General features: G+C 62.7%; 116 protein-coding genes, 2 tRNA genes and 1 other RNA gene (2 of these 119 only partly in view). 54 read left to right on the top strand and 65 right to left on the bottom strand.

The genetic code is table 11. The features are described from left to right. The 3 genes in view from PQR27_RS08440 to surE are tightly spaced (at most 5 nt apart) and all read right to left on the bottom strand, a layout consistent with a single transcriptional unit that may run on beyond the window. A protein-coding gene (locus PQR27_RS08440; protein WP_408523167.1) for a peptidoglycan DD-metalloendopeptidase family protein crosses the window boundary here: on the bottom strand, positions 1 to 348 show its 5' end (the start). The gene continues 591 nt to the left of window position 1, outside the view; only the first 348 of its 939 coding nucleotides appear in the window; it begins with the start codon at positions 346 to 348; its stop codon lies beyond the left edge, outside the window. 5 nt (positions 349 to 353) lie between these two features. Next, positions 354 to 1433 (bottom strand): protein-L-isoaspartate(D-aspartate) O-methyltransferase, encoded by a 1080-nt coding sequence (locus PQR27_RS08435; RefSeq protein ID WP_408523166.1) that lies wholly within the window; start codon positions 1431 to 1433, stop codon positions 354 to 356. Further along, positions 1430 to 2188, bottom strand: a complete 759-nt coding sequence (gene surE / locus PQR27_RS08430; protein ID WP_408523164.1) for a 5'/3'-nucleotidase SurE — start codon at positions 2186 to 2188, stop codon at positions 1430 to 1432. Before surE ends, PQR27_RS08435 begins: the two co-directional genes overlap by 4 nt. 279 nt (positions 2189 to 2467) lie before the next feature. Here surE and PQR27_RS08425 point away from each other — a divergent pair, with 279 nt between their 5' ends. Then, positions 2468 to 3442: an NADPH:quinone oxidoreductase family protein gene (locus PQR27_RS08425; protein ID WP_408523163.1), complete on the top strand. Its 975-nt coding sequence runs from the start codon at positions 2468 to 2470 to the stop codon at positions 3440 to 3442. Between the two features lie 105 nt (positions 3443 to 3547). Here the strand turns inward: PQR27_RS08425 and PQR27_RS08420 are convergent, their stop codons facing one another. From PQR27_RS08420 to ffs, 8 genes are all read right to left on the bottom strand, one after another. After that, positions 3548 to 4372 carry an ABC transporter permease gene (locus tag PQR27_RS08420; RefSeq protein ID WP_408523162.1) on the bottom strand — a complete coding sequence of 275 codons (825 nt, stop codon included), beginning with the start codon at positions 4370 to 4372 and terminating at the stop codon, positions 3548 to 3550. Between the two features lie 60 nt (positions 4373 to 4432). Continuing rightward, positions 4433 to 5245, bottom strand: a complete 813-nt coding sequence (locus PQR27_RS08415; protein WP_408523161.1) for an ABC transporter ATP-binding protein — start codon at positions 5243 to 5245, stop codon at positions 4433 to 4435. Between the two features lie 54 nt (positions 5246 to 5299). After that, positions 5300 to 6337: an ABC transporter substrate-binding protein gene (locus PQR27_RS08410; RefSeq protein WP_408523160.1), complete on the bottom strand. Its 1038-nt coding sequence runs from the start codon at positions 6335 to 6337 to the stop codon at positions 5300 to 5302. A gap of 159 nt (positions 6338 to 6496) precedes the next feature. Further along, positions 6497 to 7771, bottom strand: a complete 1275-nt coding sequence (locus tag PQR27_RS08405; protein ID WP_408523159.1) for a CaiB/BaiF CoA transferase family protein — start codon at positions 7769 to 7771, stop codon at positions 6497 to 6499. A gap of 97 nt (positions 7772 to 7868) precedes the next feature. Beyond that, positions 7869 to 8465: a recombination mediator RecR gene (gene recR / locus PQR27_RS08400; RefSeq protein WP_408523157.1), complete on the bottom strand. Its 597-nt coding sequence runs from the start codon at positions 8463 to 8465 to the stop codon at positions 7869 to 7871. Between the two features lie 250 nt (positions 8466 to 8715). Continuing rightward, positions 8716 to 9042 carry a YbaB/EbfC family nucleoid-associated protein gene (locus PQR27_RS08395; RefSeq protein WP_007182071.1) on the bottom strand — a complete coding sequence of 109 codons (327 nt, stop codon included), beginning with the start codon at positions 9040 to 9042 and terminating at the stop codon, positions 8716 to 8718. A 54-nt stretch (positions 9043 to 9096) separates the two neighbouring features. Further along, on the bottom strand, positions 9097 to 11793 hold the full coding sequence (locus PQR27_RS08390) for a DNA polymerase III subunit gamma/tau (RefSeq protein WP_408523156.1): 2697 nt from the start codon (positions 11791 to 11793) through the stop codon (positions 9097 to 9099). Positions 11794 to 12008: 215 nt separating this feature from the next. Continuing rightward, positions 12009 to 12107, bottom strand: an RNA gene (gene ffs, locus PQR27_RS08385) — signal recognition particle sRNA small type. A 444-nt stretch (positions 12108 to 12551) separates the two neighbouring features. On the opposite strand from ffs, the gene trxA reads away from it, so the two are divergent. The 8 genes from trxA (at position 12552) to PQR27_RS08345 (ending at position 21388) form a co-directional block, all read left to right on the top strand. After that, complete coding sequence (gene trxA / locus PQR27_RS08380; RefSeq protein ID WP_054039468.1) at positions 12552 to 12878, top strand: thioredoxin TrxA; 327 nt, start codon at positions 12552 to 12554, stop codon at positions 12876 to 12878. Between the two features lie 230 nt (positions 12879 to 13108). Next, positions 13109 to 14377, top strand: a complete 1269-nt coding sequence (gene rho, locus PQR27_RS08375) for a transcription termination factor Rho (RefSeq protein WP_006048863.1) — start codon at positions 13109 to 13111, stop codon at positions 14375 to 14377. Between the two features lie 157 nt (positions 14378 to 14534). Further along, on the top strand, positions 14535 to 15086 hold the full coding sequence (locus tag PQR27_RS08370) for a MerR family transcriptional regulator (protein WP_408523155.1): 552 nt from the start codon (positions 14535 to 14537) through the stop codon (positions 15084 to 15086). Then, a complete protein-coding gene (locus PQR27_RS08365) occupies positions 15083 to 16639 on the top strand; it encodes an MFS transporter (RefSeq protein WP_408523154.1) in 1557 nt (518 codons plus the stop codon). The genes PQR27_RS08370 and PQR27_RS08365 overlap by 4 nt, the downstream gene beginning before the upstream one ends. A gap of 14 nt (positions 16640 to 16653) precedes the next feature. Next, positions 16654 to 17487 carry a M90 family metallopeptidase gene (locus PQR27_RS08360; protein WP_408523152.1) on the top strand — a complete coding sequence of 278 codons (834 nt, stop codon included), beginning with the start codon at positions 16654 to 16656 and terminating at the stop codon, positions 17485 to 17487. Positions 17488 to 17697: 210 nt separating this feature from the next. Continuing rightward, positions 17698 to 17964, top strand: a complete 267-nt coding sequence (locus PQR27_RS08355) for a type B 50S ribosomal protein L31 (protein WP_074763880.1) — start codon at positions 17698 to 17700, stop codon at positions 17962 to 17964. 284 nt (positions 17965 to 18248) lie between these two features. Then, positions 18249 to 20006, top strand: coding sequence for an ArnT family glycosyltransferase (locus tag PQR27_RS08350; protein ID WP_408523151.1), 1758 nt, complete (start codon positions 18249 to 18251; stop codon positions 20004 to 20006). Positions 20007 to 20008: 2 nt separating this feature from the next. Then, positions 20009 to 21388: an MATE family efflux transporter gene (locus tag PQR27_RS08345; protein ID WP_408523150.1), complete on the top strand. Its 1380-nt coding sequence runs from the start codon at positions 20009 to 20011 to the stop codon at positions 21386 to 21388. 171 nt (positions 21389 to 21559) lie between these two features. Here the strand turns inward: PQR27_RS08345 and PQR27_RS08340 are convergent, their stop codons facing one another. Next, a complete protein-coding gene (locus PQR27_RS08340; RefSeq protein ID WP_408523149.1) occupies positions 21560 to 21970 on the bottom strand; it encodes a carboxymuconolactone decarboxylase family protein in 411 nt (136 codons plus the stop codon). Next, positions 21922 to 22413 carry a MerR family transcriptional regulator gene (locus PQR27_RS08335; RefSeq protein ID WP_408523148.1) on the bottom strand — a complete coding sequence of 164 codons (492 nt, stop codon included), beginning with the start codon at positions 22411 to 22413 and terminating at the stop codon, positions 21922 to 21924. Before PQR27_RS08335 ends, PQR27_RS08340 begins: the two co-directional genes overlap by 49 nt. Before the next feature lie 296 nt (positions 22414 to 22709). On the opposite strand from PQR27_RS08335, the gene PQR27_RS08330 reads away from it, so the two are divergent. Together PQR27_RS08330 and PQR27_RS08325 are read left to right on the top strand one after the other, a co-directional pair. Beyond that, positions 22710 to 23288, top strand: a complete 579-nt coding sequence (locus PQR27_RS08330; RefSeq protein WP_408523147.1) for a ComEA family DNA-binding protein — start codon at positions 22710 to 22712, stop codon at positions 23286 to 23288. A gap of 157 nt (positions 23289 to 23445) precedes the next feature. Next, complete coding sequence (locus PQR27_RS08325; protein ID WP_494471437.1) at positions 23446 to 23874, top strand: YidB family protein; 429 nt, start codon at positions 23446 to 23448, stop codon at positions 23872 to 23874. A 158-nt stretch (positions 23875 to 24032) separates the two neighbouring features. Here the strand turns inward: PQR27_RS08325 and clpB are convergent, their stop codons facing one another. Both clpB and PQR27_RS08315 read right to left on the bottom strand, forming a co-directional pair. Further along, positions 24033 to 26630, bottom strand: a complete 2598-nt coding sequence (gene clpB / locus PQR27_RS08320; protein WP_408523146.1) for an ATP-dependent chaperone ClpB — start codon at positions 26628 to 26630, stop codon at positions 24033 to 24035. 119 nt (positions 26631 to 26749) lie between these two features. Then, positions 26750 to 27250: an Rrf2 family transcriptional regulator gene (locus PQR27_RS08315; RefSeq protein WP_408525438.1), complete on the bottom strand. Its 501-nt coding sequence runs from the start codon at positions 27248 to 27250 to the stop codon at positions 26750 to 26752. 293 nt (positions 27251 to 27543) lie between these two features. Here PQR27_RS08315 and PQR27_RS08310 point away from each other — a divergent pair, with 293 nt between their 5' ends. Next, the gene (locus tag PQR27_RS08310; RefSeq protein WP_408523145.1) at positions 27544 to 28086 is read left to right on the top strand and encodes a group III truncated hemoglobin; all 543 of its coding nucleotides are present in this window, start codon (positions 27544 to 27546) and stop codon (positions 28084 to 28086) included. 44 nt (positions 28087 to 28130) lie between these two features. On the opposite strand, the gene moaE is transcribed toward PQR27_RS08310, so the two are convergent. From moaE to PQR27_RS08275, 7 genes are all read right to left on the bottom strand, one after another. Next, complete coding sequence (moaE, locus tag PQR27_RS08305; protein ID WP_408523144.1) at positions 28131 to 28607, bottom strand: molybdopterin synthase catalytic subunit MoaE; 477 nt, start codon at positions 28605 to 28607, stop codon at positions 28131 to 28133. Positions 28608 to 28658: 51 nt separating this feature from the next. Beyond that, positions 28659 to 28916: a molybdopterin converting factor subunit 1 gene (gene moaD / locus PQR27_RS08300; protein ID WP_408523143.1), complete on the bottom strand. Its 258-nt coding sequence runs from the start codon at positions 28914 to 28916 to the stop codon at positions 28659 to 28661. 26 nt (positions 28917 to 28942) lie between these two features. Next, positions 28943 to 30172: a molybdopterin molybdotransferase MoeA gene (locus PQR27_RS08295; protein ID WP_408523142.1), complete on the bottom strand. Its 1230-nt coding sequence runs from the start codon at positions 30170 to 30172 to the stop codon at positions 28943 to 28945. A gap of 223 nt (positions 30173 to 30395) precedes the next feature. After that, entirely contained in the window at positions 30396 to 30719 is a 324-nt protein-coding gene (locus PQR27_RS08290) for a hypothetical protein (protein ID WP_408523141.1), read from the bottom strand. A gap of 196 nt (positions 30720 to 30915) precedes the next feature. Beyond that, positions 30916 to 32367 carry a threonine synthase gene (thrC, locus tag PQR27_RS08285; protein WP_408523140.1) on the bottom strand — a complete coding sequence of 484 codons (1452 nt, stop codon included), beginning with the start codon at positions 32365 to 32367 and terminating at the stop codon, positions 30916 to 30918. A gap of 8 nt (positions 32368 to 32375) precedes the next feature. Further along, positions 32376 to 33707 carry a homoserine dehydrogenase gene (locus tag PQR27_RS08280; RefSeq protein WP_408523139.1) on the bottom strand — a complete coding sequence of 444 codons (1332 nt, stop codon included), beginning with the start codon at positions 33705 to 33707 and terminating at the stop codon, positions 32376 to 32378. 76 nt (positions 33708 to 33783) lie between these two features. Continuing rightward, on the bottom strand, positions 33784 to 35031 hold the full coding sequence (locus PQR27_RS08275; protein WP_408523138.1) for a pyridoxal phosphate-dependent aminotransferase: 1248 nt from the start codon (positions 35029 to 35031) through the stop codon (positions 33784 to 33786). Positions 35032 to 35532: 501 nt separating this feature from the next. On the opposite strand from PQR27_RS08275, the gene PQR27_RS08270 reads away from it, so the two are divergent. From PQR27_RS08270 to PQR27_RS08215, 12 genes are all read left to right on the top strand, one after another. Then, complete coding sequence (locus PQR27_RS08270) at positions 35533 to 35907, top strand: Mth938-like domain-containing protein (RefSeq protein ID WP_408523137.1); 375 nt, start codon at positions 35533 to 35535, stop codon at positions 35905 to 35907. Positions 35908 to 36265: 358 nt separating this feature from the next. Next, complete coding sequence (locus tag PQR27_RS08265) at positions 36266 to 38017, top strand: glycosyltransferase family 39 protein (protein ID WP_408523136.1); 1752 nt, start codon at positions 36266 to 36268, stop codon at positions 38015 to 38017. A 25-nt stretch (positions 38018 to 38042) separates the two neighbouring features. Next, positions 38043 to 38414 (top strand): SMR family transporter, encoded by a 372-nt coding sequence (locus PQR27_RS08260; RefSeq protein WP_408523135.1) that lies wholly within the window; start codon positions 38043 to 38045, stop codon positions 38412 to 38414. A 137-nt stretch (positions 38415 to 38551) separates the two neighbouring features. Further along, on the top strand, positions 38552 to 39703 hold the full coding sequence (locus tag PQR27_RS08255) for a DegT/DnrJ/EryC1/StrS family aminotransferase (protein ID WP_408523133.1): 1152 nt from the start codon (positions 38552 to 38554) through the stop codon (positions 39701 to 39703). Between the two features lie 6 nt (positions 39704 to 39709). Next, complete coding sequence (locus PQR27_RS08250; RefSeq protein ID WP_408523132.1) at positions 39710 to 40753, top strand: glycosyltransferase; 1044 nt, start codon at positions 39710 to 39712, stop codon at positions 40751 to 40753. After that, the gene (locus PQR27_RS08245) at positions 40750 to 41685 is read left to right on the top strand and encodes a formyltransferase (protein WP_408523131.1); all 936 of its coding nucleotides are present in this window, start codon (positions 40750 to 40752) and stop codon (positions 41683 to 41685) included. The genes PQR27_RS08250 and PQR27_RS08245 overlap by 4 nt, the downstream gene beginning before the upstream one ends. Next, on the top strand, positions 41682 to 42728 hold the full coding sequence (locus PQR27_RS08240; RefSeq protein ID WP_408523130.1) for a bifunctional UDP-4-keto-pentose/UDP-xylose synthase: 1047 nt from the start codon (positions 41682 to 41684) through the stop codon (positions 42726 to 42728). The genes PQR27_RS08245 and PQR27_RS08240 overlap by 4 nt, the downstream gene beginning before the upstream one ends. Positions 42729 to 42738: 10 nt before the next feature. Further along, complete coding sequence (locus PQR27_RS08235) at positions 42739 to 43632, top strand: polysaccharide deacetylase family protein (protein ID WP_408523129.1); 894 nt, start codon at positions 42739 to 42741, stop codon at positions 43630 to 43632. Between the two features lie 139 nt (positions 43633 to 43771). Beyond that, positions 43772 to 44233: a peroxiredoxin gene (locus tag PQR27_RS08230; protein ID WP_408523128.1), complete on the top strand. Its 462-nt coding sequence runs from the start codon at positions 43772 to 43774 to the stop codon at positions 44231 to 44233. Between the two features lie 347 nt (positions 44234 to 44580). Continuing rightward, positions 44581 to 46437 (top strand): PhoH family protein, encoded by a 1857-nt coding sequence (locus PQR27_RS08225; RefSeq protein WP_408523127.1) that lies wholly within the window; start codon positions 44581 to 44583, stop codon positions 46435 to 46437. A gap of 206 nt (positions 46438 to 46643) precedes the next feature. Continuing rightward, positions 46644 to 47777 (top strand): C40 family peptidase, encoded by a 1134-nt coding sequence (locus tag PQR27_RS08220; protein WP_408523126.1) that lies wholly within the window; start codon positions 46644 to 46646, stop codon positions 47775 to 47777. A gap of 110 nt (positions 47778 to 47887) precedes the next feature. Further along, positions 47888 to 48694, top strand: a complete 807-nt coding sequence (locus PQR27_RS08215) for an SDR family oxidoreductase (RefSeq protein ID WP_408523125.1) — start codon at positions 47888 to 47890, stop codon at positions 48692 to 48694. An 81-nt stretch (positions 48695 to 48775) separates the two neighbouring features. On the opposite strand, the gene PQR27_RS08210 is transcribed toward PQR27_RS08215, so the two are convergent. The 10 genes from PQR27_RS08210 to PQR27_RS08165 form a co-directional block, all read right to left on the bottom strand. Next, a complete protein-coding gene (locus PQR27_RS08210) occupies positions 48776 to 49786 on the bottom strand; it encodes an inorganic phosphate transporter (protein ID WP_408523124.1) in 1011 nt (336 codons plus the stop codon). Continuing rightward, the gene (locus PQR27_RS08205; RefSeq protein ID WP_012432805.1) at positions 49786 to 50412 is read right to left on the bottom strand and encodes a DUF47 domain-containing protein; all 627 of its coding nucleotides are present in this window, start codon (positions 50410 to 50412) and stop codon (positions 49786 to 49788) included. The genes PQR27_RS08210 and PQR27_RS08205 overlap by 1 nt, the downstream gene beginning before the upstream one ends. Before the next feature lie 127 nt (positions 50413 to 50539). Next, positions 50540 to 51925: a replicative DNA helicase gene (locus tag PQR27_RS08200; RefSeq protein ID WP_408523123.1), complete on the bottom strand. Its 1386-nt coding sequence runs from the start codon at positions 51923 to 51925 to the stop codon at positions 50540 to 50542. 134 nt (positions 51926 to 52059) lie between these two features. Then, positions 52060 to 52512: a 50S ribosomal protein L9 gene (gene rplI / locus PQR27_RS08195; RefSeq protein WP_408523122.1), complete on the bottom strand. Its 453-nt coding sequence runs from the start codon at positions 52510 to 52512 to the stop codon at positions 52060 to 52062. Positions 52513 to 52539: 27 nt separating this feature from the next. Next, entirely contained in the window at positions 52540 to 52815 is a 276-nt protein-coding gene (gene rpsR, locus PQR27_RS08190; protein ID WP_012432802.1) for a 30S ribosomal protein S18, read from the bottom strand. Between the two features lie 2 nt (positions 52816 to 52817). Beyond that, positions 52818 to 53117 carry a primosomal replication protein N gene (gene priB, locus PQR27_RS08185; RefSeq protein ID WP_007182110.1) on the bottom strand — a complete coding sequence of 100 codons (300 nt, stop codon included), beginning with the start codon at positions 53115 to 53117 and terminating at the stop codon, positions 52818 to 52820. 50 nt (positions 53118 to 53167) lie between these two features. Further along, positions 53168 to 53542 carry a 30S ribosomal protein S6 gene (gene rpsF / locus PQR27_RS08180; RefSeq protein ID WP_006048823.1) on the bottom strand — a complete coding sequence of 125 codons (375 nt, stop codon included), beginning with the start codon at positions 53540 to 53542 and terminating at the stop codon, positions 53168 to 53170. 185 nt (positions 53543 to 53727) lie between these two features. Next, complete coding sequence (locus PQR27_RS08175) at positions 53728 to 54675, bottom strand: anti-sigma factor family protein (protein ID WP_408523121.1); 948 nt, start codon at positions 54673 to 54675, stop codon at positions 53728 to 53730. Further along, positions 54665 to 55423: an RNA polymerase sigma factor gene (locus tag PQR27_RS08170; RefSeq protein WP_408523120.1), complete on the bottom strand. Its 759-nt coding sequence runs from the start codon at positions 55421 to 55423 to the stop codon at positions 54665 to 54667. The genes PQR27_RS08175 and PQR27_RS08170 overlap by 11 nt, the downstream gene beginning before the upstream one ends. Positions 55424 to 55587: 164 nt before the next feature. After that, positions 55588 to 56502, bottom strand: a complete 915-nt coding sequence (locus tag PQR27_RS08165; RefSeq protein WP_408523119.1) for a LysR family transcriptional regulator — start codon at positions 56500 to 56502, stop codon at positions 55588 to 55590. A 172-nt stretch (positions 56503 to 56674) separates the two neighbouring features. Here PQR27_RS08165 and gcl point away from each other — a divergent pair, with 172 nt between their 5' ends. The 4 genes from gcl to PQR27_RS08145 all read left to right on the top strand — a co-directional run bounded on the left by gcl (position 56675) and on the right by PQR27_RS08145 (position 61415). Then, positions 56675 to 58450, top strand: a complete 1776-nt coding sequence (gcl, locus tag PQR27_RS08160; RefSeq protein WP_408523118.1) for a glyoxylate carboligase — start codon at positions 56675 to 56677, stop codon at positions 58448 to 58450. Between the two features lie 111 nt (positions 58451 to 58561). Further along, the gene (gene hyi / locus PQR27_RS08155; RefSeq protein ID WP_408523117.1) at positions 58562 to 59371 is read left to right on the top strand and encodes a hydroxypyruvate isomerase; all 810 of its coding nucleotides are present in this window, start codon (positions 58562 to 58564) and stop codon (positions 59369 to 59371) included. A 57-nt stretch (positions 59372 to 59428) separates the two neighbouring features. Beyond that, positions 59429 to 60337, top strand: coding sequence for a 2-hydroxy-3-oxopropionate reductase (locus PQR27_RS08150; protein WP_408523116.1), 909 nt, complete (start codon positions 59429 to 59431; stop codon positions 60335 to 60337). A gap of 676 nt (positions 60338 to 61013) precedes the next feature. After that, positions 61014 to 61415, top strand: a complete 402-nt coding sequence (locus PQR27_RS08145) for a DUF3597 domain-containing protein (protein ID WP_408523115.1) — start codon at positions 61014 to 61016, stop codon at positions 61413 to 61415. A gap of 159 nt (positions 61416 to 61574) precedes the next feature. Here PQR27_RS08145 and PQR27_RS08140 read toward each other — a convergent pair whose 3' ends face one another. The 6 genes from PQR27_RS08140 to PQR27_RS08115 form a co-directional block, all read right to left on the bottom strand. Further along, positions 61575 to 62612, bottom strand: a complete 1038-nt coding sequence (locus tag PQR27_RS08140; protein WP_408523114.1) for an asparaginase — start codon at positions 62610 to 62612, stop codon at positions 61575 to 61577. 117 nt (positions 62613 to 62729) lie between these two features. Then, entirely contained in the window at positions 62730 to 63656 is a 927-nt protein-coding gene (locus PQR27_RS08135; RefSeq protein WP_408523113.1) for a CysB family HTH-type transcriptional regulator, read from the bottom strand. 85 nt (positions 63657 to 63741) lie between these two features. Beyond that, positions 63742 to 64800, bottom strand: a complete 1059-nt coding sequence (locus PQR27_RS08130; RefSeq protein ID WP_408523112.1) for a sulfate/molybdate ABC transporter ATP-binding protein — start codon at positions 64798 to 64800, stop codon at positions 63742 to 63744. Then, positions 64800 to 65816 carry a sulfate ABC transporter permease subunit CysW gene (cysW, locus tag PQR27_RS08125; protein WP_408523111.1) on the bottom strand — a complete coding sequence of 339 codons (1017 nt, stop codon included), beginning with the start codon at positions 65814 to 65816 and terminating at the stop codon, positions 64800 to 64802. Before cysW ends, PQR27_RS08130 begins: the two co-directional genes overlap by 1 nt. After that, a complete protein-coding gene (cysT, locus tag PQR27_RS08120; protein WP_408523110.1) occupies positions 65813 to 66715 on the bottom strand; it encodes a sulfate ABC transporter permease subunit CysT in 903 nt (300 codons plus the stop codon). The genes cysW and cysT overlap by 4 nt, the downstream gene beginning before the upstream one ends. 112 nt (positions 66716 to 66827) lie before the next feature. Further along, the gene (locus tag PQR27_RS08115; protein WP_408523109.1) at positions 66828 to 67868 is read right to left on the bottom strand and encodes a sulfate ABC transporter substrate-binding protein; all 1041 of its coding nucleotides are present in this window, start codon (positions 67866 to 67868) and stop codon (positions 66828 to 66830) included. 313 nt (positions 67869 to 68181) lie between these two features. On the opposite strand from PQR27_RS08115, the gene lexA reads away from it, so the two are divergent. The 3 genes from lexA to PQR27_RS08100 all read left to right on the top strand — a co-directional run bounded on the left by lexA (position 68182) and on the right by PQR27_RS08100 (position 70064). Beyond that, the gene (gene lexA, locus PQR27_RS08110) at positions 68182 to 68832 is read left to right on the top strand and encodes a transcriptional repressor LexA (RefSeq protein WP_095419571.1); all 651 of its coding nucleotides are present in this window, start codon (positions 68182 to 68184) and stop codon (positions 68830 to 68832) included. 94 nt (positions 68833 to 68926) lie between these two features. Further along, positions 68927 to 69271, top strand: coding sequence for a hypothetical protein (locus PQR27_RS08105; RefSeq protein ID WP_408523108.1), 345 nt, complete (start codon positions 68927 to 68929; stop codon positions 69269 to 69271). 130 nt (positions 69272 to 69401) lie between these two features. Then, positions 69402 to 70064, top strand: coding sequence for a DUF2939 domain-containing protein (locus tag PQR27_RS08100; RefSeq protein ID WP_408523107.1), 663 nt, complete (start codon positions 69402 to 69404; stop codon positions 70062 to 70064). Positions 70065 to 70094: 30 nt separating this feature from the next. Here PQR27_RS08100 and PQR27_RS08095 read toward each other — a convergent pair whose 3' ends face one another. Then, a complete protein-coding gene (locus tag PQR27_RS08095; protein WP_408523106.1) occupies positions 70095 to 70559 on the bottom strand; it encodes a universal stress protein in 465 nt (154 codons plus the stop codon). A gap of 264 nt (positions 70560 to 70823) precedes the next feature. Here PQR27_RS08095 and nodI point away from each other — a divergent pair, with 264 nt between their 5' ends. Both nodI and nodJ read left to right on the top strand, forming a co-directional pair. Continuing rightward, on the top strand, positions 70824 to 71741 hold the full coding sequence (nodI, locus tag PQR27_RS08090; protein ID WP_408523104.1) for a nodulation factor ABC transporter ATP-binding protein NodI: 918 nt from the start codon (positions 70824 to 70826) through the stop codon (positions 71739 to 71741). Positions 71742 to 71806: 65 nt separating this feature from the next. After that, positions 71807 to 72634 (top strand): nodulation factor ABC transporter permease subunit NodJ, encoded by an 828-nt coding sequence (gene nodJ / locus PQR27_RS08085; protein ID WP_408523103.1) that lies wholly within the window; start codon positions 71807 to 71809, stop codon positions 72632 to 72634. A 669-nt stretch (positions 72635 to 73303) separates the two neighbouring features. Here nodJ and PQR27_RS08080 read toward each other — a convergent pair. Together PQR27_RS08080 and PQR27_RS08075 are read right to left on the bottom strand one after the other, a co-directional pair. Beyond that, positions 73304 to 73726 carry a hypothetical protein gene (locus tag PQR27_RS08080; protein WP_408523102.1) on the bottom strand — a complete coding sequence of 141 codons (423 nt, stop codon included), beginning with the start codon at positions 73724 to 73726 and terminating at the stop codon, positions 73304 to 73306. A gap of 322 nt (positions 73727 to 74048) precedes the next feature. Continuing rightward, complete coding sequence (locus PQR27_RS08075; protein ID WP_408523101.1) at positions 74049 to 75005, bottom strand: LysR family transcriptional regulator; 957 nt, start codon at positions 75003 to 75005, stop codon at positions 74049 to 74051. A 238-nt stretch (positions 75006 to 75243) separates the two neighbouring features. On the opposite strand from PQR27_RS08075, the gene PQR27_RS08070 reads away from it, so the two are divergent. From PQR27_RS08070 to PQR27_RS08055, 4 genes are all read left to right on the top strand, one after another. Continuing rightward, positions 75244 to 76668: a M20 family metallopeptidase gene (locus PQR27_RS08070; protein WP_408523100.1), complete on the top strand. Its 1425-nt coding sequence runs from the start codon at positions 75244 to 75246 to the stop codon at positions 76666 to 76668. A gap of 53 nt (positions 76669 to 76721) precedes the next feature. Further along, the gene (locus tag PQR27_RS08065; RefSeq protein WP_408523099.1) at positions 76722 to 78005 is read left to right on the top strand and encodes an MFS transporter; all 1284 of its coding nucleotides are present in this window, start codon (positions 76722 to 76724) and stop codon (positions 78003 to 78005) included. Between the two features lie 193 nt (positions 78006 to 78198). Further along, the gene (locus tag PQR27_RS08060; RefSeq protein WP_006048800.1) at positions 78199 to 78411 is read left to right on the top strand and encodes a DUF3820 family protein; all 213 of its coding nucleotides are present in this window, start codon (positions 78199 to 78201) and stop codon (positions 78409 to 78411) included. A 41-nt stretch (positions 78412 to 78452) separates the two neighbouring features. Then, positions 78453 to 78851 (top strand): hypothetical protein, encoded by a 399-nt coding sequence (locus PQR27_RS08055; protein ID WP_408523098.1) that lies wholly within the window; start codon positions 78453 to 78455, stop codon positions 78849 to 78851. 58 nt (positions 78852 to 78909) lie between these two features. Here the strand turns inward: PQR27_RS08055 and cysC are convergent, their stop codons facing one another. Both cysC and PQR27_RS08045 read right to left on the bottom strand, forming a co-directional pair. Continuing rightward, on the bottom strand, positions 78910 to 79449 hold the full coding sequence (cysC, locus tag PQR27_RS08050) for an adenylyl-sulfate kinase (protein ID WP_408523097.1): 540 nt from the start codon (positions 79447 to 79449) through the stop codon (positions 78910 to 78912). Further along, on the bottom strand, positions 79446 to 81050 hold the full coding sequence (locus tag PQR27_RS08045; protein WP_408523096.1) for a tetratricopeptide repeat-containing sulfotransferase family protein: 1605 nt from the start codon (positions 81048 to 81050) through the stop codon (positions 79446 to 79448). The genes cysC and PQR27_RS08045 overlap by 4 nt, the downstream gene beginning before the upstream one ends. 354 nt (positions 81051 to 81404) lie before the next feature. Here PQR27_RS08045 and PQR27_RS08040 point away from each other — a divergent pair, with 354 nt between their 5' ends. Beyond that, a complete protein-coding gene (locus PQR27_RS08040) occupies positions 81405 to 81767 on the top strand; it encodes a hypothetical protein (RefSeq protein ID WP_408523095.1) in 363 nt (120 codons plus the stop codon). A 140-nt stretch (positions 81768 to 81907) separates the two neighbouring features. On the opposite strand, the gene PQR27_RS08035 is transcribed toward PQR27_RS08040, so the two are convergent. Continuing rightward, a tRNA-His gene (locus tag PQR27_RS08035) sits at positions 81908 to 81983 on the bottom strand. 102 nt (positions 81984 to 82085) lie between these two features. Beyond that, a complete protein-coding gene (gene dusA / locus PQR27_RS08030; RefSeq protein WP_408523094.1) occupies positions 82086 to 83087 on the bottom strand; it encodes a tRNA dihydrouridine(20/20a) synthase DusA in 1002 nt (333 codons plus the stop codon). 353 nt (positions 83088 to 83440) lie between these two features. Here dusA and PQR27_RS08025 point away from each other — a divergent pair, with 353 nt between their 5' ends. After that, the gene (locus tag PQR27_RS08025) at positions 83441 to 83707 is read left to right on the top strand and encodes a hypothetical protein (protein ID WP_408523093.1); all 267 of its coding nucleotides are present in this window, start codon (positions 83441 to 83443) and stop codon (positions 83705 to 83707) included. Between the two features lie 159 nt (positions 83708 to 83866). Here the strand turns inward: PQR27_RS08025 and PQR27_RS08020 are convergent, their stop codons facing one another. The 3 genes from PQR27_RS08020 to PQR27_RS08010 form a co-directional block, all read right to left on the bottom strand. Continuing rightward, positions 83867 to 84250 carry a glyoxalase superfamily protein gene (locus PQR27_RS08020; RefSeq protein ID WP_408523092.1) on the bottom strand — a complete coding sequence of 128 codons (384 nt, stop codon included), beginning with the start codon at positions 84248 to 84250 and terminating at the stop codon, positions 83867 to 83869. 89 nt (positions 84251 to 84339) lie between these two features. Continuing rightward, on the bottom strand, positions 84340 to 84582 hold the full coding sequence (locus tag PQR27_RS08015) for a DUF6566 family protein (RefSeq protein ID WP_408525437.1): 243 nt from the start codon (positions 84580 to 84582) through the stop codon (positions 84340 to 84342). A 94-nt stretch (positions 84583 to 84676) separates the two neighbouring features. Continuing rightward, positions 84677 to 84874: a hypothetical protein gene (locus PQR27_RS08010; RefSeq protein WP_408523091.1), complete on the bottom strand. Its 198-nt coding sequence runs from the start codon at positions 84872 to 84874 to the stop codon at positions 84677 to 84679. A 231-nt stretch (positions 84875 to 85105) separates the two neighbouring features. On the opposite strand from PQR27_RS08010, the gene PQR27_RS08005 reads away from it, so the two are divergent. After that, positions 85106 to 85348, top strand: coding sequence for a hypothetical protein (locus PQR27_RS08005; RefSeq protein ID WP_408525436.1), 243 nt, complete (start codon positions 85106 to 85108; stop codon positions 85346 to 85348). A 57-nt stretch (positions 85349 to 85405) separates the two neighbouring features. Here PQR27_RS08005 and PQR27_RS08000 read toward each other — a convergent pair whose 3' ends face one another. Genes PQR27_RS08000 through ssuD form a run of 4 tightly spaced genes read right to left on the bottom strand, consistent with a single transcriptional unit; the run spans position 85406 to position 88704 of the window. Then, a complete protein-coding gene (locus PQR27_RS08000; protein WP_011488137.1) occupies positions 85406 to 85621 on the bottom strand; it encodes a TOBE domain-containing protein in 216 nt (71 codons plus the stop codon). A gap of 47 nt (positions 85622 to 85668) precedes the next feature. Then, positions 85669 to 86667: an ATP-binding cassette domain-containing protein gene (locus tag PQR27_RS07995; protein ID WP_408523090.1), complete on the bottom strand. Its 999-nt coding sequence runs from the start codon at positions 86665 to 86667 to the stop codon at positions 85669 to 85671. Beyond that, positions 86664 to 87488, bottom strand: coding sequence for an aliphatic sulfonate ABC transporter permease SsuC (gene ssuC / locus PQR27_RS07990; protein ID WP_408523089.1), 825 nt, complete (start codon positions 87486 to 87488; stop codon positions 86664 to 86666). The genes PQR27_RS07995 and ssuC overlap by 4 nt, the downstream gene beginning before the upstream one ends. Positions 87489 to 87543: 55 nt before the next feature. Then, on the bottom strand, positions 87544 to 88704 hold the full coding sequence (gene ssuD, locus PQR27_RS07985; RefSeq protein WP_408523088.1) for an FMNH2-dependent alkanesulfonate monooxygenase: 1161 nt from the start codon (positions 88702 to 88704) through the stop codon (positions 87544 to 87546). 30 nt (positions 88705 to 88734) lie between these two features. Between ssuD and PQR27_RS07980 the strand changes: the two genes are divergently transcribed. After that, positions 88735 to 88926, top strand: a complete 192-nt coding sequence (locus PQR27_RS07980; RefSeq protein WP_408523087.1) for a hypothetical protein — start codon at positions 88735 to 88737, stop codon at positions 88924 to 88926. Positions 88927 to 89103: 177 nt separating this feature from the next. After that, positions 89104 to 89529, top strand: coding sequence for a hypothetical protein (locus PQR27_RS07975; RefSeq protein ID WP_408523086.1), 426 nt, complete (start codon positions 89104 to 89106; stop codon positions 89527 to 89529). 81 nt (positions 89530 to 89610) lie between these two features. On the opposite strand, the gene PQR27_RS07970 is transcribed toward PQR27_RS07975, so the two are convergent. Both PQR27_RS07970 and PQR27_RS07965 read right to left on the bottom strand, forming a co-directional pair. After that, positions 89611 to 90750 (bottom strand): enoyl-CoA hydratase/isomerase family protein, encoded by a 1140-nt coding sequence (locus tag PQR27_RS07970; protein ID WP_408523085.1) that lies wholly within the window; start codon positions 90748 to 90750, stop codon positions 89611 to 89613. A gap of 47 nt (positions 90751 to 90797) precedes the next feature. Next, entirely contained in the window at positions 90798 to 91613 is an 816-nt protein-coding gene (locus tag PQR27_RS07965; protein WP_408523084.1) for a TetR/AcrR family transcriptional regulator, read from the bottom strand. Between the two features lie 129 nt (positions 91614 to 91742). Here PQR27_RS07965 and PQR27_RS07960 point away from each other — a divergent pair, with 129 nt between their 5' ends. Beyond that, positions 91743 to 92741, top strand: a complete 999-nt coding sequence (locus PQR27_RS07960) for an NAD-dependent epimerase/dehydratase family protein (protein ID WP_408523083.1) — start codon at positions 91743 to 91745, stop codon at positions 92739 to 92741. Positions 92742 to 92794: 53 nt separating this feature from the next. Here the strand turns inward: PQR27_RS07960 and PQR27_RS07955 are convergent, their stop codons facing one another. Then, positions 92795 to 93079, bottom strand: coding sequence for a DUF1488 family protein (locus PQR27_RS07955; RefSeq protein WP_408523082.1), 285 nt, complete (start codon positions 93077 to 93079; stop codon positions 92795 to 92797). Between the two features lie 321 nt (positions 93080 to 93400). Between PQR27_RS07955 and PQR27_RS07950 the strand changes: the two genes are divergently transcribed. Further along, positions 93401 to 93598: a hypothetical protein gene (locus PQR27_RS07950; protein WP_408523081.1), complete on the top strand. Its 198-nt coding sequence runs from the start codon at positions 93401 to 93403 to the stop codon at positions 93596 to 93598. Positions 93599 to 93656: 58 nt separating this feature from the next. After that, positions 93657 to 94040 (top strand): hypothetical protein, encoded by a 384-nt coding sequence (locus tag PQR27_RS07945; protein WP_408525435.1) that lies wholly within the window; start codon positions 93657 to 93659, stop codon positions 94038 to 94040. 33 nt (positions 94041 to 94073) lie between these two features. Here the strand turns inward: PQR27_RS07945 and PQR27_RS07940 are convergent, their stop codons facing one another. Beyond that, entirely contained in the window at positions 94074 to 94406 is a 333-nt protein-coding gene (locus PQR27_RS07940) for a DMT family transporter (RefSeq protein ID WP_408525434.1), read from the bottom strand. A 10-nt stretch (positions 94407 to 94416) separates the two neighbouring features. Then, positions 94417 to 94914 (bottom strand): heme-degrading domain-containing protein, encoded by a 498-nt coding sequence (locus PQR27_RS07935; protein ID WP_408523080.1) that lies wholly within the window; start codon positions 94912 to 94914, stop codon positions 94417 to 94419. Positions 94915 to 95158: 244 nt separating this feature from the next. Here PQR27_RS07935 and PQR27_RS07930 point away from each other — a divergent pair. The 7 genes from PQR27_RS07930 (at position 95159) to PQR27_RS07900 (ending at position 100785) form a co-directional block, all read left to right on the top strand. Then, positions 95159 to 95235: transfer RNA gene (locus tag PQR27_RS07930), tRNA-Met, on the top strand. 367 nt (positions 95236 to 95602) lie between these two features. Then, the gene (locus PQR27_RS07925; protein WP_408523079.1) at positions 95603 to 96148 is read left to right on the top strand and encodes an NUDIX hydrolase; all 546 of its coding nucleotides are present in this window, start codon (positions 95603 to 95605) and stop codon (positions 96146 to 96148) included. A gap of 9 nt (positions 96149 to 96157) precedes the next feature. Beyond that, on the top strand, positions 96158 to 96895 hold the full coding sequence (gene aat, locus PQR27_RS07920; protein WP_408523078.1) for a leucyl/phenylalanyl-tRNA--protein transferase: 738 nt from the start codon (positions 96158 to 96160) through the stop codon (positions 96893 to 96895). A gap of 116 nt (positions 96896 to 97011) precedes the next feature. Further along, a complete protein-coding gene (locus tag PQR27_RS07915; protein ID WP_408523077.1) occupies positions 97012 to 97833 on the top strand; it encodes an arginyltransferase in 822 nt (273 codons plus the stop codon). Between the two features lie 127 nt (positions 97834 to 97960). Beyond that, a complete protein-coding gene (locus PQR27_RS07910) occupies positions 97961 to 99022 on the top strand; it encodes a quinone-dependent dihydroorotate dehydrogenase (RefSeq protein ID WP_408523075.1) in 1062 nt (353 codons plus the stop codon). Positions 99023 to 99194: 172 nt separating this feature from the next. Further along, complete coding sequence (locus tag PQR27_RS07905; protein WP_408523074.1) at positions 99195 to 99989, top strand: cystine ABC transporter substrate-binding protein; 795 nt, start codon at positions 99195 to 99197, stop codon at positions 99987 to 99989. A 136-nt stretch (positions 99990 to 100125) separates the two neighbouring features. Then, entirely contained in the window at positions 100126 to 100785 is a 660-nt protein-coding gene (locus PQR27_RS07900) for an amino acid ABC transporter permease (RefSeq protein ID WP_408523073.1), read from the top strand. Positions 100786 to 100851: 66 nt separating this feature from the next. On the opposite strand, the gene PQR27_RS07895 is transcribed toward PQR27_RS07900, so the two are convergent. The 4 genes from PQR27_RS07895 to PQR27_RS07880 form a co-directional block, all read right to left on the bottom strand. Then, entirely contained in the window at positions 100852 to 101853 is a 1002-nt protein-coding gene (locus PQR27_RS07895; protein WP_408523072.1) for a Gfo/Idh/MocA family protein, read from the bottom strand. A gap of 137 nt (positions 101854 to 101990) precedes the next feature. After that, positions 101991 to 102710, bottom strand: coding sequence for a FadR/GntR family transcriptional regulator (locus PQR27_RS07890; protein ID WP_408523071.1), 720 nt, complete (start codon positions 102708 to 102710; stop codon positions 101991 to 101993). A 342-nt stretch (positions 102711 to 103052) separates the two neighbouring features. Further along, the gene (locus PQR27_RS07885) at positions 103053 to 104096 is read right to left on the bottom strand and encodes a hypothetical protein (protein ID WP_408523070.1); all 1044 of its coding nucleotides are present in this window, start codon (positions 104094 to 104096) and stop codon (positions 103053 to 103055) included. Continuing rightward, positions 104096 to 104629: a GNAT family N-acetyltransferase gene (locus PQR27_RS07880; protein WP_408523069.1), complete on the bottom strand. Its 534-nt coding sequence runs from the start codon at positions 104627 to 104629 to the stop codon at positions 104096 to 104098. The genes PQR27_RS07885 and PQR27_RS07880 overlap by 1 nt, the downstream gene beginning before the upstream one ends. Before the next feature lie 1152 nt (positions 104630 to 105781). On the opposite strand from PQR27_RS07880, the gene PQR27_RS07875 reads away from it, so the two are divergent. Both PQR27_RS07875 and PQR27_RS07870 read left to right on the top strand, forming a co-directional pair. Next, positions 105782 to 106516, top strand: a complete 735-nt coding sequence (locus PQR27_RS07875; protein ID WP_007182187.1) for a Crp/Fnr family transcriptional regulator — start codon at positions 105782 to 105784, stop codon at positions 106514 to 106516. A gap of 35 nt (positions 106517 to 106551) precedes the next feature. Continuing rightward, entirely contained in the window at positions 106552 to 107937 is a 1386-nt protein-coding gene (locus PQR27_RS07870; RefSeq protein WP_408523068.1) for an undecaprenyl-phosphate glucose phosphotransferase, read from the top strand. A gap of 130 nt (positions 107938 to 108067) precedes the next feature. On the opposite strand, the gene PQR27_RS07865 is transcribed toward PQR27_RS07870, so the two are convergent. The 4 genes from PQR27_RS07865 to rpiA all read right to left on the bottom strand — a co-directional run. Continuing rightward, positions 108068 to 108490: a helix-turn-helix domain-containing protein gene (locus PQR27_RS07865; RefSeq protein ID WP_408523067.1), complete on the bottom strand. Its 423-nt coding sequence runs from the start codon at positions 108488 to 108490 to the stop codon at positions 108068 to 108070. Next, positions 108487 to 108786 carry a type II toxin-antitoxin system HigB family toxin gene (locus PQR27_RS07860; protein ID WP_408523066.1) on the bottom strand — a complete coding sequence of 100 codons (300 nt, stop codon included), beginning with the start codon at positions 108784 to 108786 and terminating at the stop codon, positions 108487 to 108489. The genes PQR27_RS07865 and PQR27_RS07860 overlap by 4 nt, the downstream gene beginning before the upstream one ends. Positions 108787 to 108938: 152 nt before the next feature. Then, positions 108939 to 110105, bottom strand: coding sequence for a glycosyltransferase (locus PQR27_RS07855; protein WP_408523065.1), 1167 nt, complete (start codon positions 110103 to 110105; stop codon positions 108939 to 108941). Between the two features lie 353 nt (positions 110106 to 110458). After that, positions 110459 to 110942 carry the 3' portion of a ribose-5-phosphate isomerase RpiA gene (gene rpiA / locus PQR27_RS07850; RefSeq protein ID WP_408523064.1) on the bottom strand. The gene runs 212 nt beyond the window's last position, so only the last 484 of its 696 coding nucleotides appear in the window; its start codon lies beyond the right edge, outside the window; it ends in the stop codon at positions 110459 to 110461.

Below are 110942 nucleotides of genomic sequence, written 5' to 3'. Positions count from 1 at the left end.
CGGCACCACGCGCAACAACTGATCGACTTCGATCTGGTTCGGGTTGGTGAGATTGTTCCACGTCGAAATGTCGCGGTAATTCTGGCCGTTCTCCAACGCGATCCGGTACAACGTGTCGCCCGGCTTCACGCGGTAGTAGCCCGGCGGCGGCGGCCCGAGCGGCACGGCCGGCTGCGCGGCCTGCGTGCTGAGCGGCGTGCCGCCGGAGCGATCGACGACGGGCGCCTGATCGAGCCGCGACGCGCAGGCCGTCATCAACAGGGACAAGGCGAGCACGCACACGCTACGCTGGGTGACGGTCATGGGGACATTCAGGCTGGTTCTTTGCATCGCGCGCAACATACTCATCGGTGTCAAATCACTCCGGATTTTAAGGGTACAAAGAAAACGCGATCAAGCCGTGACTCGCGCCACTGCGCGGGACCGATGCGCTCAACCAGAGTCAGCACCTGGTTCTGGCCATCCTGCGAGCCGACCGGCGCGACCAGACGGCCGCCGATCGCGAGTTGTTCAAGTAATGCTTGCGGTACGTCAAGCCCGGCCGCCGCGATCACGATCGCATCGAACGGCGCCGCCGACGGCAGCCCCAGGCGACCGTCGCCGTAGTGCAAGCGGATGTTCGGAATGCGCAGCGGACGCAAGTTTGTCTTCGCGCGTTCGGACAGCGGCCTGATGCGTTCGATCGAGTAGACATCGCGCGCGACCTGACTCAGCACCGCCGCCTGATAACCGCAGCCCGTGCCGATTTCGAGCACGGTGTTCAGCGCGCGGCCGGCGGCGGCCAGTTCGATCATTCGCGCGACCACCGAGGGTTTGGAGATCGTCTGGTGATGGCCGATCGGCAGCGCGGCATCCTCATAGGCCTGGGCCGCGAGGCCCGGGTCGACGAACATGTGGCGCGGGACCACGGACATCGCGTTCAACACGCGCTGATCGGTCACGCCATTCGCACGCAGGCGTTCGACCATCCGTTCGCGAACCCGTTCCGAAGTCAGCGCCAATGCACCATTTAAAGCGACGTTTGGCGCAGCCGTGCGCTCGTTGGCCTTGGCGGCAGGTTTGACCGAAGCGTTCCCAGGCGACGCAGGTTTGGACGCGGCGCGCACGTTCGAGATCGGTGCGGCGGCTTTTGCCTGTGGTTTGGCTGATGACTGCACTTGGGGCTTCACCTGGGTCGCTGGCTGGGGCTTCAGTTGCGTCTTTACGGCAGGCGCCGCTTGCGGTTGGCTCTGCCCCTTCGCCTGCGGCTTCGCTTGTGGCTTGCCCGTGGAACCGAGAGGCGAATTCTTCGCCGGTTGCTGGCGCGCATTCAGTGCCGCACTCGCGGCAATCACCGCAGCGCGTACCTCGCCCGGGCGCCCTTCGGGCCGGCGCGGTTCGCGCACCAGGTCCTCGAGGCCAAGCGGGAAGCGCTTTGCGCGCTCGCCGCTCATGAAGCGCCGTGGCCCGCACGCGCCCAGTCGCGTGCTGCAGGCAGCATTTGCGTATGGGTCAGGTCCAGCTGCAGGGGCGTGATCGACACGTGGCCGTTGGCGACGGCGTGGAAATCGGTGCCTTCGCTAGCATCGCGCGCGCTGCCCGACGGGCCAATCCAATAGATCGGTTCGCCGCGCGGATTGGTCTGGCGGATCACGGGCTGGGACGGATGCCGCTTGCCCAGGCGCGTGACGCGCCATTCGCCGAGCTGCGCGTACGGCAGGTTCGGAATATTGACGTTCAGCAACGGATGCCCTGGCAGCGGCTGCTCGAGATAATGGGCGACGATTTCAGCCGCGACACGCACCGCATCGTCGAGATGCCCCCAGTCTTTATCGACCAGCGAAAACGCGATGGCCGGCACGCCGAACATGATGCCCTCAGTGGCGGCGGCGACGGTGCCAGAATAAAGCGTGTCCTCGCCCATGTTCTGGCCGTTGTTGATGCCTGAAATCACGAGGTCTGGCGTATGGTCCAGCATGCCGGTCAGCGCAATGTGCACTGAATCGGTAGGCGTGCCGTTCACGTAGTAGAAGCCGTTCGCCGAGCGCAGCACCGAGAGTGGCCGCGACAGCGTCAATGAATTGGACGCGCCGCTGCAGTTCTGTTCGGGGGCCATCACGGTCACGTCGGCGATGGGCTTGAGCGCTTCGTAAAGCGCGGCCAGACCAGGCGCCAGGTAACCGTCGTCATTGCTGAGTAGGATTCGCATGCGGCGATTGTAACCGAGGAAAGAAGGCGCGCGAACGACACCGCCGACGGCACGCATGCTGTGCGCGACGCGCATGCATCAGGCGTCCCGCACACGAGCGGCGGGCGGCTTCAGGAGCGCGGCAAAACAATAAAAACGCACGGTCGTGCAGATTGTTTTACACTCAGAATGGTTACGACGCCCCTAAGGAAGTCCACTTGGTGGCGCTCCGAAGGAAGTCCACTCGGTGGGCGCCCCAAACAAAGTCCCTTCGGGGACCCTGATCGATATGGAGACACGATGCGCGCGATTCGCTGTAGTCAATACGGGCCGCCGGAGAGCCTGGTCGTCGAAAACCTGCCGGACCTCGAGGCGCCGCCCGGCCACGTCGTGATTGACGTCAAAGCCGCAGCCGTCAATTTCCCCGACGTGCTGATCATCGAGAATAAATACCAGTTCAAACCACCCCTGCCCTTTACGCCTGGCTCGGAAGTCGCGGGCATCGTGCGCGCGGTCGGCGCCGATGTCACGCAGTTCAAACCGGGCTCACGCGTGGTCGCGTTCACCGGCGCGGGTGGCTTCGCCGAGCAGGCGGTAGCGCCAGCGGCGGCATGTGTGCCGCTCGCGGACCATGTCGAGTTCGAACTGGCCGCCGCGTTCACACTGGCGTATGGCACCTCGCATCACGCGGTGGTCGATCGTGGCCAATTGAAGGCCGGCGAGACGATGCTGGTGTTGGGCGCGGCCGGCGGCGTTGGACTGGCAGCGGTCGAGATCGGCAAGGCACTCGGTGCCCGCGTGATCGCGGCGGCGTCGAGTGACGAGAAGCTCGCGACTTGCGTGAAGCACGGCGCGGACGCGACCATCAATTACAGCACCGAAGACCTGCGCGAACGCATCAAGGCGCTCACCGACGGCAAAGGTCCGGACGTGATCTACGATCCGGTCGGCGGCATCTATGCGGAACCGGCGTTTCGCAGCATCGGCTGGCGCGGGCGCTACCTGGTGGTCGGCTTTGCCAACGGCGAGATCCCGAAGCTGCCGCTCAACCTGACGCTGCTCAAAGGCGCGAGTCTGGTGGGCGTATTCTGGGGCGATTTCGCGAAGCGCGAGCCGCAGCACAATTACGCGGCGTTCGAGCAGATGACCGGCTGGATCGGCGAAGGCAAGCTCAAACCCTACGTGTCGGCGCGCTATTCGCTGGAAGACACCGGTCGCGCACTGCGCGACATGGCGGAGCGCCGCGTCATCGGCAAGGTGGTAATTACGCCTTAGCCGTTGCACGCTCAAGTCGCGCCGGCTCTTCTATCCAGCCAAGCCAATAAAAATGGCGCGCGGTCCGCGAACCGCGCGCCATTTTTTGACCCATCAGCGAGTGCGCTACAGCTTTTCGGTCTCGCCTGATTTGGGCTGCCACTTCATCAGACGGCGCTCGCCAATACCGACAATGCCATCGAGAATCAGGGCGAACGCAGTTAGCACCAGAATCCCCGCGAACACCGTGTTGATATCGAAGGTGCCCTCGGCCTGCAGAATCAGATAGCCGACGCCGCGCGCCGAGCCGAGATATTCCCCCACCACCGAGCCGACGAACGCCAGCCCCACCGACGTATGCAGGCTCGAAAACACCCAGCTCATCGCGCTCGGCAGATACACAAAGCGCAGCAAGTGCTTGCGATTCGCGCCAAGCATGCGTGCATTGGCGAGCACGACCGGGCTGACTTCCTTCACGCCCTGGTAGACGTTGAAGAACACGATAAAGAACACCAGCGTGACGCCCAGCGCGACCTTCGACCAGATGCCGAGGCCGAACCACACGCCGAAAATCGGCGCGAGAATCACCCGTGGCATCGAGTTGGCGGCCTTGATGTACGGGTCGAACAGCGCGCTCGCCAGCGGCGACAGCGCGAGCCACAAGCCGACACCAAGGCCGAGCCCCGTGCCGACCACAAACGCAAGCACGGTCTCGACCAGCGTAATCCACAGATGCAGATAGATCTCTCCGCCGGTGAACCACTCCCAGATCCGCTGCAGCACCTTCTGGGGTTCGCCGAAGAAGAACGCGGCCTTGTTAGGGTCGTCGAAATAGAATGCGGGCAGCAGCGTCGGACTGGTCAGCACATACCAGAGCACGAAGCACAGCACGAGCAGCAGCCACTGCCAGATCACCAGGTTCGCCCGGTTCGGGCGCAACGTCTTCCACATGACTCGGTTTGCCTTAGACGATTGATCTAATCCAGATACGCGACGCAGGACACGCCGCGCTTACACGGCCGTGAGTTGCTGCTGATAGCCCTTGAGCACCTCATCGCGCAACACGCTCCAGATCTGCGCATGCAATTCGACGAAACGCGGATGCGCACGAATCTCAGCGACGTCACGCGGACGCGGCAGATCGATCGTGAATTCGCCGATCGGATGCGTGCCCGGCCCGGCCGACAGCACCACCACGCGGTCGGACATCGCAATCGCTTCGTCGAGATCGTGGGTGATGAACAGCACCGCTTTGCGCTTGGCCGCCCACAGATCGAGCAACTCGTTTTCCATCAGCTGACGCGTCTGGATATCGAGCGCGGAAAACGGCTCGTCCATCAGGATGATGTCGGGGTCGAGGATCAGCGTCTGCGCCATCGCGACGCGCTTGCGCATGCCGCCCGACAGTTGATGCGGATAGCGATCACCAAAGCCGCCGAGGCCCACGCGCTTGAGCCACTCTTCGGCCTTGCTGCGGGCTTCGGCGGGCGGCACGCCGTGGAACGCGAGGCCGGCCATCACGTTGTCGATCGCCGAGCGCCATGGCATCAGCGCGTCGGCCTGGAACATGTAGCCGGCACGCCGGTTGATGCCCTTGAGCGGCTCGCCAAACACGCTGACCGCGCCCGAGGACGGACCGAGCAAACCCGCGCCGACGTTCAGCAAGGTGGACTTACCGCAGCCGGTGGGGCCGACCACCGAAACAAACTCGCCCGGCGCGATGCGCAGGGTGGTGTCCTTGACGGCGGTGTAGCGTTGCGCGCGATTGTCGCGCGCGGCGAAGGTGCAGGTGATGTTCTCGAGCGCCAGGGCGGCAACGGTCATCGTTCGACTCGCTTCGAAGATCGGTTTCGTGTGGTATCGACTTGACTGCGGCGCTTACGCCTTCACGGTCGCGAGTGCTTTCTTGACGAAGTCGTTGGTCCACGTCTTCGACAGATCGATCTGCTTGCCCTGCATGTTCGGGTCGAACGCCTGCAAGGTCTTCAGCGAAGTCGCCGGGCCGTCGGCGGGCATCAGGCCGTCCGGCGACATGGCCTCCTTCACGTGCTGCCAGGCGTCCAGATAGACCGCGCGGTCGCCCAGCAGATAGCCTTCCGGCACCGTATTGATCAATTCGCTACCGGTCGCCGTTTGCAGCCACTTGAGCGCGCGCACCATCGCGTTGGTCAGCGCCTGGGTGGTGTTGGGATTCTTCGTGATGAAGCTCTGCGACGCATACAGGCAGCCGGCCGGCATGTCGCCGCCGAACACGCTGCGCGTGTCGGCGAGCGTACGCGTGTCCGACACTACGCGGATATCGCCCGTGCGTTCGAGCTTGGTCATCACCGGGTCGAGGTTGGCGATCGCATCGATCTGCCCCGACTGCAGCGCGGCAATCGCGCCGGCGCCCGCACCGACACCAATGAACGCCACGTCTTTCGCGGTCAGGCCGGCCTTTGCCAGCACGAAGCTCGCCATGATCGAAGTCGACGATCCCGGCGCGGTCACACCGATTTTCTTGCCCTTCAGATCGGCGATCGACTTGTAGTTCGGCATCGCTTTCTTCGACACCGCCAGCACGATCTGCGGCGCCCGCCCCTGCAACACGAATTCACGGAACGCCTGCTTCTGCGCCTGCAGCAGCAAGGTGTGCTCGAACGCGCCGGAGACCACGTCCGCGCTGCCGCCGACTGCCGCCTTTAGCGCCTGTGAGCCGCCGGCGAAATCCGAGATTTCAACCTCGAGCCCTTCATCCTTGAAGTAATTGCGGCGCTCGGCAATGGTGAGCGGCAGGTAATAGAAGAGGTTCTTGCCGCCGACGGCAATCGCCACCTTGGTGGTTTCAGGTTTGCCCTGCGCGAAAGCGAACGGCGTAGCAGCAAAGGTCGCGCCCGCGAGAGCGGCGGTACCGGCGAGGAAAGTTCTGCGTTGCATGGTCTGAAGTCTCCGACTTTTGTTGTCTTCTGGCGCAGCGCTCGGGCATTGCGGGTACAGCCAGGTTTGCTGCAATGTCCGCCGCCCCCCGGCCGCGATTGCCGTGCCGTGAACCGTGGTGAAAAGCGCGTGGCCCATCCTGCGGGGCCACGTCCTTGCTCACACAATCTGTTGCGCGTGCAACCTTGCGATGTGGTCTGCATCATAACCTAGCGATTGCAGGACTTCATCGGTATGTTCACCCAGTTGCGGGCCGAGCCAGCGCGTTTCGCCGGGCGTTGCCGAGAGCTTCGGCGTGACCGACGGCAGCGTGATTTCCTGACCGTCCTGCCACTTGAAACGCTGGATCATCTGGCGCGCCATGAATTGCGGATCGGTGAACATGTCCGCGACGCTGAAGATGCGGCCAACCGGCACGTCGGCCGCGTTCAGCACCGCGAGTGCTTCGTCGATGGTGCGGGTGGCAAGCCACGCGGCGATCGCACCGTCGATTTCCTGGGTGCGCGGCACGCGGCCGTCGTTATGCGCGAGCGCTGGATCGTCGGCGAGATCTTCACGCTCGATCGCCACCATCAGACGCTTGAAAATGGGATCACTATTGCCGCCAATCACGATGCTGCCGTCACGGCACGGATACGTATTCGACGGCACGATGCCCGGCAGCGATGCGCCGGCGCGCTCGCGCACCATGCCGTACACACCATACTCCGGCACCACGCTCTCCATCATGTTGAAGACAGCCTCGTACAGCGCCACGTCGACGACCTGCCCCTTGCCGCCGTTCACCTGTTTGTGATGCAGCGCCATGAGCGCACCGATCACGCCGTGCAGCGCGGCAATCGAATCGCCGATCGAAATGCCGATGCGCGGCGGCGGCAAATCCGGATAGCCGGTGATATGGCGCAATCCGCCCATCGATTCGGCAATCGCACCGAAGCCGGGCCGGTCGCGATACGGCCCGGTCTGACCGTAGCCGGAAAGACGCACCATTACGAGCCCGGGATTTTCAGCGGACAACACGTCATAGCCGAGCCCGAGCTTCTCCAGCAAACCCGGCCGAAAATTCTCGACGACAATATCCGCTTCTTTCGCGAGACGCCGCACGATCTCCTTGCCCTCTTCCGCTTTCAGATTGATCGTGACGGATTTCTTGTTACGCGCCTGCACGGCCCACCAGAGCGACGTGCCGCCGACTTCCGGATAGAGCTTGCGCCATTTGCGCAGCGGATCGCCGCCTTTGGGATCTTCGATCTTGATGACCTCGGCGCCGAACTCGCCGAGAAAACGCGCGGCGAACGGGCCGGCGATCAGCGTGCCGAGTTCGAGCACCTTGACGCCGGCGAGCGGGCCGGTGGGTTGGCCGGCGGGTTGGGCGGGTTCGCCGGATTGACTAGCAGGCGCGGCGCTCGGGCCTGAATCAGGGGTGGCGCTCATGTATCTCCTTTATTCTGTTCCTGACCTGCGCGGCGCGGGATCGTGCCGGCCGCCGCGGCTTCGCCATGGTTCGAGCCGCTACGGCGGATGCCTCGCGCTACATCGAGCGCCGGTCGAGCATCGCGCGTGCGATCGTGCCGGCGTCGACGTATTCGAGTTCGCCCCCCACCGGCACGCCGCGCGCAAGACGCGTCACGGCAAGCCCGCGCGCCTTCAGCGTTTGGCCGAGGTAATGCGCGGTAGCTTCGCCCTCATTAGTGAAATTGGTCGCGAGCACGACTTCCTTGACGATGCCATCCGACGCGCGTTTTACGAGCCGGTCGAAATGGATCTCCTTCGGGCCGATGCCGTCGAGCGGACTGAGCCGCCCCATCAGCACGAAATAGAGGCCGCGATAGGTCATCGTCTGTTCGAGCATGATCTGGTCGGCAGGCGTCTCGACAACGCACAGCAGCGCCGGATCGCGCTCGCTATCGAGGCAGACCTCGCAGATCTGCGCTTCGGTAAAGGTGTTGCACTTCTCGCAGTGCTGCAGATGCTCAGTGGCGAACAGCAACGAGCGGCCGAGTTTTTCGGCGCCCTCGCGGTCGTGCTGCATGAGGTGGTACGCCATGCGTTGCGCGGACTTCGGCCCGACGCCGGGCAACACGCGCAGCGCTTCGACGAGCGCCGACAAGGCGGATGGTTGTTTCATGCGGATCGGCGACGTCGAAGTGGGTGGCGCCCGGCACGCGGGCTGGCGATGCAATCTGGTTCGGGCAGTGCGAATGCGCTCGGACAGGCGCACTGAATGACGAGCATGACTCGTCCATTCAGTCGCCGATCCGGTCGGATATTCGGCCGCACATCCGGCAAGCGCTGCGGCGAAAGCAGCCGCAACGCGCTTCGTGCTTCGCGGTATTGATCCGATAGTGCAGATCAGAACCGCGGTTGAGAACTACGCCTCAGAACGGCAGCTTGAATCCCGGCGGCAACGGCAGACCCGAGGTCATGCCGCCCATCTTTTCCTGGGCGGTCGCTTCGGCCTTGCGCACAGCGTCGTTGAACGCAGCGGCGACGAGGTCTTCCAGCATGTCCTTGTCGTCGGCGAGCAGGCTCGGATCGATCGACACGCGGCGCACGTCGTTCTTACAGGTCATCGTCACCTTAACGAGACCGGCGCCCGACTGCCCTTCGACTTCGATCAATGCAAGCTGCTCCTGCATCTTCTTCATGTTTTCCTGCATCTGCTGGGCTTGTTTCATCAACCCGGCGAGTTGGCCTTTCATCATGGACATGCTCCTTCTTGATAGCTTGAAATCCGGTACGCAACGAGGCGCGGCGAATCAGTGGACGGACGGCGCGCCGTTCGGGCCGGCGTCCGGTGTAATCGGGCGAATCGAGCCGGGCACGATGCTCGCGCCGAACTCGCGGATCAGCGACTGCACGAACGGATCGGCACCAATTTCGCGCTCCGCTTCCTGCTGACGCTGTGCGCGCATCGCAGCGTCGTGCGCGGCGGCGGTGCGGCGCGCCGGACCGACTTCGACCAGCACCTCGACATTCTGGCCGAGCTTCTCGGCGAGCGCGGTTTTCAGTTTGGCGACCTGCGAGGCTTCCGCGTACTGCGGCACGGGCACGTTCAGTTTGAGCGTGGCGCCTTCGAGCGCCATCAATTCGCTGTTGAAGGCCAACTGATACGAAATGCCCTTGAGCGGCAGATCGACGGCGAGCGCAGGCCAATCGCCCGTGAAACCCAGCGGATCGAGCGGCACGGCCGGCGGCAGCGGGCGTTTATCGACCACCGGCGCCGGCGCGGACGGCGCGGGCGCGTTCACCCGCACGTCGTCGGGGCCGCTGTCGAACACGGGCACGTAGTTGTCGTCCGGCAGGCCGTAATAGCCTTCGTCCGCAGCCGTGAGCGGCATGTATTCGTCGGGCGGCACGTCGTCCCACGGAGGGATCGACGAACCGTTCTGCTCGCTGTCGTTACGCTGCGCGGGCGACGATGGCGCACGCGCGGCTGGCGCAGCGTCTTGTTGCGACGCACGGCGCGGGGCGCCCGGCGTCGGTACCGGGACAACAACGCGCGGCGCGGCGGGTTTCGGCGTAGCCGGTGCCGCCAGTTTCGCGGCGGCTGCGCCGGTGGCGCGGCCGCGGTCTGATGAAACCTTCAGGCCGGCGCTGCGCAATACGTCGAGCGCGGCGCTCGCGCCGCCTGCGCGACGCGGCTGCATCTCCGCAGCGTGCGTCTGGGCTTGCGGCGCGGCGGCCGATGCGGCCGGTGCGGCTTCGGCCCGCTCGATCGCAGTAGCGGCCGGCGCCGTGAGTGAAGACGCCAGAGCCGCAGCACTGGAATCGGCTGCGTTGTTCGCGTTCACGGCCGGCTCGATGGACACTTCGTCCATCCATGGCGGTACGGGCGTGGCCGCTTTCGCTTCGGGAGCTGCCGACGCTGTGCTGACTTCAGCATGCGGCGACACGGACTCAGCCGCAGCGCCCGGTTCGACAATGTTAGCGGTTGGCGCGTCAGTATCGTCGGCAGAACCTGCGGGCGCTGGCTCTAACGGACCCGGCGTTGCGGAGCGCGCTTCTATCACCGGTTCTGCGGACGAAACGGCCGCGGCTTTCGATTCCGACGCGGCACTGGCGCTTGTCGCCGGATCTTGCCCATCAGCTTCAGGCCCGGCAGCGCGCGCTTCGGCACCTCCAGCTTGCACATGCGTGGCGCTTGCCGCTTGCATGGAAGGCGTTGCTGACCGACGCGGCACGCTGGCTGCCACCGCACTCGCCGTTTGCGGCTCGCGCACTGGCGCGGCAGCCGCGGCTTCCACCGCGCGGGCCGGCGCGGCCGCCCGCTGCGCCGCGACGGCCGGCGCACCCGTGCGCCTCGCGCCACCTGCACCCGCTTGCCCCGCCCCGTTCGGCGTGGCCGCTCCGTTGCCTCCGCCACCCGTAGGCGCCGGTTCGAACGCGAGCATGCGCAACAGCGTCATGGTGAAACCGGCGTATTCATCAGGCGCGAGACCCAGCTCGCTTCGGCCGATCGTGGCGATCTGATAGAACAACTGCACCTGCTCGGCACTCAGCGACTCGGCAAAGCGGCGCAGATCGCCCGCTTCCGGCCACTCGTCCAGCACCGACGAAGGCGCGAACTGCGCCCACGCGATCCGGTGCAGCAGGCTCGCAAGATCCTGCAACGCGGTCGAAAACGACAGACTGCGCAGGGCCATCTCATCCGCGACTGACAGCACCGCCGCGCCGTCGCCGTCGGCGAGCGCGTCGAGCAGACGGATCAGATAGCTTTGATCCAGCGCGCCGAGCATGCCGCGCACCGCTTCTTCATTGACCTGGTTGGCGGAATAGGCAATGGCCTGATCGGTCAGCGAGAGCGCATCGCGCATTGAGCCGTCGGCTGCGCGCGCGAGCAGGCGCAACGCCTGGGCGTCGAACGGCACCTGCTCCTCGCCGAGAATATGCGCGAGATGCGACACAATATGCCCAGCCGGCATCTGCTTCAGATTGAACTGCAGGCAGCGCGAGAGCACCGTGACCGGAATCTTCTGCGGATCGGTGGTGGCAAGAATGAACTTGACGTGCGAAGGCGGCTCTTCCAGCGTCTTCAACATCGCGTTAAACGCGTGGTTGGTGAGCATGTGCACTTCGTCGATCATGTAGACCTTGAAGCGCGCGTCGACCGGCGCATAGACCGCGCGCTCCAGCAACGCCGCCATTTCGTCGACGCCGCGGTTACTCGCCGCGTCCATCTCGACATAATCGACAAAGCGGCCTTCGTCGATCTCGCGACATGCGCGGCACACACCACACGGCGTGGAGGTCACGCCGGTTTCGCAATTCAGCGCCTTGGCAAAGATACGCGAGAGCGTGGTTTTGCCGACGCCGCGCGTGCCGGTAAACAGATAGGCATGATGCAGGCGGCCGCCGTCGAGCGCGTGCGTGAGCGCGCGCACCACGTGCTCCTGTCCGACGAGCGAAGCAAAATCCTTCGGCCGCCATTTGCGTGCGAGAACTTGATAGGTCATCCGGAAATTGTATCAGTAACGATGGCGCGCACAGCCGAATCGACGGCGCGCGAACGCGTGTTGCCGCTTCATTGAAATTGGCTAACGGACTAATAGAAAAAAATAGATGAAGCGCGCAAATATCAGCAAGAGGACATCTCTGCGACAACGCTTAGGGTAAAACAGGAGAAGGAAGATGAAACGGGAGAAAACAGAAAAAGCGGAAGAAAAAGGAAGGTGACGAGCCTAACCCTCGGCACTGGTGGAAAACGGCTGTGGCTGCTTCGTTCCCGACCTGACCAGGTTGACCATCCCTCCATGCGAGGAGGCCCGTCACGAAACATTCTATCACCGCTTGGCCTGCTGTGCGACTCTTAATACGACCAAAGCCGCATCGATGCGTCGAATCACGGTCTTTGCTCCATATAGACAGTGCGTTGGTTTGAACGCGTACGAACCACTTGAGTTTGCTCGCCAAGCCTCCAGATACGGTGCGTAGCGGTCTGGAAAACGTCGTGGCACTTCAACGGCAGCCGTTGGCCCCACTGCCCTGATGAGTACTATCGCTACCGGCAACGCATAGCGAATTAAGCTAAACTGGTGTACGGATGACCCGCAAGCGCGAGCCTTCCGCACATTCCGGAGACAGTTTTTCGAGGTTTCAGGGGTGTGCCGGCAAGGGTCCGATTGCGGCAAAGCGAACGGAAGTTTCCCTTAGGTTTTGGTGTTTCGTGGCGAGCAATTCAGGCGGGCCTCGAACCGATAGAGGTATTCATACAATGAGCGAATCAATCAAGCATATTAGCGACGCATCGTTCGAACAGGACGTGGTGAAATCCGACAAACCCGTGCTGCTCGATTTCTGGGCTGAATGGTGCGGCCCGTGCAAGATGATCGCGCCGATCCTCGACGAAGTCGCAAAGGATTACGCCGATCGCCTGCAGATCGCCAAGATCAACGTCGACGAGCATCAATCCACGCCGGTCAAGTTCGGTGTGCGCGGCATCCCCACGCTGATTCTCTTCAAGAACGGCGCAGTTGCCGCGCAGAAGGTCGGCGCGTTGTCGAAGTCGCAACTCACTGCGTTCCTCGACGGCAACCTGTAAAACGATCGCATCGGCGCGCCCTGAAACAGTCGAGGCGCGCTGTCTTGCAGCGTGTTGTCAGCCGGCAACACGCTAAATAAGAAAGATGCCATACCGTCGCACTGGCGGAAATTGGCGTGTGCTATGCTAGAATCCGCAAAACGTCGAAAAGACGTGTAAGTCCTTGAGCGGTTCCGCTCACTCTCCTCCCAGATTTCATTTCGTCGCACCTTCTCCTGCGGGTTCTCCGTATGCATTTATCCGAGCTTAAGACTCTGCACGTGTCCGAATTGATCGAGATGGCCAATGGCCTCGAGATCGAAAGTGCGAACCGCCTGCGCAAGCAGGAATTGATGTTCGCCATTCTAAAAAAACGAGCCAAAACGGGCGACACGATTTTCGGCGACGGCACGCTCGAAGTGCTGCCGGACGGCTTCGGCTTCCTGCGCTCGCCGGAAACCTCGTATCTCGCCAGCACGGACGATATTTACATCAGCCCGTCGCAAATCCGCCGCTTCAACCTGCATACGGGTGACACGATCGAAGGCGAAGTCCGTACGCCGAAAGACGGTGAGCGTTACTTCGCGCTGGTAAAGGTGGACAAGGTCAACGGCCAGCCGCCGGAAGCCTCGAAGCACAAGATCATGTTCGAGAATCTGACGCCGCTGCACCCGAACAAGGTGCTGCTGCTCGAACGTGAAATGCGTGGCGAAGAAAACGTCACGGGCCGCATCATCGACATGATCGCGCCGATCGGCAAAGGTCAGCGCGGCCTGCTGGTTGCGTCGCCGAAGTCGGGCAAGACCGTGATGCTGCAGCACATCGCGCACGCCATCAAGCAGAACCACCCGGATGTCGTGCTGTTCGTGCTGCTGATCGACGAACGCCCGGAAGAAGTGACCGAAATGCAGCGTTCGGTGGCCGGCGAAGTGATCGCCTCCACGTTCGACGAACCGGCTGCGCGTCACGTGCAAGTCGCCGAAATGGTGATCGAAAAAGCCAAGCGCCTCGTCGAAATGAAGAACGACGTCGTGATTCTGCTCGACTCGATCACGCGTCTCGCGCGCGCCTACAACACTGTCGTGCCGGCCTCGGGCAAGGTGCTGACGGGCGGTGTCGACGCCAACGCGCTGCAACGTCCGAAGCGCTTCTTCGGCGCGGCACGCAATATCGAGGAAGGCGGTTCGCTGACCATCATCGGCACGGCGCTGATCGAAACCGGCAGCCGCATGGACGACGTGATCTACGAAGAGTTCAAGGGCACCGGCAACATGGAAGTGCACCTGGAGCGCCGTCTTGCTGAAAAGCGCGTCTACCCGTCGATCAACCTGAACAAGTCCGGCACGCGCCGCGAAGAACTGCTGATCAAGCCTGAAGTCCTGCAAAAGATCTGGGTGCTACGCAAGTTCATTCATGACATGGACGAAGTCGAGTCGATGGAATTCCTGCTCGACAAGATTCGCCAGACGAAGAGCAACTCCGAGTTCTTCGACATGATGCGTCGTGGCGGCGGCAGCTAAAGCCTCAGTCCGCGCTCGCCTCACCGCATAAAAAAGCCGCTCGCCAGAAACGAGCGGTTTTTTTTCGCCTCCAAGAAAGGTCTGCACAATCGCAACATGTACGTGAACGTACACGTTGTACTATACTGCCGACTGTCCGTCATGCCTGCCCAATCCTATGTCGAAGGACTCACCCGCCCTGTTGACCGTGCGCGATGCCGCCGAGCGCCTCGGCGTCACGCCGCGCACGCTGAAGTACTACGAGGAACGCGGCCTCGTCTCGCCTACACGCAGTGAAGGCCGTTACCGGCTGTATGACGAAGAAGATCTGAAGCGCTTCGGCCGGATCCTGCGGCTGCGTTCGCTCGGCTTCTCCCTGCATGGCATCACGGAAATGCTGAAACGGCCGCTCGAGCCCGTGGACGGCGGTCATCGCTTTTCCAACGAATCGCTGCAGCAGATTCGCGATGCCATCGCGCAACAGGTCGACGCGCTCGATGCCCGCATCGAAGCGATGCGCCGCGAGCTAAAGGAAGCGCAGAAGCTGCGAGCCGAGTTGAGTCCTGACCTCGACTATCTGGAGCGCCGCCTGGCCGGCGAGAACGCCGACGCGCTGCTGGAGCAGCGCCGCGACGCACGCGCCAAAACGGTCGCCGCGCCATCGGCCAAACGCGGCAAAGCGGAACGCGCCCCCACAACCGACGACCCCGCCGCGGACGAATCCCGATGAGCACCGCGTCCTCCCGTGTGCCGCTCTTCAGTGTCGAAAAGCTGCGCGGCGACTTCTTTCCGTGGGTGCTGGCGGTCGTCACCGGCCTCGACTACTTCGACAATTCGATCTTCTCGTTTTTCACCAGCTACATTGCGGGCGGCATCAATGCGTCTCCGGATGAACTGGTGTGGGCATCGAGCGCCTATGCGGTGGCGGCCGTGCTCGGCATCCTGCAGCAGCAGTGGTGGGTCGAGCGCTTCGGTTACCGGCGTTATGTGGCTGGCTGCATGCTGCTCTATTCCGCGGGCGCGGTGGCGGCCGCCTTGTGTGAGTCATCGATCGAACTGGCGTTCGCGCGCGGCTTCCAGGGCTACTTCATCGGCCCGATGATGGGCGCCTGCCGCATCCTGATCCAGATGAGCTTCACGCCGCGGCAGCGGCCCGCCGCAACACGCGCGTTTATCGTTCTGATCCTCCTGAGCAGCGCGCTCGCGCCATTGATCGGCGGCCACCTGGTCGGTTCTTTCGGCTGGCGCGCGCTGTTCGCCTGCACGGCGCCAGTGGGCGTCCTGTTCGCCGCTCTGGCACTGCTCGCCCTGCCCGACTCGGGCAGCCGCCTGCCGGAAGAACGCGGCTCCGCGCATTTCTGGCCGTATGTGATCTTTGCGTTCGCGCAAGGCGCGCTGCAAATCGTCATGCAGCAGGTGCGCTTCCAGTTGTTCAGCGCGTCGCCCGGACTGATTCTGTTGACGGTCGCCGGGATTGCCGCCCTGGGCTGGTTCGCGTATCACCAGTGGCACCATCCAACGCCGCTCGTGCGTCTCTATGCGTTGCGCGAGAGAGTCTTCCGGGCCGGCCTTGTGCTGTACATGTTCTACTACTTTGTCTCAACGGTATTCAGCTATCTGATCTCGCGTTTTCTCGAAAGCGGTCTCGACTATCCAGTCGAAAACACCGGGCAACTGGTCGGCGTGACGTCGCTGATTTCGGCCAGCGCGCTGGTCGTCTACCTGCGTTACGCGAAGCTGCTGCCACGCAAGAAGTGGGTCATCGTGCCGGGTTTCGCGGTGGCCGCGTTCGCCGCGGCGTGGATGACGCGCATGTCGCCCGGCGTGGGCGTTGCGGCGCTGATCGTGCCGCTCCTGTTACGCGGCCTGCTATTGCTGTTCATCGTGCTGCCGGTCGCCAATCTGACCTTTAGAATCTTTGCCATCGAAGAATTTACGCACGGCTACCGGCTTAAAAACATCGTGCGGCAATTGACGATCTCGTTCGCGACGGCTTCCGTGATCATCGTCGAACAGCATCGCCAGGCGCTGCATCAAACCCGCCTCGCCGAGTTCGTGAATCCGTACAATCCGTTGTTCCAGAACTCGCTCGCCGCGTTGACGAACGGCTTGACTGCTGCCGGCCGCTCGCCGTCCGAGGCGCATTCGCTGGCGCTGCTGGAAATCAGCCGGACGGTCGCGCAGCAGGCGAGCTTTCTGGCGTCGCTGGACGGCTTCTACTTTCTGATCGGCATCGCGATATGCGGCGGCATTTTTGCCGCGTGGCAAAAACAGATCGACTGAGGGTTCATCAGGCCATGCTTTCGAAACTCACCCATTGGCTAGGCACGCGCCGCCGCGACCGCGCGCTGCGCGACTACGCGATCGACGACGCGCTCTGGCAGGCCACGCTCGACGGCCTGCCGTTCCTCGCCCACCTCGAGGCGCCGGATCTCGTCCGCTTGCGCGAACTGACGAGCCTGTTCATCGCGCAAAAGGAATTCTCGACCGCGCACGAACTCCAGTTGACCGATGCGATGACCGTGGCGATCGCCGCGCAGGCCTGTTTGCCGGTGCTGAACCTCGACCTCGACCTGTATCGCGGCTGGGTCGGCGTGATCGTCTATCCGGGCGAGTTCGTGATCCGCAAGACCGTCGAGGACGAGGACGGCGTGGTGCACGAAGTCGAACACGATGCCAGTGGCGAAGCGTGGGAAGGCGGCCCGGTGGTGCTGTCGTGGGAAGACGCGCAGATGACGGACGGCACGGACGCCTACAACGTGGTGATCCACGAATTCGCCCACAAGATCGATATGCTGACGGGTGAAGCGGATGGCCATCCGCCGCTGTTGCGCCGCTGGCACGCACCGCTCGATTCACGGGCGTGGGCCGACGTCTTCGACCATGCATACGACCACTTCTGCGCCAAAGTCGACGCCGTGCCGGAGCGGCGCTGGGCGCGTTTCGAGCGCGATTCGCTGATCGATCCGTATGCGGCCGACCATCCGTCGGAATTTTTTGCCGTGTGCAGCGAGGCACTGTTCGTTCAGCCGCTCGCGTTCGAGGCGGAATATCCAGAACTGTACCGGCTGCTGGCGCGCTATTACCGTCAGGACCCGGCACGCGTCGGGGTAACGTTCACGCCAGTCTGACCCGACCCGGCACGGCCCGGCAAAACTGCCGCCGCGCAAGCCGCCCCGCCTGATTTAGCTGGCAAAAAGCACGCAGAAAGGTCGTCAACCGACTGATTTTCTGGCATAATCGCCGTTTTTCGACCATAGGCAAGTGGCTCGCGCCTAGATGCGGTTCGCTTCAAAAGCGGCTGCACGCGGGTTGGCTACCGCCAGATTAAAGGAAAGACCATGAAAGAAGGCATTCACCCGGATTACCGCGAAGTCCTGTTCGTCGACATGTCGATCGACTTCAAGTTTGTCACGCGCTCGACCATCCTGACGCGTGAAACCGCCGAATTCAACGGCAAGACCTACCCGCTCGCCAAGATCGAAGTGTCGTCGGAATCGCATCCGTTCTACACCGGCCAGCAAAAGATCATGGACACGGCAGGCCGCGTCGAGAAGTTCAACAAGAAGTTCGGCTCGCGCGCTACCGGCAAGGCAGCAGCGAAGTAATACCCGCCTCGTCGCCGGCCCAGGGCCGGAAACGAAGCAGCAGCAAAAAAGGGCAGCGCGAGCTGCCCTTTTTTGTCGCCTCATGCCGGGCATCTGTCCGTGACACCGCGCCGCGCCCGTGTCCAGCGCCGTGTTACAGACACTCCGCCCACGTTGCGAGCCGTTACCGGCCGTGACGCGCATCGCACGGCACGACTACAATGCCGGATGCTCCAAATTGGCCATTCCAGCCGGACATGCCATCCGGTCCCGGCTGCACCGCTTATCCGATAACCACACACCGCATGAGACCTGCCGTTCGCCTCACTGCCTCCGCGACCAGTGCTTTACCGCGCTGGCTGCTGCTGACCATCTGTATCGTCTACGCGTCGTTTGGCCTGTTCGGCCGCGATCCGTGGAAGAACGAGGACGCAGCCGGCTTCGGCGTCATGTGGACCATGGCCAACGGCGGCGTCCACGACTGGCTGCTGCCGAATCTGGTCGGCAAATACCTCACTGAAGACGGCCCGCTCGGCTACTGGCTCGGAGCAAGCGCGATCCGCGCACTGGCGCCGTGGGTCGACGCGAGCAACGCGTCGCGGGTGTTCACCGGCCTGCTGTTTTGCGCCGGCTGCGCGTTCGTCTGGTATGCCGCCTATCTGCTCGGCCGGCGCGCCGAAGTCCAGCCATTCAAATACGCATTCGGCGGCGAGCCGGAACCACGCGACTATGGCCGCACCCTCGCCGACGGCGCGCTGCTGATCCTGCTCGCCTGCTTCGGCCTCGCTGAACGCGGTCACGAAACCACGCCGCAACTGGCCCAGTTCGTCGGCATCGCGATGCTGGTGTACGGGCTCGTGCGCTCGATCGACAAACCCATTCAGGGCGCGCTGATCTGGGGGCTGGCACTCGGCCTCGTCACGCTGGCAAGCAGTCCGGTGCTGGTCGGCGCGCTGCTGCTCGGTACCCTGGCGATGACATTGATCGTGCGCGAAACGCGCCCGCGCTGGCTGTTGCTGGCCGGCTTGCCGGTTGCCCTCGCGTTGTCGGTCGCGTGGCCGATTGCCGCACTCGCGGTTTTTCCGGAAGACGCCGTCTGGTACCTGAATCAGTGGGTACACGTCAGCGTGAGTTCGTTTGCCGGGCCGCCAGGCGCGGTGACCCTGTACGCGCTGAAAAACCTGCCGCTATTTACATGGCCGGCCTGGCCGCTGGCGATCTGGGCGTGGTTCAGCTGGTCGGGGCTGCGGCGTGGGCCGCACGTGGCGATCCCGTTGTCGGTGATTGGGCCGCTGCTGGTGCTGGTCGTTTTGCAGAGTCACCAGTCGAACCGGCTGTATATGCTGTTGCTGCCGCCGCTCGCCGTGTTGGCCACGTTCGCATTGCCCACGCTCAAGCGCGGCGCGATCAACGCGATCGACTGGTTCGCGCTATTGAGCTTCACGATCCTCGGCAGCTTCGTCTGGCTGGTTTATGCCGCAGGCCTGACCGGCTTCCCGCATCCGCTGGCGCGCAACCTCGCACGTCTCGCGCCTGGATTTGCACCGCAGTTCAAGATCCTGTCGTTCGTATGCGCGGTCGCCGTGACAGTGTGCTGGTTCGTGCTGGTGCGCTGGCGCCTCGCGCGCCATCCGAAGGTTCTGTGGCGCAGCGTCGTGCTCTCGAGCGCGGGGACCACGCTGATGTGGGTGCTGCTGATGACCTTGTGGCTGCCGGTCGTCAACTACAGCCGGACCTACAAGGACGTCGCCGAACAGATCGCGAGCCATCTGCCGGACGACTACACCTGCATCTCGCCGGTGCGCCTGGGCAATGCGCAGATCGCGACCTTCGCCTATTTCGGCGACATGCATTTCTCGTTCAATGAGGATTGCGATGTGATTCTGCGTCAGGACACCCAGGATTACGGCGATCCGAGCGCCATGCCGGACTTCATGTGGAAGCTGGTGTGGGAAGGCCGCCGTGTGGCCGACCGTGACGAACGCTTCCGCCTGTACGTGCGCATCGATCGCCCGAAAGCGCCCACTATCAAGCGCCGCAGCTGGCACAAGAAGCTGGACTGAGCATGTTCGCCGACGCACGGAAAATCGCCAGCCTCGCGTGGCCGGTACTGATCGGTCAACTGGCGATCATCGCGTTCGGTGTGATCGACACGGCGATGGTCGGCCGTTATTCCGCCGTCGATCTCGCGGCGCTCGGCCTCGGCTCGTCGATCTATATTTCCGTCTACATCGGCCTGACCGGCATTCTCACCGCTCTCCAGCCGATTGCCGCGCAACTCTACGGCGCGCGCCGCTACGTCGAAATTGGCGAGGAAGTGCGCCAGGCGTTGTGGCTCGCGCTGGCATTGACGGTGATCGGCTTTCTGATTCTCTATTTCCCAGGGCCCGTGCTGAATCTGGCACGCGTGCCCGAGGCGTTGCATGAACGTACCGTCGCGTACCTGCGGATCCTCTCGTTCGGCTTGCCGGCCAGTCTCGCCTTTCGTGTCTACGGTTCGCTCACCAATGCGGTTGGCAAGCCGCGGCTGGTGATGATCCTGCAGATCGGCGCGCTGCTGCTCAAATTTCCGCTCAACACATGGTTCATCTTCGGCGGCCTCGGCATACCGGCGCTTGGTGGCCCGGGCTGCGCGCTCGCCAGCATCATCATCAACTGGGGACTCGCGGTAGTCGGCATGCTGCTGTTGACGCGGGTTGACGTGTTCACGCCGTTTGCAATCTTTGCGCGCTTCTGCTGGCCGGTGTGGCGGCGGCAGGCGGCGCAACTGCGGCTCGGCATTCCGATGGGCCTCTCGTATCTGATCGAAGTCACTTCGTACACCTTCATGGCGCTTTTCATTGCGCGCTTCGGCACGACGACCCTCGCCGGCCATCAGATCGCCGGCAATATCGGCGCGGTGCTGTATATGACGCCGCTGTCCATCGGCATTGCCTCGTCGACGCTGGTCGCGCAGGCGCTCGGCGCGCATCGTCATGAAGCGGCGCGCACCTTGTCGCGGCACGGCATCATGATGGCCGTGATGATCGCCTGCTGCTACGGGGCGATCGTGCTGGTGCTGCGGCCGTACGTGATCGAAGGTTATACGCCGAATGCGCTGGTCGCCGCGGCGGCGATGCCGCTGGTGTTGATCGTCGTGTGCTATCACCTGTTCGATGCGCTGCAGATCACCACGGCGTTCGTGCTGCGCGCCTATAAGGTTGCCGTGGTGCCGACCGTGATCTATGCCGTTGCGCTATGGGGCGTGGGACTGGGCGGGGGTTATCTGCTCGGCTTCAACGTGACGGGCGGCATACCCGTCTGGCTGACCGGTGCGCGTGGTTTCTGGGTCGCCAATACCGCGAGTCTGGCGATTGCCGGCATTGGCTTGCTGCTGTACTGGCGGACCGTGAGCAAGCGCTATCTGCATGCAGAGGCAGGGGTCAGGGCGGATCCGGCGGTTTGACTGCGTGACGCCCGAGGGCGCGATGCGGGCAGCGTGGGGCTGTGTTCCTGTAAAACAGGCTTTTGTGTGGTCCACAGACGCGCTGTGGGAGCGGTATCGAATAGCTGACCGTTAGTTGCGTATTTGGCCATAAAAAAGCGGCTGTGCTAGCCGCCGCCCTTCTCAATGCTCTCAAGCCGTTTGTGCATGCGTCGCGGCCTGATCGTGGCGCTCGAAAATCTCCCGCGCCGCGAACAACGCGTTCAATGCCGCCGGGAAGCCGGCATAAAGCGCCATCTGGATGAACACCTCGACGAGCTCCTCGCGCGTGCAGCCGACGTTCAGCGCCGCCTCGATATGCACCTTTAACTGCGGTTGCGCACAGCCGAGTGTCGCCAGCGATGCAATCGTGGCGATTTCCCGCGTCCGCAGATCCAGTTGCGGCCGGCTATAGATGTCGCCAAAGCCGAATTCGATCAGCAGCCGGCCGAAGTCCGGTGCAATCGGCGCGAGCGCGGCGATGACCTGTTCGCCCGCTGAGCCGTCGATTTCCTTCAGCTTGTTCCAGCCCCGGGTGTAGCGATCGTTTTGTCCGTGTTCCATGGCGAGTCCTTTTCCGAATGCGTTTGAGTTGAGTCGGTTTGTCGTGTCGAATTGCTCACAGCGGGCGTCCGCACAACCGTTTCGGCGACGGATTCGTAATACGCGATCTTGTCGATAATCGCGCCGAGATTGCTCTGCAACTCTACAATCCGCGCCAAAACCGCATCCCGATGCGCCACCAGCATGTCGCGCCGCTCCTCTACCGTAGGCTGACCTTTTGCCCGCAACGCCGCGAACGCCTGCATTCCGGCGATCGGCATGCCGGTCGCCTTCAGGCGCATAACGAATTGCAGCCAGTCGAGGTCGGCCGGCGCATACAGGCGATGCCCCGCCTGCGTGCGCCCGACCGCCCGGATCAGACCGGCCTGCTCGTAGTAGCGCAACGTATGCGTGGAAACGCCGATTGTCTCGGCGACCTGGCCGATGGTGAGTGCTTTTGACATGACAGAACTCAGGTTAGGACTTCGAGTGCACTCTAAGTCAAGCGGACCATACTGTCATTTGTTTGATTTTTTCTGGATTGATCTATTAGCGCACAAAGGCTTAATCGGCAGGCAAAAGGTTTAAATATTGTCCGCATTGATTTACTTGTCATGATTCGATCGGTATAAATCGTCCGCGATCGCAAATAAGGGCGCGCAATTTGTTCTATGCTTAAGCGCAGCGCCTGCTGACAGGATGCGTCGTCCCGAGTTTTCTCTTTGCGGCTAACTTTTTTGCCCTCAATGGAGTGCTTGCCATGCTGAAGAAGCTTCTTATGCTTTGCGTTGCTTTGGCTTTATCGCTATCGGCCGGATTTGCGGCGGCCGTCGAAGTCAATTCCGCCGATCAGGCGGCGCTCGAATCGGTCAAGGGCATCGGCCCGGTGCATGCAAAAGCCATTATCGACGAACGCACCAAAAACGGACCGTTCAAGGATGCCGATGATCTCGCCACGCGCGTCAAGGGCATCGGCACCAAGTCCGTGACCAATCTCGAAGCGGCGGGTTTGACGATCAACGGTTCCTCCACGCCGCCGAGCGGCGCCAAGCCAGCCACGAAGCCCAACAGCACCGCGAGCACCAAGGCGGCGCCTGCAGCGGCTACGCCGGGCGCGGCCCCCGCTCCGGCACCGGCGGCGCCCGCTGAAGCGTCGGGCGCCAAGCCGTCGAAGTCGAAGAAGAAGAGCAAGGCTGCGGCATCCGATACGGCCGCGGCATCCGCGCCGGCCACGGCGGCCGCGGCAAGCGCGCCAGCCGATGCATCCGGCGCCAAGGCGTCGAAGAAGGCGAAGAAGAGCAAGGCGGCATCGGCTGCCGCAGCCTCTGGCGGCGCGTAATATCGGTTGAGCGCCGGCGGCGCGGCGGCTACTTGATGATGAACCCGTCCGCGCCGCCCCGCTGCCACGCACCTGCCTTCCACTGGCGCCGCGCAACCGCGCGGCGTTTTCACCCGCTGACTCGTCAAGTACGCGTCGGCATTCAAGAGAGACCGTCATGAGCCTACTCGACACCATCGGTTCCATGCTTGGTAAATCGCCCGAAGGCGGTGGCCAGCAAGCCCTGATTTCCGCCGCACTCGAATTCGTCAACAACCAGCCAGGCGGGCTCAACGGCCTGATCGACCGTTTCAAGGAAAAGGGTCTCGGCGACGTCGTGTCGTCGTGGGTCAGCAACGGCGAAAATCAGCCGATCGCACCCGACGCGCTGCATAGCGTGCTCGGCTCGGAAACCGTCACCAACCTCGCGGCGAAAGCCGGCGTGCAGCCGGACCAGGTCACCGGCCTGCTCTCGCAGCTTCTGCCGCACGTCGTCAATGCGGCAACGCCCGAAGGCGAAGTCCCCGCCGAAGGCAAACTGAATGCGACCACCGTGCTCGGCGCGCTCGGCGGGCTGTCGGCCCTGCTCGGCAAGGGCAACGCGTAAGCCGCGCTGACTGCCTCGCAACAGGCGAAAAAAGCGGCGAAAAAAAGCGGCAACGAAGGTCACTTCGTTGCCGCTTTTTCAATGCCGGCGGGGGGGGGGGGGGGGCCCCGCCCCCCCCCCCCCCCCCCCCCCCCCCCCCCCGCCCGTCGCCTGATCGCTTAATGCACGACGCGTTCGAATACCAGCTTGCCGTCTTCGATCTCGACCGGAATCACGTCCTTCGGTCCGAACTTGCCGGCCAGAATCAGCTTCGCAACCGGGTTCTCGATCTCCTGCTGGATCGCGCGCTTCAACGGCCGTGCACCAAACAGCGGATCGTAGCCGACCTTGCCCACATGCTCGAGCGCCGCGTCCGACACCACCAGTTGCATGTCGAGCTTGGCAAGCCGTTCGTGCAGACGCTGCAACTGAATCCGCGCAATCGACTGGATGTTTGAGCGATCGAGTGCGTGGAACACGACGACATCGTCGATCCGGTTGAGGAATTCAGGCCGGAAATGCAGCTTCACTTCTTCCCAGACTGCGTCCCTCACCGCTTCCTGCGGCTCGCCCACCATCGCCTGGATCACCTGCGAACCGAGGTTCGACGTCATCACGATCACTGTGTTCTTGAAGTCCACGGTACGGCCTTGCCCGTCGGTCATGCGGCCGTCGTCGAGCACTTGCAGCAGCACGTTGAACACGTCCGGATGCGCCTTCTCGATTTCGTCGAGCAGGATCACGCTGTACGGCTTGCGGCGTACTGCCTCAGTCAGATACCCGCCTTCCTCGTAACCGACGTAGCCCGGCGGCGCGCCGATCAGACGCGCGACGCTATGCTTCTCCATGAATTCGCTCATGTCGATACGGATCAGATGATCTTCCGAATCGAACAGGAACGACGCCAACGCCTTGCACAACTCGGTCTTGCCCACACCGGTCGGGCCGAGGAACAGGAACGAACCATACGGCCGGTTCGGATCCGCGAGACCCGCGCGTGAACGACGGATCGCGTCGGCCACCGCAGTGATCGCTTCGTCCTGACCGACCACGCGGTCGTGCAGTTTCTCCTCGATCTGCAGCAGCTTTTCGCGCTCGCCCTGCATCATGCGCGAGACCGGAATGCCGGTGGAGCGCGAGACGACTTCGGCGATTTCTTCCGCACCGACCTGCGTGCGCAAGAGGCGCGGACGCGTCGGATTGTTCTGCTCCTTCGCTTCGGCCTGGGTCACTTCCTTCAATTGCGCTTCGAGCCCCGGCAGCTTGCCATACTGCAATTCGGCAACCTTCTCCAGCTTGCCCTCGCGCTGCAAACGCGTGATTTCGGCGCGCGTTTTCTCGATCTCTTCCTTCAACTGCGCGCTGCCCTGCACCGCCGCCTTTTCCGCGGTCCAGATTTCTTCGAGGTCCGAATATTCGCGATCCAGCCGCTCGATTTCTTCCTCGATCAATTGCAGACGCTTTTGCGACGCCTCGTCTTTTTCCTTCTTGACGGCTTCGCGTTCGATCTTCAACTGGATCAGGCGACGGTCGAGCCGGTCCATCTCTTCCGGCTTGGAGTCGATCTCCATCTTGATCTTCGAAGCGGCTTCGTCGATCAGGTCGATTGCCTTGTCCGGCAGGAAGCGATCCGTGATGTAGCGATGCGACAGCTCCGCCGCCGCGACGATCGCCGGGTCGGTAATATCCACGCCGTGGTGCAGCTCGTACTTCTCCTGCAAGCCGCGCAGGATCGCGATGGTTGCCTCCACGGTCGGCTCGTCGACCAGCACCTTCTGGAACCGCCGCTCGAGCGCGGCATCCTTCTCGATGTACTTGCGATATTCGTCGAGCGTGGTGGCGCCCACGCAATGCAGCTCGCCGCGCGAGAGCGCGGGCTTGAGCATATTGCCCGCGTCCATCGCGCCTTCGGCTTTGCCCGCGCCGACCATGGTGTGAATTTCGTCGATAAAGACGATGGTCTGGCCTTCATCCTTGGCGATGTCGCTCAGCACGGCCTTCAGGCGTTCCTCGAACTCGCCGCGATACTTGGCGCCGGCCAGCAGCGCCGCCATATCGAGCGACAGCACGCGCTTGCCCTTGAGCGTTTCCGGCACTTCGCCGTTGACGATACGCTGCGCGAGACCTTCGACGATCGCGGTCTTACCCACGCCCGGCTCGCCGATCAGCACCGGATTGTTCTTGGTGCGGCGCTGCAGGATCTGGATTGAACGGCGGATTTCGTCATCGCGGCCGATCACCGGATCGAGCTTGCCTGCCCGCGCCCGCTCGGTCAGGTCGACGGTGTACTTCTTCAGCGCTTCACGCTGACTTTCGGCGTCCTGACTATGCACCTGCGAGCCGCCGCGCACGGCGGCGATCGCGCTTTCGAGCGACTTGCGCGACAAACCATGCTGACGCGCCACGCGGCCAGCCTCGCCTTTATCGTCGGCGACCGCGAGCAGGAACATCTCGCTCGCGATAAACGTGTCGTTGAGCTTCTGTGCTTCCTTGTCGGCCTGGTTCAGCAAACCGGTCAGTTCGCGGCCGATCTGCACGTTGCCGTCGGTGCCCTGCACCTGCGGCAGACGCGTCATGGCGTCGTTCAGGGCCGTTTGCAGCGCCTGAACATGCACGCCGGCGCGCGACAGCAGCGAGCGCGCCGAACCATCGTGCTGGGCAACCAGCGCGGACAGCACGTGAACCGGCTCAATGTATTGATTGTCATGGCCGACGGCGAGACTCTGCGCATCGGCTAGTGCTTCCTGGAATTTAGTGGTGAGTTTGTCGATTCTCATCAAGCGACCTCCAATTTCGAATACCACCAAAATGAGGCGTTTTACGCAGGTTTCAAGCGCTTTTTTGCAGTTAGCAACAACTATTTAACATTTGGCGCGCGAGAATTGCCTGACCGCCTTCAGGAGAGCGGCACCGGGCGCCCGCCTGTCGGCGCGGACGGAACGACGGGAATCACGACGCTCAGGCCGAGCAGCGCAGCCAATGGTCCGTGCGGCTTGGCGACATCGCCGATGGTATGGCGATCGAGTTCGGCCAGGAACGCGTTGCGGGCCGCTTCGAGCGCGCCCCGCAGACGGCATTGCGGCGTAATGACACAGCCGCGCCGTTCGCCTTGCTGGTCTGGAAAGCAGCCGACCAGCGCAAAGTCGCTTTCCGTGGCGCGCACGATCTCGCCGACCGTCAAGGCGCTGGTTCGCTCGGCGAGCCGCAGGCCGCCGTTACGCCCGCGAACGGTCTCGACCCAGCCGAGTTCGCCGAGTTGCTGCACCACCTTCATCAAGTGGTTCTTGGAGATACCATAGGCGTCCGAGATATCCTGGATCGTCGATAGTCCCTCGCCGCGCACGGCAAGGTACATCAGGACACGTAGCGAATAATCCGTGTAGTCGGTCAGTCTCATAATTGCGGGTGTCACGATGAACGCAAGCCGCGATCTGGGGATAACCGCGTCGATGCAAGGGTTGCCGGGGGCCGTCGCTTCGCCATAAGATGCAGGCCTTGTGCATATTTAATTATTTTGCGCTGACTGGCGGAGTTTGTCTTCCGGCAGTAATGGTACCGTTTCCCGCCCGAACCATTTCTACGAAAAGCGGGGGATTCGCGGCCTACTTCCTTTTCGTTTTGACACAGTTTGAGGCCATTCTGACGGCCTGTGACAATGCGTCGCGCATAGCCGAGTTTTCTGGAAATCGTATGAATCCGTCCTTTCCCGCCGCGCCGGGCGTCGAGCGCGCAGCCGAACCCACCGATGCGAATATTCGCGAACTCGTCTACGGCTTCTATGATCGCGTGCGCGCCGACCCGCTACTTGGCCCCGTGTTCGAAGCGACGCTGGCGGGGCGCTGGGACGACCATCTGCCCAAGATGTGCACGTTCTGGGCGAGCCTCGTGTTGGGCGCGAAGCAATACCGCGGCAACGTGCAGCAGGCGCATCAGCCGCTCGAAGGCGTCGAACCGCAGCACTTCAGCCGCTGGTTGTACCTGTTCCTGGATACGGTGGAGTCGCGCTACGAGCCCGCTGCGGCGATCCGTTTCATGGAGCCGGCGTTGCGTATCGCGCAGAGTTTGCAGTTGAGCCGCTTCGGCTGGGACTACACGATTCCGGCAGAGCAGCAGGCTTTGCTGGATCGTATCGCGCCAAAACGGCGCCCCCGCGACGATGAACCGCATGAAACCGCGCGACCGCGTGGCGAACCGTTTCCGACACGCATCATCGGCAAGGCGCGGGACGATTGACCTGGCGCGGCGCGCGACATGTGCCCAGCGGAGTAACGCGGGCCCTAGTCCATCGCCTGGTTGTCCGACTCGATACCCCAACGGGCCAGTGCGGCGTCATCGGTGACGCGGGCATCCACCCAGCGCTCGCCTGCCTCGGTTTTCTCTTTTTTCCAGAACGGCGCCTGGGTTTTCAGATAGTCCATCACGAATTCGCATGACGCGAAGGCGTGGCCGCGGTGTGTGGCGGTGGTGGCCACCAGCACGATCTGGTCAAGTGGATAAAGCTTGCCGACCCGGTGCACGATCAGTACCTCGGTTCCCGGCCACCGCTCGCGAGCGCTCACGACGATCGCTTCCAACGACTTCTCCGTCATGCCCGGATAGTGTTCGAGTTCCATCGTTTCCACCGCGCTGCCGTCGTTCAGATCGCGCACCGTGCCGACAAAACACGCGACTGCGCCAATCTTCGGATTGCGCGCGCGCAAGGCGGCCACTTCAGCTGTGAGGTCGAAGTCTTCCGTTTGGACGCGAACGGGCATCTCTGGCTCCTTGACGGTTTTCGCGAAGTTCTCGCGACGTTCTGGCGCGGTTCAGCCGCCCGTGACGGGCGGAAAGAACGCAACTTCGCAGCCTTCGGTGAGGCGCGCGCCGGCATCGGTCATCACGTGATTGCAGGCCATGCGCAGCGCGCGGCCTTCGGCGAGCGTGTCGGCCCAGATGCCGCCGCGTACGCGCAACCAGGCGCGCACGTCGCCGACCGTGGCGATGCCGTCGGGCAGATCGACCGATTCGTCAGCGGTATCGAGTGCTTCGCGCACGCTCGCAAAATATCGGAGTTGTATCTTCATCAGGACGCCACCGGCTATTGCCGGCCTTAGTTCAGCAATTCGGAAAACGGAATGAAGCGCACGGTTTCGCCGGCGCTGATCGCGTGGTTCGGTGGATTATCGATCAGGCCGTCGCCCCATACAGTGGACGTCAGCACGGCCGAGCTCTGATTGGGAAACAGATCGAGGCCCCCGGCCGCATTGACGCGCGCGCGCAGGAATTCGTTGCGGCGGTCAGCCTTGCTCTGCGTGAAATCGGCGCGCAGTGCCAACGCGCGCGGCGCAACGTTCTGCACACCGGCCAGACGCAGGACAAACGGACGCACGAACAGTAGAAATGTCACGAAGCTGGAGACAGGGTTGCCCGGCAGGCCGATGAAGAAGGTTTCGTCTGACGAAGCCGCCTCTGCCTGGTGAGCGGCGCGGCGCACCGCGCCGAACGCAAGCGGCTTGCCCGGTTTCATCGCGATTTGCCACATCGAGAGCCGCCCTTCCGCCTCGACCGCGGGCTTGACGTGATCTTCCTCGCCGACCGATACACCACCGCAAGTCAGGATCAGATCGTGTGCCTGCGCGGCTTCGCGCAGCGTCGCACGGGTAGCGTCGAGCTTATCGGGCACGATGCCGTAATCGGTGACGTCGCAGCCTAGTTTCTCCAGCAGCCCGCGCAGCGTGAAGCGGTTCGAGTTGTAGATCGCACCGGGTTTCAGCGGCTCGCCAGGCATGGCCAGTTCGTCGCCGGTGAAGAACACGGCGACTTTTACGCGGCGGCGCACCTGGAGCTCGGCGCAGCCTACAGAGGCGGCCAATCCCAATGCTTGCGGCGTCAGGCGCGTGCCCGCTGGAAGGATGATCGAGCCGCTGCGGATGTCCGCGCCCTGGGCCGTGATCCATTCGCCGGGTGCCGGGCTGTGCAGGATCGTGACCTCGTTGCCGGCAGCCTCGGTTTGTTCCTGCATCACGATGGCGTCGGCGCCCGGTGGCACCGTAGCGCCCGTGAAGATACGGGCTGCCGTGCGTGTCTTTAACGGCTCGGGCGCGTGGCCGGCTGGAATGCGTTGCGAAACCGGCAAGCGGCGATTGCCGTCAGCCAGGTCCGCGGTGCTCACCGCGTAGCCGTCCATTGAAGCCGTGTTCATTGGGGGCACGTCGAGCGGCGAGACGACGTCTTTCGCCAGAACGCGGTTTAACGCTTCCAGCGTGGCAATGACCTCGGTGCCGGCGATCGGTTCCGCGGCAACTAGCAACGTTGCGAGGGCGTCGGCGGTAGAGAGCATCGGCGCGCGGGGTACAGAAGGCGTAGGCGTGGACATCGATGGAGAACGCGCGGGACTTAAAGGAATATTGTAACTGGCGGGGGGCTGCGGATGGGCGACGCTTTGCTATCGTCGACATGTCAGTGGGCGCGGCGCGCCTGCGTGAGGCAGAGGCGCCGCCGTCCACCGCGCGACTCCAGATGCGAGGACGGGCGACGCCGGCTTACGGAATTCTCCGGCCGCTCTACAGAAGTGACAGCGCCAACTGACAACCCGCGCGCAGATATTCCACCTGGGCGATCACCAGGTCTCTGACCGCGGCCTCACCGCTATCCGTAAGTTTCGCTTTCTTTGCCTGCAGAACACTGAGTTGTAGCAACTGGACCGAAACATCCATCGACTTCTGGAACGCCGTCAGATTATTGTGTTTTCCGAATTGCTCAATGACAGCGTCCATCCGACGATCCGCATCGTCGCGCAACGCCATGTATTCGGTGATCGTTACTTGTCCGTCGCCGTAAATCGTGGCAACTAACTTTTCGAGAGATTTGGATTCAAATGTCATCATTTGCCTCGCTCGTGAGTGAGGCTCATTTATATATGACGAAATACTTTCGACGGACTGGCATGATGCCGCACCCGCGACAACCGGCAAGTAACGGCATGGGTTGGATTTCGATGCGATCAATCGGCGCGGCAACGGACCGCGCGCTGATGCCGAGGATCGAGCGCGAGTGCATCGCCGCACTCGATCCCCAAACGCCTTACTCGCCCGTGTTCGCGACGATAAAGTCCTTCACGCGCTGCACGTCCACCGGCAGCACTTCAAACCGCTGCGGCAGCGATTCCAGACCCGAAAACGCGGCCGGGCGTTCCGGTTCACGCAGCAGCGCTTCGCGGATCGTTTCGCCAAACTTGATCGGCTGCGCGGTCTCCAGCACGATCATCGGGATGCCCGCTTGCAAATGCTCGCGCGCCACCTTCAGGCCATCGGCCGTGTGCGTGTCGATCATCGTGTCGTAACGCTCGAACACGTCGCGGATCGCTTCCACGCGGTCCTCGTGGCTGCTGCGCCCTGATACGAAGCCAAACTCCTGCACGCGCGCAAAGTCCCCGCTCGCCGCCAGGTCGAAGCCGCCCTTCTCTTCGACATCGCGGAACAGTTGCAACACCCGCGCCGGGTCGCGGCCCAGCAGGTCGAAGACGAAACGCTCGAAGTTCGATGCCTTCGAAATGTCCATGCTCGGGCTGCTCGTGTGGTACGTCTCGGCCGCCTTGCGCACGCGGTAAATGCCCGTGCGGAAAAACTCGTCCAGCACGTCGTTTTCGTTCGTCGCGACCACCAGCTTTTCAATCGGCAAACCCATCATGCGCGCGATATGACCCGCGCAGACATTGCCAAAATTGCCCGACGGCACCGTGAACGACACGCGCTCGTCGTTCGACTTCGTCGCGGCGAAATAGCCCTTGAAGTAATACACGACCTGCGCCACCACGCGCGCCCAGTTGATCGAGTTGACGGTTCCGATCTTGTACTTCGCCTTGAACGCGTGATCGTTCGAGACCGCCTTGACAATGTCCTGGGCATCGTCGAACACGCCCTCAACCGCGATGTTGAAAATGTTCGGATCCTGCAGGCTATACATCTGCGCAGTCTGGAACGCGCTCATCTTCTTGTGCGGCGACAGCATGAACACGCTAATGCCCTTCTTGCCGCGCATCGCATACTCAGCCGCGCTGCCGGTGTCGCCCGAGGTCGCGCCGAGAATGTTCAGCGTCTCGCCGTGCTTGGCCAGCGCGTACTCGAACAGGTTGCCGATCAACTGCATCGCCATGTCCTTGAACGCAAGCGTCGGACCGTTCGACAGTTCCAGCAACGACAGCGGCGCGCCGTTCTCGACGCCCAGCGTCTTCAACGGCGTGATCTGCGCGGCGCTTTCGTCGTCGCGCACGTTGCAGTAGGTCGCGGCGGTGTACGTCTTGCGCGTCAGCGCGCGCAGGTCTTCAGTGGGAATGTCGTCGCTGAATTTCGACAGGATCTCGAAGGCGAGATCCGCGTATGGCAGCGTGCGCCAGCGTGCCAGCTCGTCCGCGCTTACGCGCGGGTATTCGGCCGGCAGGTAGAGGCCGCCATCTTTCGCCAGACCGCCCAGTAGAATGTCGGAAAACGTATGGCGCTCGCCGACTCCGGCGCCGCGCGTAGAGAGGTAGTTCATAGTTCGGCCTAGTTCAGCGCTTCCATGCGCAGCTTCGTGACTTGCGAGACAACGGTCTTCAACGCTTCAATCGTTTTGATCGCAGCGTTGACATTCTTTTCAACCGTTTCGTGCGTAATCAGGATGATGTCGGTTTCGCCCTTGCCGTTCGCGTCGACCTGCTCCGATTCCTTCTGCAGCAGCGCGTCGATCGAGATGCCCGTGTCCGCGAGAATGCGCGTGATGTCGGCCAGCACGCCCGTCACGTCCGCCACCCGCAGACGCAGGTAGTAACCGCTGGTCACTTCGTCGATCGGCAGGATCGGCGTGCTCGACAGGCTGTCCGGCTGGAACGCCAGATGCGGCACGCGATGCTCCGGATCGGCCGTATGCAGGCGCGTCACGTCGACCAGATCAGCCACCACGGCGGACGCCGTCGGCTCCGCGCCCGCACCCTTGCCGTAGTACAGCGTGGTCCCGACCGCGTCGCCATGCACGACAACGGCGTTCATCGCGCCTTCCACGTTTGCCAGCAGGCGCTTTTCCGGAATCAGCGTGGGATGCACGCGCAGTTCAATGCCCTTGTCGGTGCGGCGCGCGATGCCGAGCAGCTTGATGCGATAGCCGAGTTCTTCAGCGTATTTGATGTCGATCGCGGCGAGCTTGCTGATGCCTTCGACGTACGCCTTGTCGAACTGCACCGGCACGCCGAACGCGATCGCGCTCATGATCGTCGCCTTGTGCGCGGCGTCGACGCCTTCGATGTCGAAGGTCGGATCGGCTTCGGCGTAACCCAGTTCCTGCGCCGCCTTCAACGCGGTCGCGAAATCGAGCCCGCGGTCGCGCATCTCCGAGAGGATGTAGTTCGTCGTGCCATTGATGATGCCGGCGATGTACTGGATGCGATTGGCCGTCAGCCCTTCGCGCAGCGCCTTGATGATCGGAATGCCGCCCGCCACCGCCGCTTCGAACGACACCATCACGCCGTTGGCGCGCGCCGCCTCGAAAATCTCCGTGCCGTGCACCGCCAGCAATGCCTTGTTGGCCGTGACCACATGCTTGCGGTTCCTGATCGCGCGCAGCACGAGGTCGCGCGCCACACCGGTGCCGCCGATCATTTCCGCCACGATATCGATCGACGGATCGTCCACCACCGCGTTGAAGTCATCGGTCAGCGCGACGGTGCCGGCTTCACTGCCGAGCGCCGCGGTCGCCTTGGCGGGATTGCGCACTGCAATGCGCGTAATCTCGATGCCTCGACCCGCGCGGCGTTTGATTTCTTCCTGATTGCGGCGCAGTACCGTGAAGGTGCCGCTGCCTACCGTGCCGAAGCCCAGCAGTCCAACTTTGATCGGTTCCATGCAGCGTGTGTTTTCGAGTAAGTGATTAAAAGGAAACTGGGGCAGTGGGCGGCGCGCACCGGGCGCGCCATCCACATCAAGCCGTGTGGCGTTTGCGGTAACCGTCGAGGAAACGCGCGATCCGGTTGATCGAATCCGCCAGATCGTCCACGTTCGGCAGGAACACGACGCGGAAGTGATCCGGCGTCTTCCAGTTAAAACCGGTGCCTTGTACGAGCAGCACACGCTCTTCGAGCAGCAGGTCGAGAATGAACTGCTGGTCGTCCTGGATCGGGTAGATCTTCGGATCGAGACGCGGGAACATGTACAGCGCCGCTTCGGGCTTGACACAGCTCACGCCCGGGATCGCCGTCAGCATGTCATACGCGAGTTCGCGCTGTTTGTACAGGCGTCCGCTCGGCATGATCAGGTCGTTGATGCTCTGATAGCCGCCCAGCGCGGTCTGGATCGCGTACTGGCCGGGCACGTTCGGGCACAGGCGCATCGAGGCGAGAATGCCTAGCCCTTCGAAATAATCTTTTGCGTTGCGGCGGTTCTCGCCGGTCAGGCCGGAAATGAACATCCAGCCGGCGCGATAGCCGCACGAGCGGTAGCTCTTCGACAAGCTGTTGAAGGTGACCGTGAGTACGTCTTCGGAGAGCGCGGCCATCGACGTGTGCTTCTTGCCGTCGTAGATGATCTTGTCGTAGACCTCGTCGGCAAAGATCACGAGGCCATGCTGGCGCGCGATTTCGATCAGCCCGAGCAACAGTTCGTCCGAATACAGCGCACCGGTGGGATTGTTCGGATTGATCACCACCAGCGCACGCGTGTTCGGCGTGATTTTCGCGCGGATGTCGTCCAGATCGGGCATCCAGCTATTCGATTCATCGCAGATATAATGCACCGGCGTGCCGCCCGAGAGACTCACGCCCGCGGTCCACAGCGGGTAGTCAGGCGCTGGCAGCAGCACTTCGTCGCCGTCGTTCAGCAGGCCCTGCAGCGCCATCACGATCAGCTCGGAAGCGCCGTTGCCGATGTAGATGTCGTCCAGTTCGACGCCATGCACGCCCTTTTGCTGCGTGTAATGCATGATCGCCTTGCGCGCGGCGAACACCCCCTTGGAATCCGAGTAGCCGGACGAGCCCGGCAGATTCAGGATCATGTCCTGGATGATTTCATCCGGCGCGTCGAAGCCGAACGGCGCGAGATTGCCGATGTTCAGCTTGATGATCCGGTGGCCTTCTTCTTCGAGCCGCTTCGCATGTTCGAGGACGGGCCCGCGAATGTCGTAGCAAACATTCAACAACTTGTTGGATTTGAGAATCGGTTTCACGGCGGGCACTTCATCCTGTTGATAGGCTTGGGCGAACAGGCGGGGGCGAAAAAACGCGACCCAGGCAAGTCCGCCAACACGGTGAATTCGGACGCGGCACGACCGGCGACGGCCGCCGGACGCGGATCGGGGCCATTTCGCGCAACCGGCGGATTGCGCCGGAACAGCCGCGAAACGGTCAAAAGCAGGTAAAAGCAGGCCAAAGCAGGCAAAAAACCGGCGAAAGCGGGCGAAAAGCGCGCGGACCTGGGTGAGTGGTCAAGAGGCCGCAGCCGTCTGCCCTGTGCGGCTTATGGCAGCACACGAAGCGAGGGGCGCCGCTGGGCGGCTAAAAAGTTATAATTTAGCGGATTTTGGCCGACTTCCGCAATGCACCAACCGCATCGGCAAGCCTTTTCGGCCGCTTCTGTCCCACTCGTGTGTCCCACTCGCGTCAAACCGCCCTGCTTGCGCTCCGCCGGTCAGGCCGCCAACACGCATGATGTCTCACGACGACTTCGGAAAACGAATTTGAAATTACATCAGGATTCCAGCGGCGCCCTCAATACCGTCACCGGCTATGGCGTCGACTATGTCGAAATCAATCTGGTGCGCCACTCGGGCAGCATTCTCGTGCTGCCGCAGGCGCCCGTCATCGCCTGGCCCGTCTCCTCTTTCGACGCCCTCACGGCCGGGCACTTTGCCATGCTGATCGACTCGGCGCCCGAAGTGGTCGTATTCGGCAGCGGCGAACGCCTGCGCTTTCCGCATCCGCGCCTGACCGCCGCGCTCGCCGCCAAGCGCATCGGCGTCGAGACGATGGACTTCAAGGCCGCCTGCCGCACCTACAACATTCTCATGGCCGAGGGCCGCAAGGTCGCGGCCGCATTGCTGATCGAAGCGTAAGCGGCCGTACCGGTGCTCGCTGCGAGGCTATCGCATAGGTCCTATGGCGACTGCAACGCTCCACAGGGCCCGCCGGACCCTGAACTGAGGGTGCACCCTGGCCGCGTCACGGCCGATAACGTACACTGCGCGCCATTAGTGCAGCGACCGCGCGCAACTGCCGGTTGGCCGGCGTCGCGGTTGGCCGGCCTGCGGACGGCCGCCCCGCGAATTGTCGGCCTGCGTCTGGATGCCCCCGCGGATGGCCGCCCGCTTACGGTCGCCCCGCGGTTGGCCGCCCCGCGGATGGCCGCCCCGCCCGTTTTCCGAATAACATCGCCTCGCTGCCCACGCGGCGTCGCCCAACAGGTTGAAATCCATGAACGATACGCCGACGAGGCTACCGCTCAATCGCACCGCCGTCCTGCTGCTGGTGCTGGCCCTCGCCGTGATCTGGTTCGTGCCGCTCGGCTGGCGCCATCTGCTGCCCAGCGACGAAGGCCGCTACGCCGAAATGGCTCGCGAGATGTTCGTCACCGGCGACTGGATCACGCCGCGCTACAACGGCTACAAGTATTTTGAGAAGCCGCCGCTGCAAACCTGGGCGAACGCGCTCACCTTCGCGTGGTTCGGCATCGGCGAATGGCAGGCACGGCTCTACACCGCGCTAACAGGCTTTGCCGGCGTGCTGCTGATCGGCTTCACCGGCGCCCGTGTGTTCAACACGGCAACCGGCGTGTTCGCGGCGATCGTGCTGGCGACCTCGCCGTACTGGAGCCTGATGGGCCACTTCAACACGCTCGACATGGGCCTGTCGTTCTGGATGGAACTCACCCTGTGCGCCCTGCTGCTAGCGCAGCGTCCCAACCTGCCGAGCGGCGCTGTGCGTGCCTGGATGTGGGTGTGCTGGGGGGCGATGGCGCTCGCCGTCCTGTCCAAGGGCCTGGTCGGCGTGATCCTGCCCGGCGCGGTGCTGGTGCTGTACACCCTGATCGCACGCGACTGGGCTGTCTGGAAGCGCTTGCATCTGATCGGCGGACTGATCGTATTCTTTGCGATCGTCACGCCATGGTTCGTGCTGGTGCAGCAACGCAACCCGGAATTCCTGAACTTCTTCTTTATCGTCCAGCAGTTCAAACGCTACCTGACACCTGAACAGAACCGTCCTGGGCCCTTCTATTACTTTGTGCCGGTGCTGCTGATCGGCTTCCTGCCCTGGCTGTCGGTCTGCGTGCAAAGCGTTCGCCACGCATGGCGCCTGCCGCGCCAGCCGAACGGCTTTGCGCCGGTCCTGATGATGCTGGTATGGACCATCTTCATTTTCCTGTTCTTCAGCGCGTCGCACTCGAAGCTGCTGTCCTATACGCTGCCGATCGCTCCGGCGATCGCGCTGCTGATCGGCATGTATCTGCCGCTCGTCACACGCGATCAATTGCGCCGCCATCTGGCCGGATACGCGCTGTTTCTCGTGGTGGCAGCCTTTGCCGCGCTGTTCATGTCGCGCTTCGGCAGCGCGCGCAATCCGGCCGATCTCTACGTCGCATACCGCACCTGGGTGCTGGCGGCGCTCGGCGTCGCTTTCGTGCTGACGCTGGCCGCGCTGTGGCTCAATCGCCGCGGCCGGGCCGGCAGCCTGGGCGCCATCGCTACGTTCGGCGCGGCGTGGCTGCTGCTCGGCACTATCGCCGGCACGGGTCACGACGTGTTCGGCCGCCTGAGCTCCGGCGCACCGCTCGCCCCCGCCATCAAGGCCGAAATTGCCCGTTTGCCCGCGGATACGCCGTTTTACTCGGTCGGTGTGCTCGACCACACCCTGCCGTTTTACGTCGACCACACGATGATCATGGTCGAACATGCCGACGAGCTAGCCTTCGGCGTGTCCGTCGAACCGCAAAAGTGGCTGCCCTCGGTCGACGCCTGGGTCGAACGCTGGAAGGCCGACCGCTACGCGCTCGCGCTGCTGCCGCCGCCGACCTACGACGCGCTCCTGAAGGAGGGCCTGCCGATGCAGGTCGTGACGCGCGATTCGCGCCGGGTGGTGGTGATGAAGCCCCTAGCGGCCTCAGACGCGGCGGCGCCCGACGCAGCGGCGCCCGACGCGGCGGCACCCATGGAAAAACCACAACAATGACCCCATATCAGGATCTGACCGTTCGATGAACCCGATTTCCCTCTTTTGTATCCTCGCGGGCGTCACGTTGAACGCCTGCGCGCAGTTGCTGCTCAAAGCCGGAACGAATGCCGTTGGACACTTCGAATTCACCCGTGCGAACATCCTGCCCATTGGCTTCCGGCTGGCAACCCAGCCGCCGATCATCGGCGGGCTGGCCTGCTATGTCATCAGCCTCGTCGTGTGGATCATCGGGCTGTCGCGGGTGGATGTGTCGATTGCCTATCCGATGTTGTCGCTCGGCTACGTCGTCAACGCGTTCGCAGCGTGGTATCTATTCGGCGAAGTGCTGTCGGTGCAGAAGCTGATCGGGATCGGCATCATCCTGATCGGCGTGGTGGTTCTGGCGCGCAGCTAGGCATGACCCAGGCTCGACCGCGGTATCCTTCGCGGTTGCGCCCTTTTTAGCGGTGGCGCTGCGTTTGCGCGTAGCGGGTAGTTTGTGCTTTACTTCGCGCCCTTCGGGTTGCGCCCTTTCAATCGAGCGAAGCATTCATGAGCCAGTCAACAGTTCCGTTTTTGCCGTTTGTCAAACCCGAGATCGATGAAGAGACGATCCAGGGCGTCGCGGACGTGCTGCGCTCCGGTTGGATCACCACCGGCCCGCAGAACCAGAAGTTCGAGGCAGCGCTGTCCGAGTTCTGCGGCGGCCGCCCGGTGCGCACGTTCAACTCCGGCACGGCGACGCTCGAAATCGGTCTGCGCATCGCCGGCGTGGGCGCTGGCGACGAAGTCATCACCACGCCTGCCTCCTGGGTGTCGACCAGCAACGTGATCTACGAAGTCGGTGCCACGCCGGTGTTCGTCGACATTGATCCGGTCACCCGCAATATCGACCTCGATCTGCTTGAAAAGGCCATCACGCCGCGCACCAAGGCGCTGCTTCCGGTTTATCTGTCGGGCCTGCCGGTCAACATGGACCGTCTGTATGAAATCGCCCGCGCCCACAGGCTGCGCGTGATCGAAGACGCCGCTCAGGCATTCGGTTCGACCTGGAAAGGCGAGCGCATCGGCAGGCTCGGCGATCTGGTCTCGTTCAGCTTCCACGCGAACAAGAACCTGACCTCGATCGAAGGCGGCGCGCTGGTGCTAAATAACGAGGAAGAAGCGATTCTCGCGCAGAAGTACCGGTTGCAAGGCATCACGCGCACCGGCTTCGACGGCATGGACTGCGACGTGCTCGGCGGCAAGTACAACCTGACTGACGTCGCCGCGCGCGTCGGCCTCGGCCAGTTGCCGCATCTGGAGCGTTTCCTCGCGCAGCGCAGGAAGCTGGTGCGCGCGTACTTCGCCGGGCTGCACGGCGGCGCGGCGGTGAAACTGGGCGTCGGCCTGCCGTTTGCCGACTCCGAAAACAGCAACTGGCATATGTTCCAGATCACGCTGCCGCTCGAAAAACTGTCGATCGACCGCGCCGGCTTCATGGGCGAACTGAAAGAGCGCGGCATCGGCTCGGGCGTGCACTATCCTGCGATTCACCTGTTCTCGCTGTACCGTGCGCGCGGCTTCAGGGAAGGGATGTTCCCGCACGCGGAGCGCTTCGGCGCCACCACCGTCACGCTGCCGCTGTTCACGCTGATGAACGAGGGCGATGTAGAGCGGGTCTGCCGCGCGGTCAATGAAATTTGCGAACAATACGGAAAATAAGCGGAAATGAGTTATTCGGAACATCGCGCCGTCGCACCGGAAGTGTCGATCATCATCCCGGTGTACAACGAGGAAGCCGGGCTGGCCGCGCTGTTCGCGCGCCTCTACCCGGCGCTCGACGCGCTCGGCACCGGCTATGAAGTGATCTTCATCAACGACGGCAGCCGCGACAAATCCGCCGCCCTGCTCGCCGAGCAGTTCCGCGCGCGGCCCGACACGACCCGCGTGATCCTGCTGAACGGCAATTACGGCCAGCACATGGCGATCCTGGCAGGCTTCGAGCAATCGCGCGGCGAGATCGTCATCACGCTCGACGCCGATTTGCAGAATCCGCCCGAGGAGATCGGCAAGCTGGTCTCGAAGATGCGCGAAGGCTACGACTACGTCGGCACGATCCGCCTGCAACGCCAGGACAGCCTGTGGCGCCGCAAGGCATCGCGCGCGATGAACCGCCTGCGCGAGCGCATCACGCGCATCAAGATGACCGACCAGGGCTGCATGCTGCGCGCCTATAGCCGGCACATCATCGACACGATCAATCGCTGCGGCGAAATCAACACCTTCATCCCGGCGCTGGCGTACACCTTCGCGCAGAATCCGGTCGAGATCGAAGTCGCGCACGAAGAGCGTTTTGCCGGCGAATCGAAGTATTCGCTCTACAGCCTGATTCGCCTGAACTTCGACCTCGTGACCGGCTTCTCGGTCGTGCCGCTGCAATGGCTGTCGTTCATCGGCGTGATCCTGTCGCTGGGGTCCGCGGCCCTGTTCGTGCTGCTGCTGATTCGCCGCTTCATCATCGGCGCGGAAGTGCAAGGTGTGTTCACGCTGTTCGCTGTCATCTTCTTCCTGCTTGGCGTGATCATTTTCGCGCTCGGTCTGCTCGGCGAATATATCGGGCGGATCTACCAGCAGGTGCGCGCGCGTCCGCGCTATCTGGTGCAAACGATTCTTGAGCAGCGTGACGGCACGACCGTGACCGAAGCGCCGCGTCAGGCGGTCGTGCAGGCCGTGCAAGCCGCACCGCTGGTCGACCAGGGCCCGAATCCATGAAGCCGCGCGCCGTCGTATTCGCGTATCACAACGTCGGGGTGCGCTGCCTGCAGGTGCTGCTCGCGCGCGGCGTCGAGGTGGCGCTGGTCGTCACGCACGAAGACAGCCCGACCGAAAACATCTGGTTCGGCAGCGTCGCCTCGGTCGCGGCCGAGCATGGCATTCCGGTCGTGACGCCCGCCGATCCGAAAAGCCCGGAACTGCGTGCCGTGGTGAGCGCCGCGCGGCCGGACTTCATCTTCTCGTTCTACTACCGTCACATGTTGCCGGTCGACCTGCTGGCGCTCGCCGCGCGGGGCGCTTACAACATGCACGGCTCGCTGCTGCCGAAGTACCGTGGCCGCGTGCCGACCAACTGGGCGGTGATTCACGGCGAAACCGAAACCGGCGCGACGCTGCACGAAATGGCGGCCAAGCCCGACGCAGGCGCGATCATCGCGCAAACGCCAGTGCCGATCCTGCCCGACGACACCGCCGCGCAAGTGTTCGACAAGGTCACGGTGGCCGCCGAGCAGACCCTGTGGCGCGTGTTGCCGGCGCTGCTGGCAGGCGAAGCGCCGCGTCTGCCGAATGATCTATCGCACGGCAGTTACTACGGTGGGCGCAAGCCTGACGACGGCCGGATCGACTGGACGCAACCCGCGCAGCAGGTTTACAACCTGATCCGCGCGGTCGCGCCGCCCTATCCGGGCGCGTTCACCGATCTCGAGGGACGCCGTTTCATCGTCGCGCGTGCCCGTCTGGCCGCGCCCGGCGCGCTCCGCTCGGATTTGCCCCCGGGCCTGCACGTAAGCGATAATGGCGTTTTCGCGATATGCGGCGATGGCCGCGCGATCGCCATCCACGAATTGCGGCACCAGCACGACGGCAGCGAAACCGTCGTTACCCCCGCAGAATTCGCCCAGCTCATCCAAATTCCCCGTCATTCATGAAAAAAGTCCTGATTCTGGGTGTGAACGGCTTCATCGGCCATCACCTGTCCAAACGCATTCTCGAAACGACCGATTGGGAAGTCTTCGGGATGGACATGCAGACCGAACGTCTGGGTGACCTGATCAACCATGAGCGGATGCACTTTTTCGAAGGCGACATCACGATCAACAAGGAATGGGTCGAGTATCACGTCAAGAAGTGCGATGTGATCCTGCCGCTGGTCGCGATCGCCACCCCCGCCACATACGTGAAGCAGCCGCTGCGTGTGTTCGAACTGGATTTCGAAGCGAACCTGCCGATCGTGCGTTCGGCCGTCAAGTACGGCAAGCACCTCGTGTTCCCGTCCACGTCCGAGGTCTACGGCATGTGCACGGACGAACAGTTCGACCCGGAAGAGTCGCAACTGTCGTACGGCCCGATCAACAAGCCGCGCTGGATCTACGCGTGCTCGAAGCAATTGATGGACCGCGTGATCTGGGGCTACGGCATGGAAGGCCTGAACTTCACGCTGTTCCGTCCGTTCAACTGGATCGGCCCGGGCCTCGACTCGATCTATACGCCGAAAGAAGGCAGCTCGCGCGTGGTCACGCAGTTCCTCGGCCATATCGTGCGCGGCGAGAACATCAGTCTCGTCGATGGCGGCGCGCAAAAGCGCGCGTTCACGGATATCGACGACGGCATCGGCGCGCTGATGAAGATCATCGAGAACAAGGACGGTGTTGCCACGGGCAAGATCTATAACATCGGCAACCCGACCAACAACTTCTCGGTGCGCGAGCTCGCCCACAAGATGCTGACGCTGGCCGCCGAATTCCCCGAATACGCCGATCTGGCCAGGAAGGTTCAACTGGTCGAAACGTCGTCCGGCGCGTATTACGGCGCGGGCTACCAGGACGTGCAAAACCGCGTGCCGAAGATCGACAACACGATGCAGGAACTCGGCTGGGCGCCGAAGTCGACCTTCGACGAAGCGCTGCGCAAGATTTTCGAAGCGTATCGTGGCCACGTCGCCGAAGCGCGCGCCCTCGTCGAACAACAATAAGGCCTGATCCTTGGCTCGTATCGTCCTGAAGATCGACGTCGACACGCTGCGCGGCACCCGCGAAGGCGTGCCGAATCTCGCGCGTATCTTCGACCGCTTCAAGGCGCGCGCCACTTTCCTGTTCAGCCTCGGCCCCGACCACACCGGTTGGGCGATGCGCCGCGTGTTGCGGCCCGGCTTTCTGAAGAAGGTGTCGCGCACGTCGGTGGTCGAACACTACGGCATCAAGCAATTGATGTACGGCGTGCTGCTGCCCGGCCCCGATATCGGCGTGAAGAGCGCCGCGGAAATGCGCGCGATTCATGAAGCCGGTTTCGAATGCGGCATCCACACGTGGGACCACGTGTATTGGCAGGACAACGTGCGTTCGCAAGACCGGGAGTGGACGGTCAAGCAGATGCAGCGGAGCTACAACCGGTTTGCCGCGATCTTCGGCGCGGCGCCCAGCACCCACGGCGCGGCCGGCTGGCAAATGAACGGCCATGCGTTCGAGCAGATCGACGCGTGGGGCATGCACTACGCGTCCGACGGCCGCGGTCACTCGCCGTATCTGCCGGTGGTCGACGGCCGGCAGTTGTCGCATGTTCAGATGCCCACCACGCTGCCCACGCTCGACGAAGTGCTCGGTGTGGATGGCGTGAATGAGCACACCGTCGCGGCGTGGATGTTGAAGCACACCGAAAACAATCCGCACGACCAGGTGTTCACGTTGCACGCGGAACTCGAAGGGCAAAAGCTCGCGCCGATCTTCGAGCAGTTGCTGGACGGCTGGCGCGCGCAAGGCCACACCTTCGCAACAATGGGCGACTACTACGCCACGCTAGACCGCAGCACGCTGCCATCGTACCCTGTTACGTGGGGCGAAATTCCAGGCCGCTCCGGCGAACTGATTGTCCAGCCCTGACTGGCTCACTGCAGCCGGCCCTGACGACCCGACCGCTGCGCGAAGCCATGCCGCGCGCGGTCAACCTTCCCCACTGCCTCGATGCCAGGCCGACGCCACCGCAGCAATCCGGCGCCGGCCATAACAACCGGAGAACCTCGTGCCCATCGCAGTCGACCAACCCATTCCTGACTTCACCGCCTCCGCTACTGGCGGCGACATCACGCTGTCCAAGCTGCGGGGCAAGAAGGTGGTGCTGTATTTTTACCCGAAGGACAACACGCCCGGCTGCACGACCGAAGGTCTGCAATTCCGCGACCTGTATCCGAAGTTCAAAAAGGCAGGGGCGGAAATTCTGGGCGTCTCCCGGGACAGCATCCGCTCGCATGACAATTTCAAGGCCAAGCTCGAATTGCCGTTCCCGTTGGTTTCCGATCCGGAAGAAACGCTGTGCGCGCTCTTCGGTGTCATGAAACTGAAGAAAATGTATGGCAAAGAAGTACGTGGAATCGAGCGTTCCACCTTCCTTATCGACGCCGAAGGCGTACTGCGCCAGGAGTGGCGTGGCGTGAAAGTACCGGGCCATGTAGATGACATTCTGGAAGCTGTACAAGCGCTTTGAGGCGCGTTATATTGGGTTGCAATGAGTGCCTGTCCAACCCAATCTTTCCGCCGCTGCGCCACGCTTCACGGCCGTTTTACCGGTTCCGTTGAAGTGGATGGGTGCCACGCGTTGACCATAGGCGAGCCGCTTGCCCCGTACGCCGGGGCGGCGGCTTTTTTAATTGCGCGCAGCCGTTCGTTCACTCGGCCGCGCGTGTCCGTTAAGGAGCCGATCGAAGACCAGGCGAACCGGCATCTCTAGACCGAATGCGCGCCTCCGGGCGCAATCTGCGTGCGCACACACTGGCACCAGCAGAATGCGACAGGCGGCGCACGAAATGCGACCCGATTAATTCGAGGGAAACCATGCCTTTGCCTACCCCCCCCAGCAAGCTCGGCAATCTCCTGCCGCCTGACGAATACAAGGCCAAAGCCGCCACGCCCGCGCGTTCCGCCGCGAAGAAACAGGCGAGCGAAGGGGACACCGCAGAGTCGGCCGATTACGGCCGCGCGAACGTCGCCACGCCCATGACCCACGCCGCCAATGCCGCGACCACGCTGCGGCCTGTGCCGGCGTCGTCCGCCGCTTCTGCTGCGTCCGCATCCGCTGGGCAAACCGCCCCCGCGCGCGCGCGAAAATCGAAGCAGACGGCCGCGTTGCTGCAACCGGTTCCCGCCACGCGTGCACAAGCCGAGCCCGCCGCGGAGGCGCAGCCGGCCGTCGCGCGCACGCCGAGCGCGAAACAGCCTGCCGCCAGCACACCCGCGGCCGCAGCGCCGGGCACGCGCGGCACCAGCAAGAAACGCGGCGCGGCCGTCGAGTCAGTCGAAGCACAGAAGCTGTTCGTGCTCGACACCAATGTGCTGATGCACGATCCAAGCTGCCTGTTCCGTTTCGAGGAACACGACGTCTATCTGCCCATGATGACGTTGGAAGAGCTCGACAACCACAAGAAGGGCATGTCGGAAGTCGCGCGTAACGCTCGCCAGGTGAGCCGCACGCTGGATGCGCTGGTCGCCAACGCGGGCAACATGTCCGACGGCATTTCGCTGGCGCGTCTGGGCAGCCGCGAGGCATCCGGGCGTCTGTACTTCCAGACCAAGCTGACGGCTATCGAACCGGTGGAAGGTCTGCCCGAAGGCAAGGCCGACAACCAGATTCTTGGCGTGGTGCGCGCGTTGCAGCGCGACCGGATGGATCGCCAGGTCGTGCTGGTGTCGAAAGACATCAACATGCGCATCAAGGCGCATGCACTCGGCCTGCCCGCCGAAGATTACTTCAATGACCAGGTGCTCGAAGACAGCGATCTGCTGTACTCGGGCATCCGCGCGCTGCCGCAGGATTTCTGGACCAGGCACGCGAAGGGCATGGAAAGCTGGCAGGACACCAAAACCGGCACCACGTATTACCGCGTGACCGGACCGCTGTGCGCCTCGATGCTCGTCAACGAGTTCGTCTATCTCGAGCCGCAGAACGGCGAACCGACGTTTCATGCGCTGGTTCGCGAACTGAACGGCAAGACGGCGCTGCTGCAAACCCTGCGTGACTACGGCCACCACAAGAACAACGTGTGGGGCATCACGGCGCGCAATCGCGAGCAGAATTTCGCGCTGAACCTGCTGATGAATCCGGAGATCGACTTCGTCACGCTGCTGGGTCAGGCCGGTACCGGCAAGACGCTGGTCGCGCTCGCGGCCGGCCTCGCGCAGGTGCTGGACGATAAGCGCTACAACGAGATCATCGTGACGCGCGCCACGGTGCCGGTGGGTGAGGACATCGGCTTCCTGCCGGGTACGGAAGAGGAAAAAATGCAGCCGTGGATGGGTGCATTCGACGACAACCTCGAAGTCCTGCAGAAAACCGACGACGCCGCCGGTGAATGGGGTCGCGCCGCCACGCAGGAATTGATCCGCTCGCGCCTGAAGGTCAAGAGCATGAACTTCATGCGTGGCCGTACGTTCGTGGACAAGTATCTGATCATCGACGAGGCGCAAAACCTGACGCCGAAGCAGATGAAGACGCTGGTCACGCGCGCGGGTCCGGGCACGAAGATCATCTGTCTGGGCAACATCGCGCAGATCGATACGCCGTACCTGACCGAAGGCAGTTCGGGTCTGACCTATGTGGTCGACCGCTTCAAGGGCTGGGCGCACAGCGGGCATGTGACGCTGGCACGCGGCGAGCGCTCGCGCCTGGCCGATTACGCGTCGGAGATCCTTTAAGTTTCAACGCTTTAGTTTCGGCTAGAAGCCGCGTCCGGGTGAACCCCGGACGCGGCTTTTTTATCGGGCGCACGTTTCCGGCGGGCAACACTTAGCGCACGAACTTCAAGTAATTTGTCAAGAAATCTTGCCCGAGCCATGTTCGAAGGGCTACCATCCGGACATCGTTCGCCTTTGAACGAGCGTTTACCGCTCCCCTCGTCTTCATGCGCCGACTCGCCTTTTCGTTGCTGACCGTTCTGCTGCTTGCCGCGTGTGCCGGCGCGCCGCAGAAAACGTCGCGCGGCCCAGGCTCGTCGGTGGTCGTGACGAACGGCGCTTATCACGCGCCGCCGCCGGGCTTCCCGAACTTCGTCGATCACAGTATTGGGCGCGAGGAAATCTCCATTCAGGCGATGAGCCTGGTCGGCATTCCATACCGTTGGGGTGGCAATACGCCCGATAGCGGCTTCGATTGCAGCGGATTGGTTCGTTATGTGGTGTCGCGCGCGGCGTCCGTGAATCTGCCGCGTACGACCGCCGATATGAGCGGGCGCGGGGAATCGATCGAGCCCGATGAAATCGCGCCGGGCGACCTGATCTTCTTCAATACGACAGGACGCGCCCATTCGCATGTCGGTATTTATGTCGGCAAGCTGCGCTTCGTCAATGCACCGTCGACCGGCGGCACGGTGCGGCTCGATTACCTGACGAATCCTTATTGGGCCAGGCGCTTCGACGGCATTCGCCGTGTGGCCGCGCCAGCCGGCGCGCCGGCCCCGTTCGATACGCCGAGCTATCAAGCTAGCGCGCCGCAGCCTGAACGCGTCACGCCTGTGCCGCAGACGGCACCCGCGTATGTCGCCAACTCGGCTCCGCAGCAAGCGTCGCGCGCGACCGCGACCCCACGTGCCCCACTGACTGCGGCCGCTGCGCCGGCAGGCGCCGCAACAGCGCCGGCAACCGCCCAGGCTGATCCGTTCGAACCGCCACCGCCCGGCATGAGCGCCGCGCAGATCCAGACTCGCGCGGCGGGTGCGGTGTCGCCGGCGCCTGTCGCCGCCGCTCAACCCGCTCCGTATGACGCCACGGTAGACTCCCCGGCCCCGCAGACGACGGCGACGCGCAATGCCCCGTCTGCTGCCCCCGCCCGCGCGTCCGACCCGATCGACGCCGCCGCCGACGCGTTCGAACCGCCTCCACCCGCCTCCGTGGCAGCGCGCCAGGCGCAGCAGGCTCGGCAAGCCGATACGAACGGCAGCGTGCAGATCATGCGTGCCTCCACGGCATCGCACACCATTCCTGCTCCCACGCAGACCATCGACGACCCCATCGCCCGCTTCGCCAACGGCAACTTCTGACGTCCCGTCAACGCCCCGCGCCCAGACGCTCACTATCGGCTAGCGCAGCCCCGCTGGCCTGGCCGATCTGCTATCGTCATCGATATTCTTCTGCCAGCGGAGTGATAACGATGGATCTCGGGCTGAAAGACAAAGTGGTGTTGATCACGGGCGGCAGCAAAGGCATCGGGTTCGCCTGCGCACGAGCTTTCGCGCAGGAAGGCGCAAAGGTGGCGATCGTCTCGCGCGACCCGGCCAATCTCGCGCGCGCGTATGAACAGTTGCATCAGGAAGGGCTGCACGTGCACCGCACGCGCGCCGACCTGCATGAACCGCACAGCGCCGCCGATATCGTCGAAGAAGTCTCCACCGCGGTCGGCCCGATCGACGTGCTGATCAACAGCGCAGGCGCCGCCCGCCGCTATGACCCGGAAACGCTCGATGCGGACGCTTTCCGGGCGACCATGGAAGCGAAGTACTTCCCCTATATCTACCCGCAGCAGGAAGTGCTGCGCCGCATGGCCGAGCGCGTGAAAGCCGGCAATGGCGGCGAGCCCGGCACGATCGTCAATATCATCGGCATGGGCGGAAAGATCGCGAGCGATATCCATATCGCCGGCGGCGCCGCGAACGCCGCGCTGATGCTCGCGACCGTCGGCCTCGCCCACTATTACGCGCGCTACGGGATCCGCATCAACGCAATCAATCCTGGATCGACGCTCACCGAACGCGTTGAAGAGGCGGTCAAGCTGGAGGCGTCGCAGCAAGGCATCGACAGCGTGGACGCGCTGGCGCGCGGGCAGGCGAAAGTGCCGCTTGGACGTTACGCAAAACCGGAGGAAATCGCTGACGTCGCGCTGTTTCTGGCTAGTCGCCGCGCGAGCTACGTGACGGGCGCCATTGTCCCGATGGACGGAGGCAGCGCGCCGCTAATCTGAGCGGCGCGCCTGACGGCTTTTATGGCTTGATCGCGCGCCGGGCTGCCGCCCAGCGGGTTGCCGCCCAGCGGGTTGCCGCGCTTACAGGAAGCGGTGGCCCAGCCACCAAGCTGCCGCGGACAGCGCCGCGGAGGCCGGAATCGTCAGAATCCACGCCCAGACGATGTTGCCGGCCACGCCCCAGCGCACGGCGCTCAGCTTCTGCGTAGCGCCAACACCGACGATCGCGCCGGTAATCGTGTGCGTGGTGGACACCGGAATACCGAGCCACGAGGCCGTGAAGAGCGTGATTGCGCCCCCGGCTTCAGCGCAGAAACCGCCAACCGGCTTCAGCTTGGTGATCTTCTGCCCCATCGTGCGGACGATCCGCCAGCCGCCGAACAAGGTCCCGATCCCCATCGACAGATAGCAGCCACCGATCACCCACAACGGCGGCGCGTCAGCGATGGACGACGCATAACCGGTTGCGATCAGCAGCATCCAGATGATGCCGATGGTTTTCTGCGCGTCGTTGCCACCGTGGCCAAGGCTGTAAAGTCCAGCGGAGATCAGCTGTAAGCGCCGGAAGCGCCGGTCGACCTTGCTGGGCGGTGTGCGGAAGTAGATCCAGGACACCGCCAGCATGAAGAACGACCCGAGCACGAACCCGAGCAGCGGCGAGACGAAAATGAAGGCCACGGTTTTCATCAGGCCGTCGAAATTCAGCGACCCCCAGCCGGATTTGGCGAGCGCCGCGCCCACCAGACCGCCAATCAGTGCATGCGATGAGCTAGACGGAATGCCGTAGTGCCACGTGATGATGTTCCAGCCGATCGCGCCAACCAGCGCGCCGAAAATCACGTAGTGATCGACGATATTTGGATCGATCGTGCCCTTGCCCACCGTCTGGGCCACTTTCAGGTGGAACACGAAATACGCGATGACGTTGAACGCCGCGGCAAACGCCACGGCTTGCTGGGGCTTCAGCACGCCGGTCGACACGACCGTGGCAATCGAATTCGCCGCGTCGTGAAAGCCGTTCATGAAGTCGAAAATCAGGGCGACGGCGACCAGGCCCGCGACGACCCAGATGGCGAGTTGTATCGATTGCATTATGCGTTTTCCAGCACGATGCCTTCGATGATGTTCGCTACGTCTTCACACTTGTCGGTGATCGTTTCGAGCAGTTCGTAAATAGCCTTCAGCTTGATCAGCGTCTTGACGTTGTCTTCTTCGCGGAAGAGTTTCGACATGGCCGAGCGCAGCACCCGGTCGGCTTCCGATTCCAGCCGGTCGATGTCCTCGCACGCCTTCAGGATCTGGCTGGCCTGCTTCATGTCCGACAGCAGACTGACGGCGAACTGCACGCGCTCGGAGGTTGCCGTGCAGATGTGCGCCAACTGGCTCGCTTCCGAGGTCACCGCCTGCACGTCGTACAGCGAGATAGCGGTGGCGACGTCCTCCATCAGATCGAGGATGTCGTCCATCGTGGTGATCAGCTTGTGGATCTCGTCGCGGTCGAGCGGCGTAATGAAAGTCTTGTGCAGCAGGTCGATGGTTTCGTGCGTGAGCTTGTCGGCAGCCTTCTCGGCCTTCTGCACGTTCTGCTTGTGGGTCTCGGCGTCCTGCAGATTGTCGATCAGCAGCTCGAGTTCACGGCTTGCCGAGACGATGCACGTTGCGTGCGCATTGAAAATTTCAAAGAACTTGCCCTCGGTGGGCATGAATCGACCGAACATTGGGATCCCGAAAATTGGTCACATTATGGCTGACATAAAACCGCCACATTGTACCGTTGCGAGACCCACGCCGCACTTTAGAAAGCGCCGTTACAACAGGCGCTTCACTTAACTCTTTACTTCTATATCAGTCGCTATAGAAATTCTGCGCGCCGGCAAAATTGTCGAACTTCGTGAATTGACCGTGGAACGTGAGGCGAACAGGCCCAATTGGACCATTCCGCTGTTTGCCGATGATAATCTCCGCCGTCCCCTTATCCGGACTGTCCGGGTTGTAGACCTCGTCGCGATAAATGAACAGGATCACGTCGGCATCCTGCTCGATAGCGCCAGATTCGCGCAAATCGGACATGATTGGCCGCTTGTTCGGGCGCTGTTCCAGACCGCGGTTGAGCTGCGACAACGCGATCACTGGCACGTCGAGTTCCTTGGCGAGACTCTTCAGCGAACGCGAGATTTCCGAAATTTCGGTCGCACGGTTTTCGCCCGAAGAGGAGCCGCTCATCAGTTGCAGATAGTCGATGATGATCAGGCCCAGCTTGCCGCACTGGCGCGACAGCCGGCGTGCGCGCGAGCGCAATTCCATCGGATTCAGGCCACCGGTTTCGTCGATGAAAATCTGCGCCTCGCTCATTTTCTGCACGGCGTGCGTGAGCTTCGGCCAATCTTCGTCGGTGAGACGCCCTGTTCGCATACGGTGCTGGTCGAGCCGGCCGACCGAGCCCAACATACGCATGGTGAGCTGCGAGCCCGGCATTTCCATGGAGAACACCGCGACCGGCAGGCCGTATTCGACCGCCACATATTCGCCGACATTCATCGAAAACGCCGTCTTACCCATCGACGGACGGCCTGCCACGATGATCAGCTCGCCGCCGTGCATGCCGGAGGTCATGCGGTCGAGGTCGACAAAGCCCGTCGGCGTGCCGGTCACATCGCTCGGATTGGCAGTGTGATACAGCGTATCGATCCGCTCGACCACTTCAGTGAGCAACGGCCCAATTTCCAGGAAGCCCTGGGTGCCGCGTGCGCCGTCTTCCGCGATCGAAAACACCTTCGACTCGGCCTCGTCCAGCAGTTGGCGGACTTCCTTGCCTTGCGGGTTGAACGCGTCGGCCGAGATTTCGTCCGCCACGGACACAAGACGGCGCAGCACCGCGCGATCGCGCACGATTTCCGCGTAGCGGCGAATATTGGCCGCGCTCGGCGTGTTCTGCGCGAGCGCATTCAGGTAAGCAAGACCGCCGACTTCGTCCGCCTTGCCCGAGGTGCCGAGCGCCTCGTACACGGTGATCACGTCGGCCGGCCGCGTTGCCGCGATCAGCTTGCCAATATGCTCGAAGATGATGCGGTGGTCGTAGCGGTAAAAATCGCTCTGCGACAGGAAATCGGCGATGCGGTCCCATGCGGCGTTATCGAGCAGCAGGCCGCCCAGCACCGACTGCTCGGCTTCGATCGAATGCGGCGGGACTTTCAGCGACTCGATTTGGGGATCTTTGGACGGTGCGTTCATGGAGAGGGATTATCGGGTAAATCGAGCGCGCGCGGGCGGCGGAAAAGCTAAAAAGCGGGCACAAAAAAAAGCAGGGACCGGTCGCCCGGCCCCTGCCTTTTGCCAGCAACATCCTGGCAAATACTACTCGATACTTAGACGTGTTCGCCGATCACAGCCACCGTCACATCGACGAGAACGTCGGTGTGCAGCGAGATCTGAACTGCGTGATCGCCAACCATCTTCAGCGGGCCTTCCGGCAGACGCACTTGCGCCTTTTCCACTGCGAAGCCTTGCTTAACCAGGGCTTCAGCGATGTCCGCGTTCGTCACCGAACCGAACAGACGGCCGTCGACGCCAGCCTTCTGATTGATCTGAACCGTCGAGCCACCCAGCTTTTCGCCTTGAGCTTGAGCAGCAGCCAGCTTTGCAGCGGCGACTTTTTCAAGTTCAGCGCGGCGAACTTCGAATTCAGCCAGGGCTTCCTTCGTTGCACGGCGAGCCTGCTTGTTCGGGATCAGGAAGTTACGTGCGTAACCGTCCTTAACCTTGACGATGTCGCCCAGATTGCCCAGGTTGACGACTTTTTCCAGAAGAATAATTTGCATTCGGATACTCCTTATCGCGTCGTCGGGTTAGGCCTTGTGCTGGTCGGTGTACGGCACCAGCGCGAGGAAACGTGCGCGCTTGATTGCCGTATCCAGCTGGCGTTGATAGTGCGACTTCGTACCCGTGAGACGTGCCGGCGTGATCTTGCCGTTTTCGCCGATGAAGTCCTTCAGCGTTTCGAGGTCCTTGTAGTCGATATGATCGACGTTAGCGGCCGTGAAACGGCAGAACTTCTTGCGCTTGAAGAGCGGATTTTGTTGCTGACGACGCTTGTCGAATTTCTTACCAGTCGGGCGGGGCATGTTCAGTCCTTTCCAATGTCCTGCAATGCTGTGATGTGAAATACCAGAGTTCTTGCGTTGCGGTGCTTTTTTGCCAGGAAGCCTGTGAAGAGCGTTTCCACGCCCATCTGACAGCTTTCCAGCTTACCGCTCGCCTCACCCGCGGCTACCGCCTGCATGGTCAGTTCGACTTGCCGGGCAATCCCGGCTTCGACGACTTCCGTGCGGTGGTGCAACGTGCAGCCTGCAATCGGAACGCCGGCGGGGGTGTACCGCACCGGTTCGCGTTCGACGACGCTGGCCGTGAGTTGCAGCCGATTCATGAAGCCTTTGGCGAGAGCGACGCTTGTTCTGGTAGCTTAAATAGTGTGTCTTAAGCCTGCGCTTCGGACGGTTGCGTAGCAGCCGACTTCTTGGCTTCTTCGCGCTGCACTTCCTTCATCATCGGCGACGGGCCGGTTTCGGCCTTCTTCATCTTGACGATCAGGTGACGCAGAACAGCGTCGTTGAACTTGAATGCGTGTTCCAGCTCGTCGAGCGTGGTTTGATCGCATTCGATGTTCATGCAGACGTAGTGAGCCTTCGCGAGTTTCTCGATCATGTAGGCCAGTTGGCGACGGCCCCAGTCTTCGATACGGTGGATCTGGCCACCGTGCGAGGTGATCGTGCTCTTGTAACGCTCGATCATGGCGGGCACTTGCTCGCTCTGATCGGGATGCACGATAAAGACGATTTCATAATGACGCATACACACTCCTTGGGACTTGTGGATTAGAGCCACCCGGGCGTCGGAACCGGTGTGGCAAGTGAGAAGCCCAAGAGTGTAACCCGAATGGGGTCGGGCTGCAAGATATCCCGTTAATCGAACGCGCGATTCGGGTGTGTTTTCAAGGGTTTAGGCGGCAGCGGGGCCGCCTGAATCCTGCCTGACCCCTAAGAGCCGGACTCCGTGCGCTCGCTGCCGCTTTGCAGGCGCGCCTTCAGCGCCGCTTCCAGGCCGCTCAGCGCATCGGGCGCGGCGTCCGAAATCGCCCACCAGGTCATGCCTTCCGCGTTCCAGTGCGCAATCGAGTAGCCTTCGCGGCCGAGCGTCGCGGGCGCTGCGCCGTCGGTACTCCGGCCCGTGCCGCCAGCGCCGGCCTGCGGAAACACATACACGTCGATTACGTGCTTCTGGTAGCGGTACACCAGCACGGCCACCCGCTGATGCGCGAGATAGTCCAGACGGCCGCCTTCCAGCGGGAAGCCGCTCGCCGCCAGATCTTCGACCGGCGGCGAATAGTCGAGGCGGCCATTGAACCACGGCTTGACGGTATGCCGGTCGGTCGAAATCACGTCGATGTCGCGTCCCGACACCTGCGCGCGCACGTGGCTTTCCACCAGTTCGTCGGCGAACGGCGAGAATTCCGCCGGGCGGCGCAGATTCAACGCCACGCCCGCCGCCGCCGCGCACAACGCGACCACCAGCACCGTGAGCCAGCCGCGCGCGAACACGCCGCCCGCGCCACCCGCGCTGCTGCCGCCGGTCGGCCAGCCGAAGCCGCCTTGCGGCGCACGCCAGCCATCGAGCAAGCGATCGAGCCAGCCCCGCCGCGCACGTTCACGCGACGGAGCCTTCACGTTGGCAACCGACGCCTCGGGCGCGGCAACAACCGGCGCGTCGATCTCCGGCAAGCCGGCGACGATACGCTCGCGCAGCGACTGCGGCGCACGATGGTAAGGCGCCGCGCGCAGCGCGCCGCTCAAGGCTCTCAGGTTCTCGCTCTCACGCCGGCAGGCGTCGCAGCTCTCGATGTGCTGCTGAACGCGCCGGGCGTCCGGCGCGGGCAATTCATGATCGGCGTTCGCGTCGAGGAGCGGCCGCGCTTCGTTACAGTCCATCTGGCGTCTCCTGAGCGTTGCCGGCGGCAGTGCCGCCTGGCGTGTTGAGTGGCCGGCCGTTGGCTGATGCCCGCAGCGGCGTGACATTGGCCGAGGCCGATTTACTGGCGCCGGGCGGCGCGGCGCGTGCGTCGTCAGGGCCCGGTGCCGCGCACTTCGGCGACCGGTGCGGCACCGTTGCGCCTGTCTGTTTGTCGATCAGCAGCGCGGCCAGCTTGCGGCGCCCGCGCGCCAGCCGGGACATCACCGTGCCGATCGGCACGTCCGCCACCACCGCGATCTCCCTATAACCCATCTCTTCCAGTTCGCGCAGCATCAGCACTTCCCGATACTCCACCGGCAGTTGCGCGAGCGCTTCGTGTACGCGTTTCGCGTCCTCGTCGCGGATCAGGAGCGTCTGCGGATCGGTGCCGCCCGTACTCCAGCCGTCGAACGCGGCATCGTCCATGGTGTCGTCGAATTCGACCACCTCGTGCGACGACGCGCGCCGCCGCCATTCCGTGTACCAGGTGCGGCGCACGATCGCCAGCAGCCAGGGCCGCGCCGAGTCGCCGCGGAAGGTGTCGAAAAACCGGAAGGCGCGCATGTACGCTTCCTGGACGACGTCGTCGGCATCGCTGGCGTTGCCGCACAACCAGCGCGCGAGGTTGTACGCGGCGTCGAGGTGCGGCAACGCGAGCTCCTGAAAGCGGCGGCTTCGCGCTGCATCGTCATGCGCGCGGGCAGCATCTGAATCGGTTTCACCCACCTCGGCCCTCCAGGCATTGCGGCTACGCTGTGTGACTCGTGGTTACTGCTTGATCGCCTCTTATCATCCAATACTGGCCACGCAACGAGTTTATTCCCGTCACGACGCAGGATCGGCGAAAAAAAATCCGCTGGCCCGACCCGCCAGCCGCCCGGCCCCGTCCCTTAATACGCCGGACGGTTCCAGTAGTCCTCACTGGCGTACACCTCTTTCAGGTAATCGATGAAATAGCGCACCTTGGCCGGCACGTAGCGCTGCTGCGGATAGACCGCAAGGATGTCGTAGTCGGGCAGCGCGAACTCGTCAAGCACCGTTTCGAGTTCGCCACGCGCCAGTTGCTGCTGGATTTCCCATGTGGAACGCCAGCCGAGCCCAAGCCCTTCGGACACCCAGCGGTGCAGCAACTCGCCGTCGTTGCAATCGAGCGTGCCGCCCACGCGCACGGTGGCCAGTTTGCCGTTGCGGCGAAAGTACCAGCCGCGGTTCTGCCCGCCTTGCAGGTTGAACGCGAGGCAGTTGTGCTGCGGCAGATCCTCGAGCGTTTTCGGTTTGCCGTATTTGCGGAAATAGTCGGGCGTGCCGCACACCACGCGGCGGTTCGACGCCAGCTTCACCGCCACGAAGTTCGGATCGACCGCGCCGCCAATGCGGATCGACAGATCGTAACCTTCGCGCACCAGATCCACGACCCGGTCGGTCAGATTGAAGGACACCTGCAATTCGGGCTTGTCGGCGAGAAAGTCCGGCGCAAGCGGCGCCACATGCTTGCGGCCGAAGGCGGCCGGCGCCGACACGATCAGGTGCCCGTTCACGGCGCGCCGCCCGGCGCTCAGTTCGTTTTCCGCCTGGTCCCATTCGGTGAGCAGGCCCCGGCAGCGCTCCAGAAACGCGGCACCGTCTTCGCTGACCACGAGGCGCCGCGTCGAGCGGTACATCAGCTTCACGCCGAGGCGCTTTTCCAGCGCGTCGATACGTCGCCCGAGAATCACCGGCGACACGCCCTCCTCCAGCGCCGCGGCCGCAAGGCTGCCCGCGTCCGCCACGCGCACGAAGGTTTCGATCTGTTTGAAGCGGTCCATGCCTGTCTCCTCGGTCTGCGCTCGTCGTGGCGCGCACGCCTTCATACGAGGCATTCCATACTTTTTGTTTCGAAATAAGCGACCCGGACTGATCTTATCAAACCTTTCCGTCAGGCCTAAAGTGGACTCAACACCTTGCTTCCGCACATTCCCAGACATTCAGGAGACATTCATGGCCAAGATGAGAGCCGTCGACGCAGCCGTGCTGGTGCTCGAAAAAGAAGGCATCGACACTGCATTCGGCGTTCCGGGCGCTGCCATCAACCCGTTCTACTCGGCCATGCGCCGCGCAGGCAACATCAGCCACGTGCTGGCGCGCCACGTCGAAGGCGCTTCGCATATGGCCGAAGGCTATACGCGTGCGCAACCGGGCAACATCGGCGTGTGTATCGGCACGTCGGGCCCTGCCGGCACCGACATGATCACCGGTTTGTACTCCGCTCAGGCCGACTCGATTCCTATTCTGGCTATCACGGGTCAGGCACCGCGCGCGCGTCTGTACAAGGAAGACTTCCAGGCCGTCGATATCGAATCGATCGCCAAGCCCGTCACCAAATGGGCCGTTACCGTGCGCGAACCGGCGCTGGTGCCGCGCGTGTTCCAGCAGGCTTTCCACCTGATGCGCTCGGGCCGTCCGGGTCCGGTGCTGGTCGACCTGCCGATCGACGTGCAACTCGCCGAAATCGAATTCGACATCGAGACCTACGAGCCGCTGCCGGTCTACAAGCCCAAAGCAACACGCAAGCAGATCGAAGCCGCGCTCACGCTGCTCAACAACGCTGACAAGCCGCTGATCGTTTCCGGTGGCGGCGTGCTCAACGCGGCCGCAGAAGATCTGCTCGTGCAATTCGCCGAAACCGTCGGCGTGCCGGTGATTCCGACGCTGATGTCGTGGGGCGCGATTCCCGACGACCACCCGCTGATGGCCGGCATGGTCGGTCTGCAAACGTCGCACCGCTACGGCAACGCGACGATGCTCGCCTCCGACTTCGTGCTCGGCATCGGCAACCGTTGGGCCAACCGCCACACGGGCAGCGTCGAGGTTTATACCAAGGGCCGTAAGTTCGTGCATGTGGACATCGAGCCGACGCAGATCGGCCGCGTGTTCGGGCCGGACCTGGGCATCGTCTCGGACGCGAAGGCCGCGCTCGAACTGTTCGTGGAAGTGGCGCAGGAATGGAAGGCCGCGGGCAAGCTGAAGGACCGCGGCGCATGGGTTGCCGATTGCCAGGAACGCAAGCGGACGATGCTGCGCAAGACCCACTTCGACAACGTACCGATGAAGCCGCAGCGCGTGTACGAAGAGATGAACCAGGTGTTCGGCCGCGATACCTGCTACGTGAGCACGATCGGCTTGTCGCAGATCGCCGGCGCGCAGTTCCTGCATGTCTACAAGGCGCGTAACTGGATCAACTGCGGCCAGGCAGGCCCGCTCGGCTGGACGATTCCGGCTGCGCTCGGCGTGCGTGCAGCAGACCCGCAACGGCAGATCGTCGCGCTGTCCGGCGACTACGACTTCCAGTTCATGATCGAAGAGCTGGCCGCCGGCGCGCAATTCAAGCTGCCGTACGTGCATGTGGTGGTGAACAACTCGTACCTCGGCCTGATCCGCCAGGCACAGCGCGCATTCGACATGGACTTCTGCGTGCAGCTCGGCTTCGAGAACATCAATGCGCCGGAAATGAACGGTTACGGCGTGGACCACGTCGCGGTTGCCGAAGGCCTGGGTTGCAAGGCAATCCGCGTGTTCAAACCGGAAGAACTCAAGCCGGCGCTGTTGAAAGCCCAATCGATGCTCTCCGAATTCAACGTGCCGGTGATCGTCGAAGTGATTCTCGAACGCGTGACCAACATTTCGATGGGCACCGAGATCGACGCGATCAACGAGTTCGAAGATCTGGCCGAAAAGCGTGAAGACGCGCCGACGGCAATCAGCATGCTCGACTGAGCGTCCTGACCAGGCAGCACCCGAGTGTGATTCAGCAGCGCCGCCACTCGCGCGCCGCTGAATTGCCTCACGAGGTGATTCCACTGACCGACCAGCGAGATCAAAAGCACCATGCCGAAATTTGCAGCGAATCTAACCATGCTGTTCAACGAAGTGTCATTTCTCGACCGCTTTGCAGCAGCTGCGGACGCGGGCTTCAATGCCGTCGAATTTCTGTTTCCGTATCCGTATCAGATCGCTGAACTGAGCGAACGTCTGCAGCAGAATCCCCTGAAACTCGTGCTGCACAATTTGCCTGCAGGCAACTGGGAAGCCGGCGAACGCGGCATTGCCTGCCTGCCGGATCGGGTGGGCGAGTTCCAGGAAGGCGTCGGCCGCGCGATCGAATACGCGAAGGCTTTGAAGGTGCCGCAACTGAACTGTCTCGTCGGTATTCCGACTGCGGGCGTGGATGCGGACAAGGCGCGCAACACCATCGTCGACAACCTGCGCTTCGCCGCGGGCGAGCTGAAGAAGGCCGGCATCCGGCTGCTGGTCGAGCCGTGCAATTCGTACGACATCCCGGGCTTCGCGCTGAATCGTTCGGGCGAAGGCCTCGACGTGATTCGCGCCGTGGGTTCGGACAATCTGTTCCTGCAATACGACATCTATCACATGCAACGGATGGAAGGCGAACTCGCCGCGACGATCAAAAAGAATCTGCCGCAGATTGCCCACATCCAGCTCGCCGACAACCCGGGCCGCAACGAGCCGGGCACCGGCGAAATCAACTACCCGTTCCTGTTCGATCTGCTCGACTCGCTCGGCTACGACGGCTACGTCGGTTGCGAATACAAACCGCGCACCACCACGACCGCCGGCCTCGGCTGGGTGCAAAGCGTGGCCGGGCAAACCCGCGGCGCGGCCCACGCCGCTGCCTGATCGACTCATCGATCAGCTTAGGCACATCACCCCAAACAACACTGGAGATTTAGACACATGGCAAAGATCGGCTTTATCGGCCTCGGCATCATGGGCGCGCACATGGCGCGCAACCTCATCAAGGGCGGTCATTCGCTGTTCGTGAATGGCGCGTATCCGGTGCCGGAAGATCTGAGCAAGACGACCACCGTGGTCGCCAGTTCGACCGCTGTCGCGCAGGCCGCCGACATCGTCATCATCATGGTGCCGGACACGCCTGATGTCGCCAACGTGCTGTTCGCCGACGACGGTGTCGCCGCCGGCCTCACGCATGGCAAGCTGGTGATCGACATGAGCTCGATCTCCCCGCTCGACACGCAGGCGTTCGCCAAAAAGATCAATGCACTCGGCGCCGACTATCTGGACGCACCGGTGTCAGGCGGCGAAGTCGGCGCGCGTGAAGCGTCGCTCACGATCATGGTCGGCGGTCCGGAAAAAGCGTTCGCGCGCGCCTTGCCGCTGTTCGAACTGATGGGCAAGAACATCTCGTTGATCGGCGACAACGGCGCGGGTCAGACCTGCAAGGTCGCGAACCAGATCATCGTTGCACTGAACATCGAAGCGGTGGCCGAAGCCCTGCTGTTCGCATCGCGCTCGGGTGCCGATCCGGAGCGTGTGCGCCGTGCATTGATGGGCGGCTTCGCTTCGTCGAGGATTCTCGAAGTACACGGCGAGCGCATGACCAAGCGCACTTTCGATCCGGGCTTCCGTATCGAACTGCACCAGAAGGATCTGAACCTCGCACTCGACGGCGCGCGCAAGCTCGGCATCGCGCTGCCGCATACCGCAAGCGCGCAGCAACTGTTCAGCGTGTGCGCGGCGAATGGCGGCAAGGCATGGGATCACTCGGCCATGGTGCGCGCGCTGGAAATCATGGCGAACTACGAAGTCGCGCAAGCGCCGGGTAGCGAAGCCAAAGCCGCCTGACGCATGCCGCTGCAAGCATGCCGCTGCAAAGGCCGGTCGCACGATAGCATGCACCACGTAACAGAATCAGCGACAGGCCAATCAGGGAGCGTTCGGTGAAAGTCATACGCAGCACATAAAAACGACATCGGGCAGCAACACGGGTTGTCATGATGGTTGCATTGTCAACGTCATGGCAACCGCAGGTGGGGCGCCCGGTCCATCATGCGACACGCATGGCGGACCGGGCAAATCGTGCCGCTCTGGGCTGAGAGCGGCAAGTGGGGTCCGCAGCGGCACCCGGCGACGCCGGGGAAGCCTTGGTCGGTCAGACGTCGTCGTCGGGTGTCCGGCTGTCGGATTTCAGCATCATGCTTTTTCCGCCAATCTCTCGCAGCGGCTGCATCATGTATGCCGCCTGCTTGCACCTCTCCTTGCAAGCCTCTTTGCGGGTGTGCTCGCAAGTCCGCTTGCATTTGCTTGCAAGTCCGCGCCCGCGGCACGACCTTTTTTGACACATCCCTCCGCGCTTTTCTCCTACACTCGTTGAGTCTGGTTGCTGGCGTATCGGCGATCACGTGCGGCTCGCCGATCATCGCGGCACATGTGCTCTGCTTCACTCGCCCGATTCACAACCAGAGTTCATCCCGTGAGCGGAATGTGCTTGCGCCGGTAACCCATCTGCAAAGGAATCAGCATGAGCATCTTTGGTGACATCGTAAACAAGCTCTTCGGCAAAGCGAAGCCCGACCAGCCTGCGCCTGCGGTTGAGCCGACCCCGGATCCGGCAGCGGCGCAAGCTGCCGCACCGGCGGCTGCACCGGCGCCCGCGCCGCTGGCCGACGTCGACGTCGCTGCCGTCATGGACCAGTTTGTGAGTGAGAGCGGGCAAACGTTGAACTGGCGCACGTCGATCGTCGATACGTTAAAAGCGCTCGGCGTCGACAGCAGCCTCGAGCATCGTAAGCAACTCGCACACGAACTGAAGTACAGCGGCGACACAAACGATTCGGCGAGCATGAACATCTGGCTGCACAAACAGGTGATGCAAGCGCTGGCGGCGAACGGCGGGAAACTGCCTCCGGATCTGGCATCCTAGCGGCTTGCCGCCGTCGCCTGTTTCCGGCGACAGAGATAAACCTCCAGCTGAAACAACAACGCGGCGCTCAGGTCGATGACCTGGGCGCCGCGTTGTCATTCAAGCTTCACGTGCGAGACACGGTTCTGACTTTGAACCGGGTCATCCGTGCTCAATCAATCAATACGTATCGAATACCTTCTGCAACACAACCGGCCCCGTGCCGCCCGCGGCCAGCGCGAGCATCAGCAACACTCGCGCCTTGTACGGATTCAGTGAACCCGCGCTGATGAAACCGAGCGCGTCGTCGGCTGCGGCGCCGTTGCGCATCACATGCCCTGAACCCACGCGCGACGAACGCACCACGGCCACACCTTGCGAGGCCGCGTCGGCCAACGCCAGTTGCAGCGAGGCGTGAATCGAGCCGTTTCCCGTGCCCGCCACCACGATGCCGCGCACGCCGGCAGCCACACACGCATCCACGGCAATCCGCGTTACACCGGCATAACTCGCGACGATCTCCACATGCGGCCATTTGGCGCCGATCACGAACTCGGTCGCAAGCGTGTGCGGACGGACGACACCGCGCTGGAATTCCACACGACCATCCTGCACCCAGCCAAGCGCACCTATCTCAGGCGACTGGAATGCATCGACAGCGTAGGTGCTCGTCTTGACGACGTCGCGTGCGCTATGAATCCTGTTGTTGAAGGCCACCAGCACGCCCTGCCCGCGCGCGCGTTCGTTCGCGGCGACCGTCACCGCGTTGAGCAGATTCAGCGGACCGTCGGCGGAAAGCGCGGAGGCCGGGCGCATGGCCGCGGTCAGCACGACTGGCTTGTCCGACTTGATTGTCAGATGCAGCAGATAGGCGGTTTCTTCGAGCGTATCGGTGCCGTGCGTGACCACCACGCCGTCGATGTCGTCGGCGGCCAGCAGCGTATTGATGCGTTGCGCGAGCGTGGTCCAGAGCGGCATCGCCATGTCTTTGCTGTCGACACTGGCGATCTGCTCGGACTGAATCCGTGCAACCGTGGACAAAGCCGGCACCACGGCCAGCAATTGATCGACGCCGACCACGCCCGCCTGGTAGCCGGACGTATTGGTGGCGTCAGCGGCCGTGCCGGCGATCGTGCCGCCGGTTGCCAGCACGGCGATGCGCGGCAGCGGCGTTGCGCCTTCAGGAGGCGTCGCGGGGGAAGCAGTCAAAGTATTCATGGCGGCGATTGTAAGCGATGCGCCGCGCGCCGCCATGCGTTTAAAAACGCATTGCCGTGCGATTTCTGCCCGGTTATGGGGCAGCGGCGCGGCCCGGGGGGGCCCGCGCCGCTGCCGTCAAACCGCTTCGCGCAGTTGGGCGGCGATGTCCGCTTCGTTCAGTTGCGGCGCGAACATTTCGATCAGTTTGTACGCGTACGCGCGCAGGAACGCGCCCTTGCGCAAGCCGACTCGCGTCGTGCTCGCTTCGAACAGATGCTGCGTGTCGAGCGCGACCAGTTCCGTGTCGCGCTTCGGATCGTAGGCCATGGCCGCCACGACGCCGATACCCATGCCGAGTTCGACGTAGGTCTTGATCACGTCGGCGTCGATGGCGGTCAGCACGACATCGGGCAATGCGCCTGCCTTCGCGAACGCCTGGTCGATATGCGAGCGGCCCGTAAAGTCCTGGTCGTACGTGACAATCGGGAATTCGGCGATCTCGTCGAGCGTCAGATTGGCGCGGCCCACCAGCGGATGGTCCTTCGGCACCACCACCACGTGATGCCACGAATAGCACGGGAACGTGACGATATCCGGAAAGCGGTCGAGCGCTTCCGTGGAGATGCCGATGTCCGCTTCACCATTGATGATCATCTGCGCGATCTGTTGCGGGCTGCCCTGACGCAGCGCCAGATGTACCTTCGGGAACACCGTCGTGAACTGGCGGATCACCTTCGGCAGCGCGTAGCGCGCCTGCGTGTGAGTGGTTGCCACGACCAGGTGGCCGCTGTCCTGATCGGCGTACTGACGCGCCACGCGACGCAGATTCTCCGCGTCGAGCAGCATGCGCTCGATCAACTGATGCACCGCCTTGCCCGGTTCGGTCAGGCCCGTCAGACGCTTGCCGCGGCGGATAAAAATATCGACGCCGAGCTCATCCTCCAGATCCTTGATCTGTTTCGACACGCCCGACTGCGACGTGTACAACACATTCGCCACCTCCGTCAGATTCATGTTCTGACGCACGGCCTCGCGCACGAAGCGCAATTGCTGGAAGTTCATTTATATGTCTCCGGTTCAGCCAGAGTTGAGTTATTTGAATCTGGTTTTTCGGGCGACGCTCAGTGCGCCGGCTCATTACGCCAGCTCAATGCGCCGGAAAGACGCGCAAGGCGCGCGGCACCGCGGTCACGCCATCGCCAATCGACAGTTGCAGATCGCGCCACGCTTCCCGATCGAGCTCCGCTTCGAGCAGGGTGCCCTCGCGGCCCGCGAGTTCTACCCGCACCGAACCGCCGAGCGTCACGACGCGCCGCACGTCGACGATAATGCCCTCGCGATGTCCGGACGCTTGCGGATACAGTTGCAAATCATGCGGACGCACATACGCGAACGCGGGGCCTTTAAAGTCGGCCTTGATCGCGACTGGCAAAGCCGCGCCGTCCACCACGAAGCCGCTCGCGTCGACATTGCCATGCAGACGGTTCGCCGCGCCGAGAAATTCGTAGACGAACGAGGTCTGCGGATGGTCGTACACCTCTTGCGGACTGCCGACCTGCTCCACATGCCCGCGATTGAGCACGACGATACGGTCGGCCACTTCGAGCGCTTCTTCCTGATCGTGCGTGACGAAAATGGTCGAGATATGCAGATCGTCATGCAGGCGCCGCAGCCAGCTGCGCAGTTCCTTGCGCACCTTCGCATCCAGTGCGCCGAACGGTTCGTCGAGCAGCAGCACTTTCGGTTCGACGGCCAATGCACGCGCGAGAGCAATCCGTTGCCGCTGACCACCCGAGAGCTCGGACGGATAGCGCTGCGCGAGCCAATCCAGTTGCACGAGCTTGAGCAGTTCATGCACCTTCTCGCGGATCACGGCCTCTGAAGGCCGCTCCTTACGCGGCTTCACCCGCAGGCCGAACGCGACGTTCTCGAACACCGTCATATGACGGAACAGCGCGTAATGCTGGAACACGAAACCGACTTCACGCTCACGCGCGCCAACCGTCGCGACGTCCTGACCTTGCAGCACGACCTGGCCGCCGTCCGCGTATTCGAGGCCGGCGATCACGCGCAGCAATGTGGTCTTGCCACAACCCGACGGCCCGAGCAGCGCAACCAGTTCGCCCGGCGGAAAATCGAGCGAAACGTTATCGAGCGCGACGAAATCGCCAAAGCGCTTTTGCAGGTTACGAACGGTGATACCCATTACAGCTCTCCTTGCTTGACCGGGTGTGGCTGCGATACGCGTGTTGCATTGACCGAAGAAGGCGGCAGTGTCACGATACTCGCCGGACCCGCATACGCGGGCACATCGCGCGCGGCCGACAGTTCCGCCGACATATGGCGCTCGGCGAGCAGCTTCAGCCCGAGCGTCACGAGTGCGAGCAAGGCCAGCACCGACGCCACGGCGAACGCCGCCGAGAAGTTGTATTCGTTGTAGAGAATTTCGACGTGCAACGGCATCGTGTCGGTCTGCCCGCGAATGTGGCCGGACACCACCGACACCGCGCCGAATTCGCCCATCGCCCGCGCATTGCACAGAATCACGCCATACAGCAGACCCCATTTGACGTTCGGCAGCGTGACACGGCGGAAGATCTGCCAGCCCGAGGCGCCGAGCACGTGCGCGGCCTCTTCTTCATCGTTGCCTTGCGCCTGCATCAGCGGAATCAGTTCGCGCGCCACGAACGGGAACGTCACGAAGATCGTTGCGAGCACAATGCCCGGCACCGCGAAGATGATCTGCACGTTGTGATCCTGCAGCCACGGTCCGAACCAGCCCTGTGCGCCGAACATCAGCACGTAGATCAGACCGGAGATCACTGGCGAGACCGAGAACGGCAGATCGATCAACGTGGTCAGGAGTGCCTTGCCGCGGAACTCGAACTTGGCGATACACCACGACGCGGCGAGGCCGAACACCAGATTCAGCGGCACGGCAATCGCCGCCGTGGTCACCGTGAGCTTGATCGCCGAGAGCGCGTCCGGGTCGGCAAGCGACTCCAGGTAAAAGCCGAGGCCCTTGTTCAACGCCTGATAGAACACAGCCACCAGCGGCACGACCAGAAACAGCGCGAGAAACAGTAACGCGACGCCCGTCAGAATCCAGCGCACGAAAGGCGGCTCGGTGACCGGGTCCGGCCGGCGCGCAACATTGAGCGGCGCGCGCGGCGCCACGGCGACGCCGGCAGTACCGGCACTCTTTACGGAATCACGGCTCATTGCGCACCTCCGCCGACACCGATCGCCGCGACGCTCGCCGCAGCAGGCGCAGGCCCCGCTCCGCCACGACTCGTGCGACGCTGCAAATACCATTGGAGCGTATTGATCAACAACAGCATCAGGAACGACACCACCAGCATCACGACCGCGATGGCAGTGGCGCCGGCGTAATCGTACTGTTCGAGCTTGGTGATGATCAGCAGCGACGTAATTTCGGATTTCATCGGCACGTTACCGGCGATGAAAATCACCGAACCGTACTCGCCGAGCGCGCGCGCGAACGCGAGTGCAAAACCGGTCAACAAGGCGGGGAACACCGCCGGCAGCACGACGCGGCGGAACGTCAGCCAGCGCGACGCGCCAAGGCACGCGGCGGCCTCTTCCTGCTCGCGCTCGAACTCTTCAAGCACTGGCTGCACGGTCCGCACGACAAACGGCAAGCCGATGAAGGTCAACGCGATCAGCACGCCGGCCGGCGTAAAAGCGATCTTGAGGCCGAGCGGTTCGAGAAACTGTCCGATCCAGCCATTGCCCGCGTAGACGGCCGCGAGGGAAATGCCGGCCACGGAGGTCGGCAACGCGAATGGCAGATCGACCACCGCATCGACAATCCGTTTGAACGGAAACGTGTAGCGCACCAGCACCCACGCGACGAGAAATCCGAATACCGCGTTGATCAGCGCGCCGCCTAGCGCGGAGAAGAACGTGAGGCGATACGACGCCAGCACGCGAGGCGAGCTCACCGCGCGCACGAACTGGGCCCAGTCGAGCGTGGCGGTCTTGAGAAAGGTCGCCGCAAGCGGAATCAGCACCACGAGGCTCAGATAAGCCACCGTGATGCCGAGTGTCAGGCCAAAACCGGGCAAGGCGCTCGGTTTTCGGAAGGTCAACGTCGTCATGCTGGATACTCTTTCAGGGTTGATGCTGGCGGTTCCATCTAGCCAAAAAGCGCGCCACCTGGCGCGCTCGTCGAGGGATTGCCGCTTTGCATTGCGGCTTGCCGTTCAAACATTACTGCGGCTGGTAGATCGAATCGAATACGCCGCCGTCGGCAAAGTGCGTCTTTTGCGCGTTCGCCCAGCCGCCGAACGAATCGTCCACCGTGTACAGCTTCAGTTTCGGGAACTTCGAGGTCAGCTCGGCCGGCACCTTGCTGGAGCGCGGACGGTAGAAGTTCTTCGCCGCGATTTCCTGGCCCTGCTCGCTGTACAGGAAGTTCAGATACGCTTCGGCCAGCTTGCGCGTGCCGTGCTTGTCGACCACCTTGTCCACCACCGCAACCGGCGGCTCGGCCAGAATGCTCACCGACGGCACCACGATTTCAAACTTGTCCGGACCGAATTCCTTGAGCGACAGGAACGCCTCGTTTTCCCAGGCGATCAGCACGTCGCCGATGCCGCGTTGCACGAAGCTGGTGGTCGCACCGCGTGCGCCCGAATCCAGCACGCCCGCATTCTTATAGAGCTTGCCGACAAACTCCTTGGCCTTCTGGTCGTTGCCACCCGGCTGATGTTCGGCGTACGCCCATGCCGCGAGGTAGTTCCAGCGCGCGCCGCCCGAGGTCTTCGGATTCGGCGTCACGATCGAGACACCCGGCTTCGTCAGATCGTCCCAGTCCTTGATGTGCTTCGGGTTGCCCTTGCGCACCAGGAACACGATCGTCGACGTGTACGGCGACGCATTGTCCGGCAAGCGCTTTTGCCAGCCCTTGTCCAGCAGACCCTTGCTCGCCAGCGCGTCGATGTCGTAAGCGAGTGCGAGCGTCACGACGTCCGCCTGCAGGCCGTCGAGCACCGAGCGCGCCTGCGCGCCGGAGCCGCCGTGCGACTGCTTGAACGTGATCGATTCGCCCGTCTTCGCCTTCCATTCCTTGCCGAATGCCTGATTGACGTCCTGGTACAGTTCACGCGTCGGGTCGTACGACACGTTCAGCAGCGTCGTGTCTGCCGCGTGCGCCTGCGCCATCCCGCCGACTACCGTTGCCGCGCCGAACGCAAGCGCCGCGATGAATTTTCTGGTTGTGCCTGCCAGCCCCATACCCTGATGCTTCATGCCAATTCTCCGCGTTGTGGTCCGCTGAAACAGCGTCTGGTGTTGTTTTCCGTCGCGGTCACGTGCACATGAGCGCCAACTCGAAGGGCAGTCTATCGAAGAGCTTTCATCATTAAAAATAATGTTTATTCATTCTTTAATACGCAAAAGTGGTAATGACAGCTGGATAAGGCGTTGCGGCACGAAAACGGGTGTTCGAGCGCCCACCATCGGCGCTGGAGCGTCACCCCAGGCCACGAACTTAAAGTAAAGCTTGAATTGCGCCGAATACTGTATAAAAATACAGTCACCTGTTCATACATACAGTGGCGCCATGACCAAACTCACCGCACGACAGCAGCAGGTTTTCGATCTGATCCGCCGGGCAATCGAACGCACCGGCTTTCCGCCCACCCGCGCGGAAATCGCCGCCGAGCTGGGTTTCAGCTCGGCCAATTCGGCTGAAGAACATCTGCGGGCGCTGGCACGCAAGGGCGTGATCGAACTCGCGGCGGGCGCGTCGCGCGGCATTCGCCTGTTGGCGGGCCCGGAAGATTCACCGCATCAGTTCACGCTGCCGCACGCGAGCATCATGCAACTGTCGCTGCCGCTGATCGGCCGGGTTGCAGCCGGCAGCCCGATCCTCGCGCAGGAACATATCTCGCAGCACTACGCGTGCGACCCGGCTTTGTTCTCGAGCAAGCCGGATTACCTGCTGAAGGTGCGTGGACTGTCCATGCGCGACGCCGGCATTTTCGACGGCGACCTGCTCGCCGTGCAGAAAAAGAGCGAAGCCAAAGACGGTCAGATCATCATCGCGCGCCTGGGCGACGACGTCACGGTCAAGCGCCTCAAGCGCCGGCCGAACGGTCTCGAACTGATCGCCGAGAACCCCGATTACGAAAACATCTTCGTTGAAACCGGCAGTGCGGAATTTGCGCTGGAGGGCATCGCTGTCGGGCTGATCCGCCCCGGCGAGTTCTGACCACGCTACCGGTTTGCCCAACCGAAGCTGCCTGAGGTTGAAACGCCCGTTGAAACGCCCGTTGAATCGCCCGTTGAATCGCCTGGAGAGACTCATGGAACGCCTTGCCCGCCTGCTGCCTTTTCGCCAGTTCGGTCGTCTGCGCCATCTGCGCAAACTGGTGCCTTGCTCACTGATCGAGGCGTCCACGGCCAGTGCTCCATCGCTGTTCGACGTTCCCACTGGCGAATCGAGCTTGCCGTCGTCGTTGCCGGCTTTTGCCCGCGTGTCGTTGAATTCGGGGCTGAATACGGCCGAGCCGGCGCGTCGCGCACCGGTGCGGGTTTATCACGGGCCGTCGCGGCTGATCATGGTCGGCACGGTAGACGCCGTGTGCCGGATGATTGACCGTTGTATCGCCGACGAAGCCAACATGCACGGCGCGGTGTTCGAATCCTGAGCGGCGAGGCACGGCGTCAGGGCTCTTTGCTCTGTCCGCGCACGTGCACGTGCCGATATCGCATCGTGGGGGATCGTTTTCGCGTGGCAGCGGTCCACGTTAGATCACACCTGATGGAGAGTCCCGCGCGATGGCAGTTTCAACACGCAAGGAACGCAGCGTTACGCGGCCGCTGATCGTCACGTTGATTGTGATTGTGGTGATCGCCGCGCTCGGCTTTGGTTATGCGTCGCCGTATATTGCATTGAACAATCTCAAACGCGCAGCAGACGCGCGCGATGCGCAAACCGTCAATCAGTACGTCGACTTCCCAGCGTTGCGCGAGAGCCTGAAGCAGCAGGTCACCGGCCTGCTCACACGTCGGCTCGCCGTGCATGGCAATGGCAATCCATTGGCCGCAATTGGCGCGATGATTGGCGTGGCGTTGATCGGTCCGTTAGTGGACGCTTATGCCACGCCGGATGGTGTGGCTGCACTGCTGAACGGAGTGCCGCCACGCGGCGATCCGGGCGAACGGCCACCAGCACCACCGGCAGCGAATGCTCCACCGAATGCTCCGCCTGATGCAGCTGCGCCTGCGCCCGTGCCGGCCCCTCCCGCTGCCGGCACCACCAGCGGCGACGGAAGCAACACCGCACCGCCTCAGCCGCCGCAAACCACGGCGGGTTATCGCGGCCTGAATGAATTCGTCGTCACGTATCAGCATGGCGCGGGCGACGCGCGCTACTCCGCGATCTTGCAGCGCGAAGGACTATTCACGTGGAAACTGGCCGCGGTCAACCTGAACGAGTGACCGTCCAGCCAACGCGGCCCGTGATCTCGTTCAAGCCGCGGCTTGTTGCTGCTCCTGCACGGAAGAGCACGCCACCAGAATGCTGCACGACACCCGATCGAGCAGTGGCGTATTTCCCGCGCCCATCCACCAGCGCGAAAGGCCAGTGCGGCAACGGTGGCCGACCACGACCAGGTCGACATGCAATTCATTGGCAAGATTGGCAATCTCGTCAATTGGATGACCGAACGCGAAATGGCCTTGCGCGGTGACGCCGCGTTCGGTGAGCCAGTCCACCCCTTCCTGCAGGATGTCGCGGGCGGTCTTTTCGAAGCTGCCGCATGCCACGTCGGTCAACAGGCCCGCGCTTTGCGCAATGCTCGAACGCATGTCGACCACTGAGAGCAAATGCGTTTCCGCCTTCAGGTCCAACGCCAGATCGGCGCCGCAACGCAACGCCTTGCGGCCTTCGCGCGAGCCGTCGTAGCACAGCAGAATTTTTTGGTAGCTCGCCATGATTTTCTCCCTGGCCGCGAGGAACGCGACATGCATGAATCATGGTGCGCCGCAATTCAGGTTGCAAGGGATGGAAAACGCTAAGTACGCCCTAAACCGGTGCGCGCTGGATTCGACCCACGCCTGGAGGGTCGGGACGGTCATGCGGCAATGCAGGAAACCGCCGCGGCACTGTCGGGCGAGGTCCAACGCCCGCCTGCCGATGCCCTAGAATAGGCGGCCTTCCCGGCCATTTGCGTCTTTTCCCGGAGTTCTGCTCGCGCCATGCCTGAAGAAGCTGCCATCGAATTTCACGAGGTCAAGAAAAGCTACGGCGAGAAGACGGTCGTCGATGGACTGTCGTTTCATGTGAATGTCGGCGAGTGTTTTGGGCTGCTTGGCCCGAACGGTGCGGGCAAGACCACCACACTGCGCATGCTGCTCGGCATCGCCGCGCCGGACGCCGGCGCGATCCGCCTGTGCGGCGAGCCGATCCCGGGCCGGGCGCGGATAGCGCGAGCGCGTGTCGGCGTTGTGCCGCAGTTCGACAATCTCGATCCCGACTTCACCGTCCGCGAAAATCTGCTGGTGTTCGGCCGCTACTTCGGCCTGAGCGCCGCGCAATGTCGCGCGATGGTGCCGTCGCTACTTGAATTCGCGCGTCTCGAGAGCAAGGCGGACGCACGCGTGAGCGAACTGTCGGGCGGCATGAAGCGGCGCCTGACGCTAGCTCGTGCGCTCGTTAACGACCCCGACGTGCTGATCATGGACGAGCCCACCACCGGGCTCGACCCGCAGGCGCGCCATCTGATCTGGGAGCGGCTGCGCTCGTTGCTGGCGCGCGGCAAGACGATTCTGCTGACCACGCACTTCATGGAAGAGGCCGAACGGCTCTGCGACCGGCTGTGCGTGATCGAAGAAGGGCGCAAGATCGCAGAAGGCGAGCCGCGCGCGCTGATCGCCTCCGAAATCGGCTGCGACGTCATCGAGATTTTCGGCCCCGACCCGGTGGCGTTGCGCGACGAGTTGGCGCCGCTCGCCGAGCGAACCGAGATCAGTGGCGAGACGCTGTTCTGCTACGTGAACGACGCGCAACCGATTCATGCGCGGCTCAAGCAGCGCGCCGATCTGCGCTATCTGCATCGCCCGGCAAATCTGGAAGATGTGTTCCTGCGGCTGACCGGACGCGAGATGCAGGACTGATGCGATTCGATGCCGGCGCGGGCCGCCACTTTTTATCGCTGTAAAGACACAGCACGAGACACGTTATGGACGCACGCACTTACGAGAGCCGCCGCGACACGATGTCGAAGCAGGAACCCTTTGCCGCCTTGCCCGCAAACGCCGTGAACTGGATTGCGGTATGGCGCCGGAACTATCTGGTATGGAGAAAGCTCGCGATTGCGTCGATGTTCGGCAATCTTGCCGACCCGATGATCTACCTGTTCGGCCTCGGTTTCGGGCTCGGGCTGATGGTGGGTCATGTTGACGGCGTGTCGTACATAGCCTTTCTCGCGGCTGGCACTGTGGCATCGAGTGTGATGATGTCGGCGAGTTTCGAGTCCATGTATTCGGGTTTTTCGCGGATGCATGTGCAGCGTACATGGGAAGCGATCATGCATACGCCGCTGACGCTCGGTGACATCGTACTTGGCGAGGTGATATGGGCCGCCAGCAAATCGATGCTGTCGGGCGCGGCGATCATGCTGGTCGCCGGCGCACTGGGCTACGCCAATTTTCCGTCGATGTTGCTGGCGTTGCCGGTCATCGTGCTGACTGGGCTCGCGTTTGCGAGTATCGCGATGGTGGTGACGGCGTTGGCGCCGTCGTATGATTTTTTTATGTTTTATCAGACGTTGGTGTTGACGCCGATGTTGTTGCTGTCTGGGGTGTTTTTTCCTGCTTCGCAGTTGCCCGCTGCAGCGCGGGCGGTGACGCAGATTTTGCCTTTGGCGCATGCTGTTGATCTGATGCGGCCGGCTATGCTGGGGAGGCCGGTTGAGTTTGCCGGGGTGCATGTTGCCGTACTGGTCGTTTATGCCGTTGGCGGGTTTGTTGTTGCTGCGGTTTTGTTTCGGCGCAGGATGATGAAATAGGGTTTTGGTTTTGTTTTTGGCGGCGGCATTGTTTGGTTCGCCTGTGGCGTTGGCTGTTTCTTTTGTTGTTGGTTTATTAGCGTTCCCCCTGTGCGGGGGGCACCTACTTTTCTTTGCCGGCCGCAAAGAAAAGTAGGCAAAAGAAAGCGGCTCACACCGCTAACATTTAAGTGGGTCCCCTGGCTTGGAGGGGACCGTGGTCCGATTAACGGATCACACCTCGGTCAATCACCGCCCGTGACACAGCCGTCATCCGCTCCCACTCCGCACTGCGTGCGTCGCGGACGGGTCTGCCAGGGAAACCGGGGGCTTCGTTTGCGTGCGGTGGGGGCCATCGGCTTCGCCTCGGCGAGGCGCCGAAATATACCGATGGTTTTGTGAAGTACCGCCCCGGCGCGCGCAGCGCCGCCGGAACGAATGACGGTCTGGTCACTCAGGCCAAAAGGTGCGCAGGCTCATTCTCTACGGAGCCACGATCCCCTCCAAGCCAGGGGACCCGCTTAAAAGTTAGCGGTGTGAGCCGCTTTCTTTTGCCTACTTTTCTTTGCGGCGGCAAAGAAAAGTAGGTGCCCCCCGCACAGGGGGAACGCTAATAAACCAATAAGAAAAGAAACAACCAACGCCGTAGGCACACAGCAATAATGCCGCCGCAAAAGGCAAAATCAAACCCTAATCCTCATCATCCGTCCAGGGAATATCCACATCAGAAATAAACGCCACCGTCGCAAACGGCCCCCCTTCCTGACGTCCAATCTTCCCATCGGCCCGTTGCCATTCAACCCGGAACACCGTGCCAGGATCATCGGCAATCAACCGTACAGTCCGCACTTCATCCGGGTCCGATTCCTCGACGGGCCCATCAAGCGACACCTGCAACTCCTGTGGCCACAGCCCATCCGCAGGATCGTAAATCTTGTCGCCGTCGGGAATCAGCGTGAACGCCTCGACGCCAATCGTCGCCGATGCGTCGACGATCATCTTCCCCAACGCGCGAAGTAACGCAGTCGCCCGCGCCGAATTCGCCTGGCGAATTGCAAGATCCCCGCGCGTCAGCGCCTGCTCAAGTTTCGGGTTTGTTTTTTGTTGCGCCATTCGATGTCCTGAGTCCTATCGCTCTGTTGTAGACGGCACGCGCATCCGTCGCGTACCACTCTCATTTTTCGGGCTGAATCCTACCACCAGTATCCCCAAAGGAGCTTCCATCAGGGCGTGCGCCGCAGCATCGCAAGCCGCGCGGTTCAGGCCCTCCAGCCCGCCCCGTCCCCACAGTTTAGGTCGTGATTCGCCTCCCGGCAGGGAGATTTGCCTCTCAATGTACGTTGCCATCCATCACTCACCGCATCGCCTCCAGCCGCTCCACCGGCTCACCGTGCCGCGAGCCTACCATTTCAAACGCCGCATCCCGGCTAAGCCATCAGATCGTGCGGCGCCTGCGAGCGGGCTTCGACGCCGCGGCCTCAGCCGGCTTCGCGCCGCCGATCTGCGCGATCAGATGGTCGCGAAACGCCCTGACCGACGGCGGCAACTCGCGGCCCGCCATCGTCTGCACCTGGATGCTGCGCTGGCGCATCTGCGGATGACTCAACGGCATCACGACGAAGCCGTCGTCCACGTAACGGTCGCGCACGGAGAGCAGGCCGGTGAACATGATGGCACCCGATTTCTGCGCGTAGCGGTACATCGCGCCGCTGTTGTTGCAGGTGAAGTCAGGCTCGAGCAGCACGCCCTCCAGTGCGCAGGTAATGTCGATCAACTGACGAATCGTCGTGCCCGGCTCCGGCAGCACCAGTGGATAGCGCTGCAAGTCGGCGAGCGACACCTTCGCGCGCGCAGCCAGCGGATGATCGGCACGCAGCAGTGCCAGCACCGGCGCCCGCTCCGTGTGTTCAACCTTGACGCCCTTTTCAGGCGCAAGGCTGAACGTCAGCGCGAGGTCGGCGTCGCCGTCGCGGACCCGGCGGGTGGCCTCGCCCGGTGACATCACCAGAAGCGTGAAGTCGATCCCGGGATACTGGCTGCGGAACCCAGCCATCGCGGTGGGCAAAAAATCCGCGGCGAACCCCTCCGAACTGGCGACCTTGATCATGCTGCCGTGCAACGCCTCGATGCCGCCAATCTCCTTCATCACATGCTCAGCCTCCAGCAGACTGCGCTGCGCGTAGGCCAGAAGCCGCTCGCCGGCCTCGGAGAGCGCCATGCCACGCGGGCGTCGCTCGAACAGCGCCACGCCAAGATCGCCCTCGAGCCGCGCAATCTGCCGGCTGATCGCCGACACGGCCACATGCAGCCGCGCGGACGCGTCGCTGATCGACCCGGTCCGCGCGACCTCAACGAAATAGCGCAACGCAATGCCGTGTAGTGAAAGTGCCATGAGAGATGCCCTATCCCGCCCTGAGCGGCCATATGCGGCCATATGCGGTCATGTGTGGGCCGTATGCGGATTTGCGCAGACCCGCCACGCTTTGCCTTTTTGGCAACGCAAGCTTCGAAACACGATCATTGTGACAAAAAAAACGGCCTCCTAGAATCGGTTCAGGTCAGGGCCCGCGAAGCCGGCGTTCCACGTAGCGCGTCGCGTGCCCACCTCGCACCCCACATCGGAGACGAATATGAGCCGCCACCAGGCCATCGAACACGCAACCCGGCATTTCGAATCGGGCGCCTTTCTCAAGGACCTCGACCGCCGCGTCGGCTTTCGTACCGAGAGTCAGGAAGACGGCCGCGCCGCCACCCTGCTCTCGTACCTCACCGACGAAATTACGCCCGAAGCACAAGGGCTCGGCTTCACCACGCGCATCGTCGATAACCCGGCAGAAGGCTTTGGACCGTTCCTGCTCGCCAGCCGCCACGAAGGCGACCACTTGCCGACCGTGCTGATCTACGGTCACGGCGACGTGGTGCGCGGCTACGACACCCAATGGCGCGCACCGCTGACGCCGTGGGCCGTGACGGTCGAAGGCGAGCGCTGGTATGGCCGCGGCACCGCCGACAACAAAGGTCAGCACACCATCAATCTCGCCGCGCTCGCGAGCGTGCTGGCCGCGCGCGAGGGCAAGCTGGGCTTCAACGCAAAACTGCTGATCGAGATGGGCGAGGAAACCGGCTCGCCGGGGCTCGGTGCGATCTGCCGCACGTACAAACAGGAACTGGCCGCCGACGTGCTGATCGCCTCCGACGGCCCGCGCCTCGCCGCGCGCCGCCCCACCATCTTCCTCGGCTCGCGCGGCTCGGTGAACTTCAGGCTCTCGCTGAACCTGCGCGACGGCGCGCATCATTCGGGTAATTGGGGCGGTCTGCTGCGCAATCCGGCGACAGTGCTGGCCAACGCGCTCGCAAGCCTGGTCGATGCGCGCGGCGTGATCGCCGTCGACGGCCTGCGTCCGCCGCCGATTCCCGACGCAGTGCGCCGCGCACTGGCCGATATCACGGTCGGCGGCGGCCCGGGCGATCCGGCTGTCGACGAGAACTGGGGCGAGCCCGGCCTCACGCCGCCCGAGCGTGTGTTCGGCTGGAACAGTTTCGAAGTGCTGGCCTTCAAGGCGGGCAATCCCGAGAATCCCGTCAACGCGATTCCGTCATCGGCTTTCGCGCACTGCCAGTTGCGCTTCGTGGTCGGCACCGACTGGGAGAACATCGAACAGCATCTGCGCACGCATCTGGACGCGCATGGCTTCTCGCTGGTCGAGATCGACGTCGAGCGCGGCGCGCCTGCCACGCGTCTGAATCCGGACGATGCGTGGGTCACATGGGCCATCGCATCGCTCGAAGAAACCACCGGCAAGCAGACCGCCGTGCTGCCGAACCTGGGCGGCACGCTGCCCAATGAAGTATTCGCCGACACCCTCGGCCTGCCGACCATCTGGGTCCCGCATTCTTATCCTGCGTGCTCTCAGCACGCGCCGAACGAGCATCTGCTCGGACCGGTCGTGCGCGAAGGCCTGCAGATCATGGCGGGGCTCTTCTGGGATCTCGGCGACAACTCGCCGCGCGCAGCGGCAACGGCAGTGGCAACCCCAACGGCCGCCACCGCCTGAACGGGTCCATCGATTCCGCCGTCTTCCGTATCTGTCATAAGGGCCCGCCCACGATGAGCACGTCCGCCTTGCAAGCCAGCGCCGCGCGGCCTACCGCCGCGAAGGTCCCTCGCATCATTCTCGCGGCGTCGATCGGCAATGCGCTCGAATGGTTCGACCTCGTCGTCTACGGATTCTTCGCGGTCACGATCGCGAAGCTGTTCTTTCCGGCGCGCACCGAAGCGATTTCGCTGATGCTCACGCTCGGCACCTTCGGCATCTCCTATCTGATCCGGCCGCTCGGCGGGCTCGTGCTAGGCTCGCTCGCCGACCGCGCCGGACGCAAGGCGTCGCTACTGCTGTCGATCGGGCTGATGATGATCGGCACATTGACGATCGCCGTCATGCCAGCTTACGCGGCGATCGGACTGTGGGCACCGGTCGGCATTCTGGTATCGCGACTGATTCAGGGGTTTTCGGCGGGTGGCGAGTTCGGCGCTTCTACCGCGTTTCTGGTCGAACACGCCCCCGAGCGGCGCGGCTTCATGGGCAGTTGGCAATTCGCGAGTCAGGGTCTCGCGACGCTGCTGGCTTCCGGTTTCGGTGCGCTGTTGACGAGCCAGCTCTCGACAGCGCAGCTCGAATCCTGGGGATGGCGCATTCCGTTCTTCTTCGGTCTCGCGATCGGCCCGGTGGGTTTCTACATTCGCCGTTACGTCGACGAAGGCGCCGAATTCGACGCGGAGCCGAAAACCCGCACGCCCCTGCGCGATCTGTTCGGCACGCAGAAGTTGCGCATGCTGCTGGCCGTCGGCTCGCTGGTGATTTCGACGGCGGCTAACTACATGATCCTGTACATGCCCACGTATGCGATCAAGCAACTGCATCTGCCCGCCTCGACCGGTTTTGCGGCCACGCTCGCCACGGGGGTCGTGCTGACCGTGCTGACACCGTTCGCCGGCCACTGGTCCGACAGCAGGGGACGCATCCGCATCATGGCCGCCGCCGCGGTGCTGATGCTGGTGACGGTCTACCCGACCTTCGTGTATATGAATGCGCACCCATCGTTTGCGACGATGCTGCTGGCGCTGATCTGGATCGGCATGTTGAAGGCGACGTATTTCGGCGCGCTGCCCGCGTTGATGTCGGAGATTTTCCCGACACAAACTCGCGCGACGGGTCTTGCGGTCAGCTACAACATTGGTGTGACGGTATTCGGCGGTTTCGCGCCATTCGTGATCACGTGGCTAATCGACGCGAGCGGCAACACACTCGCGCCCGGTTTTTACCTGATGTTCTGCGCGGTGATGAGTCTGCTGGCGCTGTATGTGGTGCGGGCGAAGCTGAAGATTCGCTGAGGACGTCCCGGCCTCACCTGCCACGATGGAATCCGGACGCCCCGCTAATCACTAGTCAGGGCGTCCTTGAAACGCACGCAAGTTCCGGCACCGGATTCGCAGCCATGCCCGCAGTGCGGCTAAAATGCGGCTGCAGCGGACGCGGCACGCGTCACCGCGCACAACAACACACGTCGGTATCGACACACCCGCGATGAATCCCGAACACCTCGAACTGCTGGTCACGCGCGTGATGCCCTACGGGAAATATAAAGGCCGCCTGATTGCGGACCTGCCCGGTCACTATCTAAACTGGTTTGCGAGCCAGGGCTTTCCGCCAGGCGAAATCGGACGCCTGTTGGCATTAATGCACGAGATCGATCACAACGGTTTGTCGTCGCTGATCGAGCCTTTACGCAAGCGCTGAGACTCGTATGATGAAAGCCGGATGAATTGCGGGAAAGGAGTATGAAAGTCGCCGTGCGGGTAATTGGAGCCCGTACAAATTTATACAGTCTTTTTCTTGCGCCACACCGGTTCATAGACTTAAATCCGGTTGAGACCTCGCGCTGCTCTACACGGTCTGCACAACTATCCGCACGTCACACCGCCCCCCTGTTCATGACGAACTTCAGCCTGTCCGCCCTGCTGGAATTTATCGGTCACGACCTCTCGCCGGTGTACGCAGTCATCGCGTTTTTTCTGATCGGATATGTCGTGGTCGGGCTGCCGGTGCATTTTCGTCAGGGCGCGGCGTCGCGCGATATCTGGGGCACCGCAGCCGGTGTGACGATGGCCGCGCTTTACGCGGCGTTTATCATCGGCGTGTACCCTGTGCTGCATCATTCGGCCGCTTTACTGCGCTAACGCCTGGCTCAGCCTGGCTCAAAAGCTCGTTCGAGCAGCCTGTTCGCATGCTGGCGGATCACCCCGGTAAGCGCCCCTTCGCAACGAGATGCGCCATTAAACGGCCGACCGCCTCGTCGACCGGCACCCGATCGGTTTCGATCGCAACGTCGGGTGCGAGCGGCGCGTCGAATGGTCCGGAAATGCCGGTGAAATGCGCAATTTCGCCGCGCCGGGCGCGTGCGTACAGATCTTTGGCGTCACGCGCTTCACACACGCGCAAGGGCGCGTTCACGAATACCTCGATAAAGCCGTCGCCGACGATTTCGCGCGCCGCACGCCGATGCTGATGCTCGGGCGAGATCACCGCGGCGATCACGATGAAGCCCTGCTGCATGAATAGCGCCGCGACGTGCGCAACCCGGCGCAGATTCTCGGTGCGGTCCTCGGGCGTGAAGCCGAGGTCCGCGTTCAGCCCGCGACGCATGACGTCGCCGTCGAGAACGATCGCGGGCTGCCCCGCCGCCGCGAGGCGCGCGTGCAATGCGCGGGCCAGGGTCGATTTGCCGGCGCCGGACAAACCGGTCATCCAGATGACAGCACCGCGCGCCGCGCTCATGACTTGCGCTCCGCACGGCTTGCCAATGCCGTGTGATCCGCGCGAGACGCCTCTTCGCGCGTGGCGTTACCATCCACGGCAGCCAGCTCTGACCCAAGAGCATTAATCAGCGGTTGCAACAGGTCCTGCTGCGGCTGCCAGCGCTGCACCGACGTTTTGTAAAGCGGACGACGCACCTGAGCCGAACTCGCCGTACTCACCGGGCGCGAGGTCTGATGAAACGCGAGGCAACGCTCATCCCAGTCGAGACCGCAATGCGCCAGCAAACGCCGGACATTGGGCTCAAAATTCTCCACCAGTTCTTCGTACCGGATTTCGATCATCACACCTTCAGGCAGTACGCGATGCCAATGCGCCATCAGCGCGTCGTAAGCGCGGTAGTAGCGGCCCAACTCGCCAAGATCGTAGCCGAATGGCACGTCGTGGAAAATCCGCGAAAAAATCGACAGGCAGGTCGGCACCGCCGAACGGCTGCTATGAATGAAGCGCGCGTTCGGCAGCGCCAGATGGATCAGCCCGACGTTGATGAAATTGAACGGGTATTTGTCGGTAAAGCGGCTGTAACGCGGCATGCCAGTGGGCGTTTCGCGCCGCATGTCCGGCAGCGCCGTGCGCATGCGGTGCAGATAGTCTGTGCCGAGCGTGCGCAATGACGTCGCGCCCACACCCTGCAATGCTTCGATATCGATCCGCAACGGATCGTCGAGAGGACGGCCGATGCAGTTTACCAGCGCCTCGCCAAACTCCGTGCGTTCACCGGCCCCAAACACCTGCGGATGGCTCGCGAGAATCTGTTCGATCAGGGTCGAACCGGAGCGCGGCATCCCGACAATAAAAATCGGCGCCGCCGACGCATCGCCCTGCTCGCGTTTCGCCGCCAGCACGTCGGCCGTCAGCACTTCGGGCAAATGCGCGAACAGGCCGAGCGTCTCGGCTTCGTCATAACGCACGCCGGCGCGGTACAACGCGTTGCCCTTCAGGAAGTGTTCGAACGATGCGTCGTTGCGGCCCATATCGGACAGCGCCTGACCATACGCGAAGTGAATCTCCGCCTGATTCTCCGGCGACAGCGTTGCTGCGTTGCCGGCGAGCTGCTCCATCGCGACGAACACCGGATCGTCGGCAGTCAGGCGCCTCGACTGCACGAAATTGCGGTAGTACATCGGCGTCTGCGGCGCACTCTCGATCGCACGGCGGTACGCTTCGTGCGCCTCGTCGAAACGGCCGAGCGCCTGCAGGCAGTTACCGAGGTTGTTGTACGAGCCATCGGCCTTCGGGTTCAGGCGGACCGCTTCGCGATAGGCGCCCACCGCCTGCTCCAGACGATTGAGCCGTTCGAGCGTCCAGCCGAGGCCGTGGTGCGAATCGGTGTCGTGGGGGTCGCACGCGATCGCTGCGTGATAGCGGATCACAGCTTCAGGAAGGCGATTCAGCGCGGCAAGCGTGGCGGCGAGGCGAGCGTGATTGATGGCGTCGGCCGGGTCAAGCGAACGGGCGGTTTCGAAATGCTCGAGCGCCGCTTCCAGTTCACCGCGGGCGGCGCAGGCGTCGCCCGCGGCGCGCCAGTCTGATGCGGCAGCTGGCTGTAGATCGTGCTTCATTGGCGGCCAGGTTATTGCAGGCTTCGCATGGGGCGGCCTGGGCTATCGGGATGCATGTTTTCGTCCGGCTTGAGCGCATTCGGCCGAACGCGGGAAATTGTCTGATGGGAAACTATCAGCCGCGCCCTACAGTTACGTTGCAAATAGTTAACCAACTGTTACCGCGCGATGAATCGGTAAGGAACGGGGTGAATGATCGGACTGGCGGCCGATATGGCGTTGGATCGCCTATGAGCGACAGACACGCCACGCAATCGGGTTCGCGCCGTAACCTGCGGACACAAATGCTGCTGAACTCACTGGTACGCTTTCTTCTCTGAAGCATAGATGCAGGCAGAAATGCGGGAGAAGATCATGGCCAGGTTCGTTGCGTCAGTGACTGTGTTGGCGTTGGTGGCAGGTCTCACCGGTTGCGCTGTCGCGCCGGGATACGACTACGCCTATGCGCAGCCGTATTACTACCCCGGCTATTACGGTTACGGCTATCCGTACGCGCCGGTCTACGGATCGATCGGCATCTGGGGCGGTTGGGGAGGTTCCTGCTGCTACTACCATGGCCACGGCGGGGGCTACTGGCACGGCGGCAATGGGTGGCGTGGCGCTAACGGCTGGCACGGTGGTGGCTCGGGGGGCGGCTGGCACGGAAGCGGTTACGGCGGGTCCCAAGGTGGCAGTTCGTGGAGTAGCGGCGGCGGGCACAGCGGACGTGGACGTTGACCCGTTGGCGGCGCTCGTAAGTGCGTCGTTAGTGCGGATAGGTTTGCATTGCACGACGTCAATGACGAAGCGCAAAAACAAAAACGGCGTTGTGATTTCTCACAACGCCGTTTCGCAAAACTGTGACTACCAGAATTCTTTGGGGTGGCTGATGGGGCTCGAACCCACGACAACAGGAATCACAATCCTGGACTCTACCAACTGAGCTACAGCCACCACTGACATCTGCTTGACTTGCAAGTGACTCGTTGCCGAGAAACTTGGCTCGTCGATGAAGAAACGAGATTATACGAACAAGAATCCCGCTTGCCTAGTCCTTTATTCAAAAATTTCGACCGGCTCGCGCAGATGCTGTCTTGCCTCGTCGAAGATGGTCAGATCGCGCGCCGCCAGGCGTTTGCTATCGGACAAAACACGACGCCATCCACGTGCACCCGCCTCACCACGATAGAGGCCGAGCGCATGGCGTGTGATCGAGCCAAGATACGTGCCCCGAGCCATTTCAGCCGCACAGTATTCGATCAGCTTCGCTTCGACCTGCTCGCGCGTAAGCGGCACCTCGGTTGAACCATAGAAGCGCGCGTCGACATCCGCGAGCAGATAGGGGTTGTGATACGCCTCACGCCCGAGCATCACGCCATCCACATGCTGAAGATGCGTCTCCACTTCATCGAGCGTCTTGATACCGCCGTTGATGATGATCTCCAGTTGCGGAAAATCGCGTTTCAACTGGTAAGCGTACTCGTATTTGAGTGGCGGAATCTCGCGATTCTCTTTCGGGCTCAAGCCTTTGAGAATTGCATTGCGCGCATGCACGACGAACACGTTGCAGCCCGCCTCCGCGATCGTGCCGACGAAATCGCGTACAAAGCCGTACTCCTCAACCGCATCGACGCCGATCCGATGCTTGACGGTAACGGGCACCGAGACAGCGTCACGCATGGCCTTCACGCAGTCGGCCACGAGTTGCGGCTCGTTCATCAGGCACGCGCCGAATGCACCACGCTGCACGCGCTCGGACGGACAACCGCAATTCAGATTGATCTCGTCGTAGCCCCACTGTTCGCCAAGCTTCGCCGAACGCGCCAGATCATCAGGCTCGCTGCCGCCGAGCTGCAAGGCAACCGGCGCTTCTTCAGGCGTAAACGCGAGGTGGCGCGGCACGTCGCCGTGCAGCAGCGCGCCGGTGGTCACCATTTCGGTGTAGAGCCATGTATGGCGAGAAATCACGCGATGCAGCGAACGGCAGTGGCGATCTGTCCAGTCCATCATCGGAGCGACTGAAACGCGGCGGGGACTGGGAGTGTGAGCTGAAGACATGGGGCGGCCAGACGGGCATGAATCAAACCGCAAGTTTACCGCAAGTGGACAAATGATCCGGAAGCACCGCCCGCAACCCTCTGAATTTCCTCAAATTCCACCCGAAACCCGCCCCTCCAGCCGGGTCTTTCAACAGCAAAAACGCCTGAATCATGGGGTCGAAACGTCGCGGAGCCCTGTCCGGTAAAGGCTCGGCCGATTATTCCAGTATCGAGAATAGTAATTTCGAATTATCGATACAAATTTTTGATAGTAGGGGTATACACTGCTTCCCATCGACGTTGCAGACACACCCCACCGGCCCCTGCGACGCCTTCCTGAATTGAAATCGAAACGTTTATCGGAGTCACACCATGAAGACCAAGCTCATCGCCGCCCTGCTGGTTGCTGTTTCTGCCTCGATCGCTGCGCCCGCATTCGCTAGCGGCTACGGCCCGGCACCGTTCTACCGTCCGTCGGTCGGCGCTCCGGCTTCGCAACAAGGCCAGAACGCGCAAACCGTCGCAGCTGAACGCAGCGATGCGCAATCGAACTCGTACGGTGGCGTGACGAACGCATCGTCGCGCTCGGGTGCGCGTAAGACGGATTCGGGCCCGCAATCGGTTTTCTTCGGTCAGTAAGCAAGTCGTTGAGCCTGCTGTCTACACAATAGACAGCGGGTTGCAGCAGTGGACTGGGCGCCGCGCATGACGAACTCATGCCGGCGCCCAGTTCCGTTTACGACGCGCCAGCCGTGTCTATCATGAATACGGCCGTCATATCGAATCGCGCTGACGCTGTTATCCCTTTCCGCTCTCGTCCGCTTCCGGCGCTTCGCAGAAACGAATCCGGTTGCCGAACGGATCGGTCGTTTCCAGCACTTTTCCCCACGGCAGCGTCTCAACGCCCGGTTTTCCATACTTGTAGTGCTTACGCTGAAGCTCGGCATGCAAGGCGTCGATGTCCCGCACCGGCACGAAAATGGTCGAGCCCGGGGTCGCATCGCCATGATGTTCGCTCAGATGCAGAACCAGGTCGGAGCGGCGCACCTGCGCATAGAGCGGGAAATTGTCCTCGAAGCGGTGCTCCCACTCGACGGTAAAACCGAGAAAGCCCACGTAAAACTCTTTGGCCTTCTCTTCGGAGAAGATGCGGATGATCGGAATGGCAGGCGCCAGATGCACAGCGGTCTCCAACGAGTCAGGGCAGGCCGGTCAGCTTAATCGAAAGCGTTGGCCGTTTCACGCGGTCCACGCGGTCCACGCGGTCGCAGCTAGGCGGCGAGGCCAGTATCGATCACCTCGCGCGCCGCCCGGAAACCCGCCTCTGCCGCGGCATGTTCGGTGCACCACAGGGTGTTGATATGCACGAGTCGCCACTCGACCACCACCGCGTCACCCCGCAACACCCGAAAATGCGCTTTGACGCCGGTCAGCACCTGCTCGACCGCGACCTCGATGTCGTAGTCCTGATAGCGCTCCTGGTAGTCCCCCATGTCGAGGCCCTTCGGCTCCATGCTTGCCTCCGCGGTGAAATGACAGCGGCCGTGCTTCTCCAGCGGGCCGCCAGACCGGCTCGCTGCGAGCTCCGTCTCAATCCTCATCGAACGCTCAATCGCAATCGCCGGAAAGATACTGCCGGCCGTTGCAGGTGATTTCGATCTCGCCGCTGCCGCCCTCGGCAGCGAGGCCGCCTGCCAGCAGCTCGGCCGTGACGGTCTGCGCAAACTTCGGCACAGGCTGTCCGACGCCGACATCGTTCAGACGCCGCAAGGCTTCAATCGCTTCGTGACTCAATGACTTTGACATGGCCGTCTCCGTCGTGACGCTCAATTCATCGTAGCAAGTTTTGGGGACATACGCAGAGACGCCTCGCAGCGGGAAGCGGCGCATCAGGTGCAATGCGATGGGCGTCGGAAACCGCAACGGCAGGGGCAACCGCAACGACAGCGAGTAAGCGAATTTTCCGCGCAATGCCGGGTCTATCGACGAAGGTGACAGCAACTCGACATGGCAAGCGGCATCGCCCGGGAGGATCAGATGAAGCGAAGCGGATTGGCAGCGCTGACGGCAGGCGCCGCGCTGCTGGTATCAGGCGTGGGAAGCACGGCGGTGCTCGCGGCACAGCAAAGCGCAGCCGCGTCGATGGTGAAACCGCCGGAGGCGGCCTCGGGCGCAGGCAGCGCGAGCAATCCGGACAATATGCCGATCAAGCGTCCGCGCGAATCCACCAACGACAAAATGATGCACGAGCCGCCCGCCAGCGGCGCCAACGCCAAATAAGCGCCGGCGCGCCGCGGCATCGGCATCGAAGAACCGCTCGAAAACAGCGCGCGTGCCTTACAGCCGCGCGATCGACACCTCCGTCGATTTCACCAGCGCGACCACTTCCGAGCCGACCTTCAGGTCGAGCTCGTCGACCGAGCGCGTGGTGATCACCGAGGTGACGATACCGAACGGCGTATCCACGTCGACTTCGGACACGACCGGTCCGCGGATGATCTCCTTGACCTTGCCTTTGAACTGATTACGTACGTTGATGGCGGAAATGCTCATATCGGGTGGCTCCAGAGAAACGGTTGAAAACGGTCAGTCAAGGGATGTCAGACGGCCCAGCGGACCTCTGTCGGCCGCCGGAAGCGGCCTTCGTCACGTGCGTCATCAGCGCGGTGGGACAGCGCGTCGTCGTTCGGCGCCGTCTTCAGTACGCGTTGCAACACATGTTCTTCAAGCGCGGCAAAACCTGCCGACGTACGCGCTCGCGGGCGCGCAAGCGGCACCGGCTGATCGAGCGCGATGCGCCCTTCTTCGATCAGCAGAATGCGGTCGCCCAAGGCCACGGCCTCGTGCACGTCGTGAGTCACCAGCAGCGCGGTGAAGCGATGCTCGCGCCACAGGCGTTCGATCAGCGCGTGCATTTCAATGCGCGTCAACGCGTCGAGCGCGCCGAGCGGTTCGTCCAGCAGCAGCAATTGCGGCCGGTGCACCAGCGCCCGCGCCAACGCCACCCGCTGACGCTGGCCGCCGGACAACTGCGCGGGCCAGTCATTGGCGCGCTCCAGCAGGCCAACCTCGGCGAGCACGGCGCGTGCATCGTCACGCGCGCTGCGGCCGAGGCCCAGCATCACGTTTTGCAGCACGCTCTTCCAGGGCAACAGGCGCGCATCCTGAAACATGATGCGGGTGTCGAGCGCGCGGCCATCTTCGGCACGCTTTTCGAGCACGCCCGCCGTGCTCTGTTCGAGGCCCGCGACGAGCCGCAGCAAGGTCGACTTCCCGCAACCGCTACGGCCGACAATCGCCACGAAACTGCCGCGTTCGATCGACAGGTTGAAATCCGACAGCACCTTGCGCTCGCCATACTGTTTGCCGACGCCGCGCAGTTCGACCGAATAGTCGGCGCTACGGCGCGCATCGTTGCGCGCGAGCGCTCCCGCCGACGGGACCGAACCCACGCGGCGCTTATCGTGCGCCGGATCGGCGCGATCGAGTCCTGCTGCTTCGTCGGCGTCGTGATCCACGGTGCGCGGTTGAGCCAGTTCGGCTTCTAGATCGCTACCCGCGATGCCGCCGAACGACGCTGAAAAGGTCGTCGCGCTCATGCTTTCGCTCCTCGTTGATAGGCCGGATGCCAGCGCAGCGAGACGCGTTCAAGGCTCTTGGCCAGCATGTCGGCGAGCTTGCCGAGTGCTGCGTACAGCAGGATCCCGACCACTACGACATCGGTTTGCAGGAACTCGCGGGCATTCATCGTCATGTAGCCGATGCCCGATTGCGCGGAAATGGTTTCGGCGACGATCAGCGTGACCCACATCAGTCCAAAAGCGAAACGCACGCCCACCAGAATCGACGGCAGCGCGCCCGGGAACACGACATGCCGGTACAGCGAGAAACCCTTCACGCCATAACTGCGCGCCATTTCGATCAGATTGGGATCGACCGAGCGGATGCCGTGAAACGTGTTCACGTACACCGGAAAAAACACGCCCAGCGCGACCAGAAACACTTTCGCTTCTTCCTCGATACCGAACCACAGAATCACGAGCGGAATCATCGCCAGCGCGGGGATGTTGCGGATCATCTGCACGGTCGAGTCGAGCGCGACTTCGGCGGGTTTGAACAGACCCGTCGCGAGGCCGAGCGTGAGCCCGATCCCGCCGCCGATCGCAAAACCCGACACCGCGCGCCACGTGCTGACCTTCACATCCGCCCACATTTCACCGGACTGGATCAGCGACCATGCGGCCTTCACCACCGCCAGCGGTTCGGGCAGCACGCGCGTCGACAGAATGCCGCTTCGCGCGGCGAACTCCCACGCCAGCAGAATCGCGAGCGGCGCGAGCCACGGCACGACGTGCGCGCCGATGCGGCGCAGCACGCCCGCGCCCGCACTTCGTTCCACGCTCACAGTGGATTGAGCCATGATTGCTTTCCTTGTTGCTTGTCGAAGGATGTCGCTACGGACGCGGCACGCGTATTCAGCTCGCGCTCGCCGCCTTCGGCAAATAGTTGTTGCCGACGATCTCGCCGAACGGCCCCGACAGCGGTCCACCCGCGATCTTGCTCTGACGTCCCGGCAGCAGCGGAAACACGAGTTCGGCGAAGCGATACGATTCTTCGAGATGCGGATAGCCGGACAGGATGAAGGTGTCGATGCCGAGCTCCGCGTACTCGTTCATCAGCGCCGCGACCTGCTCGGGATTGCCGACCAGCGCCGTTCCCGCACCACCGCGCACGAGCCCCACGCCCGCCCACAGATTCGGATACACCTCGAGTTCTGCGCGGCCGCCACGCTTGCCGCCGTGCAACGCGGCCATGCGGCGCTGTCCTTCGGAGTCCATCTTTGAAAACGATGCCTGCGCACGGGAAATGGTTTCGTCGTCGAGCTTGCTGATCAGCTTGTCGGCGGCGGCCCATGCTTCTTCTTCGGTCTCGCGCACGATGACGTGGAACCGAATGCCGAACTTGATCTTGCGGCCACGCGCTTCGGCGCGGGCGCGAATGTCGGCGATCTTCTTCGCGACGGCCGCAGGCGGTTCGCCCCACGTCAGATACGTGTCGATGTGATCGCCCGCGATGTCATGCGCAGCCGCCGACGAACCGCCGAACCACAGCGGCGGATGCGGGTTCTGCACCGGCGGATACAACGCCTTGCCGCCCTTCGAGGTCAGATGCTTGCCGTTGAACTCGATCGCGTCGTTGGTATGCGAAGCGGCAAGCAGCTGGCGCCAGATATGCAGGAACTCGTCGGTGATCTCATAGCGCGTGTCGTGATCGACGAACACGCCGTCGCCTTCCAGCTCGGCCGCATCGCCGCCCGTCACCACGTTGATCAGCAGACGCCCATTCGACAGCCGATCGAAGGTGGCGGCCATACGCGCCGCCAGACCCGGCGATGAAATGCCCGGACGGATCGCCACCAGAAACTTCAGGCGTTTGGTGGCGGCGATCAGGCTCGAGGCGACGACCCACGCGTCTTCGCATGAACGGCCGGTGGGCAGCAGCACGCCTTCGTAGCCGAGCGTATCGGCGGCGACGGCGATCTGCTGGAAGTAGTCGTAATCCGCTGCGCGTGCGCCTTGGGACGTACCGAGATAGCGGCTGTCGCCGTGCGTCGGAATGAACCAGAACACATTCATTTGCTGCTCCTGCTTTCGAAACTGGATTGAATGGAAACGGTGCGTGGAGTGAATGCGCACACGCCGGCCGCGCGCAATCACCCGGCACGCGGCCAGGGCGATGCATCGCAAAAGGAAACGGAAAAGGTTGCGCTGAGCGCAGATGCGCTCGACTCAATGGGCGGCGGCGGCAACTGCCGTCTGCATGGAGAAACAGTCTATGGATCGGGCGGCGGCTTTTGAACGATTTTTTTTAGCTTAGGTTTTCCACTTTCGTGATTAGCCCGACGCTAAAGCATACGGTTGTTGCGCCTGATGTACGCGTGAAAGCGTGTGCCCCTCTATATAATGGCGCACGTTTCCAATAATCCGGCGCGGGCCTCGCGAGCCACGCCTGCCTCAGTTCTCGCGGTGCAATGCATGCAAAAACTCATCCTGCCGTTCGTCGCCGGTTTTCTGGCTTCCCTGTTTTTTCATGAATCGACGCTCGCGCTGCTGCATGCAGCAGGCCTGATCGACCCCACCGGTTTTTCCACCGCACCGTTTTTACCGCTCGGGCTGCCCGAATTCATCGCCAACGCGATCTGGAGCGCATTCTGGGCGGTGCTGATGGCGTGGCTCCTGCGCGTCGCGCCTGAACGGCACGCACCGTGGGTGCCGGCGTTCGTGTTCGGCGGCATCGTGCTGACGGCGGCGAGCGTGTTCGTGGTCGATCCGTTGCGCGGCATCTGGCCGAGCGGCAACATGCTGCCGCGCCTCGCGGTAGGTTTCGCGGCGAACGCGATGTGGGGTTGGGGCGCACTCGTATTCATGCGCGCGTTCATGGCGAGCGAATATGAAGACTGAGGCCTCGCTGCCTGCCTGAATACAACCACGCTATGCCGTTGCGGGCATCCGCATAGCGTGTATCGCTGTAGTGGCCGCCGCCTAGCCGTGCAGATCGCGCAACGGGTGTTCGTTTGCCGGCCACGGGCTTTCGAACATGCGGGCCACGTCGGCGGCGCCGACGTCTTCGATGCGCGCGAAGCGCCAGCGCGGCGCGTTGTCCTTATCGATGATGCGCGCGCGAATCCCTTCAACCGTGTCGCCCAGCGCGAAGCTCGTACGCGTCAGGTCAAGATCGCAACGCAGCACATCGGCCATCGAGCCCTCGGCGCGTGTCACCACTTCCAGCGACACCGCCATCGACAGTGGCGAGCGTTCGCGCAACACGGCGATTGTCTGTTCGGCCCAATCGGCCGCCTCGCCCTCGCGCTCTTTTGCGAGCGAAGCGAGAATCTGCGCGACATCGGGCAAGGCGAAATGCCGGTCGATCAATGCGCGCGTATGCGCCAGCGACGAAGCCTCGGGAGCCGGCGTGACCTGATACGCCTGCGTCTCGCGCGCCACGCACGCCACTACATCCGCGCCCCGTTCGAACACTTCGCTACGCAATGTATCCACTAACGCGGGCAGCGCCGCATCGTCGATATACGCGTCAGCGAGGCCCGCATAAAGCGCATCGGCCGCACCGATCGTCTCGCCGGTGACCGCCAGATAGCGCCCGAGCGCGCCCGGTGTGCGCGACAGGAACCAGCTCGAGCCAACATCGGGAAAGAGACCGATGCGGGTCTCCGGCATCGCCATCTTCGTTGAATCGGTCACGACACGCAGTCCGCCAGTACGATGCGCGCCCTGCGAGATGCCCATGCCGCCGCCCATCACGACGCCATTCATCAAGGCGATATACGGCTTCGGATACGTGAAGATCGCGTGATTGAGCCGGTATTCCCCGGTGAAAAAGGTATCGCGGACATCATGCTCGCCGCGCTGCGCCGACTCGTACAGAAAGCGAATATCGCCGCCCGCGCAGAACGCGCGCGGATGCTGGCTGCGCACCACCACGGCGAACACGTCCGGGTCCTCGCGCCACTGGTCGAGCGCCGCGTGCATCGCGCGAATCATGCCGGTGGACAGCGCATTGAGCGCTTTTGGCCGCTCCAGTTCGATGAAACCGATGTGGTTGGCTACGTAAGTCGCGACTTCGTCGCTAAAGGCGGGCGAGGCGGGCGAGGCGGAAATGGACATGGAGAGCTAAGCGCGACGGCGCAAAATGAAATTGGAACAGAACGTTATCACGCACTCGCGGCTTTGGCCCTGGCGGGCTTTTTTGTGGCGGGTGACGTTGCAGATGCGGTGACGGAGTCAGGCGGCGTTTTAGCCGCCTTCTTACGTTCCCGCGAAGGGCTGGCGGCGCCGGGCGGCGCTGCACCAAGCCAGGCATCGAGTGCGACGCCGACCACTGTATCCAGCGGTGCGCTCGGAAACACCGGGCAGGTGAGATTGAGCGCGACGATGCCGTGCATGGTCGCCCAGAACGCCTCGGCCCACACCGCCACGTCCGTGGATACGGACAGGCGCCCCGCCTCTTTCAGCTGTTCGAGCGCGTCGATCATGATGCGCAGTGCTGCGTCGCCCGGGTCGTCGACGGGTTTCGGCGGTGCGCCGCCCTCCACCGCTGGCGGCAGGTCTTCGGCAGCGGAGGTAGCCGGAGCGGCCGTTGCGGCAGACGCGGCCTTGCCACCGAGCGCCGCGCCGGTATAGCTCGGATCTTCCATGAAGATCAGCCGGTAGGTTTCCGGATGCGCGACACCGAACGCCACATACGCGCGCCCGAGCGCCTTGAGCCGTTCCGCCGGATCGACGATCTGCGCGAGCGGCACGAAGGTCTCCAGCAGTTGCGCATAGCCTTCCGCGCACAACGCCTGCGCAATCTCGTCACGGCTCGCAAAGTGCAGGTACAGCGTGGCCGGCGAATATTCGATGGCGTCGGCGATCTTGCGCATGGATAGCGCGGCAAAGCCTTCGCGCATCACGATACGCCGCGCGGCATCGAGGATGCGTTCGCGCAGTGCCTGCTTCTGGCGGTTTTTTCGTTCAGCGATTCCCATGACGAACATTTTCCGGTTGACAAACTGAAAAGTCAAATTAAACTGAACACCGTTTACTGAACACCGTTCATTAAATTTTCTCAAGTCAATCAACACCCGGCGCGATTCGTGCCGTTTCGAGGAGTCGTCATGCAAGCCACAGGAAAAACCGGTTTATTCGGCGCCGCGGGTGCGGCGGGTCAAAGCATTGCGGCCGCTCTGAGCGCGGCGGGCCGGGATTACCGCGTGGTCGGCCGCTCGCGTGCGCCGCTCGAGGCGGCCTTCGGTCATGATCCGCGCGCGGAAATCGTCACGTGGAATCCGGACGATCCAGCGTCGATCAGCGCGGCCGCGGCGGGCCTGCAGACAGTGATCTACCTGGTCGGCGTGCCGTATGACCAGTTCGCCGCGCATCCGCCGCTGATGGAGAAAACCCTCGCCGGCGTGACGGCAGCGGGTGTCGAACGCTTCATTCTGATCGGCACGGTTTATCCGTACGGCCGCGCGCGTAGCAATCCGGTGAGCGAGGAACATCCGCGTGAGCCGCATACGTTCAAGGGCAAGATGCGGCTCGCGCAGGAAAATCTGGTGCTGGCGGCGCACGGCCGCAACGGTCTCGCCACGCTGGTGCTACGTCTGCCCGATTTTTACGGCCCGGGCGTCGAGCGCAGTCTGCTCAACGGTGTGTTCGAGGGCGCCGCGCACGGCAAGCGCGCGCAAGTGCTCGGTCCGGTGGATGTGCCGCACGAATTCATTTACCTGCCGGATATCGGGCCGGTGGTCGAGACGCTCACGCGCACGCCAGAGGCGTATGGCCGCTGGCTCCATCTGGCCGGCGCCGGCACGATCGCGCAGCGCGACGTGGCCGGCGAGGCCTATGCGCTGGCGGGCCGCGCACCAAAGTTGATGGTGGCCGGCAAGACCATGCTGCGCGTGCTCGGCCTCTTCAACCCGCTAATGCGGGAGCTGGTGGAGATGAATTACCTGATGACCGAACCGCTTGTGCTCGACGACACCGCGCTGACCCAGCTGATCGGGCCGATCGCCAGGACCTCGTACAGGGACGGCATCCGGCAATCGTTCGAAGCCGCGCGTCAGGCGGCATCGGCAAATGCCACGGCGCGCCGGACTACCGCGAAAACCGCCTGATGGCAGGTGTTTTGCGCGACAGGAGTGTCTGAAGCGGGAGATGAGGCGGTGGATCAGCCCGCCACGTTGCCAGGCGGAAAGTGGCCGCTCCTGAGCAGGACAGGCGTGCCGTTGCTGATCTGCAAATGTTCGCGCGCTACGGCCTCGATGCGCGTACGTCCAGCGTCGAACGCTCGCATCCAACCTTCGAGGTCCTCGGTGTAGGCGCCGAAGTGATCTTCGAGCGCTTCGACCGAAATCGCGCACGGCACCGGTTCGCCGTCGACCAGCACGGGAAACACAACGGTCAGATTGGAGTCGCGGTAAGCAGGCGCGTCCGCGGGAAACCGAATTTCCATGGTCGCCTCATCAGAAGGATCCGGCACAAGACGGGCGCCGGCCGGAACAGGCCGGCCGGCTCGAGTAACGCCGATATGGTACTCGCCCGCCCGCATCGCGGTCCAGCCTGCCACGCCGTCTTCCTCCATGTTGCACGCGGCCTGCCCGATCAAGGCAGCGCGCTTCTCAGCGCTGCGCGTCGACGGATTCGAGCAAGCTTCCCAGCCGGGGCGGCCCCGCGGAAATCGAACCATCCGGTTGCACTTGTGCCGCTTCAACCGGTCGAACAGGATCACCGGCACGGTCCGTGCTGCCGCCTTTTCAAGTTCAGCGAGCGCAATATGGGAAAATATTTTCTGCAAAACCACGAACTGCCCGAACCGGATGCGGCAACCAAATGGTTTGCCTACGCCGAAAGTCACGGCATCGACATTCCGAAAGCCATCAGCATCTGGGAAGACGCGGCCACTGAAAAAGGCGTGGAAAGCCGCCGGCAGGTCAGCGCGGCAGGCATCACGATCGAGTCGGCCGAACCTTGACGGCCGCCCTCGCCGTGCGTAGCACGCCATGAATATCTATTTGAAAGGAAACATCACGATGCACTTCACGACGCACCTGCGCCGCTCCGGCCACCTCCGATCCAGCCGCGCAGCGCTTGCTCTGGTCCGCCGGGCGTCCCTGTACGCTGCCCTGCCCGCCGCCATGCTGCTCGGCGCGGGCCTTGGCGGTTGCGCATCGTCGAACACCACCTCGCTGATCAATCTGCCGAATGGCCAGACCGGTTTTGCGGTGAATTGCAGCGGTGCCGACGCCGGCTCGAGCTGGGCCTCGTGCTACGTGCAGGCCGGCAATGCATGCGGGGCGACCGGCTATGACATCGTGTCGAAAGATAACGACGAAGGCGGCACGGCCGGCGGGAGCGTCACAAACGTCGTCTCGGCCAACGTGAAAAACCGCTCGATGATCGTGCGCTGCAAGTAAAGCACTGCAACCGCAGTGCGTCTGAACGGCGCTTCAGTGCGCCTGCATCTTTGAAAACATGTTCAGCACGGCAACACCGGCAATGATCAGGCCGAGCCCGATAATCGCCGGCAGGTCCGGCACCTGCCGGTACATCACCACCGCCACCAGCGTAATCAGCACGATGCCGGCGCCGGACCACACCGCATACACGATACCGACGGGAATGCTCCTGAGCGTGAGCGACAGGCAATAGAACGCGATGCCATAGCCGAGCACCACCACTACCGCGGGCACGAGCCGCGAAAATCCCTGCGACGCCCGCAGCGCTGAGGTCGCGATGACTTCGGCAACGATGGCAATGGCGAGTAGCGCATAAGGAGGCACTCGCATCGGCTCAGGCCTTTGCCAGCGCGAGCTTGCTGTAGTCCTGGCCGAGATGTGCGCACAGTGCTTCCACGACCAGTTCGTGATCGGCACGCTGCGGCAAGCCGGACACCGTGATCGAGCCGATCACGCCGGCGCCTGCCACCGTCAATGGGAACGCACCGCCATGCGATGCATATTCCGTGGCCGGCAACGCGTGCTTGTCGGCGAGCGTGCTGCTCGCCTGCTGCATCTTCAGGCCGATGGCGTACGAGCTGCGCCGCAAATGCGCGACCGTGTTGCTCTTGCGGCGCACCCAATCGACGTTGTCCGGCGTCGCGCCGTCGAGCAGACTGAAGAACAGCGGCTGACCGAACGTGCGCACGTCGATGGCGACGGCAATCCCACGCGCCTTGGCGACCTCGTGCAGATAGGCGCCGACCTGCCATGCTCGGTCAGCATCGAAGTGGGGAAACACCAGCGCTTTTTCCTGAGCGACGATGACCTGCAGATCGTGAGCGATATCCATGGAGTTCAGAGCAAGGTAAGAAGTGAGGCGCGCGCCGAACGGCATGCCGGCGCGCGAAGGGAAGCTGAATTCTAGCGCAGTGCCTGATCAAGACCTTCCAGCATGCGACGCCGTCCATGCGTAGCGCGACTTCGGGACTCGCAGGGCCACGCTTTGAAACCCCGCGCGTGCGCTCATTGAAGTCGGTTCTTAAACAGCTATTGCAAGGATCCGCGCTTTGCCCTATAATCTTTTCTTCGACGGACGCGGGGTGGAGCAGTCTGGCAGCTCGTCGGGCTCATAACCCGAAGGTCGTAGGTTCAAATCCTACCCCCGCAACCAAGTATTCAAGTGGGTTCGAAACGTCGAAAACATCATCAGAGGCTTGCCCCACCGGCAGGCCTTTTTTGTTTTCCGCTCCCGGTTCGTTCTGCCCTGTTCCGCGGTTAGCCAGCCACGCAAAGAAATATTCTTCGACGCACCAATCTTCGACACAACAGGTCAGGCCGCGCCGTACGAAGCGTGCTTGCACACAGGCGCCCATCGCCGCCGCTCCACTTTGATTTCATCTGCACTCCAAACAGATCGGCCCCGCTTCCTGCCGCCACTAACCGACGCGCGCGCCGACGCCAGCACACCGTCATGCCCGGACCTCAGAAAACTTCCGGCCCAGTGATAAACTCCTATCACCCTTTCTCGTCCCCTTCCTATGAAATTCTGTTCTGTCTGCGGCCACGGCGTCAGCCTGAGCATTCCGCCGGGTGACAACCGCGAGCGCTTCGTATGCGGCAGTTGCGGTACGGTGCACTATCAGAATCCGCGCAACGTGGTCGGCACCGTCCCGGTCTGGGACGACAAGGTGCTGTTGTGCCGTCGCGCGATCGAACCGCGCTACGGCTACTGGACATTGCCCGCGGGCTTCATGGAAATGGGCGAAACCACAGCGGAAGCCGCCTCGCGCGAGACGCTGGAGGAAGCCGGCGCGCGCGTCGAGGTACAGAACCTGTTTTCGCTGCTGAACGTGCCGCACGTGCATCAGGTGCATCTGTTCTATATGGCGCGCCTGCTCGATCTCGACATCGAGGCCGGCGAGGAAAGCCTCGAAGTGAAACTCTTCGAGGAGCACGAGATTCCGTGGGACGAGATCGCCTTTCCCACGGTCGGCCAGACCCTGCGTTTCTTTTTCGCCGACCGCGTCGCCGGCAGCTTCGGCCTGCACACGGGCGATATCTTCCGCTCGCTGCGCGAAGGTTGAGCGGCACGCATGGTTCCCTGGCTCGGACCTGACGATCCGTTTCCATCCGTTGAACGCGCGCTCGGCGCGGCGAGCGGCGCACCTGGTCTGCTCGCCGCCAGCGGCGACCTGCTGCCTTCGCGCCTGATCGACGCGTACCGGCGCGGCATTTTCCCGTGGTATTCGGACGGCCAGCCGGTCTTGTGGTGGAGCCCGGATCCGCGCATGGTCCTGCGTCCCACCGAATTCAAACTGTCGCCGTCGCTGCGCAAAACCCTCAAGCGCGTGTTGCGCGAGGACGCCTGGGAAATCCGCGTCGATCACGACTTCGCCGCCGTGATGCGCGCTTGCGCGCAAGCGCCGCGACGCGGTCAGCGTGGTACGTGGATCACCGCCGACGTGGTCGAAGCCTATTCATCTCTGCATCGGGCAGGCGACGCGCACAGCATCGAAACCTGGTTCGAGGGCAAGCGCGTAGGCGGTTTGTATGGCGTGTCGTTTGGCCGGATGTTCTTCGGCGAATCGATGTTCGCGGACGTCACCGATGCGTCGAAAATGGCGCTGGCCGCGCTTGTCGGACACTTGCGCCGTCACAAAATAGAAATGATAGACTGCCAGCAGAACACGTCGCATCTGGCGTCGCTGGGCGGTCGCGAGATCGCGCGCAAGGCGTTCATCGCGCATGTTCGCGCGTCTGTCGACGCAGAGCCGATGCCATGGCGCTTCGACAAGACCGTACTGCTCGAGGTCGTCGCGCCGGCGGCGTAACGAGACAGACCAGAAAGAATCGGGCCGAATCCGGATCCGCTGCGCATTGCGCGCGGGTCACGAGCCGCAAGGCACGCCGGGTTTGCATTACCAGAGACGCTTCGAGAGCTGCCAACGTGACTCATCCCAACGAGCTGCCTCTTTCTCCGCTTTCCGCGCTGCAATTTTATGCAACGGCGCCCTATCCCTGCAGCTACCTGGACGGGCGTATCGCCCGCTCGCAAGTCGCCACCCCGAGCCATCTGATCAACTCCGACGTCTACACGGACCTCGTCAAGGCGGGCTTTCGGCGCTCGGGCGTATTCACTTATCGTCCGTATTGCGACGGTTGCCGGGCGTGCGTGCCGGTACGCGTGCCGGTCGACCAGTTCGAGCCGAACCGCACGCAGCGTCGCGTCTGGAAGAAGCACGGCGAACTGATTGCCAGCGTCGCGCCGCTCCACTACGACGAAGAGCACTACGCGCTGTACATGCGTTATCAGTCAGCGCGGCACGCGGGCGGCGGCATGGACCGCGACAGTCGCGATCAATACGAACAGTTCCTGCTGCAAAGCCGGATTAATTCGCGGCTGGTCGAATTCCGCGAGCCGCTGCCGGATCATCCACGAGCGCCAGGCATCCTGCGCATGATCAGCATGATCGACATCCTCGGCGACGGGCTCTCGTCGGTCTATACGTTCTTCGAGCCGGATCTGCCGCGCAGCAGCTTCGGCACCTACAACATCTACTGGCAGATCGAGCAGGCGCGCAGCCTGAAGCTGCCCTACGTGTACCTCGGGTACTGGATACGCGAGAGTCCCAAGATGGCGTACAAGGCGAATTTCCGGCCGCTCGAAGGCCTGATCGACGGCGCGTGGCAAGTGCTCGACCCGGCCGGCGTAGACCTCCCACCGGTCGATCTGGCCATTCACGGCAAGCGCGGGCCGGTGCGGCCGTAGCATCCTTGGCCTGGGGCAATGTCCGCCGATACGCGGATACACGCAAACGCGCAAGCCCAGGCAGCCGCCCGTCGCGCCCGCGACTCGATCTCACGCTCGATCTCATTAATGCCCCAAAGCCGGTAAAATGGCGGGTTCCCATTTTCCGGCCGCCCGGCTTCGCCCTGTGTTCAGTTCCCTCTACCCGCTCGTACGCGCCCAACTCTTTCGCATGGACGCGGAAGACGCTCACCACCTGACCTTGCGCGTCCTTGGCGCCGCTGGCCGCACCGGCGTCGCCGGCGCGCTCGCGCCGCACGTGCCGGATGCGCCGCGCACCGTGATGGGGCTGACGTTCCGCAACCCGGTCGGCCTCGCCGCCGGCCTCGACAAGGACGGCGCCTGCATCGACGGTCTGGCCGCACTCGGCTTCGGTTTCATCGAAGTAGGCACAGTCACGCCGCGTGCCCAGCCGGGCAATCCGAAGCCGCGCATGTTCCGTTTGCCGCAGGCGGGCGGCATCATCAACCGGATGGGTTTTAACAACGCGGGCGTGGACCAGTTCGTCAGGAACGTGCAGGCCGCGCGCTATCGCGGCGTCCTCGGGCTGAACATCGGCAAGAACGCCGACACACCGATCGAGCGCGCCGCCGAAGACTACCTGTACTGCCTCGAACGTGTGTACCCGTTCGCCAGCTACGTGACGGTCAACATCTCGTCGCCCAATACGAAGAATCTGCGCCAGTTGCAAGGTGCGGGCGAACTCGACGCACTGCTCGCCGCGCTCAAGGACAAGCAACTGCGTCTCGCCGACATGCACGGCAAGCTGGTGCCGCTTGCGCTGAAAATCGCCCCGGATCTCGACGACGAGCAGATCAAATCGATCGCCGATACGCTGCTGCGTCACCAGTTCGAAGGCGTGATCGCCACCAACACCACGCTGTCGCGTTCCGCCGTCACCGGCATGCAATACGGCGACGAAGCCGGCGGCCTGTCGGGCAAGCCGGTGTTCGACGCATCGAACGCAGTGATCCGCAAGCTGCGCGCCGAAGTCGGCGAAGCGGTGCCGATCATCGGCGTGGGCGGCATTTTCTCCGGCGAGGACGCCCGTGCGAAGCTCGCGGCAGGCGCATCGCTGGTGCAGCTGTACACCGGCTTCATCTACCGCGGCCCGGCGCTGGTGGCCGAATGCGCGCAGGCACTGCGCTGAGCGCGCAGCGCACGGCTCTCGACGCGCGGCGCCCGACGCACGGCGCCCAACGCACGGCGCCCGATCAATCCGCAGCCCCGTAATATAGACATAAACAAACAGTATTTAGGTTTCGATAGTCTGTCTTGTTATGCTTTCGTCTGCTAAAACGCCAATCGAATAAAGGAACACGATGAAATTTGGCTTGCTGAAAAAGATCGTACTGGCCGGCCTGATCGGCGCGTCGTTCACCGCTGTCGCGGCCCATGCCGACGACCTGCTCGACCAGGTCAAGCAACGCGGCACGCTGCGCGTCGGCCTCGAAGGCACTTTCCCGCCGTTCAACTCGAAGGCGCCGTCCGGCGAACTGGTGGGCTACGACGTCGACATCGCCAAAGCCGTGGCCGCCAAGCTCGGCGTGAAGCCGGAATTCGTCACGACCGAATGGAGCGGCATCATCGCCGGTCTGCAGGCGGGCAAGTTCGACATCATTGCGAACCAGGTCGGCATTACGGACGCGCGCAAGCAGGCGCTCGATTTCTCGCCGGCCTATACGTACTCGGCTGCGCAACTGATCCAGCGCAAGGACGACGACCGTCAGTTCAAGTCGCTCGACGACCTGAAGGGCAAGAAGCTCGGCGTCGGTCTGGGCACGAACTACATGGACATGGCGAAGTCGGTGCCGGGCATCGATGTGAAGACCTATCCGGGCGCGCCTGAGTATCTGCGCGATCTGGCCGCCGGCCGTCTGGATGCGGCGCTGAACGACCGCCTGATGCTCGCCTATCTGATGAAGAACTCGCAGTTGCCGCTGCGCACCGGCGCGACGGTCGGCACCGGCAACCCGTCGGGGATTCCGTTCAAAAAGGGCAATCCGAAATTCGCCAAGGCGATCGACGACGCAATGACCCAGCTCGAAGCGGACGGCACGTTCACGAAGATCTCGGACAAATGGTTCGGTATCGACGTCAGCAAGCCGATCAAGTAAGGCAGGCTGAATGAAACGAAGGGCGGCATCGTTGACGATGCCGCCCTTCGCTTTTCTGATCGTCCGCTCATCCACCGGCTGATACGCCCGCCAAAGTTTATGATGTGCGCTTTGCCGCGCCAACCAGACCTCGCTCATGTCCACCACTTCCCTGCTCGTCCAATCGCTTCCTGTGCTCGCACAGGGTGCCGTCCTGACGGTCAAGTTCGCGGTTCTGTCGATGTTCTTCGGCCTCATCGCCGGCGCCGCGCTCGCCGTGATGGGCATCAGTCACAGCCGCACGCTGAACTGGATCGCCCGCGTATACGTGAGCCTGATCCGCGGCACGCCGCTGCTGGTGCAGATCTTCGTGATCTATTACGGTTTGCCCAGTCTCGGCATCTCGCTCGAGCCGACGCCCGCCGGCGTGATCGCGTTGTCGGCGAATGTGGCGGCGTATCTGTCGGAGAGCATGCGCGGCGCGATTCTGGGCATTCACAAGGGCCAGTGGCTGGCCGCGTATAGCCTCGGCCTGTCACGGCGTCAGACGCTGCGCTACATCATTGCCCCGCAGGCCTTGCGTATCGCCGTGCCGAGTCTGTCGAACAGTTTGATCAGCCTGATCAAGGATACGTCGCTGGTGTCCGTGATTACGGTGACCGAACTGCTGCGCAGCGCGCAGGAGATCATTGCCTCGACCTATCAGCCGCTGCCGCTCTATCTCGCGGCAGCCGCGGTGTACTGGGTGCTGTGTCAGGTGCTCGAATGGGTGCAGCGCTGGTACGAACGGCGCCTCGCGCTGCCGTCGCGGCACTGAGCGGCGCGCTGCGCGGCGGCACACGCTGCGCCTTCAGCAGACGCTCAATGTGTCTTGCGCGCCGCTTCATTCACCTGCGAACTTCAGCCCCAGCGTGGCACGCGCGGCGTCGGCCATCGCGATCATCTGCAACGAAATGGCATGCGGCATCAGCGGGCTTTGCAGTTGCCCCGCGCGGATCAGCTCGCAGAAATGCGCGGTCTCGTAGTTCAGACCGCCGCCTTCGAAAGGCTCGTCGAGTTCGACCACGCGGCCGTCGGCGTACCGGATGGTCGCGCGCGCCGGATTCCACCAGGGTTCGTGAATCGTGACGTGGCCGCCTTTGGCCATCAGCAAGGCGTCGCCCTTGCCATGCAGATCGAGCCCGCAGAAGAGTTGCGCGATGCCGCGCTCATGCTGGCTGTTGAGGCTCGCGAAAATGTCGACGCCGGTCGAACCGAGCCGCCCGAGCGTCTGCACCTCGCGCGCCGCGCCGAGCCAGTCGACCGCCAGGAACATCTCGTAGACGCCGATATCGAGCAACGCGCCGCCCGCATGCTCGAACGACAACGACGGATGATCGTCCGGCACACCCGGCACCGAGCACCCGGCGCGCACCAGACCCACGTCGCCGATCGGGTCGGCATTCAGATGCGCGCGCAACTTTCTGTAGAGCGGATAGAACGGCGGCTTCATCGCTTCCATGAAGAGCCGTTGCGTGGCACGTGCGGTGTCGAGTATGCGTTCGAGCTGCGCGGTGTTGATGGTGGCGGGTTTTTCGCACAGTACGTGCAGACCAGCCTGCATGGCCGCGATCGCGTAATCGGCGTGACTGTCCTGGACCGTGGCGATGTAGAGAGCGTCGATACCGCTTGCGAGCAGCGCGTCGAAACTCGCGCACACCTCGCCGCCGAATTCTTCGGCGAAGGCCGTGGCCGGTTCGACCCGGCGTGACCACAGCGCACTCAGTTGCGCGTGCGGCACGTGAGCCAGGCCTTGCGCAAAACGACGGGCAATGCGGCCCGTCCCGACGATACCCCAGCGAATCAGTGCTTCCCCCGAGGGGTCGTCTTGGCTTGCGATTGTCATCGTTACTTCGGGTCCGTGCAGTTCAGAACAGGCGCTATTGTCGCGCAAGCCATCCGCGCATGCGCAGACATATCGCCACGCCGTCCGTCATGCGAGGTCCTGCAGGAAACAAGCCACGCTTGCCGTGGCCGCCGCGGTTAGCGGTGCGCCGGCGGTTCCGACGGAAAATCCGTGCCGATTTCAACCGCGGTGTAGTCGATCATCGCCAGCGAGGCGATCTCCGCTTCCTTCGGGTCACGCCGTTCGATCGCCTCGACCACGCGCTGGTGCGAATTCACTGCCGACTCCCACAGCCCTTCCCTCGCGTTGACGATGGGATTGACGGTCGACAGCGCGCCGCGAATGATCGCCGCCATCTGCTTGAAGAACTGATTGCCGCTCGCGACCACGATACGCGTGTGGAACAGTTCGTCGGCCGCCTGATAGGCAGCCTCGCCGGGGCGGATCACACGAAACGCTTCGAACGCCTCGCGAATCGCGGCGACGTCCGCCGCACTGCCACGCGCGGCGGCCTGCGCCGATGCACGCGGTTCGATCAGGATGCGAAACTCGATCACGTCACGCAGGAACAGCGGATCGGGTTTCGCGCGAAAACGCCAGTTCACGACGTCCTCGTCGATCATGCGCCAATCGCTCATCGGCCGGATGCGCGTGCCGATCTTCGGGCGCACGTCCAGCATGTCGCGCGCGAGCAGCATCGACAGCGCCTCGCGCATGACGGTGCGGCTGACGTCGAACTCCTTCGACAGCACATCCTGCGGTGGCAGTATGGCGCCGTATTTTTCCTCGACGATGCCCGTAACGAGCCCGTCCATAACTTTGCTGACCAGCGATCGATCCTTGTTTGCCTGTTCCATGACACTCTCCCCGAAGCGGTGTTTGCCCCCGCGTAGCCTGTTGATCAAGCGGCCCTCGTATGTCGTTTTTTTAAGCGTTGCGTAGTTATCCAGACATACGTTGCTAGCATCGAAACGGTTGCGCCAGTTGGGAAACGTCCTGACAGGGTTATCCCTCTGAAGAATTGTTTCGTCTCTGTAACGCCGCACGTTTTGACGAGCCATAAGCTTGCGTGACAAGCGTGCCTTCGTTAAAGAATTTGCATCGTGCGAAGACGCACGTAGTGAGATGAATTGTCTGACGCGAAACATCCGGACGGATGCGCGAAAACAGGGGCAGCATGGGCAGCTTGTCGCGCGTCATCAGACTGAGGCCGAGGATACTGAAGGGTGGCGTGCATGCGCACGCGCATGGCGCAGCGAAATCACCGGCAGCGTCACGCCGATGAAGAACAGCATGCCTGATAGCCCGTTCAGCGTATCGACCAGCATCATCATCGACAGGATCGCCAGCGCCACGCCGACGCCGCACACTGCAAGCAGGTCGTTGGAGCGCAGGCGGCTCGCCCTGAACGCGCGCCACAGCAACATGAAAATGCCGGTGGCGTAGAGCAGCGTGCCTGGCCACCCCATCATCGCGCTGCTCGCACGTGTGCCGAACGGCACCTGGCCTGCGGTTACCAGCTTCCAGGCGATCCGCCAGAATGCGTCCCACGGTAACGGACAAACGAATTCCAGCACGCCGTACGCGCTCATCAGAAGGCCTCCATACACCAGCGTCTTCAGCAACACCCGCTGGTACCCGGGATAGTGGCGCCATGTCACCATGAGGTAGAACGCCACCAATACGGGATACAGCCAGTTGATCAGCGCGAACGTCGCGTCCGCCGGACTCACCTGGGCGAGGCCCGCCACATAGGCGTAGAGCAGCGCGATCACGATCAACATCAGAGGCATCGCACGGTGGTGCCCAAGCAATGCGATGTGCTTGAGCAAGGTGAAGCCTGTCAGCGCGACGGCGAGCAACGGCGTGACCAGCAGCGCGCTTTGCGCATTGGACGAACCGTTGACGAAGTCCGCAAGGTGCTGCACCTCCGGCGTCAGGAACATCAGCCAGCAGACGAAGCCCAGATAGTGGGCGGGCGAGCGGCAGTAAAACAGCAAGGCAATGCCAAACGCGCAAAGCGGATAGAAAAACTCGACCAGCCCACCCTGATGCACGAGCATCAACGCCAACGTCGCGGCGAACATGAGCAGCGGCAAACGGGTCGGATGACGCACGCCTTTGGACCGCTTGCGTGGCGGTGCAATGGGCAGAAGCACCTCGCGGGGTACCACGCGTGGCCTGCCCGGCGACGACAATCGCGTGACTTCCGCTGTGGAAGGCGTGATCAGCGTGCGCGCCATCACAGCAACTCGAACGTATTGACGCCTGCGAGACCGTGACGGTCGCGGCGGCGCGCGCTGAAGATGGGCTGGCCGCCACGCACCTGGCGCGTCAGACCGATGAACGGCACACCATGCTCGAGGTACGGCCCTTCCGTCTTGCGAAAGCCGAATTGCTCGTAGAAGTCGCGCAAGCCGACTGGTGCGTTCACGCGCGCGGCATGTCCCGGCCAACGCTCCGCAATGACGTGCAGCACGCGTTCGATCAGCTGCTCCGCGGTACCGTCGCCACGCCGCAGCGGGCTCGTCAGCACTTTGTCGATGGTGATTTCCGGGTCTTCCGCATCGCCGGGTTGCAGGCGCGCGTACGCGAGAATGGGCATGGGCCGCGACATGTCCTCGACCGCGAACAGGTGCAGCGAATGCTCGTCACGGCCATCGGCGTCGAGGCATACATGCGATTGCTCGACTACAAATACCGCACTACGCGCACGCAGGACCAGATACAACTCGCGCGCCGAAAGCTGCTCGAATTCCAGCGTTTTCCAGTTCATCACGTTCCTCAACGGTATTCAGGTTCGGCGAAGCAGGCGCCGTCAGTTGCCCGCGAACGGCTGGCACGTCAGGCCCGCCCGCTGTCATGGCTACACGGTACGTCCGCATAACACGTGGTTCCGTGCGGCATCGCACCGACCCCGGGTTTTCGCGAATCTTAAATACGGTATGTCGGAACACGACATCGTCTGACGTCTCAGAACGGCTGCGCACACTGCGTAAGCAACGCAAAAACAGGCGCGTTACGCCACCGACCCTTCGCAGTGCGGACGGCCCTTGCCGTGGTTGCATGCACAGGAGGACGCTTCCTTCATATCATTGGCGCTTGCTTTTGCGCCGCGCGTGACTCGCGCGTGACTGATTCCGCCTGCTACCGAATCGCGTTGACGTCGCACCGCTTATTCCTCTGACGACTATCGTTGCACTTGCATCGAGTCCGGCGTTTAACGCTGACGCAACAAGTGTGGCGTGACCCGATGAAGTAAGTCCGACCCATGCGTTATCCGCCATCTTCGACGGATGCGTGTCTTCCTGATCTAGGTTTTCCTTCGCAAGGTGCGAAAATCGTCGCGCAGCCTGTATTCGTCTGTTTGTTTCAGTGCGTCACTGTCGGTTTTTAAGCGACTTCCCGCGCGCCAATAGGATCATCGGTACGGCAGCGTACACGGCGTATAGAACACATCTGAATCAATTCCGGCACATCCCGGACGCCCCCTCACAACGCGCCCACGCGGGTGATTCCGTCGCTGCAACACCGCCTGCGAAGCCCCTCCCAGCACCCGGGAATCCAATCCGATCAAAGACTTGGCGCGCACTTAGAGATTCGACACTAACTCGCCGTATTGCGAAGTCGTTGTACAGATTTGAAACAAAAAGATACGTTTCGCTTCGCGCGGCGCTAAGCCATGCTTCGCTGCGCCGCACCAGCGCTCGCTTTCGTCATCGTTGGCACGCTCCTCGCTAAAGAGAGATCGCAACACCGCGTCGCCGGAACGATACCAACAAGAACGGTGGTGACGCATTAAGGCCAATACGGGGCCGTTCCTGCTTTCCCTTGCTGCTCGCCAGGCAGCACGCTGTTTTTAAAGGGTGCAGGCATCGGATCAAAAACAGGAAGTCACGCAGAGCGCGACTTCACGCGAGGACCGATCATGTTGACACTTCAATCAGATCTGCACGGCAATCATTTGCTCGGCGCATTGCCATCCCACGAGTGGCAAGCGCTTGCCCCTCACCTCGAACTGGTTCATCTGCGCACCGAACAGTTGCTGTGCGACTCTGGTCAACGCATCCATCACGTGTACTTCCCGACCACTGCCATCATCTCGATGCTCTCGACGATGGAAGACGGCAGCTCCGTGGAAATCGCCGCGGTTGGCCGCGAAGGCATGACCGGCGTGCCGGTGCTCACCGGCGGCGAAACCATGCCGAACCGCGTGCAGGTACAGTGCGCGGGCTTCGCGTACCGGATGAGCGCACAGGCGCTCAAGCAGCAGTTTGCACGCTCGGACTTCCTGCGCCGGCTGATGTTGCTGTACATGCACGCTCTCCTCACGCAAGTAGCACAAACCGCTGCGTGCAATCGCCATCATGCGCTGAACAAGCAACTGTGCCGGTGGCTGCTGATCGAGGTGGATCGCGTAGCATCGAATGATCTTACCGTGACCCAGCAACTGATCGCCGACATGCTCGGCGTGCGCCGCGAAGGCATCACTGAAGCGGCCGGCAAGCTGCACGACGAAGGCCTGATTCATCACAGCCGCGGCCACATCAAGGTGCTCGACCGCAAAGGCCTCGAAGCGCGTGCCTGCGAGTGCTATGGCCTCGTCAAGCGCGAATTCGACCGCCTTCTGCCCCGATTGCGCCAGGCTGAAGCTGTCGAATAAAAGGTGTGCCGCGTCCAAACGTTGGACAGATCCATATGTTCAGGAATACTGCGCGATTCCTCGATGCGCTCTTTGTGGTCGCGGGCGGACTGCTCGCACACGGAATGCGCTTTTCGACTCCGTTCGCGCTGTCGGACACTGAGCGGCTGCTGATTGCTTTCAATTGTGTGCTCGTGCTATTGCTGTTTTCCGGCTTCGGCGTGTATGAAACGTGGCGCGGCAAAGCACTGCCGTTGATGCTGGCGCGGGTCGGCGCCGCATGGCTGGTGGTGGCTGCCACTTCCGTCGTGCTGGCATTCACGTTGCACCGCATGGATGCGCTCTCGCGCCTGTGGTTCGGATACTGGACGCTCATTTCCGGTGTCCTGATCATCGCCACGAAGTGCATCGTACATGTGGCGTTGCGCATCTTGCGCCGGCGCGGCATGAACGCGCGCACAGTGGCGATTGTCGGTGCACCTGGATTTGCGCGCACGTTGCTCGCCCATCTTGAACATGCACCGCAAGCCGGCTTCAAACCGGTCTTCGTATTCAATACCAGCGTCGAGGGTGCCGGCGCCTTCGGCGAACGTCTGAACCGCCTGCCGGTGCTGATGGATCTGAATGCGTTCGCCGCCAAGGTGCGCGAAGAGCATGTCAACGAAGTGTGGCTCGCCTTGCCGCTGTCAGAAGAGCATACGATCTATCGCTTCACGCATATCTTCCGGCATGACTTCGTGAATCTGCGTTTCATTCCCGATGTGCGCAGCCTCTCGCTTTTCAATCACGCGCTGGTCGATGTCGTCGGTTTACCGACCCTTAATCTGAGCGCGACGCCCCTCTCGCCGCCACAGATGTGGCCCAAGCTGATTTTCGACCGGCTGTTCGCGACGGCCGCGTTGCTGGCGCTCGCACCGGTCTTCATGGTGCTGGCGATCGGCATCAAGACGACCTCGCCGGGGCCGGTGTTCTTCCGCCAGACTCGTAAAGGTGTGGACGGCCAGCCGTTCGCGATTTACAAATTCCGCTCGATGACCGTTCATCATGAAGCGCACGGGCAACTCACGCAGGCCGCCCGCAACGACACGCGGGTCACGAAGCTCGGTGGCTTCATGCGCCGCACCAGCCTCGACGAACTGCCGCAGTTCCTGAATGTGTTGCTTGGCCAGATGTCAGTGGTCGGCCCGCGTCCGCACGCCATCGAGCACGACGATCTCTACAAGGACCTGGTGTACGGCTATATGCACCGCTACCGGATCAAGCCGGGGATCACCGGCTGGGCCCAGGTGAATGGCTATCGCGGCGCCACCACCAAGGTCGAGAAGATGGAAGCGCGCGTCAAGTTCGATCTGTTCTACATCCACAACTGGTCGTTCTGGTTCGACATGAAAATCGTGTTCATCACCATTTTCAAGGGCTTTGGCGGGCGAAACGCGTTTTGAATCTGCCGGCCTGAATCAGCACAGCGTGAATGGAACGAGGAAAACGGGCAGACCTGACAGCCGGCCGACCCGGCGGCCAGCAGATCCGCCGCTGCCCTAAGCGCAACGCAAGACAAACGTTGCGCCGCGCTTACAGAAACGCACTCACGTCGGTATGAAAACGCACGGCGAGTGCCTTTGCCACTTTCTTGCTGATGGCGCGCCGGCCCGCCAGAATATCGCTCACCACGGTAGGCGACGCGATACCCATCAAGTCCTTCTGCTTGAGCCCGTGAGTTTCCAGCAGATGCCGCAGCACTTCACGCGGCTCCGCCTTCGGAATCGTTACGTGGCTCGATTCCCAGCTCTCGATCAGGTCGGTGACGATTGCGAACAGATCGGCAAGCGGGTCTTCTTCGTTGCCTTTCAGATGGTCGGCGAGCTCGTTGGCGAGCCCGACCATCTTCTGGTGGTCCGTTTCGTCGCGAATCGGCGTGAGAGGAAGCTGGGATCGCAGCGCGACCCAGGTCTGAGCGATGTCGGGAAAGCCTCCCGGAAGGCGATCGGCGTTCATGAGTTTAGATTCTTCCTCGTCCAAAGGTCGTATTCCGCATGCGTCAGTACATGACGAACGAATAGCGACTGCCTGTTGTAGTGAATCGCCGCCACGATCCGAAAACGATTGCCGCCTACATCGAACACGGTGTATTGCGGTGGCACGTAGTCCACGCGGGCGAACGTCTGCTTCAGGTCGTTATAGCCATACGCGATGCAAGCCTGCGCCAGTGAAAACCATGTCAATAGCGCGCTGCGCGCATCCGGATGCCGCCTTATAAAGTCCAGCAATGCCTTCTTCGAAATGACCCGCATCGTTTTATCCTCGCAAATACACGCACATGAACATGCGTGTTCTGCCTGCAAGGCTAATAGGCACGGATCGATACCGATAGCCGGCCGGACGGCATAGTCCGAACGGCTAGCAACCGCCAGTGGCGGCCTCCTGCGATACAACAAAAGCTATTTTATTCGCACTTTGCGAAGTTCGCAATACGCGAATAATGAGACAGATCAACTGAGCTGGCTGCCGCGATCGTGCGCGTCACTTCACTCATGAAGGCGCGCCGGAATAGCGGTGCCGAAAAACGTTCTGCATTCGCGCGACACGCAACCGGCGTGATCCAATCGCATTGACGTTCAAAGCGATCGATGGCGTCGAGCATCGACACGACCGTTTGGCACGGGAAAAACACACCGGTCGGATACGCTTCGCCGACTGGCACCACCGTGTCGAGCGCTCCGCCCTTGCCGAATGCGATAACCGGTGTGCCGCATGCCTGCGCTTCGAGCGCGACCACGCCGAAATCTTCTTCAGCGGCGAGTACCAGGGCTTTCGCCCGCTGCAGATGATCGCTGAGCACCGGGAACGGCTGCTCGCCGAGGATCGTCACATTCGGGCCGGCCTTGGCCCGAATCGCCGTCATGCCAGGGCCGTCGCCGATCACGACCAGTTGACGGTGCGGCGTCGCGGTGAAAGCTTCGACGATCAGATCGATGCGCTCGTACGGCAACATGCGTGAGACGGTCAGATAGAACGCCTCCTTGCGCGCGTTGAGTTCTAACTTTTGCACGTCGACGGGAGGCGCAATGACCGCGGCATCGCGCCGATACGTCTTCATCACCTGCCGTGCGACGCATTGCGAACTCGCGATCAACCGGTCCACGCCATTCGCCGAATACGAATCCCGACCCCGCCGATAATGCAGCCAGGCGCGCCCGGCCCACGACTTCGGCCCGCGCGCCCGCTTCGCTTCGCGCGGGTACTGATGCTGAAGGTCCCACGCGTCGCGCATCGACGAATGCACGTAACTCACGTGGGTCTGATCGGGGCCGACCAGCACAGCTCCCGCGACCGTATACGAACTGGTGATGATCAGATCGTAAGTCGACAGATCGAACTGTTCGACGGCCCGGCGAATCAATGGCAAATAAGCGCGGTGATGATGCCGTGCAAATGGCAGGCGCTGGATGAACGAGGTCTTCACTGGCTTGCCGCCCAGTGGCCTGCGGTCCTCCAGAAAATCCACGAGGCTGAAAAGATCGGCATCGGGATAGCACTCCATGATCTGTTCGAGCACATTCCCCGCTCCGCCTGGCGCGATGAGCCAGTCGTGCACGATCGCCACTTTCATGTTCTCCCACCTATCGTAGTCGCCCGATGGCTATTGGAACGAGTGTATGTGGGGCATTCCTTACCGTGCGTGCGCATGCCCACATTCGACGCGCGACAGTGCGCGAATAATGATGGCTCGTCATTCGCCTCCTGCGAAGCCAGGCGGGGGAAGCGGGTCTGCTACACAAGCTGTCAGACGACGTGCCCGTGTGGATGGAAGCGATGGATGGGATTCTGCGGAGGTCGACGCGGCTCGAGCGGTTCGGGCGGGCGATCGTCGAAGGGATGGCGGCAGTGCGCCCGGTGATTGCCGCAGCCGGGGGTTGAAATTCGCGTTGAATTTTCAACCGCGCGGCTACGGTCTGGTTCTGCTCAGGTCCTGCTGTATTCGATCGTCTCGACGCCGGTATCCGTACCAAGCAGGCACAGATTCGCACCACGTCCCGCGAACAGGCCCACCGTCACCACGCCCGGCCAGGCGTTGACGTGCATTTCCAGCGTGCGCGGATCGCTGATGCGCAGCCCCTTCACGTCGATGATCTCGTTGCCGTTATCGGTGATGAACGGCACGCCTTCCTGCGTGACGCGCACGACAGGTACGCCGCCGAGCGCCGTGATCCGGCGGCCGATCGCGGTGCGCGCCATCGGCACGACTTCGATCGGCAACGGGAAATTGCCGAGCGTGTCGACGAGCTTGCTTGCATCGGCGATACAGACGAACACGTCCGACACCGACGCGACGATTTTCTCGCGCGTCAGCGCGCCGCCGCCGCCCTTGATCATCGCGCCGCTGTGGTCGATCTCGTCGGCGCCATCCACGTACACGGGCAGCGAATCGATTTCGTTCAGATCGAGC

This window comes from Paraburkholderia fungorum, from assembly GCF_046027215.1.
GTDB classification, from domain to species: domain Bacteria; phylum Pseudomonadota; class Gammaproteobacteria; order Burkholderiales; family Burkholderiaceae; genus Paraburkholderia; species Paraburkholderia fungorum_D.
This window is presented reverse-complemented; position numbering and strand designations above follow the sequence as displayed.

Bases quoted from the DNA above. Each gene is read 5' to 3' on its own strand.
- PQR27_RS08345 (WP_408523150.1), top strand. From the start codon at position 20,009: ATGTTCGCCGACGCACGGAAAATCGCCAGCCTCGCGTGGCCGGTACTG.
- PQR27_RS07890 (WP_408523071.1), bottom strand. From the start codon at position 102,710: ATGGAACAGGCAAACAAGGATCGATCGCTGGTCAGCAAAGTTATGGAC.
- PQR27_RS07945 (WP_408525435.1), top strand. From the start codon at position 93,657: ATGCACTTCACGACGCACCTGCGCCGCTCCGGCCACCTCCGATCCAGC.
- ssuC (WP_408523089.1), bottom strand. From the start codon at position 87,488: ATGGCTCAATCCACTGTGAGCGTGGAACGAAGTGCGGGCGCGGGCGTG.
- PQR27_RS08240 (WP_408523130.1), top strand. From the start codon at position 41,682: ATGAAAAAAGTCCTGATTCTGGGTGTGAACGGCTTCATCGGCCATCAC.
- PQR27_RS08115 (WP_408523109.1), bottom strand. From the start codon at position 67,868: ATGAAGCATCAGGGTATGGGGCTGGCAGGCACAACCAGAAAATTCATC.
- aat (WP_408523078.1), top strand. From the start codon at position 96,158: ATGGTTCCCTGGCTCGGACCTGACGATCCGTTTCCATCCGTTGAACGC.
- PQR27_RS07870 (WP_408523068.1), top strand. From the start codon at position 106,552: ATGTTCAGGAATACTGCGCGATTCCTCGATGCGCTCTTTGTGGTCGCG.
- PQR27_RS08315 (WP_408525438.1), bottom strand. From the start codon at position 27,250: ATGAGACTGACCGACTACACGGATTATTCGCTACGTGTCCTGATGTAC.
- PQR27_RS08175 (WP_408523121.1), bottom strand. From the start codon at position 54,675: ATGGACTGTAACGAAGCGCGGCCGCTCCTCGACGCGAACGCCGATCAT.
- gcl (WP_408523118.1), top strand. From the start codon at position 56,675: ATGGCCAAGATGAGAGCCGTCGACGCAGCCGTGCTGGTGCTCGAAAAA.
- PQR27_RS08140 (WP_408523114.1), bottom strand. From the start codon at position 62,612: ATGAATACTTTGACTGCTTCCCCCGCGACGCCTCCTGAAGGCGCAACG.
- PQR27_RS08260 (WP_408523135.1), top strand. From the start codon at position 38,043: ATGAACCCGATTTCCCTCTTTTGTATCCTCGCGGGCGTCACGTTGAAC.
- PQR27_RS08295 (WP_408523142.1), bottom strand. From the start codon at position 30,172: ATGCTCTCTACCGCCGACGCCCTCGCAACGTTGCTAGTTGCCGCGGAA.
- PQR27_RS08330 (WP_408523147.1), top strand. From the start codon at position 22,710: ATGCTGAAGAAGCTTCTTATGCTTTGCGTTGCTTTGGCTTTATCGCTA.
- PQR27_RS08100 (WP_408523107.1), top strand. From the start codon at position 69,402: ATGGCAGTTTCAACACGCAAGGAACGCAGCGTTACGCGGCCGCTGATC.
- PQR27_RS08165 (WP_408523119.1), bottom strand. From the start codon at position 56,502: ATGGACCGCTTCAAACAGATCGAAACCTTCGTGCGCGTGGCGGACGCG.
- PQR27_RS08265 (WP_408523136.1), top strand. From the start codon at position 36,266: ATGAACGATACGCCGACGAGGCTACCGCTCAATCGCACCGCCGTCCTG.
- PQR27_RS07960 (WP_408523083.1), top strand. From the start codon at position 91,743: ATGCAAGCCACAGGAAAAACCGGTTTATTCGGCGCCGCGGGTGCGGCG.
- PQR27_RS07925 (WP_408523079.1), top strand. From the start codon at position 95,603: ATGAAATTCTGTTCTGTCTGCGGCCACGGCGTCAGCCTGAGCATTCCG.
- PQR27_RS08225 (WP_408523127.1), top strand. From the start codon at position 44,581: ATGCCTTTGCCTACCCCCCCCAGCAAGCTCGGCAATCTCCTGCCGCCT.
- PQR27_RS08215 (WP_408523125.1), top strand. From the start codon at position 47,888: ATGGATCTCGGGCTGAAAGACAAAGTGGTGTTGATCACGGGCGGCAGC.
- hyi (WP_408523117.1), top strand. From the start codon at position 58,562: ATGCCGAAATTTGCAGCGAATCTAACCATGCTGTTCAACGAAGTGTCA.
- PQR27_RS08055 (WP_408523098.1), top strand. From the start codon at position 78,453: ATGAAAGTCGCCGTGCGGGTAATTGGAGCCCGTACAAATTTATACAGT.
- PQR27_RS08040 (WP_408523095.1), top strand. From the start codon at position 81,405: ATGGCCAGGTTCGTTGCGTCAGTGACTGTGTTGGCGTTGGTGGCAGGT.
- PQR27_RS08365 (WP_408523154.1), top strand. From the start codon at position 15,083: ATGAGCACCGCGTCCTCCCGTGTGCCGCTCTTCAGTGTCGAAAAGCTG.
- trxA (WP_054039468.1), top strand. From the start codon at position 12,552: ATGAGCGAATCAATCAAGCATATTAGCGACGCATCGTTCGAACAGGAC.
- rplI (WP_408523122.1), bottom strand. From the start codon at position 52,512: ATGCAAATTATTCTTCTGGAAAAAGTCGTCAACCTGGGCAATCTGGGC.
- PQR27_RS08060 (WP_006048800.1), top strand. From the start codon at position 78,199: ATGAATCCCGAACACCTCGAACTGCTGGTCACGCGCGTGATGCCCTAC.
- PQR27_RS08065 (WP_408523099.1), top strand. From the start codon at position 76,722: ATGAGCACGTCCGCCTTGCAAGCCAGCGCCGCGCGGCCTACCGCCGCG.
- priB (WP_007182110.1), bottom strand. From the start codon at position 53,117: ATGAATCGGCTGCAACTCACGGCCAGCGTCGTCGAACGCGAACCGGTG.
- thrC (WP_408523140.1), bottom strand. From the start codon at position 32,367: ATGAACTACCTCTCTACGCGCGGCGCCGGAGTCGGCGAGCGCCATACG.
- PQR27_RS07935 (WP_408523080.1), bottom strand. From the start codon at position 94,914: ATGGATATCGCTCACGATCTGCAGGTCATCGTCGCTCAGGAAAAAGCG.
- PQR27_RS08325 (WP_494471437.1), top strand. From the start codon at position 23,446: ATGAGCCTACTCGACACCATCGGTTCCATGCTTGGTAAATCGCCCGAA.
- PQR27_RS08210 (WP_408523124.1), bottom strand. From the start codon at position 49,786: ATGCAATCGATACAACTCGCCATCTGGGTCGTCGCGGGCCTGGTCGCC.
- PQR27_RS08200 (WP_408523123.1), bottom strand. From the start codon at position 51,925: ATGAACGCACCGTCCAAAGATCCCCAAATCGAGTCGCTGAAAGTCCCG.
- cysW (WP_408523111.1), bottom strand. From the start codon at position 65,816: ATGAGCCGTGATTCCGTAAAGAGTGCCGGTACTGCCGGCGTCGCCGTG.
- rpsF (WP_006048823.1), bottom strand. From the start codon at position 53,542: ATGCGTCATTATGAAATCGTCTTTATCGTGCATCCCGATCAGAGCGAG.
- PQR27_RS08245 (WP_408523131.1), top strand. From the start codon at position 40,750: ATGAAGCCGCGCGCCGTCGTATTCGCGTATCACAACGTCGGGGTGCGC.
- recR (WP_408523157.1), bottom strand. From the start codon at position 8,465: ATGAAACAACCATCCGCCTTGTCGGCGCTCGTCGAAGCGCTGCGCGTG.
- dusA (WP_408523094.1), bottom strand. From the start codon at position 83,087: ATGTCTTCAGCTCACACTCCCAGTCCCCGCCGCGTTTCAGTCGCTCCG.
- PQR27_RS08360 (WP_408523152.1), top strand. From the start codon at position 16,654: ATGCTTTCGAAACTCACCCATTGGCTAGGCACGCGCCGCCGCGACCGC.
- PQR27_RS08405 (WP_408523159.1), bottom strand. From the start codon at position 7,771: ATGAGCGCCACCCCTGATTCAGGCCCGAGCGCCGCGCCTGCTAGTCAA.
- PQR27_RS08350 (WP_408523151.1), top strand. From the start codon at position 18,249: ATGAGACCTGCCGTTCGCCTCACTGCCTCCGCGACCAGTGCTTTACCG.
- PQR27_RS08410 (WP_408523160.1), bottom strand. From the start codon at position 6,337: ATGCAACGCAGAACTTTCCTCGCCGGTACCGCCGCTCTCGCGGGCGCG.
- PQR27_RS08145 (WP_408523115.1), top strand. From the start codon at position 61,014: ATGAGCATCTTTGGTGACATCGTAAACAAGCTCTTCGGCAAAGCGAAG.
- PQR27_RS08395 (WP_007182071.1), bottom strand. From the start codon at position 9,042: ATGATGAAAGGCCAACTCGCCGGGTTGATGAAACAAGCCCAGCAGATG.
- rho (WP_006048863.1), top strand. From the start codon at position 13,109: ATGCATTTATCCGAGCTTAAGACTCTGCACGTGTCCGAATTGATCGAG.
- PQR27_RS08220 (WP_408523126.1), top strand. From the start codon at position 46,644: ATGCGCCGACTCGCCTTTTCGTTGCTGACCGTTCTGCTGCTTGCCGCG.
- PQR27_RS08415 (WP_408523161.1), bottom strand. From the start codon at position 5,245: ATGACCGTTGCCGCCCTGGCGCTCGAGAACATCACCTGCACCTTCGCC.
- PQR27_RS08355 (WP_074763880.1), top strand. From the start codon at position 17,698: ATGAAAGAAGGCATTCACCCGGATTACCGCGAAGTCCTGTTCGTCGAC.
- PQR27_RS08105 (WP_408523108.1), top strand. From the start codon at position 68,927: ATGGAACGCCTTGCCCGCCTGCTGCCTTTTCGCCAGTTCGGTCGTCTG.
- PQR27_RS08255 (WP_408523133.1), top strand. From the start codon at position 38,552: ATGAGCCAGTCAACAGTTCCGTTTTTGCCGTTTGTCAAACCCGAGATC.
- PQR27_RS08025 (WP_408523093.1), top strand. From the start codon at position 83,441: ATGAAGACCAAGCTCATCGCCGCCCTGCTGGTTGCTGTTTCTGCCTCG.
- PQR27_RS08045 (WP_408523096.1), bottom strand. From the start codon at position 81,050: ATGAAGCACGATCTACAGCCAGCTGCCGCATCAGACTGGCGCGCCGCG.
- PQR27_RS07910 (WP_408523075.1), top strand. From the start codon at position 97,961: ATGGCGGGTTCCCATTTTCCGGCCGCCCGGCTTCGCCCTGTGTTCAGT.
- moaE (WP_408523144.1), bottom strand. From the start codon at position 28,607: ATGCCCGTTCGCGTCCAAACGGAAGACTTCGACCTCACAGCTGAAGTG.
- PQR27_RS08425 (WP_408523163.1), top strand. From the start codon at position 2,468: ATGCGCGCGATTCGCTGTAGTCAATACGGGCCGCCGGAGAGCCTGGTC.
- PQR27_RS08095 (WP_408523106.1), bottom strand. From the start codon at position 70,559: ATGGCGAGCTACCAAAAAATTCTGCTGTGCTACGACGGCTCGCGCGAA.
- PQR27_RS08340 (WP_408523149.1), bottom strand. From the start codon at position 21,970: ATGGAACACGGACAAAACGATCGCTACACCCGGGGCTGGAACAAGCTG.
- PQR27_RS08010 (WP_408523091.1), bottom strand. From the start codon at position 84,874: ATGTCAAAGTCATTGAGTCACGAAGCGATTGAAGCCTTGCGGCGTCTG.
- PQR27_RS07880 (WP_408523069.1), bottom strand. From the start codon at position 104,629: ATGAACTGGAAAACGCTGGAATTCGAGCAGCTTTCGGCGCGCGAGTTG.
- PQR27_RS08310 (WP_408523145.1), top strand. From the start codon at position 27,544: ATGAATCCGTCCTTTCCCGCCGCGCCGGGCGTCGAGCGCGCAGCCGAA.
- PQR27_RS07860 (WP_408523066.1), bottom strand. From the start codon at position 108,786: ATGCGGGTCATTTCGAAGAAGGCATTGCTGGACTTTATAAGGCGGCAT.
- PQR27_RS08135 (WP_408523113.1), bottom strand. From the start codon at position 63,656: ATGAACTTCCAGCAATTGCGCTTCGTGCGCGAGGCCGTGCGTCAGAAC.
- PQR27_RS08370 (WP_408523155.1), top strand. From the start codon at position 14,535: ATGTCGAAGGACTCACCCGCCCTGTTGACCGTGCGCGATGCCGCCGAG.
- PQR27_RS07855 (WP_408523065.1), bottom strand. From the start codon at position 110,105: ATGAAAGTGGCGATCGTGCACGACTGGCTCATCGCGCCAGGCGGAGCG.
- PQR27_RS07995 (WP_408523090.1), bottom strand. From the start codon at position 86,667: ATGAGCGCGACGACCTTTTCAGCGTCGTTCGGCGGCATCGCGGGTAGC.
- PQR27_RS07895 (WP_408523072.1), bottom strand. From the start codon at position 101,853: ATGACAATCGCAAGCCAAGACGACCCCTCGGGGGAAGCACTGATTCGC.
- cysC (WP_408523097.1), bottom strand. From the start codon at position 79,449: ATGAGCGCGGCGCGCGGTGCTGTCATCTGGATGACCGGTTTGTCCGGC.
- PQR27_RS08420 (WP_408523162.1), bottom strand. From the start codon at position 4,372: ATGTGGAAGACGTTGCGCCCGAACCGGGCGAACCTGGTGATCTGGCAG.
- PQR27_RS07905 (WP_408523074.1), top strand. From the start codon at position 99,195: ATGAAATTTGGCTTGCTGAAAAAGATCGTACTGGCCGGCCTGATCGGC.
- PQR27_RS08435 (WP_408523166.1), bottom strand. From the start codon at position 1,433: ATGAGCGGCGAGCGCGCAAAGCGCTTCCCGCTTGGCCTCGAGGACCTG.
- PQR27_RS08075 (WP_408523101.1), bottom strand. From the start codon at position 75,005: ATGGCACTTTCACTACACGGCATTGCGTTGCGCTATTTCGTTGAGGTC.
- PQR27_RS08015 (WP_408525437.1), bottom strand. From the start codon at position 84,582: ATGGAGCCGAAGGGCCTCGACATGGGGGACTACCAGGAGCGCTATCAG.
- PQR27_RS07865 (WP_408523067.1), bottom strand. From the start codon at position 108,490: ATGAACGCCGATCGCCTTCCGGGAGGCTTTCCCGACATCGCTCAGACC.
- PQR27_RS07950 (WP_408523081.1), top strand. From the start codon at position 93,401: ATGGGAAAATATTTTCTGCAAAACCACGAACTGCCCGAACCGGATGCG.
- PQR27_RS08250 (WP_408523132.1), top strand. From the start codon at position 39,710: ATGAGTTATTCGGAACATCGCGCCGTCGCACCGGAAGTGTCGATCATC.
- PQR27_RS07875 (WP_007182187.1), top strand. From the start codon at position 105,782: ATGTTGACACTTCAATCAGATCTGCACGGCAATCATTTGCTCGGCGCA.
- rpsR (WP_012432802.1), bottom strand. From the start codon at position 52,815: ATGCCCCGCCCGACTGGTAAGAAATTCGACAAGCGTCGTCAGCAACAA.
- PQR27_RS07955 (WP_408523082.1), bottom strand. From the start codon at position 93,079: ATGGAAATTCGGTTTCCCGCGGACGCGCCTGCTTACCGCGACTCCAAT.
- PQR27_RS08205 (WP_012432805.1), bottom strand. From the start codon at position 50,412: ATGTTCGGTCGATTCATGCCCACCGAGGGCAAGTTCTTTGAAATTTTC.
- PQR27_RS08150 (WP_408523116.1), top strand. From the start codon at position 59,429: ATGGCAAAGATCGGCTTTATCGGCCTCGGCATCATGGGCGCGCACATG.
- PQR27_RS07980 (WP_408523087.1), top strand. From the start codon at position 88,735: ATGGAAACGGTGCGTGGAGTGAATGCGCACACGCCGGCCGCGCGCAAT.
- PQR27_RS07975 (WP_408523086.1), top strand. From the start codon at position 89,104: ATGCAAAAACTCATCCTGCCGTTCGTCGCCGGTTTTCTGGCTTCCCTG.
- PQR27_RS07885 (WP_408523070.1), bottom strand. From the start codon at position 104,096: ATGGCGCGCACGCTGATCACGCCTTCCACAGCGGAAGTCACGCGATTG.
- surE (WP_408523164.1), bottom strand. From the start codon at position 2,188: ATGCGAATCCTACTCAGCAATGACGACGGTTACCTGGCGCCTGGTCTG.
- PQR27_RS08290 (WP_408523141.1), bottom strand. From the start codon at position 30,719: ATGATGACATTTGAATCCAAATCTCTCGAAAAGTTAGTTGCCACGATT.
- PQR27_RS08080 (WP_408523102.1), bottom strand. From the start codon at position 73,726: ATGGCGCAACAAAAAACAAACCCGAAACTTGAGCAGGCGCTGACGCGC.
- PQR27_RS08390 (WP_408523156.1), bottom strand. From the start codon at position 11,793: ATGACCTATCAAGTTCTCGCACGCAAATGGCGGCCGAAGGATTTTGCT.
- lexA (WP_095419571.1), top strand. From the start codon at position 68,182: ATGACCAAACTCACCGCACGACAGCAGCAGGTTTTCGATCTGATCCGC.
- PQR27_RS07965 (WP_408523084.1), bottom strand. From the start codon at position 91,613: ATGGGAATCGCTGAACGAAAAAACCGCCAGAAGCAGGCACTGCGCGAA.
- PQR27_RS08335 (WP_408523148.1), bottom strand. From the start codon at position 22,413: ATGTCAAAAGCACTCACCATCGGCCAGGTCGCCGAGACAATCGGCGTT.
- moaD (WP_408523143.1), bottom strand. From the start codon at position 28,916: ATGAAGATACAACTCCGATATTTTGCGAGCGTGCGCGAAGCACTCGAT.
- PQR27_RS08000 (WP_011488137.1), bottom strand. From the start codon at position 85,621: ATGAGCATTTCCGCCATCAACGTACGTAATCAGTTCAAAGGCAAGGTC.
- PQR27_RS08130 (WP_408523112.1), bottom strand. From the start codon at position 64,800: ATGGGTATCACCGTTCGTAACCTGCAAAAGCGCTTTGGCGATTTCGTC.
- nodI (WP_408523104.1), top strand. From the start codon at position 70,824: ATGCCTGAAGAAGCTGCCATCGAATTTCACGAGGTCAAGAAAAGCTAC.
- nodJ (WP_408523103.1), top strand. From the start codon at position 71,807: ATGGACGCACGCACTTACGAGAGCCGCCGCGACACGATGTCGAAGCAG.
- PQR27_RS07900 (WP_408523073.1), top strand. From the start codon at position 100,126: ATGTCCACCACTTCCCTGCTCGTCCAATCGCTTCCTGTGCTCGCACAG.
- PQR27_RS08070 (WP_408523100.1), top strand. From the start codon at position 75,244: ATGAGCCGCCACCAGGCCATCGAACACGCAACCCGGCATTTCGAATCG.
- PQR27_RS08005 (WP_408525436.1), top strand. From the start codon at position 85,106: ATGAAGCGAAGCGGATTGGCAGCGCTGACGGCAGGCGCCGCGCTGCTG.
- ssuD (WP_408523088.1), bottom strand. From the start codon at position 88,704: ATGAATGTGTTCTGGTTCATTCCGACGCACGGCGACAGCCGCTATCTC.
- cysT (WP_408523110.1), bottom strand. From the start codon at position 66,715: ATGACGACGTTGACCTTCCGAAAACCGAGCGCCTTGCCCGGTTTTGGC.
- PQR27_RS08280 (WP_408523139.1), bottom strand. From the start codon at position 33,707: ATGGAACCGATCAAAGTTGGACTGCTGGGCTTCGGCACGGTAGGCAGC.
- clpB (WP_408523146.1), bottom strand. From the start codon at position 26,630: ATGAGAATCGACAAACTCACCACTAAATTCCAGGAAGCACTAGCCGAT.
- PQR27_RS07970 (WP_408523085.1), bottom strand. From the start codon at position 90,750: ATGTCCATTTCCGCCTCGCCCGCCTCGCCCGCCTTTAGCGACGAAGTC.